The sequence below is a fragment of the Caballeronia sp. LZ019 genome (genome assembly GCF_031450825.1).
In the GTDB taxonomy this organism is placed as follows: Bacteria; Pseudomonadota; Gammaproteobacteria; order Burkholderiales; family Burkholderiaceae; genus Caballeronia.
The window spans coordinates 1601943-1716540 of record NZ_JARTVZ010000005.1 but is presented as its reverse complement, the minus strand read 5'-3'; the positions used below and the strand labels follow the sequence as shown (position 1 = coordinate 1716540).

The 114598-nt window shown below is 63.2% G+C and carries 106 protein-coding genes and 1 other RNA gene (2 of these 107 only partly in view); 43 read left to right on the top strand and 64 right to left on the bottom strand.

The annotated features are described in order from the left end of the window. Positions 1-178, top strand: partial view of a metalloprotease TldD gene (gene tldD, locus P9255_RS21500; RefSeq protein WP_309763316.1) — the 3' end only. Its footprint begins 1289 nt before the window's first position; the window shows 178 of its 1467 coding nt (coding positions 1290-1467); its start codon lies off the left edge, out of view; it ends in the stop codon at positions 176-178. 328 nt (positions 179-506) lie between these two features. After that, positions 507-1580 carry a 3-deoxy-7-phosphoheptulonate synthase AroG gene (gene aroG / locus P9255_RS21495; RefSeq protein ID WP_309763317.1) on the top strand — a complete coding sequence of 358 codons (1074 nt, stop codon included), beginning with the start codon at positions 507-509 and terminating at the stop codon, positions 1578-1580. Positions 1581-1621: 41 nt separating this feature from the next. Here the strand turns inward: aroG and P9255_RS21490 are convergent, their stop codons facing one another. Together P9255_RS21490 and P9255_RS21485 are read right to left on the bottom strand one after the other, a co-directional pair. Then, positions 1622-2710, bottom strand: a complete 1089-nt coding sequence (locus P9255_RS21490; protein WP_309790414.1) for a hypothetical protein — start codon at positions 2708-2710, stop codon at positions 1622-1624. A 71-nt stretch (positions 2711-2781) separates the two neighbouring features. After that, on the bottom strand, positions 2782-3339 hold the full coding sequence (locus P9255_RS21485) for a cob(I)yrinic acid a,c-diamide adenosyltransferase (RefSeq protein WP_309763319.1): 558 nt from the start codon (positions 3337-3339) through the stop codon (positions 2782-2784). 172 nt (positions 3340-3511) lie between these two features. On the opposite strand from P9255_RS21485, the gene P9255_RS21480 reads away from it, so the two are divergent. From P9255_RS21480 to proC, 6 genes are all read left to right on the top strand, one after another. Continuing rightward, positions 3512-4936, top strand: a complete 1425-nt coding sequence (locus P9255_RS21480) for an FAD-linked oxidase C-terminal domain-containing protein (RefSeq protein WP_309763320.1) — start codon at positions 3512-3514, stop codon at positions 4934-4936. Between the two features lie 132 nt (positions 4937-5068). Continuing rightward, positions 5069-6622, top strand: coding sequence for an FAD-linked oxidase C-terminal domain-containing protein (locus P9255_RS21475; RefSeq protein ID WP_309763321.1), 1554 nt, complete (start codon positions 5069-5071; stop codon positions 6620-6622). A 119-nt stretch (positions 6623-6741) separates the two neighbouring features. Further along, the gene (gene glcE / locus P9255_RS21470; RefSeq protein WP_309763322.1) at positions 6742-7830 is read left to right on the top strand and encodes a glycolate oxidase subunit GlcE; all 1089 of its coding nucleotides are present in this window, start codon (positions 6742-6744) and stop codon (positions 7828-7830) included. A gap of 22 nt (positions 7831-7852) precedes the next feature. After that, positions 7853-9079, top strand: coding sequence for a glycolate oxidase subunit GlcF (glcF, locus tag P9255_RS21465; RefSeq protein ID WP_309763323.1), 1227 nt, complete (start codon positions 7853-7855; stop codon positions 9077-9079). Between the two features lie 45 nt (positions 9080-9124). Next, on the top strand, positions 9125-9820 hold the full coding sequence (locus tag P9255_RS21460; RefSeq protein ID WP_309763324.1) for a YggS family pyridoxal phosphate-dependent enzyme: 696 nt from the start codon (positions 9125-9127) through the stop codon (positions 9818-9820). Positions 9821-9846: 26 nt separating this feature from the next. Continuing rightward, positions 9847-10659, top strand: coding sequence for a pyrroline-5-carboxylate reductase (proC, locus tag P9255_RS21455; RefSeq protein WP_309763325.1), 813 nt, complete (start codon positions 9847-9849; stop codon positions 10657-10659). 3 nt (positions 10660-10662) lie between these two features. On the opposite strand, the gene P9255_RS21450 is transcribed toward proC, so the two are convergent. From P9255_RS21450 to recG, 9 genes are all read right to left on the bottom strand, one after another. Further along, positions 10663-11601, bottom strand: a complete 939-nt coding sequence (locus P9255_RS21450) for an FkbM family methyltransferase (protein WP_309790413.1) — start codon at positions 11599-11601, stop codon at positions 10663-10665. A 476-nt stretch (positions 11602-12077) separates the two neighbouring features. Beyond that, positions 12078-13091, bottom strand: coding sequence for a class I SAM-dependent methyltransferase (locus P9255_RS21445; protein ID WP_309763326.1), 1014 nt, complete (start codon positions 13089-13091; stop codon positions 12078-12080). A 538-nt stretch (positions 13092-13629) separates the two neighbouring features. Continuing rightward, positions 13630-14490 carry a 4-hydroxybenzoate octaprenyltransferase gene (gene ubiA / locus P9255_RS21440; RefSeq protein WP_309763327.1) on the bottom strand — a complete coding sequence of 287 codons (861 nt, stop codon included), beginning with the start codon at positions 14488-14490 and terminating at the stop codon, positions 13630-13632. 136 nt (positions 14491-14626) lie between these two features. After that, positions 14627-15121: a Dps family protein gene (locus P9255_RS21435; RefSeq protein ID WP_309763328.1), complete on the bottom strand. Its 495-nt coding sequence runs from the start codon at positions 15119-15121 to the stop codon at positions 14627-14629. Between the two features lie 193 nt (positions 15122-15314). Further along, positions 15315-15485, bottom strand: coding sequence for a hypothetical protein (locus P9255_RS21430; RefSeq protein WP_309763329.1), 171 nt, complete (start codon positions 15483-15485; stop codon positions 15315-15317). A 42-nt stretch (positions 15486-15527) separates the two neighbouring features. Further along, positions 15528-17006, bottom strand: coding sequence for a catalase (locus P9255_RS21425; protein ID WP_309763330.1), 1479 nt, complete (start codon positions 17004-17006; stop codon positions 15528-15530). 308 nt (positions 17007-17314) lie between these two features. After that, positions 17315-17686: a DUF805 domain-containing protein gene (locus P9255_RS21420; RefSeq protein WP_309763331.1), complete on the bottom strand. Its 372-nt coding sequence runs from the start codon at positions 17684-17686 to the stop codon at positions 17315-17317. Positions 17687-17887: 201 nt separating this feature from the next. Further along, positions 17888-18847: a LysR substrate-binding domain-containing protein gene (locus P9255_RS21415; protein WP_309763332.1), complete on the bottom strand. Its 960-nt coding sequence runs from the start codon at positions 18845-18847 to the stop codon at positions 17888-17890. A gap of 138 nt (positions 18848-18985) precedes the next feature. Further along, positions 18986-21175, bottom strand: a complete 2190-nt coding sequence (gene recG / locus P9255_RS21410; RefSeq protein WP_309790412.1) for an ATP-dependent DNA helicase RecG — start codon at positions 21173-21175, stop codon at positions 18986-18988. An 81-nt stretch (positions 21176-21256) separates the two neighbouring features. Between recG and queA the strand changes: the two genes are divergently transcribed. From queA to secF, 5 genes are all read left to right on the top strand, one after another. Next, complete coding sequence (gene queA, locus P9255_RS21405) at positions 21257-22300, top strand: tRNA preQ1(34) S-adenosylmethionine ribosyltransferase-isomerase QueA (RefSeq protein WP_309790410.1); 1044 nt, start codon at positions 21257-21259, stop codon at positions 22298-22300. A gap of 53 nt (positions 22301-22353) precedes the next feature. After that, positions 22354-23514 (top strand): tRNA guanosine(34) transglycosylase Tgt, encoded by a 1161-nt coding sequence (gene tgt / locus P9255_RS21400; protein WP_309763335.1) that lies wholly within the window; start codon positions 22354-22356, stop codon positions 23512-23514. Positions 23515-23717: 203 nt separating this feature from the next. After that, positions 23718-24047 (top strand): preprotein translocase subunit YajC, encoded by a 330-nt coding sequence (gene yajC, locus P9255_RS21395; protein WP_159835259.1) that lies wholly within the window; start codon positions 23718-23720, stop codon positions 24045-24047. Between the two features lie 130 nt (positions 24048-24177). Beyond that, positions 24178-26244, top strand: coding sequence for a protein translocase subunit SecD (gene secD / locus P9255_RS21390; protein WP_309790409.1), 2067 nt, complete (start codon positions 24178-24180; stop codon positions 26242-26244). Positions 26245-26262: 18 nt separating this feature from the next. Further along, positions 26263-27213, top strand: coding sequence for a protein translocase subunit SecF (secF, locus tag P9255_RS21385; protein ID WP_309763337.1), 951 nt, complete (start codon positions 26263-26265; stop codon positions 27211-27213). Positions 27214-27382: 169 nt separating this feature from the next. On the opposite strand, the gene P9255_RS21380 is transcribed toward secF, so the two are convergent. Both P9255_RS21380 and P9255_RS21375 read right to left on the bottom strand, forming a co-directional pair. Beyond that, positions 27383-28978, bottom strand: coding sequence for a hypothetical protein (locus P9255_RS21380; RefSeq protein WP_309790408.1), 1596 nt, complete (start codon positions 28976-28978; stop codon positions 27383-27385). Next, on the bottom strand, positions 28975-29646 hold the full coding sequence (locus P9255_RS21375; RefSeq protein WP_309790786.1) for a DUF5672 family protein: 672 nt from the start codon (positions 29644-29646) through the stop codon (positions 28975-28977). The genes P9255_RS21380 and P9255_RS21375 overlap by 4 nt, the downstream gene beginning before the upstream one ends. On the opposite strand from P9255_RS21375, the gene P9255_RS21370 reads away from it, so the two are divergent. Continuing rightward, the gene (locus P9255_RS21370) at positions 29647-29787 is read left to right on the top strand and encodes a hypothetical protein (protein ID WP_309763339.1); all 141 of its coding nucleotides are present in this window, start codon (positions 29647-29649) and stop codon (positions 29785-29787) included. A 315-nt stretch (positions 29788-30102) separates the two neighbouring features. Here the strand turns inward: P9255_RS21370 and P9255_RS21365 are convergent, their stop codons facing one another. From P9255_RS21365 to P9255_RS21355, 3 genes are all read right to left on the bottom strand, one after another. After that, a complete protein-coding gene (locus P9255_RS21365; protein ID WP_404980447.1) occupies positions 30103-30666 on the bottom strand; it encodes a YceI family protein in 564 nt (187 codons plus the stop codon). Between the two features lie 65 nt (positions 30667-30731). Then, entirely contained in the window at positions 30732-31295 is a 564-nt protein-coding gene (locus tag P9255_RS21360) for a YceI family protein (RefSeq protein ID WP_309763341.1), read from the bottom strand. Positions 31296-31408: 113 nt separating this feature from the next. Continuing rightward, entirely contained in the window at positions 31409-31978 is a 570-nt protein-coding gene (locus tag P9255_RS21355) for a cytochrome b (RefSeq protein ID WP_309763342.1), read from the bottom strand. Between the two features lie 408 nt (positions 31979-32386). Between P9255_RS21355 and P9255_RS21350 the strand changes: the two genes are divergently transcribed. From P9255_RS21350 to P9255_RS21330, 5 genes are all read left to right on the top strand, one after another. Beyond that, positions 32387-33049, top strand: a complete 663-nt coding sequence (locus P9255_RS21350; RefSeq protein ID WP_309763343.1) for a paraquat-inducible protein A — start codon at positions 32387-32389, stop codon at positions 33047-33049. After that, positions 33046-33735, top strand: a complete 690-nt coding sequence (locus tag P9255_RS21345) for a paraquat-inducible protein A (RefSeq protein ID WP_404980383.1) — start codon at positions 33046-33048, stop codon at positions 33733-33735. Before P9255_RS21350 ends, P9255_RS21345 begins: the two co-directional genes overlap by 4 nt. Then, a complete protein-coding gene (locus tag P9255_RS21340; RefSeq protein WP_309790407.1) occupies positions 33728-35389 on the top strand; it encodes an MlaD family protein in 1662 nt (553 codons plus the stop codon). Before P9255_RS21345 ends, P9255_RS21340 begins: the two co-directional genes overlap by 8 nt. Beyond that, a complete protein-coding gene (locus P9255_RS21335) occupies positions 35386-36084 on the top strand; it encodes a PqiC family protein (RefSeq protein ID WP_309790406.1) in 699 nt (232 codons plus the stop codon). Before P9255_RS21340 ends, P9255_RS21335 begins: the two co-directional genes overlap by 4 nt. Positions 36085-36363: 279 nt before the next feature. Then, positions 36364-36972, top strand: a complete 609-nt coding sequence (locus P9255_RS21330) for a glutathione S-transferase N-terminal domain-containing protein (protein ID WP_309765349.1) — start codon at positions 36364-36366, stop codon at positions 36970-36972. Positions 36973-37381: 409 nt separating this feature from the next. On the opposite strand, the gene P9255_RS21325 is transcribed toward P9255_RS21330, so the two are convergent. From P9255_RS21325 to P9255_RS21315, 3 genes are all read right to left on the bottom strand, one after another. Beyond that, complete coding sequence (locus tag P9255_RS21325) at positions 37382-37939, bottom strand: TetR/AcrR family transcriptional regulator (RefSeq protein WP_309763346.1); 558 nt, start codon at positions 37937-37939, stop codon at positions 37382-37384. 126 nt (positions 37940-38065) lie between these two features. Continuing rightward, positions 38066-39202, bottom strand: coding sequence for a tRNA 2-thiouridine(34) synthase MnmA (gene mnmA / locus P9255_RS21320; RefSeq protein ID WP_309763347.1), 1137 nt, complete (start codon positions 39200-39202; stop codon positions 38066-38068). A gap of 30 nt (positions 39203-39232) precedes the next feature. Beyond that, complete coding sequence (locus tag P9255_RS21315; protein WP_309763348.1) at positions 39233-39715, bottom strand: NUDIX hydrolase; 483 nt, start codon at positions 39713-39715, stop codon at positions 39233-39235. 205 nt (positions 39716-39920) lie between these two features. Here P9255_RS21315 and P9255_RS21310 point away from each other — a divergent pair, with 205 nt between their 5' ends. The 13 genes from P9255_RS21310 (at position 39921) to P9255_RS21250 (ending at position 53917) form a co-directional block, all read left to right on the top strand. Then, the gene (locus P9255_RS21310; protein WP_309763349.1) at positions 39921-41066 is read left to right on the top strand and encodes a Re/Si-specific NAD(P)(+) transhydrogenase subunit alpha; all 1146 of its coding nucleotides are present in this window, start codon (positions 39921-39923) and stop codon (positions 41064-41066) included. Between the two features lie 14 nt (positions 41067-41080). Then, a complete protein-coding gene (locus P9255_RS21305) occupies positions 41081-41401 on the top strand; it encodes an NAD(P) transhydrogenase subunit alpha (RefSeq protein WP_309763350.1) in 321 nt (106 codons plus the stop codon). Further along, positions 41402-42844, top strand: coding sequence for an NAD(P)(+) transhydrogenase (Re/Si-specific) subunit beta (locus P9255_RS21300; protein ID WP_309763351.1), 1443 nt, complete (start codon positions 41402-41404; stop codon positions 42842-42844). A 527-nt stretch (positions 42845-43371) separates the two neighbouring features. Then, positions 43372-44673: a class I SAM-dependent RNA methyltransferase gene (locus P9255_RS21295; RefSeq protein WP_309763352.1), complete on the top strand. Its 1302-nt coding sequence runs from the start codon at positions 43372-43374 to the stop codon at positions 44671-44673. Between the two features lie 82 nt (positions 44674-44755). After that, entirely contained in the window at positions 44756-46153 is a 1398-nt protein-coding gene (locus tag P9255_RS21290) for an aminopeptidase P N-terminal domain-containing protein (protein ID WP_309790405.1), read from the top strand. 10 nt (positions 46154-46163) lie between these two features. Beyond that, positions 46164-47363: a UbiH/UbiF/VisC/COQ6 family ubiquinone biosynthesis hydroxylase gene (locus tag P9255_RS21285; RefSeq protein ID WP_309763354.1), complete on the top strand. Its 1200-nt coding sequence runs from the start codon at positions 46164-46166 to the stop codon at positions 47361-47363. A 321-nt stretch (positions 47364-47684) separates the two neighbouring features. Next, positions 47685-48776 (top strand): tRNA dihydrouridine synthase DusB, encoded by a 1092-nt coding sequence (gene dusB / locus P9255_RS21280; RefSeq protein ID WP_309763355.1) that lies wholly within the window; start codon positions 47685-47687, stop codon positions 48774-48776. Beyond that, the gene (locus tag P9255_RS21275) at positions 48773-49006 is read left to right on the top strand and encodes a Fis family transcriptional regulator (protein ID WP_087643302.1); all 234 of its coding nucleotides are present in this window, start codon (positions 48773-48775) and stop codon (positions 49004-49006) included. The genes dusB and P9255_RS21275 overlap by 4 nt, the downstream gene beginning before the upstream one ends. 64 nt (positions 49007-49070) lie before the next feature. Continuing rightward, positions 49071-50636, top strand: a complete 1566-nt coding sequence (purH, locus tag P9255_RS21270; RefSeq protein WP_309763356.1) for a bifunctional phosphoribosylaminoimidazolecarboxamide formyltransferase/IMP cyclohydrolase — start codon at positions 49071-49073, stop codon at positions 50634-50636. 89 nt (positions 50637-50725) lie between these two features. Then, on the top strand, positions 50726-51268 hold the full coding sequence (ruvC, locus tag P9255_RS21265) for a crossover junction endodeoxyribonuclease RuvC (RefSeq protein WP_309763357.1): 543 nt from the start codon (positions 50726-50728) through the stop codon (positions 51266-51268). Between the two features lie 24 nt (positions 51269-51292). Further along, positions 51293-51874: a Holliday junction branch migration protein RuvA gene (gene ruvA / locus P9255_RS21260; protein WP_309763358.1), complete on the top strand. Its 582-nt coding sequence runs from the start codon at positions 51293-51295 to the stop codon at positions 51872-51874. Between the two features lie 78 nt (positions 51875-51952). Further along, positions 51953-53014, top strand: a complete 1062-nt coding sequence (gene ruvB / locus P9255_RS21255) for a Holliday junction branch migration DNA helicase RuvB (RefSeq protein ID WP_309763359.1) — start codon at positions 51953-51955, stop codon at positions 53012-53014. Between the two features lie 3 nt (positions 53015-53017). Beyond that, positions 53018-53917 (top strand): oxygenase MpaB family protein, encoded by a 900-nt coding sequence (locus P9255_RS21250; RefSeq protein WP_309763360.1) that lies wholly within the window; start codon positions 53018-53020, stop codon positions 53915-53917. Here P9255_RS21250 and P9255_RS21245 read toward each other — a convergent pair. The 3 genes from P9255_RS21245 to tyrS are packed head-to-tail and all read right to left on the bottom strand — an operon-like array spanning position 53914 to position 56269. After that, positions 53914-54561, bottom strand: a complete 648-nt coding sequence (locus P9255_RS21245) for a histidine phosphatase family protein (protein ID WP_309763361.1) — start codon at positions 54559-54561, stop codon at positions 53914-53916. The genes P9255_RS21250 and P9255_RS21245 overlap by 4 nt on opposite strands. Beyond that, positions 54558-55016 (bottom strand): D-aminoacyl-tRNA deacylase, encoded by a 459-nt coding sequence (gene dtd, locus P9255_RS21240; protein ID WP_309763362.1) that lies wholly within the window; start codon positions 55014-55016, stop codon positions 54558-54560. The genes P9255_RS21245 and dtd overlap by 4 nt, the downstream gene beginning before the upstream one ends. Beyond that, positions 55013-56269: a tyrosine--tRNA ligase gene (gene tyrS, locus P9255_RS21235; protein ID WP_309763363.1), complete on the bottom strand. Its 1257-nt coding sequence runs from the start codon at positions 56267-56269 to the stop codon at positions 55013-55015. Before tyrS ends, dtd begins: the two co-directional genes overlap by 4 nt. Positions 56270-56527: 258 nt before the next feature. On the opposite strand from tyrS, the gene P9255_RS21230 reads away from it, so the two are divergent. Then, on the top strand, positions 56528-57658 hold the full coding sequence (locus tag P9255_RS21230) for an anhydro-N-acetylmuramic acid kinase (protein WP_309765350.1): 1131 nt from the start codon (positions 56528-56530) through the stop codon (positions 57656-57658). A gap of 71 nt (positions 57659-57729) precedes the next feature. Here the strand turns inward: P9255_RS21230 and erpA are convergent, their stop codons facing one another. The 3 genes from erpA to rplM form a co-directional block, all read right to left on the bottom strand. Then, positions 57730-58095, bottom strand: a complete 366-nt coding sequence (gene erpA / locus P9255_RS21225; protein ID WP_244793516.1) for an iron-sulfur cluster insertion protein ErpA — start codon at positions 58093-58095, stop codon at positions 57730-57732. A 210-nt stretch (positions 58096-58305) separates the two neighbouring features. Beyond that, positions 58306-58698: a 30S ribosomal protein S9 gene (gene rpsI, locus P9255_RS21220; RefSeq protein ID WP_008351569.1), complete on the bottom strand. Its 393-nt coding sequence runs from the start codon at positions 58696-58698 to the stop codon at positions 58306-58308. An 11-nt stretch (positions 58699-58709) separates the two neighbouring features. Beyond that, complete coding sequence (gene rplM / locus P9255_RS21215) at positions 58710-59138, bottom strand: 50S ribosomal protein L13 (RefSeq protein WP_040052975.1); 429 nt, start codon at positions 59136-59138, stop codon at positions 58710-58712. A gap of 604 nt (positions 59139-59742) precedes the next feature. Here rplM and P9255_RS21210 point away from each other — a divergent pair. Continuing rightward, positions 59743-60165 (top strand): OsmC family protein, encoded by a 423-nt coding sequence (locus P9255_RS21210; RefSeq protein WP_309763364.1) that lies wholly within the window; start codon positions 59743-59745, stop codon positions 60163-60165. 64 nt (positions 60166-60229) lie between these two features. On the opposite strand, the gene rnpB is transcribed toward P9255_RS21210, so the two are convergent. The 3 genes from rnpB to pyrC form a co-directional block, all read right to left on the bottom strand. Continuing rightward, an RNA gene (gene rnpB / locus P9255_RS21205) (RNase P RNA component class A) lies at positions 60230-60645 on the bottom strand. Between the two features lie 12 nt (positions 60646-60657). Then, the gene (locus P9255_RS21200; RefSeq protein ID WP_309790404.1) at positions 60658-61464 is read right to left on the bottom strand and encodes a DUF3025 domain-containing protein; all 807 of its coding nucleotides are present in this window, start codon (positions 61462-61464) and stop codon (positions 60658-60660) included. A 9-nt stretch (positions 61465-61473) separates the two neighbouring features. Further along, a complete protein-coding gene (gene pyrC, locus P9255_RS21195) occupies positions 61474-62571 on the bottom strand; it encodes a dihydroorotase (protein ID WP_309763366.1) in 1098 nt (365 codons plus the stop codon). A 226-nt stretch (positions 62572-62797) separates the two neighbouring features. Between pyrC and P9255_RS21190 the strand changes: the two genes are divergently transcribed. Then, the gene (locus tag P9255_RS21190; protein WP_309763367.1) at positions 62798-63700 is read left to right on the top strand and encodes a class II glutamine amidotransferase; all 903 of its coding nucleotides are present in this window, start codon (positions 62798-62800) and stop codon (positions 63698-63700) included. Positions 63701-63760: 60 nt separating this feature from the next. Here the strand turns inward: P9255_RS21190 and P9255_RS21185 are convergent, their stop codons facing one another. The 6 genes from P9255_RS21185 to P9255_RS21160 form a co-directional block, all read right to left on the bottom strand. After that, a complete protein-coding gene (locus tag P9255_RS21185; protein ID WP_309763368.1) occupies positions 63761-64486 on the bottom strand; it encodes an amino acid ABC transporter ATP-binding protein in 726 nt (241 codons plus the stop codon). Next, positions 64483-65160, bottom strand: coding sequence for a glutamate/aspartate ABC transporter permease GltK (gene gltK / locus P9255_RS21180; protein ID WP_309763369.1), 678 nt, complete (start codon positions 65158-65160; stop codon positions 64483-64485). Before gltK ends, P9255_RS21185 begins: the two co-directional genes overlap by 4 nt. Beyond that, positions 65160-65900 (bottom strand): amino acid ABC transporter permease, encoded by a 741-nt coding sequence (locus P9255_RS21175; protein WP_309790403.1) that lies wholly within the window; start codon positions 65898-65900, stop codon positions 65160-65162. The genes gltK and P9255_RS21175 overlap by 1 nt, the downstream gene beginning before the upstream one ends. A 70-nt stretch (positions 65901-65970) precedes the next feature. After that, the gene (locus P9255_RS21170) at positions 65971-66864 is read right to left on the bottom strand and encodes a glutamate/aspartate ABC transporter substrate-binding protein (protein ID WP_309763371.1); all 894 of its coding nucleotides are present in this window, start codon (positions 66862-66864) and stop codon (positions 65971-65973) included. A 297-nt stretch (positions 66865-67161) separates the two neighbouring features. Then, entirely contained in the window at positions 67162-68454 is a 1293-nt protein-coding gene (locus tag P9255_RS21165) for a Glu/Leu/Phe/Val dehydrogenase (RefSeq protein WP_309763372.1), read from the bottom strand. 108 nt (positions 68455-68562) lie between these two features. Beyond that, positions 68563-69534, bottom strand: coding sequence for a LysR substrate-binding domain-containing protein (locus P9255_RS21160; protein ID WP_309763373.1), 972 nt, complete (start codon positions 69532-69534; stop codon positions 68563-68565). A 272-nt stretch (positions 69535-69806) separates the two neighbouring features. Between P9255_RS21160 and P9255_RS21155 the strand changes: the two genes are divergently transcribed. After that, complete coding sequence (locus tag P9255_RS21155; RefSeq protein ID WP_309763374.1) at positions 69807-71195, top strand: MFS transporter; 1389 nt, start codon at positions 69807-69809, stop codon at positions 71193-71195. 9 nt (positions 71196-71204) lie between these two features. On the opposite strand, the gene P9255_RS21150 is transcribed toward P9255_RS21155, so the two are convergent. Beyond that, positions 71205-71408 carry a hypothetical protein gene (locus P9255_RS21150; RefSeq protein WP_309763375.1) on the bottom strand — a complete coding sequence of 68 codons (204 nt, stop codon included), beginning with the start codon at positions 71406-71408 and terminating at the stop codon, positions 71205-71207. Positions 71409-71510: 102 nt separating this feature from the next. Beyond that, complete coding sequence (locus tag P9255_RS21145; protein ID WP_309763376.1) at positions 71511-73388, bottom strand: ABC transporter ATP-binding protein/permease; 1878 nt, start codon at positions 73386-73388, stop codon at positions 71511-71513. Between the two features lie 236 nt (positions 73389-73624). Here P9255_RS21145 and P9255_RS21140 point away from each other — a divergent pair, with 236 nt between their 5' ends. Beyond that, positions 73625-74020, top strand: a complete 396-nt coding sequence (locus P9255_RS21140) for an acyl-CoA thioesterase (protein WP_309763377.1) — start codon at positions 73625-73627, stop codon at positions 74018-74020. A gap of 15 nt (positions 74021-74035) precedes the next feature. On the opposite strand, the gene P9255_RS21135 is transcribed toward P9255_RS21140, so the two are convergent. After that, a complete protein-coding gene (locus P9255_RS21135) occupies positions 74036-77149 on the bottom strand; it encodes an EAL domain-containing protein (protein WP_309763378.1) in 3114 nt (1037 codons plus the stop codon). A 167-nt stretch (positions 77150-77316) separates the two neighbouring features. Continuing rightward, complete coding sequence (locus tag P9255_RS21130) at positions 77317-77796, bottom strand: nitrate reductase associated protein (protein ID WP_309763379.1); 480 nt, start codon at positions 77794-77796, stop codon at positions 77317-77319. A 205-nt stretch (positions 77797-78001) separates the two neighbouring features. Between P9255_RS21130 and fdhD the strand changes: the two genes are divergently transcribed. Next, positions 78002-78829 carry a formate dehydrogenase accessory sulfurtransferase FdhD gene (fdhD, locus tag P9255_RS21125; RefSeq protein WP_309763380.1) on the top strand — a complete coding sequence of 276 codons (828 nt, stop codon included), beginning with the start codon at positions 78002-78004 and terminating at the stop codon, positions 78827-78829. Positions 78830-78835: 6 nt separating this feature from the next. Here fdhD and P9255_RS21120 read toward each other — a convergent pair whose 3' ends face one another. The 18 genes from P9255_RS21120 to P9255_RS21035 all read right to left on the bottom strand — a co-directional run bounded on the left by P9255_RS21120 (position 78836) and on the right by P9255_RS21035 (position 101260). Further along, positions 78836-79600, bottom strand: coding sequence for an enoyl-CoA hydratase (locus P9255_RS21120; RefSeq protein WP_309763381.1), 765 nt, complete (start codon positions 79598-79600; stop codon positions 78836-78838). Between the two features lie 59 nt (positions 79601-79659). Then, the gene (locus P9255_RS21115; RefSeq protein WP_309763382.1) at positions 79660-80859 is read right to left on the bottom strand and encodes an acetyl-CoA C-acyltransferase; all 1200 of its coding nucleotides are present in this window, start codon (positions 80857-80859) and stop codon (positions 79660-79662) included. 14 nt (positions 80860-80873) lie between these two features. After that, positions 80874-83303 carry a 3-hydroxyacyl-CoA dehydrogenase/enoyl-CoA hydratase family protein gene (locus P9255_RS21110; protein WP_309763383.1) on the bottom strand — a complete coding sequence of 810 codons (2430 nt, stop codon included), beginning with the start codon at positions 83301-83303 and terminating at the stop codon, positions 80874-80876. Positions 83304-83466: 163 nt separating this feature from the next. Continuing rightward, complete coding sequence (locus tag P9255_RS21105; protein WP_309763384.1) at positions 83467-85254, bottom strand: acyl-CoA dehydrogenase C-terminal domain-containing protein; 1788 nt, start codon at positions 85252-85254, stop codon at positions 83467-83469. 68 nt (positions 85255-85322) lie between these two features. Next, positions 85323-86018 carry a TetR/AcrR family transcriptional regulator gene (locus P9255_RS21100; RefSeq protein WP_309763385.1) on the bottom strand — a complete coding sequence of 232 codons (696 nt, stop codon included), beginning with the start codon at positions 86016-86018 and terminating at the stop codon, positions 85323-85325. A 260-nt stretch (positions 86019-86278) separates the two neighbouring features. Then, positions 86279-87559 carry a phospholipase D-like domain-containing protein gene (locus P9255_RS21095; RefSeq protein WP_309763386.1) on the bottom strand — a complete coding sequence of 427 codons (1281 nt, stop codon included), beginning with the start codon at positions 87557-87559 and terminating at the stop codon, positions 86279-86281. Beyond that, positions 87556-88032 carry a dihydroneopterin triphosphate diphosphatase gene (gene nudB, locus P9255_RS21090; RefSeq protein ID WP_309790402.1) on the bottom strand — a complete coding sequence of 159 codons (477 nt, stop codon included), beginning with the start codon at positions 88030-88032 and terminating at the stop codon, positions 87556-87558. The genes P9255_RS21095 and nudB overlap by 4 nt, the downstream gene beginning before the upstream one ends. Positions 88033-88144: 112 nt before the next feature. Beyond that, the gene (aspS, locus tag P9255_RS21085) at positions 88145-89947 is read right to left on the bottom strand and encodes an aspartate--tRNA ligase (protein WP_309763388.1); all 1803 of its coding nucleotides are present in this window, start codon (positions 89945-89947) and stop codon (positions 88145-88147) included. A gap of 86 nt (positions 89948-90033) precedes the next feature. After that, a complete protein-coding gene (locus tag P9255_RS21080) occupies positions 90034-90699 on the bottom strand; it encodes a DUF502 domain-containing protein (protein ID WP_309763389.1) in 666 nt (221 codons plus the stop codon). Positions 90700-90859: 160 nt separating this feature from the next. Next, entirely contained in the window at positions 90860-91210 is a 351-nt protein-coding gene (locus tag P9255_RS21075; RefSeq protein ID WP_309763390.1) for an FmdB family zinc ribbon protein, read from the bottom strand. 114 nt (positions 91211-91324) lie between these two features. Beyond that, positions 91325-91933 (bottom strand): methyltransferase, encoded by a 609-nt coding sequence (locus tag P9255_RS21070; RefSeq protein WP_309763391.1) that lies wholly within the window; start codon positions 91931-91933, stop codon positions 91325-91327. Beyond that, positions 91930-93504 (bottom strand): ubiquinone biosynthesis regulatory protein kinase UbiB, encoded by a 1575-nt coding sequence (ubiB, locus tag P9255_RS21065; RefSeq protein ID WP_309763392.1) that lies wholly within the window; start codon positions 93502-93504, stop codon positions 91930-91932. Before ubiB ends, P9255_RS21070 begins: the two co-directional genes overlap by 4 nt. A 22-nt stretch (positions 93505-93526) precedes the next feature. Then, entirely contained in the window at positions 93527-94186 is a 660-nt protein-coding gene (locus tag P9255_RS21060; protein WP_309765351.1) for an SCP2 sterol-binding domain-containing protein, read from the bottom strand. A 220-nt stretch (positions 94187-94406) separates the two neighbouring features. After that, the gene (locus P9255_RS21055) at positions 94407-95420 is read right to left on the bottom strand and encodes a Tim44-like domain-containing protein (RefSeq protein ID WP_309790401.1); all 1014 of its coding nucleotides are present in this window, start codon (positions 95418-95420) and stop codon (positions 94407-94409) included. Between the two features lie 25 nt (positions 95421-95445). Continuing rightward, a complete protein-coding gene (gene ubiE, locus P9255_RS21050) occupies positions 95446-96177 on the bottom strand; it encodes a bifunctional demethylmenaquinone methyltransferase/2-methoxy-6-polyprenyl-1,4-benzoquinol methylase UbiE (RefSeq protein ID WP_309763394.1) in 732 nt (243 codons plus the stop codon). An 84-nt stretch (positions 96178-96261) separates the two neighbouring features. Then, on the bottom strand, positions 96262-96672 hold the full coding sequence (locus P9255_RS21045; protein ID WP_309763395.1) for a DUF971 domain-containing protein: 411 nt from the start codon (positions 96670-96672) through the stop codon (positions 96262-96264). A gap of 21 nt (positions 96673-96693) precedes the next feature. Next, positions 96694-97128 carry an HIT family protein gene (locus P9255_RS21040; protein WP_309763396.1) on the bottom strand — a complete coding sequence of 145 codons (435 nt, stop codon included), beginning with the start codon at positions 97126-97128 and terminating at the stop codon, positions 96694-96696. A gap of 37 nt (positions 97129-97165) precedes the next feature. After that, positions 97166-101260, bottom strand: coding sequence for an FAD/FMN-binding oxidoreductase (locus P9255_RS21035; protein WP_309763397.1), 4095 nt, complete (start codon positions 101258-101260; stop codon positions 97166-97168). Between the two features lie 520 nt (positions 101261-101780). Here P9255_RS21035 and ilvA point away from each other — a divergent pair. Genes ilvA through queF form a run of 3 tightly spaced genes read left to right on the top strand, consistent with a single transcriptional unit; the run spans position 101781 to position 105049 of the window. Beyond that, complete coding sequence (ilvA, locus tag P9255_RS21030) at positions 101781-103304, top strand: threonine ammonia-lyase, biosynthetic (RefSeq protein ID WP_309763398.1); 1524 nt, start codon at positions 101781-101783, stop codon at positions 103302-103304. Between the two features lie 12 nt (positions 103305-103316). Further along, positions 103317-104228 (top strand): 5'-nucleotidase, encoded by a 912-nt coding sequence (locus P9255_RS21025; RefSeq protein WP_309763399.1) that lies wholly within the window; start codon positions 103317-103319, stop codon positions 104226-104228. Further along, positions 104225-105049 carry an NADPH-dependent 7-cyano-7-deazaguanine reductase QueF gene (queF, locus tag P9255_RS21020; RefSeq protein ID WP_309763400.1) on the top strand — a complete coding sequence of 275 codons (825 nt, stop codon included), beginning with the start codon at positions 104225-104227 and terminating at the stop codon, positions 105047-105049. Before P9255_RS21025 ends, queF begins: the two co-directional genes overlap by 4 nt. Positions 105050-105197: 148 nt before the next feature. Here the strand turns inward: queF and P9255_RS21015 are convergent, their stop codons facing one another. Genes P9255_RS21015 through P9255_RS21005 form a run of 3 tightly spaced genes read right to left on the bottom strand, consistent with a single transcriptional unit; the run spans position 105198 to position 108002 of the window. Beyond that, entirely contained in the window at positions 105198-105584 is a 387-nt protein-coding gene (locus P9255_RS21015) for a RidA family protein (protein ID WP_309765352.1), read from the bottom strand. Between the two features lie 31 nt (positions 105585-105615). Next, positions 105616-107094, bottom strand: coding sequence for an amidohydrolase family protein (locus P9255_RS21010; RefSeq protein WP_404980446.1), 1479 nt, complete (start codon positions 107092-107094; stop codon positions 105616-105618). 11 nt (positions 107095-107105) lie between these two features. Beyond that, entirely contained in the window at positions 107106-108002 is an 897-nt protein-coding gene (locus tag P9255_RS21005; RefSeq protein ID WP_309763401.1) for a MurR/RpiR family transcriptional regulator, read from the bottom strand. Between the two features lie 144 nt (positions 108003-108146). Here P9255_RS21005 and P9255_RS21000 point away from each other — a divergent pair, with 144 nt between their 5' ends. Further along, positions 108147-109421 carry an amino acid deaminase gene (locus P9255_RS21000; RefSeq protein WP_309763402.1) on the top strand — a complete coding sequence of 425 codons (1275 nt, stop codon included), beginning with the start codon at positions 108147-108149 and terminating at the stop codon, positions 109419-109421. On the opposite strand, the gene P9255_RS20995 is transcribed toward P9255_RS21000, so the two are convergent. Further along, the gene (locus P9255_RS20995) at positions 109418-109882 is read right to left on the bottom strand and encodes a MarR family transcriptional regulator (RefSeq protein ID WP_309763403.1); all 465 of its coding nucleotides are present in this window, start codon (positions 109880-109882) and stop codon (positions 109418-109420) included. The two genes, P9255_RS21000 and P9255_RS20995, sit on opposite strands and share 4 nt — an antisense overlap. Positions 109883-109902: 20 nt before the next feature. Continuing rightward, positions 109903-111498 carry an MFS transporter gene (locus P9255_RS20990; protein WP_309763404.1) on the bottom strand — a complete coding sequence of 532 codons (1596 nt, stop codon included), beginning with the start codon at positions 111496-111498 and terminating at the stop codon, positions 109903-109905. 105 nt (positions 111499-111603) lie between these two features. On the opposite strand from P9255_RS20990, the gene P9255_RS20985 reads away from it, so the two are divergent. Further along, positions 111604-112452: an EcsC family protein gene (locus P9255_RS20985; RefSeq protein WP_309763405.1), complete on the top strand. Its 849-nt coding sequence runs from the start codon at positions 111604-111606 to the stop codon at positions 112450-112452. Here P9255_RS20985 and P9255_RS20980 read toward each other — a convergent pair. From P9255_RS20980 to P9255_RS20970, 3 genes are all read right to left on the bottom strand, one after another. After that, a complete protein-coding gene (locus tag P9255_RS20980) occupies positions 112422-113357 on the bottom strand; it encodes an alpha/beta hydrolase (protein ID WP_309790400.1) in 936 nt (311 codons plus the stop codon). The two genes, P9255_RS20985 and P9255_RS20980, sit on opposite strands and share 31 nt — an antisense overlap. 1 nt (position 113358) lies before the next feature. Continuing rightward, positions 113359-113805: a CHRD domain-containing protein gene (locus P9255_RS20975; protein WP_309763407.1), complete on the bottom strand. Its 447-nt coding sequence runs from the start codon at positions 113803-113805 to the stop codon at positions 113359-113361. Between the two features lie 180 nt (positions 113806-113985). Beyond that, positions 113986-114598, bottom strand: the 3' portion of a protein-coding gene (locus P9255_RS20970; RefSeq protein WP_309763408.1) for a porin. 557 nt of this gene lie beyond the right edge of the window; only the last 613 of its 1170 coding nucleotides appear in the window; its start codon lies off the right edge, out of view — the gene reads right to left on this strand; it ends in the stop codon at positions 113986-113988.

Sequence of the window (114598 nt, the reverse complement as noted above, 5' to 3'; positions counted from 1 at the left end):
GGGCGCGACGCTGATCGGCAGCGGGCCGGAATCGCTCAAGTACGTGACGATGATCGGCAACGATATGTCGCTGGATAGCGGCGTCGGCGTGTGCGGCAAGGAAGGCCAGAGCGTGCCGGTGGGCGTCGGACAGCCGACGTTGCGCATCGAGAAGATGACGGTGGGCGGCACGGTTTGATGCCTGCGGGTTTTCCGCATCGATGGCGTTTCGTCTTTCGTTCCGGACGGACTTCGATGCGGATTTCCCGCGTTTTGATGTAGCGCGGCTTGTCAGCGCCGCACGTTTGAGGTTATAAAGTCAGTCACAACTTTTTTCGACGTCCGATCCGACTCATGATGTCCGCCAAGTTTTATTTTTATTTCTTTTGGCATCTCAAGCCGCTGGCGGATCGAGAGGGTAAGTCGTACACAGGTTGAAAAACCGAATTCCCGAGAAAACCGCCAGCGAGTCTGGCGGTTTTTTTTCGCCTTCCCTTTGTTTAGAACATTGCCGTTGGAGAACCGCCATGCCCCCGCATAATACCGATGACGTTCGTATCCGTGAGTTGAAAGAGCTGGTGCCGCCGGCGCATCTGATCCGCGAGTTTCCCTGCACGGAGCCGGTGTCGGACCTCATCTTCAACGCGCGGCAATCGATGCATCGCATTCTGCACGGGATGGATGACCGGCTGATCGTGATTATCGGGCCGTGCTCGATTCACGATCCGAAGGCGGCGATGGAATATGCCGGGCGGTTGATCGAGCAGCGGAAGCGGTTCGCGGGTGAACTGGAAATCGTTATGCGCGTTTATTTCGAAAAGCCGCGCACGACGGTGGGCTGGAAGGGGCTGATCAACGATCCGTATATGGATAACAGCTTCAAGATCAACGACGGTCTGCGCAAGGCGCGTGAACTGCTGATGAATATCAATGAGATGGGGTTGCCGGCGGGCACGGAGTATCTCGACATGATCAGTCCGCAATATATCGCCGATCTTATTTCGTGGGGAGCGATCGGGGCGCGGACGACCGAGTCGCAGGTGCATCGGGAACTGGCTTCGGGGCTTTCTTGCCCGGTCGGGTTCAAGAATGGGACGGATGGGAATGTGAAGATCGCTGTGGATGCGATCAAGGCTGCGTCGCAGCCGCATCATTTCTTGTCAGTCACTAAGGGCGGGCATTCGGCGATTGTTTCTACGGCGGGTAATGAGGATTGTCACATCATATTGCGCGGGGGGAAATCGCCTAATTATGATGCTGCTTCAGTTGATGCGGCTTGTAGTGATATTGGCAAGGCTGGGTTGGCCGCGCGGTTAATGATCGATGCTAGTCATGCTAATAGCTCCAAAAAGCATGAGAATCAAATTCCTGTTTGTGAGGATATTGGGCGGCAACTCGCGGCTGGGGATGAACGCATCGTTGGGGTGATGGTGGAGTCGCATTTGGTTGCTGGACGGCAGGATTTGAAGGAAGGGGGTGAGCTGACGTACGGGCAAAGTGTTACCGATGCTTGTATTGGATGGGAGGAAAGTCTGGGGGTGCTTGAAGGACTCGCGGCTGCGGTGAAGCAGCGGCGAATTTTGAGGGGTGGGGGGAATTAAAGCACCAGACGTTGGGTGCTTAACCCACTTCGAACCGGAGTTTACTGTGCCGCTATGTCGTTCGCAAAATAATCTAATATAAAATCGTTGATGGCTACCTCATCGTCGATGAAGTTGGTCAAACGATCATAGCGGTGCTCATAAAGACTCCTGCGCGCATTCGTCTTTAAGGTGCGCAGGTTACAGAGATCCCGAGCCCGCGAATTGGCCGTGACTAGTCGCACTTCCTCGTCGACGTAGTTCGAGAATGCTCGGCTCGTTCTTTGAAGGTGACCGATTCCTGAGAATCCCGACTCTCCCCGCCGAGCCATCGCGCGCATAGCTTCGTTCTCGCGGCCGATGATCGTTTCATAGAATTGCTGAACCTGCCGCGCGTCGCGGATTGAGATGCGGACTGCCGACCGCGGCTGCTCCGGATGCAATGTCTGCTCGACCAACTCGTAGATAGCACTTGTGAACTTGGTAGCACTTCCGAGCAACGCATCAATTTGTTGCAGCGTTGTGACGCTGAAATCTGCCTCGTGCGCCACAATATGGCGGATGACAAAAATTCTCTCAATGTCAGCAAGTATCGCCGACACATTGTCTAACGGAAAGGTGACCGGTCGCATAGCGAACGAGTCGAAATCCCTCCCACGCCGAATGCTGTCTTCGAAAAGATCTTCGCTGGACAAAGCTTCGTCTTCAGATTCAACGAACGGCTGTATCTCCGACAGCCAAGTCGCTAACGATTTCGAAACCCCATTTCCGTTCAACAAAGTCTCTAGATGCGACGCTATGTCGGACAAACTACTGATCGGCAAAAGATGTGAGACAAGATTTCCAAAAGTTATTTCGCGATCGCTTAGCGCCTTCGTCAAACGAAGATCGAAATGGAGTTTGTTTTTTAGCTTGTCCACCCTGTCGATATAAGGAGCCCCGTCATCCACTAATTTTTCTATCGCCTTACGCACAGAAACTTCAATGCAGGCGGCGATTCCAACAATAGAGAGGGAATTAAAAACTGAACTATCACCACGGCATTCTAATGCCAAGTCAATATCCTGCAACTCACTTCTCCCAGCCATGTACTTGCCGAAAGATCGCTTACGCTTTTCTTGTATCTCAGCTATTACGTCTCTGTCTTTCATTGCTTCTCATCCTTCATATTCCAACCCAAGCCTTCAAAGTTTCGAATTTCGTTCAAACTAGGATTGTTGGATCATGTCAAACCATGATGCTTCCACAACACATCACTCCCCCCATCCACCCGATTCAACACCCGCGCCACCACAAACAACAAATCCGACAGCCGATTGACATACCGCCTAGGCGCCTCATTCACCGCATCGGCCTCTTCCCGCCCAAGCGCCACAATAGCCCTTTCCGCCCGTCGACAAACCGTACGAGAAACATGCGCTAAAGCAGCGGCGCGAGAGCCTCCCGGCAGAATAAACTCCTTGAGAGGCGGCAAAGTCCCGTTATATTCAGCAAGCCACGAGTCCAGCCGTTCCAGATGCGAATCCGAAATCATCGAATGTCCGGGAATCGATAATTCCCCGCCCAGATCGAATAAATCATTTTGAATCCGGGTTAAAGCATCGCGAATATCAGTAGGCAACGGCTCGCACAACAAAACGCCAATCGAAGAATTCAACTCATCCACATCGCCAATGGCCGCAACGCGCGCATCGTCTTTCGAAACGCGGCGGCCATCGCCGAGACCGGTGGTGCCATCGTCGCCAGTGCGTGTGGCGATCTTGCTCAGACGGTGTCCCATTACTGCTCCTCGAATAGCCAAAAGATCGAAGCGTCAAAACCAGCCGCCCCATTATAGGCACGCCCCTCCTCGCCTTCGTCCAGCGCGTAAAATGAGATAACCATCACGGCAGCGCGCAAACCGCTCCGCGACCGCCATCAGAAACCGAAGAAAAAACTCCGGAGACGAAACCGTGAACCACCCCGCCGAACACGCCGCCATCCAGCAGGCGCGCCGCCCCTTCCCCGCCGCGCTCCTCGAATCGCTCAAAGAGAAGTTCGGCGACCGCGTCTCGACCGCCGATGCCGTGCGCCAACACCACGGCCGCGACGAATCGCCGTTCGACCCGCAACTGCCCGACGCCGTCGTCTTCGCGCGCAACACCGAAGACGTGCAAGCCATCGTCCGCCTGTGCGCGGAACACGACGTGCCGATCATTCCCTACGGCAACGGATCGTCGCTCGAAGGGCATCTGCTCGCGGTGCAAGGCGGCGTGTCGATCGACCTGTCCGAAATGAACAAGGTCATCTCGATCAACCCAGAAGACCTCACCGCAACCGTCGAACCGGGCATCTCGCGCAAGCAGCTGAACGAGGCGCTGAAAGACACCGGCCTCTTCTTCCCGATCGATCCCGGCGCGGACGCCAGCATCGGCGGCATGTCCGCGACGCGCGCCTCGGGCACCAACGCCGTGCGCTACGGGTCGATGCGCGAGAACGTGCTCGCGCTGACCGTCGTGCTCGCCGATGGCCGCGTCATCAAGACCGGCACCCGCGCGCGCAAATCGTCGGCGGGCTACGACCTCACGCGGCTCTTCGTCGGCTCGGAAGGCACGCTCGGCGTCATCACCGAAATCACCGTGCGGCTCTACCCGCAGCCGGAAGCGATATCGGCCGCCGTCTGCGCATTCCCGTCGATGGGCGACGCCGTGCGCGCCGTCATCGAAACGATTCAGATGGGCGTGCCGATCGCACGCGTCGAATTCGTCGATGCGCTCGCCGTTCGCGCCATCAATCGCCACTCGAACCTGACGCTGCGCGAATCGCCGATGCTGTTCTTCGAATTCCACGGCACCGAAGCGGGCGTCAAGGAGCAGGCGCAAACCGTGCAGGACATCACCGCGCAGAACAGCGGCACCGACTTCGACTGGGCGACGCGCCCCGAAGACCGCAGCCGCCTCTGGAACGCGCGGCACAGCGCCTATTTCGCGATGCTGCAACTGAAGCCAGGCTGCCGCGCCGTCACCACCGACGTCTGCGTGCCGATCTCGCGCCTCGCGGAATGCGTCGTGGAAACGGAGAAGGATCTGCTCGGCTCGTCGCTGCCGTGTCCGATCGTCGGCCATGTCGGTGACGGCAACTTCCACGTCGCGATGCTGCTCGATCCTGCCAAACCGGAGGAACTCGAAGAGGCGGAGCGGCTGAACCGCCGCATCGTCGAACGCGCGCTGAAAGTCGGCGGCACCTGCACCGGCGAGCACGGCGTCGGGCTCCACAAGATGGGCTTCATGGTCGACGAACACGGCGAGGACGCCATCGCGGTCATGCGATCCATCAAGCAGGCGCTCGATCCCAACAACCTGATGAATCCGGGCAAGATTTTCAGCTTCACGCAGTAACAAATCGGAAGCGCATCGGAAGCGCATCGGAAGCGCATCGGAAGCGCGCCGGATGGACGCAGAAGCCGCAAGCGCGCAGCATAATCATCGAACAAGCGCCAGCATCACTCACGACAGGCGCCGGGAGGAGACATGAACGCACCCGACGAACTCAAGCCGCCGCTCGCGCCGGCCGTATCGCCGAATCTGCCGCACGAGGTTTCGCCGGACCTGACGCCGGAGCAGCTCGCCGAGCGCCAGCGCGAAGTCGTGCAGGCGCTGATGGCCGTGCTGCCGACGCATTGCCTGCTCTTTCGCGACGAAGACACGTCCGTCTACGAATGCGATGGCCTCGCCGCCTACCGCCGCTTGCCGCTCGCGGTCGTGCTGCCGGAAACCGAGGCGCAGGTGCAGCGCGTCGTGCAAATCTGCGCGCGGCTCGCCGTGCCCATCGTTCCACGCGGCGCGGGCACCGGGCTGTCGGGCGGCGCCATGCCGATTCGTCACGGCATCGTGCTGTCGCTCGCGCGTTTTCGCAAAATCGTCGAGGTCGATCCCTACGCGCGCACCGCCACCGTCCAGCCAGGCGTGCGCAACCTCGCGATATCCGAGGCCGCCGCGCCCTATGGCCTCTACTACGCGCCGGACCCGTCGTCGCAGATCGCGTGCACCATCGGCGGCAACGTCTCCGAAAACTCGGGCGGCGTGCATTGCCTGAAATACGGCCTCACCGTGCATAACGTGCTGCGCGTGCGCGCGGTGACGATGGAAGGCGATGTCGTCGAATTCGGCTCGCTCGGACCGGATGCGCCGGGGCTCGACCTGCTGGCCGTGCTGATCGGCAGCGAAGGCATGTTCGCCATCGTGACCGAAATCACCGTCAAGCTGATCCCGAAGCCGCAGACCGCGCAAGTCATCATGGCGAGCTTCGACGATGTCGTGAAAGGCGGCAACGCGGTCGCGGCGATCATCGCGGCGGGCATCATCCCGGCCGGTCTCGAAATGATGGACAAGCCCGCGACGCGCGCCGTCGAGGAATTCGTCAACGCCGGTTACGATCTCGACGCCGCCGCCATCCTGCTCTGCGAATCCGACGGCACTTACGACGAAGTCACCGAGGAAATCGTCCGCATGACGGCGGTGCTGCGTGAGCACGGCGCGACGCGCATCCAGATTTCGCGCTCGGAAACCGAACGTCTCAAGTTCTGGTCGGGGCGCAAGAATGCGTTCCCCGCCGCCGGCCGCATCTCGCCCGACTACTACTGCATGGACGGCACGGTGCCGCGCCGCGCCATCGGGCCGCTGCTCGCGCGCATCGAAGAGATGGAGAAGAAGTACGCCTTGCGCTGCATCAACGTCTTCCACGCGGGCGACGGCAACATGCATCCGCTCATCCTGTTCAACGGCAACGATCTCGACGAGTGGCATCGCGCGGAAGCGTTCGGCTCGGACATTCTGGAAGCGTGCGTCGAGCTGGGCGGCACGGTGACGGGCGAGCATGGCGTGGGCATCGAGAAGATCAATTCGATGTGCGTGCAGTTCTCGCCGGAGGAGCGCGACGCGTTTCACGCGGTCAAGCGCGCGTTCGATCCGCCGGGACTGCTCAACCCGGACAAGGGCATCCCGACGCGCGCGCGCTGCGCCGAATACGGGAAGATGCACATCCGCGGCGGGCTGCTGCCGCATCCCGAACTGCCGCGCTTCTGAACCGGCGGCGCGCTGCGCTATCCACGTTTGTCCGGGTATGGCTGCGTTAAGCGGCCGGTACAATCGACCGGAAAGGCGGCACCGCCACTACAGCAGTCGAAACGAAGAGCGGGACATCCATGGAACAGGACGACATCGTCGCCGGCTGGTCGGAGCGGATCGCCCGGGCCACCGAGGCCGGCACGCCGCTGCGCATCCGGGGCGGCGGGACGAAGGACTGGTACGGTCAGACGCTCCAGGGTGAGATTCTCGATACGCGCGTGCACCGGGGTATCGTCGCGTACGACCCCGCCGAACTCGTCATCACCGCGAAAAGCGGCACCCCGCTAGCCGAAATCGAAGCCGCGCTGCGGGCGCATGGCCAAATGCTGCCGTTCGAGCCGCCGCACTTCGGCCGCAATGCGACGCTTGGCGGCTGCATCGCGGCGGGCATCGCAGGGCCGCGCCGCGCGTGGACCGGCGCGCCGCGCGATTTCGTGCTCGGCGCGGTCGTCATGAACGGGCGCGGACAGGTGCTGCACTTCGGCGGCCAGGTGGTCAAGAACGTCGCGGGTTACGACGTCTCGCGGCTTCTGGCGGGATCGCTCGGCACGCTCGGCCTGATTCTCGAACTGTCGATCAAGGTCCTGCCGCGCCCCGTCGCGGAAGCCACGCTCAAGTTCGACATGCACGCCACCGACGGCGTGCGCAAGCTCAACGAATGGGGCGGCCATCCCTTGCCGATCAGCGGCAGCGCGTGGCGCGACGGCACGCTGGCGCTGCGGCTTGCAGGCGCGGAAGCTGCTGTGAAGACTGCGCGCAATACGCTCGGCGGCGAAGTGGTCGATGCCGTCGAAGCCGACCGCTTCTGGATCGCCATGCGCGAGCAGACGGACCCGTTCTTCGCCGTGATCGAGCCGCGTTCCGCGCTCTGGCGTCTCGCGCTGCCGTCGATTGCCGAACCGCTGCATCTGCCGGGCGCGCAACTGATGGAATGGGGCGGCGCGCAACGCTGGTGGATCACGGACACGGATCCGCAGACCGTGCGCATCAGCGCGAAGCAGGCGGGCGGCCACGCGACGATCTTCCGCGCCGGCTCCGCCTACGACCGCAACGCGGGCGTGTTCACGCCGCTGCCCGCGCCGCTGATGAAGATTCATCGCGGGCTGAAAGCGGTGTTCGATCCGGCGCGCGTATTCAACCGCGGGCGGCTGTATCCCGACTTTTAGGCCAACCGAGCGGACCTGAGCGATGCAAACCAATCTCGCCGATTTCATCCGCAACACGGCCGACGGCGACGAAGCCGACGCCATCCTGCGCAAGTGCGTGCACTGCGGGTTCTGCACGGCGACCTGCCCGACGTATCAACTGCTCGGCGACGAGCTCGACGGGCCGCGCGGACGCATCTACCTGATGAAGCAGATGTTCGAAGGCGCACCCGTTACGCGCAGCACGCAAACGCATCTGGACCGCTGCCTCACGTGCCGCAATTGCGAAAGCACGTGCCCGTCGGGCGTGCAGTACGGCAAGCTCGTCGAAATCGGGCGCAAGGTGGTCGAAGAGAAGGTCGACCGGCCGATGCGCCAGCGCCTGCAACGCCGCTTTCTCGCGAGCTTCCTGCCGAACAGCACGCTCTTCACGCCGGCGATGAAGCTCGGGCAGCAGTTTCGCGGCATCCTCCCGCGCACGCTGCGCGCGAAGATTCCGGTCACCGAAAAGCCGCTCGCGCCGCCGACGCGCAAACATGCGCGCAAGATGCTGATGCTCGCGGGATGCGTGCAGCCCGCGATGATGCCGAACGTGAACATCGCGACGGCGCGTGTGTTCGATGCGCTCGACATCGAGATCGTGACTGCGCCGGATGCGGGCTGCTGCGGCGCGATCCGCCTGCATCTCGGCTATAACGACGACGCGCTCGGCGACGTGCGCAATAACATCGACGCATGGTGGCCTTACGTGGAGAACGGCGTCGAGGCCATTGTGATGAACGCGTCGGGCTGCGGCGCGACGGTGAAGGAATACGCGCACCTCATGCGCAACGATCCGATGTACGCGGAGAAGGCGCAGCGCATCGTCGATCTGACGCGCGATCTCGCCGAAATCCTGCCGCTGTACGAGGAAGAACTCGTGTCGATCGCGCGGCGGCGCGGCGTGCATACCGTTGCGTTTCATCCGCCGTGCACGCTGCAGCACGGGCAGCAGATTCGCGGGCGCGTCGAGCATCTGCTGACCGCGCTCGGCATCGAGGTGCGCCTGCCCGCGGACAACCACATCTGCTGCGGATCGGCGGGAACGTATTCGGTGCTGCAGCCGAAGCTCGCCTATGCGCTGCGCAACCAGAAGCTGGACCGGCTGGAGAAGACGGAGCCGCAGATGATCGTATCGGCGAACGTCGGGTGCATCGCGCATCTGCAAAGCGGGACGTCAACGCCGGTCACGCACTGGATCCAACTTTTGGAGCACCTGCTGTACGGGTAAGGGGATTCGTATAATCACTCGATCCGCTCTGAAAGTCGCTCACGCATGTCCATTGTTCAACATCTAGAAGAAGTCCGGCAACGTATCGCGCTGGCGGCACGAAGCGCATCGCGCGATCCGGCGTCGGTGAGGCTGCTCGCCGTTTCCAAAACCTTCCCCGCCGACGACGTGCGCGCCGCCTTCGACGCCGGCCAGCGCGCGTTCGGCGAAAACTACGTGCAGGAAGGCGTGGCGAAGATCGCGGCCCTCGCCGCGTTGCGCGGCGATATCGAATGGCATTTCATCGGACCGCTGCAGTCGAACAAGACGAAGCTCGTCGCGGAGCAGTTCGACTGGGTCCACTCCATCGACCGTCTGAAGATCGCCGAGCGGCTGTCGGCGCAGCGTCCGGAAGGCGCGGCGGCGCTGAATGTCTGCGTGCAGGTGAACGTGAGCGGCGAGGCATCCAAGAGCGGCGTCGAACCGGCCGATGCCGCCGCGCTCGCCCATGCGATAGCCGCCTTGCCCGGACTGCGGCTGCGCGGCCTGATGGCGATTCCCGAACCCGCCGATACGCTCGATGCCCAGCGCGCACCCCATGCCCGCCTGCGCGAACTGATGGACGCGTTGCGCGCCGACGGCCTCGATCTCGATACCCTCTCGATGGGCATGTCCGCCGACCTCGAAGCGGCCGTGCTGGAAGGCGCGACGATGGTCCGCATCGGCACCGCGATCTTCGGCGCGCGCGATTACACGAACTGATCAACCACTCGTTCTTTGGCTCAACTATGAAAATCGCATTCATCGGCGGCGGCAACATGGCCGCGGCGCTCATCGGCGGTCTCGTCAAACGCGGCGTCGCGCCGGCGGACATCTACGCCATCGACATCAACGACGACGCGCGCGCGCGCACCGCGAAAGAGTTCGGCGTCGCGACGGGCGCGGCCATCGACGCAACGCTCGCGGCGTACGACGCCATCGTTCTCGCGGTCAAGCCGCAAGTGCTCAAGAGCGTCGCCGAGGCGCTTGCGCCGCATCTGTCGCAGCAGACGGTCATCAGCATCGCGGCGGGCATCCGCGCGACGGACCTGTCGCGCTGGCTCAACGGTCACACGCAGATCGTGCGGACGATGCCGAACACGCCTGCGCTCATCGGCATGGGCGTGACCGGGCTTGCCGCGCTGCCGGGTGTCGGCGATGCAGCGAAGGCGCTTGCATCGCGAGTGCTCGAAGCAGTCGGCACGACCGTCTGGTTCGACGACGAAGCCAGGCTCGACGCCGTCACCGCCATTTCCGGCAGCGGCCCGGCGTACGTGTTCTATTTCATCGAAGCGATGCAGGAAGCGGCACGCGCTCTCGGGATGGACGACGACCAGGGCCGCGCACTCGCGGTCGCGACGTTCACCGGCGCGGCGCAACTCGCGGCGCAATCGGGCGAACCGGCGAGCGTCTTGCGTGAGCGCGTGACGTCGAAGGGCGGCACCACGGCGGCGGCGCTGGCGTCTTTCGACGCGCAAGGCGTGAAGGACGCGATCGTGCGCGGCGCGCTGGCCGCGCAAGCGCGCGCGAGGGAGATGGGGGATGAGTTGGGCGCGGCGTGAGAGTCAGCCGATATAAATCACGTTCTCTCGCTGCGAAATGTGCTGGCGCACCGGATCGCGATCGCTGACCGCGAGCATGTTCGGATCGACGTCGTAAAAATCGGCATAACCCGCACCCGCAAGAAACTTGCGGATGTCCTGCGCGTCGCTTTTCAGCGTTTCCACGAGGATGATCGGCGCGCATCTTTTCAAGGTTTCTTTCGCGCCTTCGAGCACGTCGAGCTCCATCCCCTCGACATCGATCTTGAGGAAATCGACACGTTCCAGTTGAAGGGAATCGATGCTGACCATCGGCACCTTGATGCCGCGGCCAGAATCGTAAGACACCTCCTGGCCGACGCTCAGCGTGTCTTTCATCTCGCGCAGTTCAAGACTGCCGAAACTTCCGGCCGCGTAATAATCGGGCTGCGGAATTTCGATCTCGCCGACGCGCTCCCCTAGCGCGGCTAGCTTGGCACGCGCATTCAGGCAATTGTTAATGGCGAGATTGCCGGCCAGCGCGTAATACACGATTTCCTGCGCCTCGAAGCTGAGAACACGCCCCCAGCCGTACATTCGGCGCGCCCATTCGATCGAATGAACCCCGACATTCGCGCCGCCATCGATGGCAAAAACACCGTCGCCAAAATGGCGGCGGCGCAGTTCGAGCAACTGAAGGACGAAAGCAATCTCGCCCGCATCGAAACATGATTTGCTGAGCAACTGATGACCGACGCCGTAAGCGAAACCTTCCTTGATGGCGATATCGTTTCGATTGACGATCATGGTGCCATGATTCGACGCGGCGAGTACGTAAGCAATGGGGCGTTCCGGAAATGACATGGCTGCAATCTGTTTGAAAGGTATCTGGCCAGTGCAATGTCTGAATGACCGGATGCAACGCCGATCGACCGCGACGACTGTGATATTAGTGCGCGGCCCGGAATGCCGCGGCCGCAGCACTGCTTCCGTGCAAAGGATCCGGTCCGAATGCGTCGCGAGCTTTCATCAGTAGACAAATGTGGCCGACGCTCAATGTCTTTCATCTCGCGCAGTTAAAGACTGCCGAGACTCGCACCCCGTAATAATCGGTTCCGAAGCGCAATGTCACCGCGCGCGCCTAGCGCGGCCGGTTTCACACGGGCATCCAGACAATTCTTGCTCGCAGATTTGTCACCATTGCGCAATGAACGATTCCTGTATTTCGAAACTTGGCATGCGCGCCCAGCCTGCATTCGGCGTTCATTCGATTGAACGAACGCCGACATTCGCGCCGCGACGCGACGAGAACGTAAGCAATCGGGGCGCTTTGCTTATGCTGTAGTTCAGAGAAACACTGAAAATCATCGCGCCGGTTTATGTCCGGATGCCCGAATGCAACGTCATTCGCCTGGCGGCGGTGTCATATCAGTGACCGGCCCCAATGACGCGCCGTTACGTTACAGCTTTTGCACTACCAATTCGATGCCGCACTCGGAGAAAGCGGTGCGCGTCTGATCGAATCGTTGCACGCCCCGGAGGAACGCATGATCCAGGCGCTCGACTTTCTGCACGTTCACTTCTCCATCGAATTCCCGCAGAAGATCGAGCACGTTGATCGATACCGGCGACCAGCTCGTGCGCTTGAACATCGTAAACGTGTGCTTGTGATCGAGATTGAATGTCGATGGCCACACGCCCTGCTCGTACAGGTCCTCGTCGGGCACGGTGATGACGAGATGACCGCCCGGCTTCACCACGCGCAGCCAGTTACGCAACGCGATACGCGGATCGACCATGTGTTCGAGACAGTGCCCGGAATACGCGAAATCGAAGGCTTCGTCGGGTACATTCGCGAGATACTGGGCATCACCTTGCGGCATGTCGTAGACGGTCACGGCCTGAATGCGCGGGAAGAGTTGCGCATACACGGCGATGCTGTCCGGTCCCCCGCCGATGTCGATACCCACGCCCGCGAGCCAGCGATTGCTGAAGCGAGCGTCCTGCAGCCGGCGGTTGAGCGATATACAGGTCGTGCCGGGCACGTCCATCTGCAGCACGAACGGCTGCGTGATATCGCCCGGGAGAACCCATGCGCTCAGGTCGTAGTCGCCCCATGCGCGTGGCCAGAGCACCGCGTAACCCGTGTCTTCGGAGAGCCAGCGCAGGGCGTGCGTGGCTTCGAACTCGGCAAGCAGCGCGAGCAATCTCGCTTCCTGATCGAAGCCGTGCGCGACTGCATCCGGCAGCGGGCCGTGCGCCACCTGAAAACCGCGGCGATAAATGCGTACATCGTCGATCACGATGAGCGCATTGGCGGCACGGCCCTTCAGTAATGCGAGTTCGTCTATGAGTGGCAGACGCGTGGGAGGCGAATGGCTCGCGTCGTTATAGCTTTTGCCGCCGTAATCGGCGCCGGGAAAGTGCGCGTCCAGAAAAACGAGACACCGCTGTTCCGCGAGTGCGCTTTTCACGCGGTCGGATTCTAGAAAAGCGACACTGTCCGAATTCGCCACATGAAGCTGGTCGTGCTGCTGTGCTTTTCGATAAAGGTCTTCGTGAATCTCGCACGAAAGCGCATAACGCACACCGCTCGCCAAAGCAACGTTACAGGAGTTCCCGAGACCGTAACCTGTTTCGATAAAGTGCGTAATGTTATGTCGGGCAACCAGTGTTGCAACGTTGAACCGTGTAAGACCACCCATGATTATTTGCCGTAATGAGGTTGAAAACTGTCACGCGCAGGAGTCATCATTGGTGATTAACGCGACAGTTGATTATTTAATGCCTCGAGACAGCTATCGCGAGACAATCGAGAAGACGTGAAGACATTCGAATGGCAGACACGCCCGATGACTTGCGACAATAACAAAATGCTTACGCGTATGACGATCTGCGCCAACAATTTTATCTTTTAGGCGATTCAATCAGGATTCGTCGCGAGCTTTCGCGCGACGACGAACGGCGACTTCCGCGAAAGGAAGCCACCGCGAACAGAAGGTCAGAAAACGATTAGCCGGCGAGCGCGTAGTGCAGCGCAATTCCCGCGAACAGCACGCCGCCGAGCCAGTTGTTGTGCTTGAATGCGGCGAAACAGGCCATGCGCTCGCGGTTGCGTATCAGCACATAGTGATACACCGCGCAGCCCGCCGCAGCGAGCCAGCCCAGCCAGTACGGCCAGCCGAAATGCAGCGCCACGCCGATACCCGCGTACACCGCGAGCGTCGCCGCGTAGCAGAGCATGACGGCGAGCACGTCGTAGCGGCCGAAGGTGAGCGCCGATGTGCGGATGCCGATCTTGATGTCGTCGTCGCGATCGACCATCGCGTATTCGGTGTCGTAGGCGACGGACCAGCACACGTTGGCGGCCAGCATGATCCACGCGAGCATCGGCACCTGATCCTGCACGGCGGCGAAGGCCATCGGGATGCCGAAGCCGAACGCGATGCCGAGATACGCCTGCGGTATCGCGAAGAAGCGCTTCGTGAACGGATACGTGCCCGCGACGAACAGCGCGAATACAGAGAGCTGTTTTGTGAGCGTGTTGAGCGGAAGGATCAGCAGAAACGCGACGAGCGACAGCGCCGCCGCGAGCGCCACCGCTTCCCACGCCTTGATCTTGCCGGAGGTGATCGGCCGCTCGGCGGTGCGCTTCACGTAGCGGTCGAAATCGCGATCGGCGTAATCGTTGATCGCGCAGCCCGCGGAACGCATGAGGAGCGTGCCGATCGCGAAGATGACGATCAGCATCAGCGATGGCCGCCCATCGGACGCGATCCACAACGCGTTGAGCGTCGGCCACAGGAGCAGCAGGCTGCCGATGGGCTTGTCGAGGCGCACGAGGCGCATATAAAGCGGGAGACGGGCGAGCATGGCAAGCGGCATGAAGTCGGTGGGCTATTTTAGACCAGCATGCCCGGCGCGGACTTTCGCGGGCTCGACGCCCAAAAGCAAAAAACCCGTGCTTTCACATCGCACGGGTTCTTGTCTGCATCGATGCGGCGCCGCTTCACGCGAGCATCGAGCGCAGCATCCACGCAGTCTTTTCATGCGTCTGCATGCGTTGCGTGAGCAGGTCGGCGGTCGGCTCGTCGTTCGCGGCTTCCGTTGCCGGGAAGATCTCGCGTGCGGTGCGCACCACCGCTTCCTGGCCTTCCACCAGCTGGCGGATCATGTCTTCCGCTTCCGGCACGCCTTCCGCTTCCGGAATTGACGACAGTTTCGCGAAGTCGCGATAGCTGCCCGGCGCATGCACGCCCAATGCGCGGATGCGTTCCGCGATGGAATCGACGGCCGTCGCGAGTTCCGTGTACTGCGTCTCGAACATCAGATGCAGCGTGTTGAACATCGGACCGGTCACGTTCCAGTGAAAGTTGTGCGTCTTCAGATACAGCGTGTACGTGTCTGCCAGCAGCCGCGAGAGACCGTCGGCGATGCGCTTGCGATCCTTGTCGCTGATGCCGATATTGACGGCCGGTGCTGGAATGCCATTTTTCTTCGCCATGATGACTCCGTGAGAGAGTGATTCGAACGTTATGCATGCCGTGCCGGCGTACGGATCTCGGACTCCGATCGTTTCGCCGGCCGACGTTTTCGAGCGCTCGACAGTTTATCTTAGAAACGCGTGTGCTTTCCTGTCGGCGAGTGCCGCAAAGCGATGCGAGCCGCGTCGGGGCGGCCGCATCCTCCCGCCGCCTTCAGGCGAAAGCGCCCGCGCCCGCGCCATGCAACGCACTCACGACGACGAGTCCATAACCGCCCGCGACGATGCCGAAGGCCAGCGCCACGCGCACGCCGCGCGATGCCTGGCGGCTCGTCGCTTCGACGCGGTTCACCGCCTGTCCGATGATGCTGATTGCCTGAGTCATATGCTTTCTCCTTGCTTCATCGCAGCCGCCGCGAGCCTCCCGTCAGACGGCTGCCGTATCGTTTTCGTCGATCTCGACGCGCTGCCCGAGTGCCGCGAGCGCATGGGCGACACCGCGCGCATAGGCCGGATCGGCGCGCTGGAAATGCTGCAATTGCCGTGCGACGATCTCGTCCGGCACGCCACGAATGTGCCGCGCGATGTTGCCGAACAGACGCTCGCGCTGCGCATTGTCGAAGAGGCGGAACAACGCGCCCGGCTGCGAGTAGTAGTCGCCGTCCTCGCGATGGTCATAGCGATACACTGCGCCCGCCGCGAGCGGCGGTTCGTTGACGCTGGCATCCTGCGCGAACTCGCCGAAGCGGTTCGGCTCGTAATTCACCGTGCCGCCGAGATTGCCGTCGACGCGCATCGCGCCATCGCGATGGAACGGATTCGCCATCGGCGCACGCGATGCGTTCACGGGAATCTGATGGTGATTGATGCCGAGCCGATAGCGCTGCGTGTCGCCATAAGAGAACAGCCGCCCTTGCAGGAGCCTATCCGGCGAGAAGCCAATGCCCGGCACCACGTTAGCCGGCGTGAACGCCGCCTGTTCGACCTCCGCGAAGTAGTTCTGCGCGTTGCGATTCAGTTCGATGACGCCGACATCGATCAAAGGAAAATCTGCGTGCGGCCACACCTTAGTGATGTCGAACGGATTGATGCGGTAATTCGCCGCTTCCGCTTCGGTCATCACCTGGATGCGGAAATTCCAGCGCGGGAAATCGCCGCGGTCGATATTCTCGACGAGATCGCGCTGCGCGCTTTCGCGGTCATTCGCGATTACGGCGGCGGCCTCGGCATCCGTAAAGTTCTCGAGCGGTTGCTGCGACTTGAAATGGAACTTCACATAGAAGCGCTCGTTGTCCGCGTTGACGAACGAGAACGTGTGCGAGCCGAAACCATGCATTTGCCGATAATTCTTCGGAATGCCGCGGTCGCTCATCAAAATGGTCACCTGATGCAGCGATTCCGGATGGCGCGACCAGAAATCCCACGCCGCCACGTTGTTGCGCAGGTTCGTGTACGGATCGCGCTTTTGCGTGTGGATGAAGTCGGGAAACTTCAACGGATCGCGGATGAAGAACACCGGCGTGTTGTTGCCGACGACGTCCCAGTTGCCTTCTTCCGTGTAGAACTTGATCGAGAAACCGCGCACGTCCCGCTCGGCGTCGGCGGCGCCGCGTTCGCCCGCCACGGTCGAAAAGCGCATGAAGATGGGCGTTTCCTTGCCGATCGCGGAAAAGAGCTTCGCCTTCGTGTAGCGCGAGATATCGTGCGTCACGCGGAACGTGCCGAACGCGCCGGAGCCTTTGGCGTGCACGCGGCGCTCGGGAATCACTTCGCGGTCGAAATGGGCGAGTTTTTCGAGGAGCCAGAAGTCCTGCAGCGTCACCGGGCCGCGCGGGCCGGCGGTCTGCGAGTTCTGATTGTCTCCGACAGGCGCGCCGGCGGCGGTCGTGAGTCGTTGGGTCGTCATCGTGATGCTCCTGGTTTGTGTTCGCTTGGGATGATGGATGCGTCGCTCACGCGGTGCGGGCGAAGTCGGCGAGAATGCGAAGCGCGACGCCGCGCAGCTCGGACCACGCGGTCTGGGGGCGGGCGTTGAAGTGGTGGGTGGTCATCGCTTCTCTCGTGGCTGGACTCATGAGACGAAGCATAACGAAACCTATCGAATACTTGTATTCGATTAATTTTATCTATTCGATAGGTCGCCGTGGAAAACAAGACGGCCTGCGCAAAGGCAGGCCGTCGTAGCTGTTTTAGGACTGCCCTGCGGCGCCCTGGTCAGACGCCGCTTAGCGGATCCGAGCCGAAACGATTCACACCGATCGTCCCGCGCGAGCAAGTCCAGATCAGGATCATGATGCCCCCGATGACCGGAACAAAGCTGATGAGCGCCGACCAGCCCGAGCGGTCAGTGTCATGCAGCCGGCGAACGGTTACGGCAATGCCCGGCAATATCATCGCGATCGCGACGATGACGATAATAGCCAGAGCAATCAACGAGTCTTTCGCCACACCACTCAAGACCATCAGTGCGGTTCCGAAAACCATTGAAAAGAGATAGGCATACCAGTATTCCGACCGGCAAGCGCGGCCTTCAAAAGTCGCGTATTTTTGAAGAAACGTTGTACGAACTGCCTCGAAAAACCCCATTTTTTTCCCTTGTTTTCTGGTGAACGCTGCCCGGCTCCGTGCCGTACAGCGGGGGCGTGATTTTAGGAGGTCGTTGTGTTTCGACAGGGAAACCGAGAGCCAAATTGACCAAAAACTACAAAGCCGGTTTGCTTTACTGCAATGCAAAGAACAAAGCCGCGTCGAACGCGGCTTTGGTTCATTCTGTCTACAGCGGCGTGATTAGTTGACCGCCACCGGCATATCCAGTTTCTTCACACCCGGCAAGTCACACGCGGCAATGGCGTCGCTGATTGCGTCGATAGCCGGCATCCGCGTGAAGCTTTTCCGCCAGGCGAGCACGACGCGCCGGTCCGGCACCGGATCGTCGAAAGGAACATAGCTGAGCAAGCCGGCATCGATGCCCGGCGCATGCGGCTTCACTTCCATGACCGACATGCGCGGCAGCACCGTAATGCCGACGCCGCTCGCGACCATATGGCGAATGGTCTCCAGCGACGAGCCCTCGAACGTCTTCTGAATGCCGTCCGCATTCTGCGAGAAACGCATCAGCTCCGGACAAACGCCGAGAACATGGTCGCGGAAGCAGTGACCGCTGCCAAGAAGCAGCATGGTTTCCTGCTTGAGATCGTCCGCGTCGATCTTGCCGCGATTTTCCCACGCATGCCCCGATGGCATCGCGACGACGAACGGCTCGTCGTACAGCGCGCGCACCATCAGCCCGGTTTCGGGAAACGGCAGCGCCATGATCGCGACATCGATTTCGCCCTGCTTCAGCAATTCGATCAGCTTGAGCGTGTAATTCTCCTGCAGCATCAGCGGCATCTGCGGGACTGACTTGATCATCTGCTTGACGAGCGTCGGCAGCAAATACGGCCCGATCGTATAGATGACGCCCAGCCGCAGCGGCCCCACGAGGGGGTCCTTGCCCTGCTTCGCGATTTCCTTGATGGCAAGCGTCTGTTCGAGGACGCGCTGCGCCTGCGTGACGATCTGCTCGCCGATCGGCGTGACGCTGACCTCGCTCGTGCCGCGCTCGAAGATCTGCACGTTGAGCTCGTCCTCGAGCTTCTTGATTGCCACCGACAGCGTCGGCTGGCTGACGAAGCACGCCTCGGCGGCGCGGCCGAAGTGCCGCTCGCGCGCAACCGCGACGATGTACTTTAATTCAGTGAGCGTCATTGGGGGCCAATGAGAGACTTGGATTCAATAGGTTGAAGTTATACACCTGCGAACGCCGGTTCGCCAACTTGTGTTGCATCGGCGCGCGCGTCTGTCGCGCGTCTATAGGGGACAGACGAGGCGGCGTCGAGTTCTTCGTCACGCCTTCAAATACTGCTCGCGCGCGCCGAGCCAGCGCGCGAGATGCCGCGTGACGGCATCCGGGAACGCATCGAGCATGTGCTGCGCCGCCTCGCGCGCCGGTTCGATCAGCCAGCCGTCGTTTTCAAGACTCGCGAAACGCAGCATCGCCTCGCCGGATTGCCGCGCGCCCAAGAATTCGCCGGGACCGCGAATTTCCAGATCGCGCCGGGCGATCTCGAAGCCGTCGGTGGTTTCGCGCATCGTCTGAAGGCGCGCGCGCGCCGTCTGCGAGAGCGGATTCGAGTACATCAACACGCATACCGACGCCGCGCTGCCCCGCCCTACGCGTCCGCGCAACTGATGCAACTGCGCGAGACCGAACCGCTCCGCATGTTCGATGACCATCAGCGATGCGTTCGGCACGTCGACGCCCACTTCGATCACCGTCGTTGCGACGAGCAACTGCACGTCGTTGCGCGAGAACGCGTCCATCACGGCGGCTTTCTCGGCTGGCGCCAGCCGGCCGTGAACCAGTCCGACGCGCAGTTCCGGCAGCGCTGCGACGAGCGTTTCGTAAGTTTCGACGGCCGTCTGCAGTTGCAGCGTCTCGCTCTCTTCGATCAGCGGACAGACCCAATAGACCTGCCGCCCGGTCAACGCCGCTTCGCGCACGCGGCCGATGATTTCGTCGCGCCGGGAATCGGATACGACCTTGGTCAGGATCGGCGTGCGGCCCGGCGGCAATTCATCGATGGTGGAGACGTCGAGATCGGCGTAATACGTCATCGCGAGCGTGCGGGGGATGGGCGTCGCGGACATCATCAACTGATGCGGCTGGAAGTCGTGCTTCCCGTCGGCCGCGTTGATCGCCTTTGCCCGCAGCGCAAGCCGCTGCGCGACGCCGAAGCGATGCTGCTCGTCCACGATCACGAGGCCGAGACGCGCGAACTCGACCGTGTCCTGAATGATCGCGTGCGTGCCGATCACGAGCTGCGCGGTGCCGAGCGCCGCCGCTTCGCTCGCCGCGCGCTTCTCCTTCGCCTTGAGGCTGCCCGCGAGCCACGCCACGGAAACGCCGAGCGGCTCCAGCCAGCCGCGCAGCTTGCGCGCGTGCTGTTCCGCGAGAATCTCGGTCGGCGCCATCAGCGCGGCCTGATAACCCGCGTCGATGGCCTGCGCCGCCGCGAGCGCCGCGACGATCGTCTTGCCGCTGCCGACATCGCCCTGCAAGAGACGTTGCATCGGATGCGCGAGCGTCAGTTCCGCTGCGATTTCGGCGCACACGCGTTCCTGCGCGCCCGTCAGCCGGAACGGCAGCGCGCGCAAGAGGCGCACGACGAGCGAATCGGCGTCGTCGGCGGCGCGGCGTGGCATGGCGGGCGCGGCGCGCGTGCGCCGCTCGGCGTGAGCGCGCTTGAGCGACAGTTGCTGCGCGAGCAATTCCTCGAACTTGATGCGCGTCCAGGCCGGATGCGTGCCGTCGATGAGCGCGGTCTCATCCGAATCCGCGCGCGGATGATGCAGCGTCTTGACGGCATCGAGCAGGCCGGGGACGTTCAGCGGCGCGACATGCGCCCGCGCGACCGGCTCCGGCAGCAGTTCGGGCAGCGACACGCGAGCGAGCGCGTTGTCGATCGCCTTGCGCAGATACGCCTGCGAAATGCCCGCCGTGGCCGGATAAACCGGCGTCAGCGCTTGCGGCAGCGGCGTGTCTTCATCGACGGGACGCACGGTTGGATGCACCATCTCCAGGCCGAAGAAGCCGCCGCGCACGTCGCCGCGCACGCGCAGCCGCATGCCGATGGCCATTTGCCTGACCTGCGAGCCGTAGAAGTTGAGAAAGCGCAGCGTGAGTTCGTCGCCGGCGTCGTCGTGCAGCCTGACCAGCAACTGGCGACGCGGACGGTAGGCAATCTCATTGTCGAACACGATGCCTTCGGTCTGCGCATTGTCGCCGGGGATGAGTTCGGCAATCGGCGTCAGCGACGTTTCGTCCTCGTAGCGCATCGGCAGATGCAGGACGAGATCGATGTCCGATTTGAGCCCGAGCCTCGCGAGCTTGTCCGCCGTCTTGACGGCGGGTTTCGCCTTCTTGTCCGCGCCGTCCGCAGCCTTCGCCCGCTTCCGCGCGGGCGGCGCGACGCTTTCTTCCGGATTCGGAAGCACATCGGTCGGTGAAGCGAGGCGGCGGTCGGATAAGGGCATCGAATCTCTTCGCAAGTACAATGTGAGGTTTGTTCGGCGCGGATCTGCGTGTTTGCGCCATCGTTCGTGCGATTTCAAGCCATGTTCACGCTTTCCGATTTCGATTTTAATCTGCCGCCCGAGCTGATCGCGCAGAGTGCGCTCGCCGAGCGCAGCGCGAGCCGTCTGCTCGAAGTCAACAACCGCAGCACGCCGGCCACGCTCACCGACCGGCGTTTCTCCGAACTGCCCGATCTGATCGCGCCGGGCGATCTGCTCGTCTTCAACGATACCAAAGTCCTCAAAGCGCGCTTCTTCGGCCAGAAGGCCAGTGGCGGGCGCGTGGAAGTGCTCGTCGAGCGGCTGACCGGCGCGACGACCGCGCTCGCGCAGATTCGCGCGAGCAAGAGCCCGGCGGCGGGCAGCACGATCCGCCTCGCCGATGCCTTCGACGTCACGGTCGGCGAGCGCGTCGAGCCGTTCTACACGTTGCACTTTCCGGCCGACTGCCTGACGCTCATCGAGCGATACGGGCGCTTGCCGCTGCCGCCGTATATCGAGCACGACGCCGACGCCTACGACGAAACGCGCTATCAGACGGTGTACGCGGCGAATCCCGGCGCGGTGGCCGCGCCGACCGCGGGACTCCATTTCGACGACGCCCTCTTCGCCCGGCTCGATGCACGCGGCGTCGAGCGCGCGACGCTCACGCTGCATGTCGGCGCGGGCACGTTCCAGCCGGTGCGCGTCGAAAACATCGCGGAGCACAAGATGCACAGCGAGTGGTATGCGCTGCCGCAGACGCTCGTCGACCGCATCGCGGCGGTCAAGGCGCGCGGCAATCGCGTGATCGCGGTCGGCACCACGTCGATGCGCGCGCTCGAAGCCGCCGCCCGCGACGCCGCCGCCGCCGGCCGCCCGCTTTGTGCGACGAGCGCCGAGACCGACATCTTCATCACGCCGGGCTACGCATTCCGCGTGGTCGACCGGCTCGTGACGAACTTCCATCTGCCGAAGTCGACGCTGATGATGCTCGTCTCCGCGTTCGCCGGCATCGACACGATCCGCGAGGCGTATCGTCACGCGATCGAAGAACGCTACCGTTTCTTCAGCTACGGCGACGCGATGCTGCTCACGCGCGCCTGACCGCTTTTTATCAACGCTTTGCGCCGGACTGTTCTCCGGTGGCAGGAACCTCAATGACCGCGAATCACACCCCGCCCGACAACGGGCTCAAGTTCGAACTGCTGACGACCGACGGCCAGGCGCGCCGCGGCCGTCTCACGCTCAATCACGGCGTCATCGAAACGCCGATTTTCATGCCGGTCGGCACCTACGGCACCGTCAAGGCGATTCAGCCGCGCGAGCTCGAAGAAATTCGCGCGCAGATCATCCTCGGCAACACGTTCCACTTGTGGCTGCGGCCCGGCCTCGAGACCATCGGCGCGCACGGCGGGCTGCATCGGTTCATGGGATGGGACCGGCCGATCCTCACGGATTCCGGCGGCTTTCAGGTTTTTTCGCTCGGCGATCTGCGCAAGATCACCGAGGAAGGCGTCACGTTCGCATCGCCGATCAATGGCGACCGGCTGTTCCTGTCGCCCGAAGTGTCGATGCAGATTCAGAAGGTGCTGAACTCCGACATCGTCATGCAGTTCGACGAATGCACCCCCTACGCGACCAACGGCGTGCCGACCTCGCACAAGGACGCCGCCGATTCCATGCGCATGTCGATGCGCTGGGCGAAGCGATCCATCGACGAGTTCACGCGGCTTCGCAACCCGAACGCGCTTTTCGGCATCGTGCAGGGCGGCATGTTCGAGGACCTGCGCGACGAATCGCTCGCGGGGCTGTCGGAGATCGACTTCCACGGATTCGCGATCGGCGGGCTGTCCGTCGGCGAGCCGAAGGAAGACATGATGCGCGTGCTCAATCACATCGGCCCGAAGCTGCCAGCCGACAAGCCGCATTACCTGATGGGCGTCGGCACGCCGGAAGACCTGGTCAACGGCGTCGCGGCGGGCGTCGACATGTTCGACTGCGTGATGCCGACCCGCAACGCGCGCAACGGCTGGCTCTTCACCCGCTTCGGCGACCTGAAGATCAAGAACGCGACGCACAAGAATTCGATGAAGCCGCTCGACGAAAGCTGCGGCTGTTACACGTGCCAGAACTTCACGCGGGCGTATTTGCACCATTTGCATCGCGTCGGTGAAATTCTCGGCGCGCAACTGAACACCATCCACAATCTGCATTACTACCTGCAACTGATCGGGGAAGTGCGCGAAGCGATCGAAAACCACACGTTCGAAGCGTTTCGCAAAACGTTCGCGGAGAACCGCGCGCGGGGCGTCGATTAAGCGGCGGCCGACAATTCGTCGCCGGAAGCGGTGACGCATTACAATCAGCTTTCCATTGCCGCGAAAACGCCGTGCGCGCGCCGTAACGGCTTGATGCCAAAGCGCATTCCGGGGGCTTGGCGGCATGGGCGAGTGGTAGAATACCGGGCTAATTTCTGACCCAGTTTTTGAACGTATTTTCGACGTATAACGGAGAGACCAACGTGTCGTTCATTTCCAATGCCTTTGCACAAGGCGCTACCGCGGGCAGCGCGGAATCGAGCCTGATGAGCTTCCTGCCGCTGATCCTGATGTTCGCGGTGCTGTACTTCATCATGATCCGTCCGCAGATGAAGCGTCAGAAGGAACATCGCAACATGCTCGCGGCCATGGCCAAGGGCGATGAAGTGGTGACGAACGGCGGCATCGTCGGCAAGGTGACGAAGGTGTCGGAAGCATACGTGGGCGTCGAAATCGCCGAGGGCACGGAAATCACCGTGCAGAAGGCGTCGGTCACGACCATCCTTCCGAAGGGCACGATCAAATCGCTGTAAGGCCAGTCTTTTCGCGTCCGGCGCGGCCTCGCTCCGAGCCATCCGAGTCCACGAGTCAACTCAGCCGGCTCGTCGCGCATAACGCCGGACGCCCTCTCCTCCGAAGCCAACTTTCCGTTCGGCCATCCCCATGAATCGTTATCCCCTCTGGAAGTATGTCGTGATGCTGGTGGCGCTCGTCATCGGCCTCGTGTACACGCTCCCCAACTTCTTCGGCGAAGCGCCCGCGGTGCAGGTGTCGAGCGGCAAGGCAACGGTCAAGCTCGATTCGTCGACGCTCGCCAATGTCGAAAGCGCGCTCGCGGCCAGCAAGATCACCGCGGACGAAGTCACGTTCGACAATTCGCAGGCCAACGCGAACATTCGCGTGCGCCTGAAGGACACCGACACGCAATTGCGCGTCAAGGACCTGCTCACGAAAACGCTGAACAGCGACCCGACCGATCCCCAATACATCGTCGCGCTGAATCTGCAGAGCGCCTCGCCGCGCTGGCTGACGGCGCTGCACGCGCTGCCCATGTACCTCGGCCTCGATCTGCGCGGCGGCGTGCACTTCCTGCTGCAAGTGGACATGGCGGGCGCGCTGAACAAGAAGCTCGATTCCGACGCAGCCGACGCCCGCACGTATCTGCGCGACCGCAACGTCCGTGACGGCGGCGTGAGCCGCGTGGGTCAATCGGTCGTCGTGAATTTCGCGGATCAGACGGTGGCGGAAAACGCGCGCACCCTGCTCACGACGGGCGTCTCGGAACTGCAATGGACGACGCGTCAGGGCGGCGACGGCTTCCAGGTGGTCGGCACGTTCTCGGCCGCCACGCAGCGCGCCGTGGAAGACGGCGCGCTCAAGCAGAACATCACGACGCTGCATAACCGCGTGAACGAGCTGGGCGTCGCTGAGCCGGTCATCCAGCAACAGGGCGCGGACCGCATCGTGGTCGAACTGCCGGGCGTGCAGGACACGGCGAAGGCGAAAGACATCATCGGCCGCACGGCGACGCTCGAAGCGCGTCTCGCGGACCCGGTCAACACGTACATCGGCCCGAACGACCCGGTGCCGCCGGGCGACGAAGCCTTCAGGCAGGGCGACAATCGCGTGCTGCTGCGCAAGCAGGTGATCTTCACCGGCGACCGCATCATCGACGCGTCCACGGGCTTCGACGATCACCAGCGTCCGTCGGTCAACATCCGTCTCGACTCGGCGGGCGGCCGCGCCATTGCGAGCGTGTCGCGAGAGAACATCGGCAAGCCGATGGCGATGGTGCTCTTCGAAAAGGGCAAGGGCGAGGTGCTGACGGTGGCGAACATCCAGTCGGAACTCGGCGACCGCTTCCAGATCACCGGCCAGCCGACCGCGCAAGCCGCGACCGACCTCGCGCTGCTGCTGCGCGCCGGTTCGCTCGCCGCGCCGATGGACATCATCGAAGAACGCACGGTCGGGCCGAGCCTCGGCGCCGACAACATCAAGAAGGGCTTCGATTCGGTCACCTACGGTTTCGCCGCGATCGCCGTCTTCATGATCGTGTACTACATGCTGTTCGGCCTGATCTCGATGCTCTCGCTGTCGGTCAACCTGCTGCTGCTCGTTGCCATCCTGTCGATGCTGCAGGCCACGCTGACGCTGCCGGGCATCGCGGCTATCGCGCTTGCACTCGGTATGGCGATCGACGCGAACGTGCTGATCAACGAACGTGTCCGCGAAGAACTGCGCAACGGCGCGCCGCCGCAGACCGCGATTCAGGAAGGCTTCAAGCACGCCTGGGCGACCATTCTCGACTCCAACGTGACCACGCTGATTGCCGGCCTCGCGCTGCTCGCGTTCGGCTCCGGCCCGGTGCGCGGCTTCGCGGTGGTGCACTGTATCGGCATTCTGACGTCCATGTTCTCGGCCGTGTTCTTCTCACGCGGTCTCGTGAACCTGTGGTACGGCGGCAAGAAGAAGCTGAAGTCGCTGGCCATCGGTCAGGTGTGGCGTCCGGAAGGCACGGACGGCGAGGCTGCCGCAGCCGCGTATCTGGCGGCCCAGCGCGGTGACGATTCCCCCGTCAACGAGGTCATCACGACGCCCACGGGCAAGACGAAGACCGCTGCGGTCGCGCAGCGCGCGGCAGTCCCGGCGCCCGCGCGCTCCGGCAAGCCGACCGTGCGCCGCCGTTCGGGCCCGGGCATCGACCAACAGAAACCGGGCTCGTCCCACTGAGCCCCGGAGTAACGAAACATGGAATTCTTCCGCATTCGCCGTGACCTGCCGCTGATGCAGCGCGCGTTGATTTTCAACGCGATCTCGCTCATCACGTTCCTCGCGGCCGTGTTCTTTCTCGTGCATCGCGGGCTGCATCTGTCGGTGGAGTTCACCGGCGGGACCGTGGTCGAGGTGCAATATCCGCAAGCCGTGCCGCTCGAACCGGTGCGCGGCACGATGGCAAGGCTCGGTTATGCCGACGCGCAAGTGCAGAACTTCGGCACGTCGCGCGACGTGCTGATCCGCCTGCCGCTCAAGCAAGGGCTGACGTCCGCGCAACAAAGCGAGCAGGTCATGGGCGCGCTAAAGGCCAACGACCCGCAAGTGAGCTTGCAACGCGTGGAGTTCGTCGGTCCGCAGGTCGGCAAGGAACTGGTCACGAACGGACTCGCCGCGCTCGCGTGCGTGGTGATCGGCATCGTGATTTACCTGTCGTTCCGATTCGAATGGAAGTACGCGGTGGCGGGCATCATCGCGAACCTGCACGACGTGGTGATCATTCTCGGCTTCTTCGCCTACTTCCAGTGGGAGTTCTCGCTCTCCGTGCTCGCAGCGATTCTCGCGGTGCTCGGCTATTCGGTGAACGAGTCGGTGGTTATCTTCGACCGGATTCGCGAGACCTTCCGCAAGCAGCGCAAGATGACGGTGACCGAGGTCATCAACCACGCGATCACGAGCACGATGTCGCGAACCATCATCACGCACGGCTGTACCGAAATGATGGTGCTGTCGATGTTCTTCTTCGGCGGCCCTACCCTGCATTACTTCGCGCTGGCGCTCACGGTCGGTATTCTCTTCGGTATTTATTCGTCGGTGTTCGTGGCCGCTGCTCTCGCCATGTGGTTCGGCGTGAAGCGTGAAGATCTGGTCAAGGACAAGAAGGACAAGTTCGATCCGAACGATCCGAATGCGGGAGCGCAGGTTTAAGGCGCTCGCGCTGTAGATGTCAGCAAATGCAAAGGGCCGATCCATTTGGATCGGCCCTTTTTCTTTCAGCTCTTGGCGCCATTACACCGGATACGGATCGAACAATGCGGTGACTGCTGCTGAAAACGACTTTCGCGAGGGCAACTCTCGGTAAGGCTCGCAGCGCGCCTTACCAGTTCGCCCGCTTGTCATCGACGAGGCGCTGCAGCGTATGCCGGAACGTGCTTCCAGGAGGCGTGCGCAGGAGTTCGACGTCGGGATACCACGGTGATGTATTCCCTGTCTGCCACCGCCATTCGCCCCAGATCGGGACGAGAAGCGTCGTCGGCACGCCCGCCGATGCACATACATGAGCGACGGCCGAATCCACAGTGACGATCCGATCGAGACCCTGCGCAATGGCCACCGTATCCTCGAAATCGTGGACACGGGGCATTGGATCGCACCAACGGGAATTGCGTGAAGCCAGCAACGCTTCCGGCGGCCGCTCCGACGCTTCCAGCTGAAGGTTGACCCAGTCTACGTCCGTCAAGGCTTCGAATAAGGGCGTGAAGTCGTCCAGCGAGCCGCTTCGCAGGCGATCATGGTAAGTGTGTGGATTGCCCCGCCAGCAAAGCCCGATGCGCTTGCGCTTGCCATCCGGCCCGCCGGTTTCGCCATATTGCGCCGGCAGCCAGTCTGCCCACTCTTGTTGCGCTGCCTCGCTCGCGCGCAGCCACGGCAGCGTTTCGGGCGCCGTCAACCAGAGTTGCAGTCTGACCGGCAAGCTCATCAGCCAGACGTAGGCATCGCATCCTTCGGTGATCGTCGGCTCGTCGCTCCGGATTTCGAGCGTGGGAAACGAGGCTCTCAACACGCGTTCGAGTCGATCCGGCACTTGCACCCGCACGCTCGCCACGCGCGACTGCACCAACGTCAGATAGCGGAGATACATCAGAAAGTCGCCAAAAGACCAGCCGACGTCCAGCAAGACCAGCAAGCGGCCATCGAGAGGCGCGCCGTTCCATTCGGGAATACCGGTTGGCGAGCACGCAAGGAAGTCGGTGTCGCGGAGCCGGCGCTCATACAGTTCCATCGACTCCCGCACGCGCCCGGCGCCGAAGAGCGAATTCGCATAGACACGGCAGCCCGAACCGTTGATGTAGATCGTCTTCGACAACTCCTCGAGCAATTGGATTGACTCGCTGAACCTGCTCATGAAACTGAGAATGAACGCCCGCCCAATCAACGATTCCGCATTGTGTTCCAGCGACAGCGAACGGTCGAACGCGTCCAGCCCCTCCTGATACTTCAATTGGCGCCATTTGATCCAGCCCAGAAGCCGCGAGGCATTCGCCTCGCGTTCGTCCGGCCATCGATGCCGCCATTGGGAGACGAGCGCTTCGGCATGATCGAAGCGTTGCCGGTTATACACATTCACGCTGAGATGATTGAACTCGTACGCCGACCATTTCTGCAGTGCGAAGACGGGCCGCGCCTGGTCGGCAGTGCAGAGCTGGCAAAATCGCTCAAGAAGCCGGTCGATGGTTTCCAGACGCTTCACATGATGAAGACAAGCGGCGAAGGTATCGGCGGTGAGCGCGGCCTCGTTCAGTTCGAGACTGGCTTCGCAAAGCATCGTGCTGGACTCTTCCGACTGCTCGTTGCTCAGATCCGCGCGTTTCAGAACGGCACGTCCGAGCGCAATGGATTCCAGCCATCGCTGTTGCGCGTGATTATCGCGCTGAGCTGCCAGCCAGTCTTCGGCTCGATTACTGAACCTCATTGCGCCTCCTCCAATTGCTGCCGCCCAAGCTTGCCATCTTCGGCCGAAGCGCGCACCAGCTTTTCGCAAAGCGAGAGGCAATACGTTGCAAGAGCGTCGTTCATGCCGACCTTGATCAGCCTGTCTCGAAGCTCATTCACGCCGATTGCCTGTTTCATAGCGGGAAACAACGCTTCCATCGACGGAAATTCGTGCGCCAGAAAACAGTTACCGAGCAGGCAAACCATGCTGTCCGCCGCAACAGTACTGGGATGCGCCATTGCCACCAGTTCTTGCAAGGCGGATGCATCGAGGTGACGGGCCAGATTATGCGGCGAATGGAAGCCGAATGTCGGACCAGGCGGATGGGAATTCTCGTAAGAGAAGCGATCGGCGACGTCGTTCGGCGCAAAGCGAATGCCGTACTTGCTCTCCAGCAAGGGACGATAAATACGTCCAATCAGCTTGTCTTCGTAGATGCCGTCTCGAAGCGGAAATTCATCGCTGGCCAATAACCGCATGAGTTTGGTGGACCGCAACGAAAACCCGCCGTTACCGACCGACATACCATCGTTATGCCACGGCCAGCGTGCGCCGATATAGTCGTAATTGAAGAATTCGTCGGACCATGCGTCCGGATCGGCGACATAGCCATCCCACTGAATAACGAGTACCCAAGGCGTTCGTATATGTTCAACGATGCCTTTCAGTACGAAATCGTTTTATTCCTCGCGGGACCGAATATACGGCGTTTCGACGATTCGCGCCTTTGCCGGAACGCTTCCGTGCGTGAAAAGAATGGCGTCGCCGAAATGGAAATGCTGGCATGAAATTGCCAATGCGCGCGCAGCAAGGCGGGGACTCAAAGAATCTACTGCACAGACAGTGACATTAAGAAAATCAGATGCTTTTCGATTCATGCAGCGAATGTTGAACGCGGAATTCAGTTACGACTGAAATCAACAGTTCTGCAAAAAGATCGATGCATGATAGCAGCCACCTCTGCAAGACCGAATGTCACGAATCCGAATCTTTCCTAATTCTGTCAATCACTACCCGGCGCAGCCACGCGACGACGTCACGGCAAGTGCAACGGAACCGCCTCGCGCACGAGGCGAGGCGGACCGAGACCGGTGAAACCGCGCTTACTGCTTCACACCCTCTGCCTGGATATGCAGCACGGTCTTCAGGCTGAAACCGTATGACTTGCCATAGTCGACGCCGAAGTCGCCGCGATCGAACGTCGCCGTGGCTTCCGTGCCGCAGACTTCCTTCTTGATCATCGGATTCACGAAGCACTTGAAGCTCTCGATCTGGAGATTCAGCGGCTTCGTGACGCCGTGCATCGTCAGCGAGCCGACCACTTCGACCGGCTTGTCGCCCTCGAAACGGATCGACGTGCCCTTGTAGACCGCGGTCGGGTACTTGGCGGTATCGAAGAACTCGGCCTTTTGCAGATGCTCGTCGAGCTTCGCGTTGCCGGTGTTGACCGATGCCAGATCGATGGTCACTTCCGCCGTGCCGGTCTTCGCCGCGCGGTCGAGCACCACCGTGCCGCTGCTCCTGTTGAACTTGCCGCGCCACGTCGACACGCCGCCGAAGTGGTCCGCCTCGAAGCTCGGATACGTGTGGTTCGGGTCCAGCTGATACGTATCGGCGGCCATCGCGCTAAACGAAAGGCCTGCGGCGAGCGCGCCGGCGACGATCATCGAAATCTTCTTCAAGTTGTGCTCCTGACTGAATGTGGGTTGAATCCGCGTGAAATATCCGCCGCTCACTTTTTGGCGGCGACGATGTGAAACTTGATGACGACCTCGTCCGCGACGACGGACGTGTCCTTCCATTCGCCAGTGCCGATATCGAACTGGCTGCGCTTGATCGGCAACGCGCCATCGAACGTTTCGGTTGCGCCCTGCTGCGTGATCGTGACCGGCACCGTGACCGTCTGCGACTTGCCCTTGATCGTGATCTTGCCCGTCACCTTGTACTGATTGCCGCCAGCCGGTGCGATCGCGCTGGAAACGAAGGTCGCGGTCGGATACGCGGCCGCGTCGAACCACTCCTTGCCGCGCACCTGCTTGTTGTACTCGTCGTCGCCCAGGTCGTAGCTGCCCGTATCGATGGTGATGTTGGCGCTGCCGGCAGCCGGCTTCGCCGGATCGAACGCGATCTGCGCGCTGAACTTGTTGAACTTGCCGTCGGTGGGCACGTTCATCTGCTTCGACGTGGCGACGACCGAGCTTTTCGCCATATCCACTTGCGCCGCTGCGGCCGCTGCGACAGCGAGCGACGTCGCGGCCACGGCGGCCGCCATCCAACGATTGAGTTTCACTTTCATGTGTGCCTTGTGAACGGTTCGAACGAACAGCGGGTATTGGAAATCAAAAGCATGCCGTTTCCAACAGCCGGCCGGAAACGCCCTGCCAACTGCGAGGAAACAATCGGAGACGCCTATTTGACGAAAGGCAGCATCCGCCCGAGCAAGCCGTCGCGATCGACGAAGTGATGCTTGAGCGCGGCGAGCACGTGCATCGCGACGAGCACGAGCAGTCCGTAATTCAGCGCGACATGCACGATGCGCAGCGTCGCCTTCAGCGCCTTGTCGGGTCCGATGACCGTCGGCAACGGCAGCACACCGAGATACACGACCTGCAGGCCAGCGGCCGAGCTGTACAGATAACCCGACGCGGGAATCACCAGCATCAGCACATAGAGCAGCATGTGCGTGAGATGCGCCGCGCCTTGTTGCCAGCGCGGCGTGCCCGGCGGAAGGGCCGGCGCGCGATGGGTGACGCGCCACGCGAGCCGCAGCGCCGCGAGCGCGAACACGGTCACGCCGATCCACTTGTGCCACGAGTAGTACTTGAGCTTAGTCGGCGTGAAGCCGGGAATATCGGTCATGATCCAGCCGAGATAGAAGCCGCCGATGATCAGCAACGCGATGAGCCAATGCAGGCCGATCGCCGTGGCGCTGTATCGTTCGGCGGGCGTCGCCGGAGTAATGCCAACAGTGCTTTCCATGATGCGGATGTCCTGGGAATGATCGAGACGCGCATGCCGCCGGGCTGTGTCCGATGCATGCGCCGCCATGCTACCGCAACGTCCGTGAATTGCCAGCATGCGCGCGAATGCCTGCCGCAAGCGTGGAAAGTCAGGCCCGGCGCGGCTTTCCGGGCGATTCACCGCGATGCGCGCCGTTTATGCAACGAACTATTCTGCCGATGCAACGGTCCATCGTGGTCGCGCGAGAGAACACAACACAACGATGCAGCGAGCCGCCTTATTCCGTTGATGTCGCGGCGAAAGCCGGTTTGTTACCATCCTGCTACCATCCCGCGCTGGCTCGTTACTTGCTGTTTCCGGCCGGGCCCTCTCGCGGCGCATACCGAACACGCATGGAACACGCATGAGAAGGCTCGCCCTCGAACTATGAACGTGAACGAATCGGAACAACTGATCGCGTGTCATGAATGCGACGCGCTCTTCGCGAAGCGCGCGCTTCCCGAGCACAGTTCGGCGAACTGTCCGCGTTGCGGCGCGGTGCTCTATCGCAGCGTCGCGCGCAATCTCGACCGCATCTGCGCGACCACGCTCGCCGCGCTCATCACCTTCGTGATCGCGCAGGCGTTTCCCATCGTCGAACTGGATGCGAACGGCATCACGTCGCAGACGACGCTCATCGGCGCGATCGTCGCGCTATGGAACGAGCAGATGCAGCTCGTCGCCGTGCTGGTCTTCTGCGCGACGATCCTCTTTCCACTGTGCGAGCTGGTCGCGCTGCTCTACGTGCTGATGCCCGTGCGCGCGGGCTACGTGCCGCCGGGATTCCATCTCACGCTGCGCGCGATCCAGTTCGTGCGCCCGTGGGGAATGATCGAAGTGTTCATGCTCGGCGTGCTCGTCACGCTCGTGAAGATGCTGAGCGTCGCGCGCGTGATTCCGGAGGCCGCGCTCTTCGCTTTCGGCGCGCTGACGCTGATGGTCGCGGTCGTCGTGAGCTTCGACCCGCGCTCGCTTTGGGAGACGGCGAGCGAACTGCCGAAGCGGCGCGCGCGCAAGCCGCTTGCATCATCCGCGAGGCAGAAGACGTGAACGACACACCGCTCGACGCCGCCATCGACGAACCGGACAGCCCGCCGCCCACGCTCTACACGACGGCATCGCGCGCGAAGCTCGTCTCGTGTCATGCGTGCGGGCTCGTGCAGCCGCTCGCGCGCACGGTCGAAAGGCAACGCTGCACGCGCTGCGACGCGGTCGTGCACCGGCGCAATCCGGACAGCATCGCGCGGACGTGGGCGCTGCTCATCAGCGCGGCGATCCTTTATATTCCGGCGAACGTCTTTCCGATGCTGCATACGTCCTCGATTCTCGGCGCGGAGGACGACACCATCATGAGCGGCGTCGCGCTCTTCTGGAACGACGGCGACTATCCGCTCGCCATCGTCATCTTCGTGGCCAGCATTCTGGTGCCGATGCTCAAGCTGCTCTCGCTCGCATTCTTGCTCGTCAGCGTGCAGCGGCGCTCGGTGTGGCGTCCGCGCCAGCGCACGACGCTGTATCGCGTGGTGGAAGGCATCGGCCGATGGTCCATGCTGGATATCTTCGTGGTCACGCTCACCGTCGCGCTCGTGCGCTTCAAGTCGGTGGCGGTGATCACGGCGGGACCGGCGGCGCTCGCGTTCGCGTCGGTCGTCGTATTGACGATGCTCGCCTCCATGCAGTTCGATCCCCGTCTGATATGGGACAACATAGAACCGTCAGGAAAGAAATATGACTAGTGGCCAAGGTCCGGACGGGCCGAAGACGAACGACACGCCCGGGCGGGACAGCGGCGGCGGCTTGCCGCCCAATCTGCCCGAACCCGTGATCGAGCCGCGCAGCCGCTGGCTGCCGTCGCTCGTATGGGTGATTCCGATCGTCGCCGCGCTGATCGGCGTGTTTCTCGTGGTGAAGACGGTATCGAGCCGCGGCCCGACGGTGACCATCAGCTTCGTCAACGCAGAGGGCCTCGAACCCGGCAAGACCAAGGTCAAGTACAAGGACGTGGACATCGGCACGGTTAAGACCATCACGTTGTCGAAAGACCATTCGCGCGTGCTCGTCGATGTGCAGCTCACCAAGGAAGCGACCGATTTCGCGGTGAAGGACACGCGCTTCTGGGTCGTGCGCCCGCGCGTGGCGGCAAGCGGCGTGACGGGGCTGTCGACGCTGCTGTCCGGTTCGTATATCGGCGTGGATGCCGGCAAGTTGACCGAGGACCATACTTACTTCGTCGGGCTCGAGACGCCGCCTGCCGTCACCGGCGACCAGAAGGGCCACACGTTCACGCTGCACGGCGAATCGCTCGGTTCGCTCGACATCGGCTCGCCGGTCTACTATCGGCGCGTGCAGGTCGGCCAGGTGACGGCGTTTTCGCTCGACAAGGACGGCACCGGCGTCACGATGCAGGTCTTCGTCAATGCCCCTTACGACCAGTACGTCGGCAGCAATTCGCGCTGGTGGCATGCGAGCGGCGTCGATCTGCGGCTGGATTCGAGCGGCTTCACGCTCAACACGCAGTCGCTCGCCACGGTCGTGCTCGGCGGCATTGCGTTCCAGACGCCGCCGAATCAGCAGGCCGGCCCGCAGGCGACGGAGAACGCCACCTTCCGCCTCGCCTCCGACCAGGCCGACGCGATGCGGGACCCCGACGGCGATCCCGTGCATGTCGTAATGAACTTCAACCAGTCGCTGCGCGGCTTGTCGGTCGGCGCGCCGGTCGATTTCCGCGGCATCGTGCTGGGCCAGGTGACGGGCATCGGCGTGCGATACGACCAGCAGTCGCACTCGTTCATGATGCCGGTGACCATCGACCTCTACCCCGATCGCCTCGGCAGGCGCGCGAAGGCCGCGTTGCCCGAACAAGGTTCGGCGGCGAGCCACGACATGCTCCAACTGCTCGTGAAGCGCGGCCTGCGCGGACAGTTGCGTACCGGCAATCTGCTGACGAGCCAGCTTTACGTCGCGCTCGACTTCTTCCCGAAGGCGCCGCCCGCAAAGGTGAGCGCGAGCAACGATCCGCTCGAACTGCCGACCGTGCCCAACACGCTCGACGAGCTTCAGCTCCAGATCGCGGATATCGCGCGCAAGCTGGACAAGATTCCGTTCGACGAGATCGGCAAGAACCTGAACGGCTCGCTGAAGAACGCGAATGCGCTCTTCGATCAGCTCGGCAAGGAAGTCGTGCCGGAAGTGCGCGACACGCTCACGCAGGCGAAGAAGACCTTCGGCGAGGCGCAATCGACGCTTCAGCAGGATTCACCGCTTCAGTCCGACGTGCATCAGGCGATGCAGGAACTCACACGGACGCTTCAATCGCTCAACTCGCTCGCCGATTATCTGGAGCGTCATCCGGAATCGTTGCTGCGCGGCAAACCGGGAGACAAACCATGAGAATCGGCGCGTTGTTGTTGACGCTGGGCGCGGCGGGCGTGCTCGCCGGGTGCGCGTCGTCGCCGTCGAGCCGGTTCTATACGCTGGGCGGCGCGGCGGGCGCGCCGGTCGCGGTATCGTCGGCGCCGGCTTCGTTCTATTTCGAGCTTGCGCCTGTTGACATGCCGCAGCAGGTGGCGCGCAATCAGCTCGTCGTGCAGTCCGGCTCCGCGCAGGTGAGCGTGCTCGAACAGGAGCGCTGGGCCTCGCTTCCCGCCGATGAAGTGCGTCGCGCGCTATCCGGCGATCTTGCCCAGCAACTCAATGCGATCGATGTCTACGGCACGCCGCATCCGGAATCGGCGCGGGTGTATCGCGTGAAGGTGAAGGTGCAGCGCTTCGAATCGTGGCCGGGATCGCAGGCGGTCATCGATGCGGTGTGGAGCGTGCGCGGCGGCGAGTCGCAAGCGGTCATGACGTGCAGGACGGTCGCGGAAGCACGCGTGGCCGAGGGCTACGATGCGCTCGTCAACGGGCATCGCAAGGCGGTGAACGACATTGCTTCGGCCATATCGGCGGGCGTGCGGAGCCTCGGTTCCGTCGCGGCGTCGGCGCCTGCGTCGGGATCGCCGGGTTCCTCGTCCTCGCGGCAACCCGCGCCGCCGATGCTGCCCTGCCCGCCCTCGGGCGGCGCTACCACTGCCAGTGCGCAGTAATTGCCCCGGAGCACACTAAGTTCGAGCGGCGTTGACCCGGCTCAACGGTCGCGCCGCGGTTCTTCGTCATCCTCGACGTATCGCGACGTCGACGTGCTCCGGAGTGCTTGCGTTCATCGGCGAAACATCGGTTTCCTACATTTTTCCGCATGAACCGGGCCGATCTTGTCGCCAGACGACACCACTTGCCGCCTCCATCTCGAAATTGCCATTCGCGCGCGCGTGCGCGGTTAAGATCGTCGGTCGGCTGTATCCGAAACAAAACGCAAAGAATAGATGATGAAACTGATCGGTTCGCACACTAGCCCATTCGTCCGCAAGGTGCGGATCGTGATGGCGGAGAAGAAGATCGACTGCGAACTGGTGCTCGAAGACGTTTGGGCATCCGATTCGAAAATCCACGAATTCAATCCGCTCGGCAAAGTGCCCTGCCTCATTCTGGACGACGGCGAAGCGGTGTTCGATTCGCGCGTCATCTGCGAGTACGTGGACACGCTGACGCCCGTCGGCAAGCTCCTCCCGCAGGAACGGCGCGAACGCACCGAAGTGCGCTGCTGGGAAGCGCTCGCGGACGGCATGCTCGACGCCGCCGTGTTGATTCGCCTCGAAGGCGTGCTGCGCGAGGAAGCGCATCGCAGCGACGCGTGGATCGCGCGGCAGCGTCACAAGGTCGAGGACGGTCTGCGCGCAATGGCTCAGGGCCTCGGCTCGAAGCAGTGGTGCTCGGCGAATCGCTTCACGCTGGCGGATATCGCGTGCGGCTGCGCACTCGCCTATCTCGACTTCCGCATGCCTGATCTCGACTGGCGCGAGGCGCATCCGGCGCTCGACAAGTTCTACGCGCGCCTCGCGCAGCGCCAATCCTTTCTCGATACCGCTCCCGCCTGAGAACGTCGCTCCCGCGCGGGGCGGACGCGGTTCTGCATCGTCACTTCTTGAGCGCGGCCTTCAACGCCGCGTTGGCTTGCGCGATGGCTGCGCGCGTCGCGGACGTTTGCGCGAGCGCGTTCAGCATCACGAAGTCGTGGGTGGTGCCGTTGTATCAAGCTTCTTCATGATGACTCTCGTTTTTGAGCTTACGAAAGTAATAGGCAATCTACTGCTAGATAGACAATCGCTCGGACTAATCCGTCGTAGGTCATGAGAGCCATAGACGACGATCGCTCAACCTCCCGCCGTACCGCGAAACTGAGAGGCCGGCTGCAAACATCTCGGTGCAACGCCAAAAATCTACCTATCAAAAGATAGAAACTCCGACGTTGATCACGGTTTTTCAACACAGTTATCCACAGGTTATCTACCGGCGCACGGTGCCGGCGACTTCTTCCAGCCGTGCGCGCGTCTGAAACAGGCGACACGTCAGCAGACTTCCCTGAAACGCCGCGTAAAGCGCCCGGGCCGTTGTTTCCGGCTTGCCGTGCGCGTCCAGCGTGCCCTGCGCTTCGCCTTCTGCCAAAACCTTCGCCAGCCAGTTCTCGTTGGCCCTGAAGAACGCCTGCACTGCGTGGCGCACGCTCTCGGGCAGCGACTCGATATCCGACGCGAGCATGCCGCAGAGACAGATCTGCTTGCCGTCGCCGATGATCCGCCCGAACAGCCGCGTGTATCGGTCGAGCTTCTTTTCGGCCGGGGCTGAACTGTCGATCGCATAAATCGACGACATGACGTCGGCGCTATAAGCGTTCACGGCTTCGAGTGCGAGATCTTCCTTGGTCGGAAAGTAATAGTGGATGCTCGACGTCTTCACTCCGACCAGTTCGGACAAGTCACGATAACTGAAGCCGTTGTAGCCGCGCGTCATCATGATGGTCTGCGCGTGGTCTAGCAGTGATTCGCGTACCGTGTTCTTGTCCATGACCTGTTCCCCCGCTTTCGATGTGTGAAATTTATCTACTCATAGGTAGACGGTCAAGCACTTGTATCAAATCAGTTTTTATCGCATCGACACGAGAAGCCCCGGTCGCAATGCCGGGGCATACAGTCAGATCACGCTCGATGCAGTTACCGCCGGCGCTGCGGAAACAACGCCCGCCGCGGCGCGCTCGATGATTCCGCCGCCGAGACAGACATCGCCCTGATACAGCACGGCCGACTGGCCCGGCGTCACGGCCCATTGCGCATCGTCGAAACGCAAATCGAAGTGAGCGTCGTCGGAAGACGCGGAGAACCGGCACGCCGCGTCTTGCTGGCGATACCGTGTCTTGGCCCCGCACGTCGCGCCTTCCTCGGGGGCGAACCCCGCCACCCAACTCGTGTTGCCGGCGACGAGCGTATGCGACAGCAGCCACGGATGGTCGTGGCCCTGCACCACATAAAGCGTGTTGCTCGCCATGTCCTTGCCTGCGACGAACCACGGCTCGCCGCTGCCGTCCTTCGCGCCGCCGATGCCAATGCCCTTGCGCTGCCCGAACGTATAGAACGCGAGCCCGATATGCTCGCCGACGACCTTTCCTTCCGCCGTCTTCATCGGACCGGGCTTTGTCGGCAGATAGCGATTCAGGAACTCGCGGAACGGCCGCTCCCCGATGAAGCAGATGCCGGTCGAGTCCTTCTTCGTCGCGTTCGGCAGACCGATTTGCGCAGCAATCTCGCGCACCTTCGTCTTCGGGATTTCGCCGAGCGGAAAGAGCGTCTTCGACAGTTGCTGCTGGTTCAGGCGATGCAGGAAGTACGACTGGTCCTTCGTCGCATCGGTGGCCTTCATTAGTTCAAAGAGGCCGTCGCGTTCGCGCACGCGCGCGTAGTGACCGGTCGCGATGGTTTCCGCGCCGAGCGACATTGCGTGGTCGAGAAACGCCTTGAACTTGATTTCGGCGTTGCACAGGACGTCCGGATTCGGCGTGCGGCCCGCCGAGTATTCGCGCAGGAATTCGGCGAACACGCGGTCCTTGTACTCGGCGGCGAAGTTCACCGCTTCCACGTCGATGCCGATCAGGTCCGCGACCGAGACCACGTCGATCCAGTCCTGACGCGTCGAGCAGTACTCGCTGTCGTCGTCGTCTTCCCAGTTCTTCATGAACAGGCCGACCACGTCGTAGCCCTGCTCTTTCAGGAGCCATGCCGTGACCGACGAATCGACGCCGCCCGACATGCCCACCACCACTTTCTGCTTGCTCATAGGATTACCGCGTTGTTCCGCGCGAGCGGGTCAGGCGCGCACGACCGGCGCGACCGAATGCGTATGGATGAAATCGAGCGGCACGCGCCGCCCGGACAAGTAATCGTCGACGCACTGCATGACGAGAGGCGTCCGGTGCTGCGCGACTGTTGCGCGCAGTTCGCCGGGCGTCAGCCACATCGCGCGGACGATGCCTTTGTCCAGCGCTCTGCCGGCCACTTCGCCCGCGGACTTTCCGCAAAACGTGAAGCGCAGATACGTGACATCCCGCCCGGGCCGCGCAAAGTGCGTCATATACGCGCCGACGAGCGCCTCGGGTTCGAAGCGATGCGCCGTTTCTTCCAGCGTCTCGCGAATCACGGCTTCAACGAGCGTTTCGCCGGCTTCGAGATGACCGGCCGGCTGGTTGATTCGCAGCCCTGCAGAAGTGTGTTCTTCGATGACGAGAAACCGCCCGTCCCGCTCGACGATGGCCGCAACCGTCACATGTGGAGCCCAAGTATCTGATTTCATGGCCGACATTTTACCGTCCCGGCCCCGAACACGCGCGCGCGGCCTAAGGGTTAGCGCGATGCCGGACGGCGATTTTGGCGCGGATTTCTCGGTTACAGTGGCACTAGCCGTCGATCCAGCATTTGAAGCAAAAACTCAGCCTCGATCCTTCCCGCCGCCGGGCCCCAGGGCGCGGGAAGATAAAACAAGACCGGAGGATTCAAAAATGCACATCGGAGTGCCTGCTGAAACGCGGGCGAACGAGGCGCGTGTCGCCGCCACGCCGGAGACGGTGAAAAAGCTCGTCGCGCAAGGGCATCGGGTTTCGGTGCAGAGCGGCGCGGGCGAGCGGGCCAGCTATATCGACGATGCCTTCGCTCAGGCGGGCGCGGATATCGTCGATGCCGCCACCGCGTTCGCCGCCGAGATCGTTCTGAAGGTTCAATCGCCGGGCGAAGCCGAACTGGGCTTGCTCACGCCGGGCGCCGTGCTCATCGGCATGCTCGATCCGTTCAACACCGAAAACACCGCACGGCTCGCCACGGCGGGCGTCACCGCGTTCGCGCTCGAAGCCGCGCCCCGCACGACGCGCGCGCAAAGCCTCGACGTGCTGTCGTCGCAGGCGAACATCGCCGGGTACAAGGCGGTGCTGATCGCGTGCCACCACTACCAGCGATTCATGCCGATGCTGATGACCGCCGCCGGCACCGTCAAGGCCGCGCGCGTGCTCGTGCTCGGCGCGGGCGTCGCGGGCCTGCAGGCGATCGCCACGGCGAAGCGTCTGGGCGCGGTCGTCGAAGCGTCGGATGTGCGGCCCGCCGTGAAAGAGCAGATCGAGTCGCTCGGCGCGAAGTTCGTCGACGTGCCGTTCGAAACGGATGACGAACGCGAAGCGGCGGAAGGCGTCGGCGGCTATGCGCGGCCGATGCCGCCAAGCTGGCTCGCGCGGCAATCGGCTCAGGTGCATGAACGCGCGAAGGCGGCGGACATCGTCATCTCGACCGCGCTGATTCCCGGCCGCCCCGCGCCGACGCTGCTGTCGGTGGAGACGGTCAAGCACATGAAGCCGGGCTCGGTCATCGTCGATCTCGCCGCAGGGCGCGGTCCCGAGTTCGAAGGTCGCAAGGGCGGCAACTGCCCGCTGACCGAAGTCGATCAGGTGGTGACGAAGCATGGCGTGCATATCGTCGGCTACACGAATCTCGCCTCGATGGTCGCCGCCGATGCCTCCGCGCTCTACGCGCGCAATCTGCTCGACTTTCTCAAGCTGATCCTGACGAAGGAAGGGACGCTCAACATCGACCTCGCGGACGACATCGTCGCGGCCACGCTTCAGTGCCGCGACGGCCAGCCCGCGCGCGCTATCGCCTGAACACGGAGACGAACATGGATGTCATCAATCACACGGTGATCAACCTGATCATCTTCGTGCTGGCGATCTACGTCGGCTATCACGTGGTCTGGAACGTCACGCCGGCGCTGCACACGCCGCTGATGGCCGTGACGAATGCAATCTCGGCGATCGTCATCGTCGGCGCGATGCTTGCCGTCGGGCTGACAGTCGGCGGCGCGGGCAAGTTCTTCGGCACGCTCGCGGTGCTGCTTGCGGCGGTGAACGTGTTCGGCGGCTTTCTCGTGACGCGGCGAATGCTGGAGATGTTCAAGAAGAAAGAGCCGAAGAAGCTCGCCAGCAAGGAGGGTGCGTAAATGAGCCTGAACGTCGTCACTCTTCTGTATCTGGTCGCGTCGGTGTGCTTCATTCAGGCGCTCAAGGGCCTGTCGAATCCGAAGACCGCGCGCATCGGCAATACGTTCGGCATGGCCGGGATGGCGATCGCCATCTTCACGACGCTCGCGCTGATCGTCAAACAGGCCGCTTTCCTCGAGGCGAATCTCGCGCTCGGGCTTTCGTTGCTGTTCGCGGCGCTGATCATCGGCGGCGGCGCGGGCGCGTATATCGCGGCGAAAGTCGAGATGACGAAGATGCCCGAACTCGTCGCGGCGATGCACTCGCTGATCGGTCTCGCGGCGGTGTGCATTGCGTACGCGGTCGTGGCGGAGCCGTCGGCGTTCGGGCTTGCAGCGCCCGGCGAGCCGATCCCGTACGGCAATCGCGTCGAGTTGTTCATCGGCACGTTCGTCGGTGCGATTACGTTCTCCGGCTCGGTGATCGCGTTCGGCAAGCTGTCGGGCAAGTACAAGTTCCGGCTGTTTCAGGGCGCGCCGGTGGTGTACTCGGGGCAGCATCTGCTGAATCTGCTGCTCGCGGTCGCGATGATCGGCTTCGGCATCATCTTCATGGTGACGCAATCGTGGCTGCCGTTCATCATCATGACGCTGATCGCCTTCGCGCTGGGCGTGCTCATCATCATTCCGATCGGCGGCGCGGACATGCCGGTGGTCGTGTCGATGCTCAACTCGTACTCGGGCTGGGCGGCGGCGGGCATCGGTTTCTCGCTGAACAATCCCATGCTGATCATCGCGGGATCGCTGGTCGGTTCCTCGGGCGCGATCCTGTCGTACATCATGTGCCGCGCGATGAATCGTTCGTTCTTCAATGTGATTCTTGGCGGGTTCGGTGGCGAAGCGGGCGGCGCGGCCGTGGGCGGAGCGACGGAACAACGGCCGGTGAAGTCCGGTTCCGCCGATGACGCCGCTTTCATGCTCGGCAACGCCGAAAGCGTGGTGATCGTTCCGGGGTACGGGCTGGCGGTCGCGCGCGCGCAGCATGCGCTCAAGGAGTTGACGGACAAGCTGGTGGAAAAAGGCATCGATGTCCGGTATGCCATTCATCCGGTCGCCGGGCGGATGCCGGGGCATATGAACGTGCTGCTCGCCGAGGCCGAAGTGCCGTACGAAATGGTGCAGGAGATGGAGGACATCAACAGCGAGTTCGGGCAGACGGATGTGGTGCTCGTGCTCGGGGCCAATGACGTTGTGAATCCTGCGGCTAAAACCGATCCGAAATCGCCGATTGCGGGGATGCCCATTCTCGAAGCGTACAAGGCGAGGACGATCATCGTGAACAAGCGATCGATGGCGGCAGGATACGCCGGGCTCGATAACGAACTGTTCTATATGGACAAGACGATGATGGTGTTCGGGGATGCGAAGAAGGTCGTCGAGGAGATGATGAAGGCGGTGGAGTGAGGGAAGATGGTCGCCAGGCCAATCAACGCCTTGTTGCGAGCCCGGCGACCATGCCCTCACGACTCTACGAGGTTAGTCAGCAGAGCTCCAATGATGGTCTTTCGAACACGGGCTACTAATGGCTTACAGCCTTTGACCTTGGCGACCTTGATTGCTTCGGCTTGCGTCTCGTAGTCCTCGGGCGTGAGTCGGTGCGTCGCGGATAGTTCAAGCGCATAGCCCGCGATAGCGCCTTCTCGGTGCTTTGGGAGCGGTTCAACAGAAACGTTCGGCATGGTTTCTTCAAGACTTGGGCGAGCTTGCCCGAAGCGAACCGTGGAGGGAGACGGACGAAACCGGTACACGATATATCCGAATGGCAACTGCGTCGGATGTCGCATTCAAAATGCCTTTCACGAGCCTATGGGCTGATCTCGTAGTGACGTCCCGAGGCTTGTAGTCCTCTTCGTGCTGTCAAGCCAACACGCACGGTGATCCGCACACCGCCCCCGCGTACAATACCGCCTTTGAACCCCGCAAAACCCCACATGTCTTCCCCACTCTTCGACTGGTTTGTCCCCTGCCCGCGCGGTCTCGAAGCGCCGCTCGCCGCCGAGCTTGCCGAGATCGGGGAACGTCACGTCAGCAGCGCGCCGCTTTCGGGCGGCGGACCGCTCAACGTCGGCGCGCAAGTGCCCGGCGGCGTGCATTTCCGGGGCGGCTGGGTCGCGGGCATGGCGGCGAACCTGCATTCGCGTATCGCGAGCCGCGTGTTGCTGAAGATCGCGCACGGCCCGTATCGCAATGAGAACGACATCTACGACCTCACTCATCGTCAGCGCTGGGAACAATGGTTCACACCGAGCCAGACGATGCGCGTCGACCTCACCGCGATCAAATCGCCGCTAAAAAGCCTCGAATTCACGACGCTGCGCGTGAAGGACGCCGTCTGCGACCGCCTGCGCGACATCAGCGGCGCGCGGCCCAGCATCGACACCGCGCAACCGGACGTGCGCGTGTTCGCGTTCCTCACGATGAACGAATGCACGCTCTACCTCGACACCTCCGGCGAACCCCTCTTCAAGCGCGGCTGGCGGCTCGACAAGGGCGCCGCGCCGCTGCGCGAAAATCTCGCCGCAGGCATCCTGCGCCTCACCGGCTGGACGCCTGGCACACCGCTATTCGATCCGATGTGCGGCAGCGGCACCTTCCTCGCCGAAGCCGCGCAGACCGCGCTCAACATCGCGCCGGGCAGCGACCGGCGCTTCGGCTTCGAAAAGCTCAAGCCGTTTCACCCGGGCATGTGGCAAAAGCTCAAGACCGCCGCGACGGAAGCGCGCCGCGCCACCCGCGCTTCGCAAACACAGCTCGGCATCTTCGGCAGCGACATTTCCGGCGACATGCTCGATAAGGCTCGCGCGAACCTGAGCCGCGCGGGCGTCGCCGACCTGTCGCTCAAGCAGATCGACGCCCGCAACATGACGCCGCCGACCGATGCGCCCGGCATCCTCATTGCGAATCCGCCGTATGGCGAACGTATCGAAGTGCGCGGACGCGGGCCGCGCGGCGAAATCCGCGATACGCCGCGCTCGCGCCGCGAGGACGACGACGCATTCGCCCGCGCCCAGCCCGATCCCGCCGATACCGAATTCTTCGTCTCGTTCGGCAATGCGCTCAAGCAACGCTTTCCCGGCTGGCGCGCATATGTGCTCACGTCCGACCGCAAGTTGCCCGGCCTGCTGCGCCTGCGCGAATCGACGAAAACGCCGCTCTTCAACGGCGCGCTCGAATGCCGGCTCTTCCGCTTCGACCTGATCGCGGGAAGCGTGCGCAATCGCCCGGAAGAGTGAGCATGCAACACGATTCGAAGCCCGGCTACTAGGCCGAACGGCCGAGTCGCGCCGCCTCTGGCCCGGCGCTACAATCGGGCGGATGAACTCAATGACCGAACACGCCAGCCCGATCGCCGTCGATATCTACCGTGACCGCCGCGAACGCCTGCTCGCGGCGTTGCGCGCGGAGGGCGGCGGCGTCGCCATCGTCGCCACTGCGCCCGAAGTCATGCGCAATCGAGACACCGACTTCCCCTTCCGTCACGACAGCTACTTCTACTATCTGACCGGCTTCACCGAACCCGAGGCGACGCTCGTGCTCGATGCGAGCGCACAGAACGGCGAGCCATCGTCGATACTTTTCTGCCGCGAGAAGAACGCCGAGCGGGAAACGTGGGAAGGCTTTCGCTACGGTCCGGAAGCCGCGCGCGATGCATTCGGTCTCGATGCCGCGTTCCCCGTCGCCGCGCTCGACGACCAGATCACGCGCCTGATCGCCGACAAGCCCGCGCTCTTCTACGCGCTCGGCACGTCGGCGGAACTGGATGCGCAAGTGCGCAACTGGCTCGCGGCCGTCCGCGCGCAAGGCCGCAGCGGTGTGCGCGCACCGGCGAGGGCGCAGCACGTGCTGCCGCTCCTCGATGAAATGCGGCTCGTGAAGGACGCGCATGAACTCGCGATCATGCGGCGCGCCGGGGCCATCTCGGCGGAGGCGCATCGCCGTGCAATGCGTGCATGCCGCCCAGGCATGCGCGAGTATGAAATAGAAGCCGAGTTGCTCTACACCTTCCGCCGCCACGGGGCGCAAGCGCCCGCATACGGCTCGATCGTCGCGGCGGGCGCGAACGCGTGCGTGCTGCACTATCCGGCGGGCAACGCCATTGCGCGCGACGGCGACCTCATCCTCATCGACGCCGCTTGCGAGCTGGACGGCTACGCGTCCGACATCACGCGCACCTTTCCGGCGAACGGCCGCTTTTCGTCCGCCCAGCGCGAGCTTTACGACATCGTGCTCGCCGCGCAAGCCGCCGCAATCGACGCCACGCGCGCCAGCGTGAGCTTCGACGCGCCGCATCAGGCCGCCGTGAAAGTGTTGTCGCAAGGCTTGCTCGATACGAGCATCGTCGACAAGAAGAAGTTCGGCAGCGTGGACGACGTGATCGCCGAGCGCGCCTACATGCGTTTCTACATGCATCGGACGGGGCACTGGATCGGCATGGACGTGCACGACGCGGGCGAATACCGCGACGCCGACGGGCCCCGCGACGAGCAGGGCGCGCGGCCCTGGCGCACGCTCGCGGCGGGCAACGTGCTGACCGTCGAGCCGGGCCTCTACGTGCGCGCCGCCGAAGACGTGCCCGAGCGATACTGGAACACGGGCATCCGCATCGAGGACGACGCGCTCGTGACACCCGGCGGCTGCGAACTGCTGACGCGCGAAGTGCCGGTCGCCGCGGACGAAATCGAAGCGCTGATGCGCGAATCCATCGGCAATTGAAGACGAGAACATGAGCGACCCGATCACAGAACCGCATTTCGACTACGACATCGCCATCGTCGGCGCGGGGCCGGTCGGGCTTGCGCTCGCCGGCTGGCTCGCGCGGCGCAGCGCGACATCGCGGCTGTCCATCGCGCTGATCGACGCCCGGACGCCCGAGGCCGCCGCCAGCGACCCGCGCTCGCTCGCGCTGTCGCACGGCAGCCGCGTGATGCTGCAGCCGCTCGGATTTCCCGCCGACGCCACGCCGATTCGCCGCATCCACGTATCGCAGCGCGGGCACTTCGGGCGCACGCTGATCGAGCACGACGAGCACGAGTTGCCCGAGCTCGGGTATGTCGTGCGTTACGGCTCGCTCGTCGCGGCGCTCGCGAGCGCGGTCAAGAAGACCACGGTCGACTGGATCACCGATACCTCCGCGCTCGCGCCCCTGCAGGACAACGACGGCGTCACGCTGCCGCTGCAAACCGCGAGCGGGGAGCGCACGATTCGCGTCCGGGTGCTGGTCAATGCCGAAGGCGGGCTGTATCAGCAGGCGCCGCGCGAGGCCGCGCTGCTGAACGACAGACGCGCGCGCGACTACGGGCAGACGGCCATCGTCGGCACGGTGAGCGTGTCGGACCCGCAAGCGAATGTCGCGTGGGAGCGCTTCACGAACGAAGGCCCGATTGCGCTTCTGCCCTGCGGCGGGCAGCGTCACGCGGATTATTCGCTCGTCTGGTGCTGCTCGCCCGACGAAGCCGCCCGCCGCATGCAACTGGACGACGACGCGTTCCTCGCGGAACTGGGCGTCGCGTTCGGCGCTCGCATGGGGCGCTTCACGCGCATCGTGGGGCGCGCGGCGTTTCCGCTCGGGCTGACGGCGCTGCACGCGCTCGTCGACCGGCGCACGGTGGCCATCGGCAACGCGGCGCAGACGCTGCATCCGGTGGCCGGCCAAGGGCTGAATCTCGGCCTGCGCGACGCACTCGCGCTGTGCGACGCGCTGTCCGCCGATGGTGCGCGTCCGCTCGCACTGGCGCATTTCGCCCAGCGCCGCGCGCTCGACCGGCGCTTCACCATCGGCGCTACCGACACGCTCGCGCGAATCTTCACGGTCGATTTCGCGCCGTTGGCCGCCGTGCGCGGTCTTGCACTGACTGCGCTCGAATTTCTGCCGCCGTTGAAGACGGCGCTCGCGCGACAGATGATGTTCGGGCAACGGCGGTAACGGCCGCCCGCGTTTATGATCGACGCATGCTTCCCGCGATCCACGATCCGCGAGCGGGGAGCGCGCCGATCAGCGAGTTCGCGCGAGGCTCCACGCGTCCAGGGCGCAATCGTCGATTGAGCCGGCGGTCGCGCATCCCCGACTTATCCTCCCCACCCTTGCGCGCTTTCATCGAAGATTTAAAGACTTGCACGCGATTGCACTTAATTTCAGCAGCCGCTTAGCGTTAAAATACGCGTTTCCCTTCCGCATCCTTGCATCCGCCTGACGCGAAGCCGGCATTGTTGCCGCACAGCCGCCAGCGCGGAGGCCCAAGCCTCCATGCCCACCATCGGTTCACACGTTCTGCGCAATAACCTGTTCGTCGCGCCGATGGCAGGCGTCACCGACCGCCCGTTCCGCCAGCTCTGCAAACGCATGGGGGCGGGGTACGCGGTGTCGGAGATGGTCGCGTCGAACGCGCAGTTGTGGAAGAGCGAAAAGACCATGCGCCGTGCGAATCACGCCGGCGAAGTCGAGCCCATCTCGGTGCAGATCGCGGGCGCGGACCCGCAGATGCTCGCCGAAGCCGCGCGCCACAACGTCGCGAACGGCGCGCAGATCATCGATATCAACATGGGATGCCCCGCGAAGAAGGTCTGCAACGTCGCCGCGGGTTCGGCGCTTCTGCAGAATGAACCGCTCGTGGCGCGCATCGTCGAGGCCGTGGTGCAGGCGGTCGGCGTCGGGCCGGACGCGGTGCCGGTCACGCTCAAGATTCGCACCGGATGGAATCGCGAGAACAAGAACGCGCTGACCATCGCGCGGATCGCGCAGGATGCGGGCATTTCCATGCTCACCGTGCACGGCCGCACGCGCGCCGATCTCTACAAGGGCGACGCGGAGTACGAAACCATCGCGGCCGTGAAGGCATCGGTGAAAATTCCCGTCGTCGCGAACGGCGACATCGCCACGCCCGAAAAAGCGCGCGACGTGCTCGCCGCGACGGGTGCGGACGCCATCATGATCGGTCGCGCGGCGCAGGGGCGTCCGTGGCTGTTCCGCGAAATCGAGCACTTCCTGAAGACGGGCGAGCGCATGCCGCCGCCGCGCATCGACGAGATCCAGCAGGTGATGAACGAGCATCTCGAAGATCACTATGCGTTCTACGGGGAATTCACCGGCGTGCGGACTGCGCGCAAGCACATCGGCTGGTACACTCGCGGCCTTTCCGGCGCGGGCACCTTCCGCCACCGGATGAATACGCTCGACACGACCAAAGAACAACTGCTCGCTGTGAACGAATTCTTCGACGCGCAAAAGGCGTTGTCGGACCGTCTCATCTATGTCGACGAGGCGCAGGACGCCGAGGACGCGGCCGGGGAAGAATCGTGCGGCGCGCAAGACCACACCGACCGACTAATAGCCGCATGAGCAGACATAACATCGAACAATGCGTCCGCCAGAGCCTGGACAGTTACTTTCAGGACCTGGACGGCTCGAACCCGCACGACGTCTACGACATGGTGATCTCGTGCGTGGAGAAACCAATGCTCGAGGTGGTGCTCGAGCAGGCCGGCGGCAACCAGTCGCTCGCGGCCGAATATCTCGGCATCAACCGCAACACGCTACGCAAGAAGCTCCAGCAGCACGGATTGATTTGATTCTTCGGACTGGGGCGCTTGCCCTGGTCCGGCCTGGTTATCCTTTTCGGTTTCAGTGTTCATCATGATCAAGCAAGCGCTCATCTCCGTTTCCGACAAATCCGGCATCGTCGATTTCGCGAAATCGCTGTCGGAACTCGGCGTCAAGATCCTCTCGACCGGCGGCACGGCCAAACTGCTCGCCGACGCGGGCCTGCCCGTGACCGAAGTCGCCGATTACACCGGCTTCCCGGAAATGCTCGACGGGCGCGTGAAGACGCTGCATCCGAAAGTGCATGGCGGCATTCTCGCGCGCCGCGATCTGCCCGAGCACATGGCCGCGCTGCAGAAGCACGACATTCCGACCATCGATCTGCTGGTCGTCAACCTGTATCCGTTCGTGCAGACGGTCTCGAAGGAAGAATGCTCGCTGGAAGATGCGATCGAGAACATCGATATCGGCGGGCCGACCATGCTGCGCTCGGCGGCGAAGAATCATCGCGACGTCACGGTTGTCGTCGATCCGGCCGATTACTCCGCCGTGCTCGATGAAATGCGCGCGAACGGCAACAGCGTCGGTTACAAGACGAACTTCCGCCTCGCGACCAAGGTGTTCGCGCACACCGCGCAATACGACGGCGCGATCACGAACTATCTGACGAGCCTGACCGAAGCACTGCAGCACAGCGAACGCAACGCGTATCCGGCCACGTTCAATCTCGCGTTCGAAAAGGTGCAGGACCTGCGTTACGGCGAGAACCCGCATCAAAGCGCGGCGTTCTATCGCGATCTTTCCGTGCCCGCCGGCGCGCTCGCGAACTACGAGCAACTGCAGGGCAAGGAGCTGTCGTACAACAACATCGCGGATTCGGACGCGGCCTGGGAATGCGTGAAGACTTTCGACGCGCCCGCGTGCGTCATCATCAAGCACGCGAATCCGTGCGGCGTCGCGATCGGCGCCGACGCGCACGAGGCGTACTCGAAGGCGTTCCAGACGGATCCGACTTCGGCGTTCGGCGGCATCATCGCGTTCAATCGTGAAGTGGACGAAGCGGCGGCGCAAGCCGTGGCAAAGCAGTTCGTCGAAGTGCTGATCGCACCTTCGTTCAGCGAAGCGGCGCGCGCCGTGTTCGCGGCCAAGCAGAACGTGCGTCTTCTGCAAATCGCGCTGGGCGCGGGCCACAACACGTTCGACCTGAAGCGCGTCGGCGGCGGGCTGCTGGTGCAATCGCTCGATGCGAAAAACGTCCAGCCGCACGAACTGCGCGTCGTGACGAAACGCCATCCGACGCCGAAGGAAATGGACGACCTGCTGTTCGCGTGGCGCGTCGCGAAGTACGTGAAGTCGAACGCCATCGTGTTCTGCGGCGGCGGCATGACGCTCGGCGTCGGCGCGGGCCAGATGAGCCGCGTGGACTCGGCGCGCATCGCGGGCATCAAGGCGCAGAACGCGGGGCTGTCGCTGAACGGCTCGGCGGTCGCATCGGATGCGTTCTTTCCGTTCCGTGACGGGCTCGATGTCGTCGTCAACGCGGGCGCGACCTGCGTGATTCAGCCGGGCGGCTCCATGCGCGACGACGAAGTCATCGCCGCCGCCGACGAGCATAACGTCGCGATGATCGTCACCGGCACGCGTCACTTCCGTCATTAAACCGGCTCGCTTCATTTACTATTGGCCTGTTTGCGCTTCGACTGGCGCAAGCAGGCCATTTTGATTTCAACGAGCCGCACTGCGAACGAATGAGAATCCTAGGCATCGACCCCGGCTTGCGCGTGACGGGCTTCGGCATCATCGACATGACGGGGCATTCGCTCAACTACGTGACGAGCGGCGTCATCAAGACCGCGGACGCCGACTTGCCGTCGCGCCTGAATACGATCTTCAACGGCATTTCCACGCTCATTCGCCAGCACAACCCGGATCAGGCCGCGATCGAGAAAGTCTTCGTGAACGTCAATCCGCAATCGACGCTGTTGCTCGGACAGGCGCGCGGCGCGGCAATTTGCGGACTCGTCGCGAGCGGCGTGCCGGTGGCCGAATATACGGCGCTGCAGTTGAAACAGGCTGTCGTCGGCTATGGCCGCGCGACGAAGGAGCAGATGCAGCAGATGGTGGTTCGGCTGCTCAGCCTCTCCGGCGTGCCGAGCACCGACGCCGCCGATGCGCTCGGCATGGCGATCTGTCATGCACATGGCGGCACGGGCCTCGCGACCTTGGGCGGCATTGCGCCGTCGCTCGCGAAGAAGGGCTTGCGCGTGCGGCGCGGCAGACTCATCGGCTAAATCTTCTACCCTCAACAAGCAAACATGATCGGTCGCATTGCCGGCGTTCTGCTGGAAAAAAATCCGCCGCACCTGCTCGTCGACTGCAACGGCGTCGGCTATGAAGTCGATGTGCCGATGAGCACGTTCTACAACCTTCCGAACGCGGGCGACAAAGTGGTGCTGCTCACGCAGATGATCGTGCGTGAAGACGCGCATCTGCTGTACGGCTTCCTGACGTCGCAGGAGCGCGCGACGTTTCGCGAGTTGCTGAAGATCAGCGGCATCGGCGCGCGTATGGCGCTGGCCGTGCTATCCGGCATGAGCGTGCAGGAACTCGCGCAGACGGTGACGACGCAGGATGCCGCGCGCCTGACGCGGGTCCCCGGCATCGGCAAGAAGACCGCCGAGCGCCTGTTGCTCGAACTCAAAGGCAAGCTCGGCGCGGATCTCGGCGCAATGGCGAGCGCGGCATCGCAATCCGATCATGCGTCGGACATTCTGAACGCGCTGCTCGCGCTCGGGTATTCGGAGAAGGAAGCGCTGGCCGCCGTCAAGAACGTGCCGGCGGGAACGGGCGTGTCGGAAGGGATCAAGCTGGCGTTGAAAGCGCTGTCGAAGGGGTGATCCGGCGGGCGTTCGCCGCCTCGCCACTCGCCCATTCGGCCAGCTTCGCCGCGAGAACCCACGCTGTACAATCCCTTCATGATCGAAACCGACAAACTCGCCGCCGAGCGCATCATCGCGGCCACGCCCGTCTCGCCGAACGAAGAAGCCTTCGAACGCGCACTGCGTCCGCGCCAGCTCGACGAATACGTCGGCCAGGAAAAGGTGCGGGGCCAGCTCGAAATCTTCATCGAAGCGGCCAAGCGCCGCTCCGAAGCGCTCGATCACGTGTTGCTGTTCGGCCCGCCCGGGCTCGGCAAAACGACGCTCGCGCATATCATCGCGCGGGAAATGGGTGTGAATCTGCGGCAAACGTCAGGTCCGGTGCTCGAACGCGCGGGCGACCTCGCCGCGCTGCTGACCAATCTCGAAGCCAACGACGTGCTCTTCATCGACGAGATTCATCGGCTCTCGCCGGTCGTCGAGGAGATCCTTTACCCGGCGCTCGAGGATTACCAAATCGACATCATGATCGGCGAAGGACCGGCCGCGCGCAGCGTGAAGCTGGACCTTCAGCCGTTCACGCTCGTCGGCGCCACGACGCGCGCAGGCATGCTGACGAACCCGCTGCGCGATCGCTTTGGCATCGTGTCGCGGCTCGAGTTCTATAACGCGAGCGAACTGGCGCGCATCGTGTCGCGTTCGGCGTCGTTGCTGAAGGCGGACATCGTGCCCGAGGGCGCGCTGGAAATCGCGCGGCGCTCGCGCGGCACGCCGCGTATCGCCAACCGGCTGCTGCGGCGCGTGCGCGACTACGCGGAAGTGAAGGCGAACGGCAGCATCACGGGCGAAGTCGCGGACGCCGCGCTCAAGATGCTCGACGTCGATCCCGTCGGCTTCGACCTGATGGACCGCAAGCTGCTCGAAGCCATCCTGCACAAGTTCGACGGCGGCCCCGTCGGCGTCGACAATCTCGCGGCGGCGATCGGTGAAGAGCGCGACACCATCGAGGACGTGCTCGAACCGTATCTGATCCAGCAAGGCTATCTGCAGCGCACGCCCCGCGGACGTGTCGCGACCCTGCTCGCCTACCGGCACTTCGGCATCGCCGCGCCGGATGCCGGGCCGATCCGCGACCTCTGGGACGCGAGCAACGATTAGCGCATGCCGAATCAGGCGACGCTGATGACGCGCGTGCGGTCGTCGATTGCACGCGGCGTCACGAACCTGACGACGGGCGGCGGCCCCAGGATCGATTACTCGTCGCCGCCCGGCGATCCCGGGCTTTTCGGGCCGGACGCCGTCTGCTGGAAAGTCCACGCCGATTTCACGTCCATGATGACGAGCGGTATCAGCGCGCTCCTGTTACAGACGCTGCATCCACTGGCGCTCGCGGGCGTGTGGGATCACTCGACGTTTCGCACCGATATCCTCGGCCGCTTGCGCCGCACCGCGACCTTCGTCGCCGGCACGACGTTCGGCAATCGCGCGGACGCGCTTGCGCTCATCGAGCGCGTGAGGAACATTCATCTCGGCGTCACAGGCATCGCGCCCGATGGCCGGCCGTATCGGGCGAGCGACCCTGACCTGCTGACCTGGGTGCATGTCGCCGAAGTGTCGAGCTTTCTCGCTGGCTATCTGCGCTATGTGAATCCCGCGCTATCCGAGGCCGATCAAGACCGTTATTTCGATGAAACCGCGACGATCGCGCGGATGCTCGGCGCGCACGATGTGCCGATCACGCGCGCGCAGATCGAAACGTATCTGGCCGATATGCGCCGTGAACTGCAGGCGAGCGATCGCACGCAAGAAGTCATTCGCGTGCTGAAGGACGCGCCGACGCCGAGTTTCGCGATGAAGCCGGCGAGCAAGCTCGTGTTCAGCGCAGGCGTGGATCTGCTGCCCGACTGGGCGCAGGAGATGCTTGGTCTGTCGGCGCTTGGCGCCTTGCGGCGCGTGATCGCGCGTCCCGGCGTGCGGGCGATGGCCCCCGTCATGCGCTGGGCGCTCGTCAACGGGATCGCGAAGCGGGCGCGGATCAGGGCAGCAGCGACGCCGACTTAAGCGCGCTTTCTCAAGTCGTCGTCGTCAGTATCGGTGGCGAGATGACTGACATCGCCCCACGACACGACCTTCGCCCCGTCTGCATCGTAATCGACGACATTCACGCTGCAATTGAGCAGCGGCCAGTTGCGCGGCTCCGACAGCGGCAGCTTCATTGCGAACCGGTAGATGCAATCGAGCACGCCGCCATGCGCGACGCACGCGATCCGTCCGCCCGGATGCGCAGCGACGATCGGCTCCATCGCGTGAATCACGCGATGATAGAAAACACGTTGCGATTCGCCGCCCGGCGGCGCAAAGCCCGGATCGCGCGTCTGCCATTCGACATATTCGGCGGGAAACTTCGTGTTGATCTCATCGCTGTCGTGGCCCTGGAACGCGCCGTACTGACGCTCGCGCAAGCCTTCGGACAAGCGCACATCGAGCTGCAACGCATCGGCGAAAGGACGCGCCGTCTGCTGCGCGCGCAGCAGATCGCTCGAATAGACCGCATCGAGACGGCCCTCGCGCGCGAGACGCTCGCCGAGCTGCTCGGCCTGCAGCAAGCCATGCGCCGACAACGGAATGTCGATGTGCCCCTGGATGCGCTTGATGCGGTTCCAGTCGGTTTCGCCGTGGCGGATGAACAAGATCTGAGTCGTCATGGACGCACCTGAAGCCAGAACGTGACGGGCCCGTCGTTGACGAGCGATATCTGCATGTCGGCGCCGAATTCGCCCGTCTCGACGATCGGATGCTTCGCCCGCGCCTCGCGCACGAAGTAATCGAAGAGCCGCTTGCCTTCGTCGGGCGGCGCGGCCGGCGTGAAGCTCGGGCGCAGCCCGCTCGATGTATCGGCGGCAAGCGTGAACTGCGAAACCAGCAGCACGCCGCCCGCACGGCCCGCGCCGTCGATGTTCGCGACCGGAAGGTTCATCTTGCCCGCTGCGTCGCTGAACACGCGATAAGCCAGCATCTTGGCGAGCAGCTTGTCGGCGGCGGCCTCGTTGTCACCGCGCTCGGCGCAGACCAGCGCGAGCAGGCCCGCGTCGATTGCGCCGGTCACGCGGTCGCCGACGCGCACGTCCGCGCGCCGCACACGCTGAATGAGGGCGATCATGCGGAGAGCGATACGCGCGCGAAGCGGCGTTTGCCGACCTGCACGATGAACTCGCCCGCCTCGACCTTCAGGCCCTTGTCGGAGACCGTCGCGCCGTCGATCTTCACGCCGCCCTGCTCGATGTTGCGCAGCGCTTCGCTCGTCGACGGCACGAGCCCCGCCTGCTTCAGCAACTGGCCGATGGCGAGCGGCGCACCCGCGAGCGTGACCGACGGGATATCGTCCGGCACGCCGCCCTTCGCGCGATGATTGAAGTCCTCCAGCGCGCGCTCCGCGTCCGCTTGCGAGTGGAAGCGCGCGACGATCTCCTGCGCGAGCATCACCTTGAAGTCGCGCGGATTGCGGCCGCCTTCGGCTTCTTGCCTGAAGCGCGCAATTTCCTCGATGCTGCGGAACGACAGCAGTTCGAAGTAACGCCACATCAGCACATCCGAGATGCTCATCAGCTTGCCGAACATGTCGGTCGGCTTCTCGCTGATGCCGACGTAGTTGTTCTTCGACTTCGACATCTTCTCGACGCCGTCCAGCCCTTCGAGCAGCGGCATCGTCAGAATGCATTGCTGTTCCTGACCATATTGCTTCTGCAATTCGCGGCCGACGAGCAAGTTGAACTTCTGGTCCGTGCCGCCGAGTTCCAGGTCCGCGTTGAGCGCGACGGAGTCGTAGCCCTGCATCAGCGGATAGAGGAACTCGTGAATCGAGATGGGCACGCCGCTCTGGAAGCGCTTGGTGAAGTCCTCGCGCTCGAGAATGCGAGCGACCGTGTAGCGCGACGCCAGCTTGATCATGCCGTCGGCGCCGAGCGGCATCGACCATTCGCTGTTGTAGCGAATCTCGGTTTTTTCGCGATCGAGCACGAGCGCAGCCTGCTCGAAATAGGTCTTCGCGTTGGTTTCGATCTGCTCGCGCGTGAGTGGCGGGCGCGTCGCGTTGCGGCCGGACGGATCGCCGATCAGGGACGTGAAATCGCCGATCAGGAAGATGACCTGATGCCCCAGGTCCTGCAACTGGCGCATCTTGTTCAGCACGACCGTATGGCCGATGTGGATGTCCGGCGCGGTCGGATCGAGGCCGAGCTTGATGCGCAGCGGCTTGCCCGTCGCGGCGCTCCTCGCGAGCTTCTGCGCGAACTCGTCTTCGATCAGCAGCTCGTCGCAGCCGCGCTTGGCGATGGCGAGCGCCGCGCGCACTTCGTCGGTGATCGGAAGCGCCGGCACGGCGGGCGAGGAAGAAGCGTTGGAGTCAGTGGTCATGCTTGCGGCTTGTGATGGGTAATGGATGCGATGCCCGGCGCGCGTGGAACGCGACTTGAGGCGATGACATCGCGCGCAAAGGCTTGTTCAGGCTCAGGATTTTACGCGATGACGTTGCGCTTCGTGCCGTTTCCGGGCTTTCGCATCGCCCGTGCGCGGTGCCCGGGAGTCTTAACGCGGGCTGTCATTGCGCGGATAATCGCGGCTTGACGGACGTGCATCGACGAGGAGAGCAACGTGGGGAAGAAAGCCGAAGTGATCGAAACCGGCAAGGCGGACGGCGTGTACTTCGGTCTCATGTCCGGCACCAGCATGGACGGCGTTGACGGCGTCGCGGTGCAGTTCACGACGGGCAAGCCACCGGTCGTGCTGGGGGAGGCGCACGTTTCGTTCTCTCAAGGCCTGCGCGATGCCCTCTTCGCGCTGCAAGCCCCCGGCGACAACGAGATCGAACGCGAGGCGCTCGCCGGCAACGCGCTCGCCACGCGTTACGCCGTCTGCTGCCACGAATTGCAGAGCATGAGCGGCTATTCGGCGTCGAAGGTGCGCGCGATCGGCGTGCACGGACAGACGGTGCGGCATCGGCCGGAGAAAGGTTACACGCGGCAGATCAACAATCCGGCGCTGCTCGCCGAGATGACGAACATCGACGTCATCGCCGACTTCCGCAGCCGCGACGTGGCCGCCGGCGGACAAGGCGCGCCGCTCGTGCCGGCGTTTCACGCGACCGTTTTCGGCGCGAAAGACGAAACGCGCGTGGTCTGCAATCTGGGCGGCATCAGCAACATCACGATTCTCGCGGCGAGCGGTTCGGTGCGCGGCTTCGATTGCGGCCCGGCCAACGCGCTGCTCGACGAGTGGGCGCATCGGCATCTGCAGAAACCGTACGACGATGGCGGCAAGTTCGCGGCGAGCGGCGAGGTGAATCGCCCGCTACTGAACGCGCTGCTGGAGGAGCCGTTCTTCGAAGAAGCGCCGCCGAAGAGCACCGGGCGAGACCTGTTCAACCCGGCGTGGCTCGACGCGAAGCTCGCAGCGTTTCCGAACGTCACTCCCGCCGATGTGCAGGCGACGCTCGCCGCGCTCACGGCCACGACGGTCGCTCGCGAGATCGAACGACATGCAGCGGATGCACGCGCGGTCTATGTATGCGGCGGGGGCGCACGCAATCCAGTGCTGCTGAAGATGCTGCAGCAGGCGCTGGAACACACCGGCGCGTCGGGCGTCCCCGTGATGACCACCGAAGCGCTCGGCGTACCGCCGCAACAGGTCGAAGCGTTCGCGTTCGCGTGGCTGGCGATGCGTTGCGTCGCGCGCGAGCCGGGAAATCTCTCGGCAGTGACGGGCGCGGCCGGTGAGCGTGTGCTCGGGGCGATCTATCCGCACTAAGCGCTTGCCCGCCCTGAAACGCGAAACGGAGCCCTAAGGCTCCGTTTTTACTGTGACCGCCTGATTGCCGCTTAAACCGAGAACGACGACCCGCAACCGCATGTCGTCGTGGCGTTCGGATTCTTGATCACGAACTGCGCGCCGTTGAGATCGTCCTTATAGTCGATCTCCGCGCCGACGAGATACTGGTAGCTCATCGAATCGACGAGCAATTGCACGCCGCTCTTGTCCATCACGGTATCGTCTTCGTTGACTTCTTCGTCGAACGTGAAGCCGTACTGGAAACCCGAGCATCCGCCGCCTTGCACGAACACGCGCAGCTTCAGATCCGGATTGCCTTCTTCGTCGATCAATTGCTTGACCTTCTCCGCAGCCGCGTCAGTGAAGACGAAGGGCATCGGCATTTCGGTCGTGGGGGTGTCGCTGACAGCGCTCATGCGAATTCTCCAAGTAGCTTCTAGCCACCATTGTAGGGCTGATCTCAAAATCGTGCCGAATGCCCATGAAATCAAGAGGCTATATGCAATTTCGACACGTCCCGCCACGCCGGGGAAATAAAAAAGCCGCCGGCACGTGTGGTGCGGGCGGCTTTTGCGGCAGCTTCGCTTCGAAGCCGGAAGTCCCGGCTCCAGGCGATGCCGAAGCGCTTAACGCTTCGAGAATTGCTTCCTGCGGCGTGCCTTGTGGAAACCGACCTTCTTACGTTCCACTTCACGCGCGTCACGGGTGACGAAGCCTGCGTTCGACAGTTGCGACTTCAGCGTTGCGTCGTAGTCCATCAGCGCGCGGGTGATGCCGTGGCGAACCGCGCCTGCCTGACCCGTCTCGCCGCCGCCGTTCACGTTGACCTTGATGTCGAACGTGGTGGCATGGTTCGTGAGCTCGAGCGGCTGACGCACGATCATCAGCGACGTTTCACGCGAGAAGTAGTCGGCGATGGGCTTGCCATTGACGATGATCTCGCCCTTGCCCGACTTGATGAAGACACGAGCGACGGCGCTCTTGCGGCGGCCCGTACCGTAGTTCCAGTTACCGATCATGTGGGCTCCCCTTAGATCTCGAGCGCTTTAGGCTGTTGAGCCGTATGCGGATGCGTTGCTTCGGCGTAGACCTTCAGCTTCTTGATCATCGCGTAGCCGAGCGGACCCTTCGGCAGCATGCCCTTCACTGCCTTCTCGAGCGCGCGGCCCGGGAAGCGCTCTTGCATCTTGCCGAACGTCGTTTCATAGATGCCGCCCGGGTAGCCCGAGTGACGATAGTACTTCTTGTCCGTGGTCTTGTTGCCCGTGACCTTCAGCTTGCCGGCGTTGATGATGATGATGTAATCACCAGTGTCGACGTGCGGAGTGAATTCAGGCTTGTGCTTGCCGCGAAGACGGCGTGCCACTTCGCTGGCGACACGGCCGAGAACCTTATCCGTCGCGTCAATCACGTACCATTCGCGCGTCACCTCTTCGGCTTTTGCGGAAAACGTCTTCATGATCGATCCAAAAATTGATTTGCCCTTTTGCTCTTACCTTGTTCGGTCCTGCTTATAGGTGCGCTCGACGGCGCGTGCAGGCTCTCCCTGGCCTCTCTCCGCGGGCGTGTGGCGAAGAGAACTTTGAATTATAAAGGGAAAAGAGTTGACGAGTCAAAGAGTTGGCCGATCAGCAGTTCGAGCGGCGACGCTTGGGCGCGCATGGAGGAAAAAAAACCCGAGCGTCTGAAGGCTCGGGTTCAATCCACCAAGGAGGAGGTGGAGGAGACACGGTAGATTCGTCGTACTGCGACAACCAATGAACCGAGTATAGGCACGCTCGTGCGCGCAGGCAAGAAGATTTGCATCATGAAACGAAAGCCCATAATGCGGAACGCACTTGTCGGCCGCGACGCCTTAAATATCAATGCTTTGGCCGACTGGACGCACTTGGCGAGGTTGGATATCCCGCGTCAGGCGCATGGACAAACCGAAACTCAGAGCTTCTTCTTTCGCTCGCGGCATGCGTCAACTCGTGAATGCACGAAGTGCCGTCAGCCGCCGAGGGCATGAGCCGCTACAATCGAACCTCTGAAAAACGTCTGAAGCTGGCTGGAGCCCGAGCATGGAATGCAAAGTAAGCTGGATGGGACAGGACGGCATGGCCTTCGCCGCCGAAACCGGTAGCGGTCACCTGGTCGCGATGGACGGAGCGCCCGAAGGCGGCGGCCGAAACTTAGCTCCGCGCCCGATGGAGATGGTGCTGCTCGGCACGGGCGGCTGCACCGCCTACGACGTCGTGATGATCCTGAAGAAAAGCCGCCAGGATATCGAAGGCTGCTCCGTGACGCTCAAGGCCGACCGCGCGAGCGAAGACCCGAAGGTGTTCACCAAGATCCACTTCCATTTCACGGTGACGGGCAAAAACCTGAACCCGGCGACGGTCGAGCGCGCCATCAACCTGTCGCACGACAAGTACTGCTCCGCGTCGATCATGCTCGCGAAGACGGCGGAGCTCACCCATTCGTTCGATATCGTCGAACGCTGAGCGCATCGCATCGAAGAAAAAGAGCCGGCGTCATGCATGTGACGCCGGCTCTTCTTTTGAATGACGACAAAGCGGGCCGATAAGCCGGATTCTGTGCACGCGCCGCCCGAAAGACGATCGCGCGTGGCAGCCATTCCTCTAGGCGCGCCATTGCTGACGCGCTCAAGCTTCCTACCCGCAGACGAAACGGGGGCCCCGTCCTGCATCGCGAAGATGCGCGCCTGCCTATTTGGAATTGCTCCGGGTGGAGGTTACCGTGCCGGAGCGTCTCGCGACGTCCGCGGTGCGCTCTTACCGCACCGTTTCACCCTTACCTGATCTTCGGACTCGCGCCCGAAGCCATCGGCGGTTTGCTTTCTGTTGCCCTGTTCCGCGTGTTGCCACGGATGGCCGTTAGCCATCACCCTGCCCTGTGGAGTCCGGACTTTCCTCGCCCCCGACGCCCGAAAGCGCCGAAGCCGCGGCTGCCTGGCCTGCTTTGCGGCGTCGATTTTAACATTGGATGCGCGCGCGGCGGCCGGGACGGAAGACGGTCGCGTCGTCGTAGAACGCGGGCGATTCGTTCGCGGGCCACCAGCCCGGCACGCCCAGAACCGGCAGCGGAGCGAACGCGCGGCTGTCGGTCGGTTGCGCGAGCAGCCTTGCCCACACGCTTTCATCGAGCATCGCGCGGCGCGTGGGTTCGTCGGCGGCGAAGTATTCCGCCGGAACATCGACGATCCACGCGTGCCCGGTGCACCCCTTGTACGGTGCGACGAGCTTTTCGAGCAGCGCATGACCGAAGATGCGCGCCTCGCATCGCGCGCCCCATGACGTTCGACCGTCGATGAATAGCGTGCGCCAGTCGAAGCGGCAGAGTGCATCAGCGAGTCGCGCGTCGGCGCAAGCGAAGAGCACGGCGTTCTCGTCGAAAAGCGTGAGCGCGTCTCGCACGCCGCCACGCGTCGGACCGATGCCGAGCGCATCGATCTGATCGGCCTGACGCGCGTTCAGCGCCGCCTTCGTGCGCGGATACGCGAACCACATCAGCGCGTTGAAGAAATCGTGCAGATTGTGTCGTGTCGGCACGCGGCCGGTTTCCGCGATATGGCCTTCGTAGGAGGCGCCCGGCGGCAGCTCGTCCTGTGCGATGAATGCGAGCCGCTTGCCGCGCCCGGTGACGAGCGCGGCTTGCGCCGCGTCATCGTTCAGTTGACCGAGATAAGCTGCATGGCCGTCGAGCGCGGCGGACTCCCAGCGCCTTCCACGCGATTCGAACGACGCCAGCCACGGGCGCGTCCAGTCGATCGAGGACAACACCACCGCAACTCACTTCCCGTCGACAAACCGCCAGCCGATCGGCTCGCCGCCGCGCAACGGCACGATCTGCGTGTCGCCCGCGTCGAACTCAGCCGGCAACGTCCACGACGCGCGCTCCAGCGTCACCGTTTCCTTGCTGCGCGGCAAGCCGTAAAAATCCGCGCCGTGGAAGCTCGCGAAGCCTTCGAGCCGGTCGATCGCGCCGGCCTTGTCGAACGCTTCCGCATAAAGCTCCAGCGCGTGCAGCGCTGTATAGCAACCCGCGCAGCCGCACGCGTGCTCCTTCAGGCCCTTCGGATGCGGCGCGCTGTCGGTGCCGAGGAAGAAGCGCGAATTGCCTGACGTCGCCGCCTCGACGAGCGCCACGCGATGCGTCTCGCGCTTGATCACCGGCAAGCAGAAATAGTGCGGACGAATGCCGCCGACGAGCATCGCGTTGCGGTTGAACAGCAGGTGATGCGCGGTGATCGTCGCGCCGATCGCGCCATCCGCGTCGCGCACGTATTCGGCGGCATCCTTCGTCGTGATGTGCTCGAAGACCACCTTCAGCTCCGGAAAATCGCGGCGCAACGGCGTCATCACGCGGTCGATGAACACCTTCTCGCGATCGAACACGTCGATGTCGCCGTCCGTTACTTCGCCGTGGATAAGCAGCGGCATGCCACTTGCCTGCATCGCTTCGAGTGTTTTCGCGCACTTCGCGAGGTCCGTCACGCCTGCATCGGAATTGGTCGTCGCGCCCGCCGGATACAGCTTCACGCCATGCACGAAGCCGCACTCGCGCGCACGATGAATCTCTTCGGGCGGCGTGTTGTCGGTCAGATACAGCGTCATCAGCGGCTCGAAGCGCGCCGCCGCGCCTTCCTTCGGCAGCGCCGCAAGGATGCGTTCGCGGTACGCCGCGGCCATCTCCGTGGTCGTGACGGGCGGCTTCAGGTTCGGCATGATGATCGCGCGGCCGAACTGGCGCGCCGTGTGCGGCAGGACGGCGGCGAGCGTCGCGCCGTCGCGCACGTGGAGGTGCCAGTCGTCGGGGCGCGCGAGTGTGAGCGATGCGGGCGTCGTGGTCGAAGCGGTCGTGTCGGGCGAGGCGGAAATGGCGGACATGGCGTGATGACGGCGAAGACGTTGAAGGGATGAGCGGGCCGCAAGCAGGATGCGCCGGAACGATGCACCGAAGCAGCGCGGACCGGATAAAACCGCCGTGGAAAACGCACAACGCGCAGCCGGCGCATGCTTCGTTCGATTTTTTCGACCGGGGGCCCGGGTGATATGCTTGTCGGACGTATTGTAACAACCGGCCTTGCGGCCCTAGCCCGTCTGCCTGAAGCAAATGTGCCAACTTCTCGGAATGAATTGCGCCGAACCGACCGACGTGACGTTTTCGTTCACCGGCTTCGCGGCGCGCGGCGGAATGACGGATCACCATGCGGACGGCTGGGGCATCGCGTTCTTCGAGGACAAGGCTTGCAGGCTGTTCATCGATCATCAGTCGTCCGCGAGTTCGCCGCTCGCCGAGATGGTGAAGCGCTACCCGATCAAGTCGAAGAACACGATCGCACATATCCGCAAGGCGACGCAGGGGCACATCCTGCTGGAAAATTGCCATCCGTTCCTGCGTGAACTGTGGGGGCGGCACTGGATCTTCGCGCATAACGGCGATCTGAACGGCCACGCGCCGGAACTGACGGGCGTATATCAGCCGGTCGGCACGACGGATAGCGAACTTGCTTTCTGCGCGCTGCTGCAGGGCTTGCGCCGCGCGTTTCCGAACTCGCAGCCGCCGCTCGACGAACTCTTCGACGCGCTCGCCACGCTCACGCGTGACATCACGCAATACGGCGTCTTCAACTTCCTGATGTCCAACGGGCAGGCGCTGTTCTCGCACTGCTCGACGCATTTGTACTATCTGGTGCGTAGCTGGCCGTTCTCGACGGCGCATCTGATCGACGCGGACATGTCCATCGACTTCGCGAAGTACACGACGCCTGAGGACCGCGTCGCGGTCATCGCCACTTCGCCTCTGACGGACAACGAAGTCTGGACACGCTTCGCACCCGGCGACCTCGCGATGTTTCAGAAAGGCGCGCTCGCGCGGACGGTCAATATCCCGGTGCCGGAAGCCGTGGCGAAGAAGGCGGCCGAGCCGCTCGCCAAGGCTTGCGTCGGCTCCGCGCTGAAGATCGAAGAGATACGGACGACGGCGGCGGTGGAATCGGAACTGGGCATCGAATAAAAAACGCGGCGCGTTCGTGCGAACGCGCCGCGCTTCTTTCGGCCGCAGGCTGCACGAAACTCAGTGCAGAATCTTCGCCAGGAAGTCCTTCGCCCGGTCCGACTTCGGGTTCGCGAAGAACGCTTCCTTCTGGTCATCTTCCACGATGAGCCCCTTGTCCATGAAGATCACGCGATGCGCGACCTTCTTGGCAAAGCCCATCTCGTGCGTCACGCACATCATGGTCATGCCTTCCTGCGCGAGTTCGACCATCACGTCGAGCACCTCGTTGATCATCTCCGGGTCGAGCGCGGATGTCGGTTCGTCGAACAGCATCGCGATCGGGTCCATCGACAGCGCGCGTGCAATCGCCACGCGCTGCTGCTGGCCGCCCGACAATTGCCCCGGATACTTGTCCGCATGCGCGCGCAGGCCGACCCGGTCGAGCAGCTTCAAACCCTTCGCCGTGGCTTCGTCGCTGGAGCGGCCGAGCACCTTGATCTGCGCGAGCGTCAGGTTCTGCACGATCGACAGGTGCGGGAACAGCTCGAAGTGCTGGAACACCATGCCGACCTTCGAACGCAGCTTCGACAAATTCGTCTTCTTGTCCGTCAGCGACTGCCCGTTGATCGAGATATCGCCCTTCTGAAACGGCTCCAGGCCGTTCACGGTTTTAATCAGCGTCGATTTACCCGAACCCGACGGGCCGCACACCACGACGACCTCGCCCTTCTTCACTTCGGTGGTGCAGTCGGTCAGCACCTGGAACTGGCCGTACCACTTGGAAACATTCTTGATAGAGATCATCTTGCGACCTTTTTCTGAAGACTTTTGACGAGGGCCGACGCCACCACGCAAATCACGAAATAACACGCCCCGGCGAACAGCACCATTTCGACGGTCGTGCCGTCGCGGTCACCAATGTTCGTCGCCGTGCGGAAGAAGTCCGCGAGACTGATGACGTAGACGAGCGACGTATCCTGAAACAGCACGATGGCCTGCGTGAGCAACAGCGGCACCATCGCGCGGAAGGCCTGCGGCAGCACGACGAGCTTCATCGCCTGGCCGTAGTTCATGCCGAGCGCGAACGCCGCGTTGACCTGCCCGCGCGGCACCGCCTGAATGCCGGCGCGAATGATTTCCGAATAGTACGCGGCTTCGAAGAGCGAGAACGCGACCATCGCCGATGCGAGGCGAATGTCGATATCGGCCGACAGCCCGAGCACGTTCTGCAGCAGTTGCGGCACGATCAGGAAGAACCACAACAGCACCATCACGAGCGGAATCGAGCGGAACAGCGTGACATACGCGCCCGCGAACCATTGCAGCGGCTTGACGCCCGAGAGACGGAACAGCGCGATGACGGTCCCGAGCAGAATGCCGACGACGATCGCCAGCACCGTGATCTGGAACGTGATGACGGCGCCGGTCCACAGCGTCGGCAGCGCGCCCGGAATACCACTCCAGTTGAACTGATGCATTACTTGCCTCCGATGTAGCCAGGCAGCCGCGTCTTCGCTTCGACCCAGCGCATCAACAGCATCACGATGAGGTTGATGAGCATGTAAGCGAGCGTCACCGCGATGAACGATTCATACGTCTGCGCCGTGTAGTTGACGAGTTGCCGCGCTTGCGCCGACAAGTCCAGCAGACCGATGGTTGACGCCACCGCCGAGTTCTTGAACACGTTCAGGAATTCCGACGTGAGCGGCGGCACGATGATGCGGTAAGCGACCGGCATCAGCACGTACCGGTACGTCTGCCACTGCGTGAAGCCCATCGCGAGGCCCGCGTTGCGCTGTCCGCGCGGCAGCGCGTTGATGCCCGAGCGAACCTGCTCGCACACGCGCGCGCCGGTGAAGAGCCCGAGACAGATGATCGACGACGAGAAGAACTGCGCGGAAGGCGGCAGTTGCTTGAACCAGTTGCCGATGGAAGGCGGCAGCAACTCCGGTATCACGAGATACCAGACGAAGAACTGCACGATCAGCGGGATGTTGCGGAAAATCGCGACGTAGACGGTGCCGATGCCCGCCAGCGTGCGATTCGGGACCGTGCGCAAGATGCCGAACAACGAACCGACCACCAGCGCGATCACCCAGGCCGCGAGTGACACGGTAATCGTCACCCAGAAGCCGGATATCAGCCAGCCGAGGTAGGTGGTGGGCTCGCCGGTGGAAACCGGACTCAGCAGGATGCCCCAGTTCCAGTGATAAGACATGGACTTACTCCAAAAAGAAACGGAAGAAGCGAGGCTCCTTCCGTTTCGTTCGTTCCGCTAGCCGAACCGGTTAGTCGATCGCCTTGTCATTCGGGCTCTTGAACAGAGCCTTCATGTCGTCGCTTTCCGGGAAGTTCAGGTTCAGGCCCTTCGGCGGAATCGGGCTTTCGAACCACTTCTTGTAGATCTTGTCGGCTTCGCCCGACGTTTCGACCTTCGCGATGGCGTCGTCCACCACCTTCTTGAACTCGGGATCGTTCTTGCGAATCATGCAGCCGTAGGCTTCATGCGATTGCGGCGCGCCGACGATCACGAAATCGTTCGGATTGTTCGACTTCGCGCGTTCGCCGGCGAGCAGTGCGTCGTCCATCATGAACGCGACCGCGCGGCCGGTCGACAGCGTCAGGAACGACTCGCCGTGGTCCTTCGCGCTGATGATGTTCATGCCCATGTTCTTGTCCTGGTTCATCTTGCGAAGCAGGCGCTCGGACGTCGTGCCGGCGGTCGTCACGACCGTCTTGCCCTTCAGGTCCGCCCAGTCCTTCACGCCGGAGTCCTTCTTGGTCATGAGGCGCGTGCCGATCACGAAGATGGTGTTCGAGAAGGACACTTGCTGCTGGCGCTCGGCGTTGTTCGTGGTCGAGCCGCACTCGATATCCACGGTGCCGTTCTGCACGAGCGGAATGCGGTTCTGCGAGGTGATCGGCGTGAGCTTCACCTTCAGGTTCGGCTGGTTCAGCTTCTGCTTGACCGCATCCACGACCTTCAGCGCGAACTCATGCGAGTAGCCCACGACGTTTTGCTTGTCGTCATAGTACGAGAACGGAATGGACGATTCGCGATGCCCCAGCGAAATCACGCCCGTATCCTTGATCTTCTTCAGCGTGCCTGCGTCCTGCGCATAAGCGCCCGTGGCGAAAATACCAAGCGCAGCGACGAGCAGCGCAGTCTTTTTAACCTTCATTTGTTCGATCTCCTATGGCGAAAAACGGGCCAAGTTTAGCAGGGTAATTATTCTGAAAGAATGATTGTTAACCGCAAGTCGTCTGATTTACGAGACGGTCCGGTGCAACTCGGTGCAACTGCACGTAGGCGCGCATATTACGCGAAAACAATGAAAAAGCGGGCGGCATTCAGAAGAATGCCGCCCGCTTCTTTCAAAGCTCGATTCGAACCGCGTTTGCAGGGCGATGACGCCGCCCCGCAGGCCTCGTCGCGCCCCGGTTGCAACGGATGCCCCGCCGCACGCGATCCACGCCGATCAGGGGTAGAGACCGCGCATTTCACGCGCCATCAGAATGCGCGTACACGCGACGATGAACGCCGCCGTGCGCACCGATACCTGTTGCTCGCTTGCAACCTGCCACACCGCTGCAAATGCTTCGCGCATCACGCGCTCGAGGCGCAGATTGATTTCGTCTTCCGTCCAGAAGAAGCTCGAGAAGTCCTGCACCCATTCGAAGTAGGAGACGGTCACGCCGCCCGCGTTCGCCACCACGTCCGGAATGACGAGCACGCCCTTGTCGTGCAGGATGTCGTCGGCGGCGGTGGTCGTCGGGCCGTTCGCGCCTTCGACGATGATCTTCGTCTTGATCTTCGGCGCGTTCTCCTCGGTGATCTGCCCTTCGAGTGCCGCCGGGATCAGGATATCGCTTTCGATGGTCCAGAACTCCTCGCGCGAGACCGGATCGCCACCCGCGAAGCCGCCGACGCCGCCGGTTTCTGCGACGTGCGCAGCGAGCGCGACCGTATCGATGCCCCTGGAGTTGAACAGCGTGCCGGTGTGATCCTGCACGGCGATGACGCGTGCGCCTGCTTCCTGGAAGAGACGCGCCGCGATGCCGCCGACGTTGCCGAAGCCTTGCACCGCGATGCGCGCGCCTTCGATCTCCAGACCGACGCGACGCGCCGCTTCGGTGCCGACGACGAACACGCCGCGTCCCGTCGCTTCCTTGCGGCCGAGCGAGCCGCCGAGGGAGATCGGCTTGCCGGTGACGACGCCCGTAGCCGTCTGCCCCTGGTTCATGGAGTAGGTGTCCATCATCCACGCCATGATCTGCTCGTTCGTGTTCACGTCCGGCGCGGGGATGTCCGTGTTCGGCCCGATGATGATGCCGATCTCGCTCGTATAACGACGCGTCACGCGCTCGAGTTCGCCGCGCGACAGCGTACGCGGATCGACGCGGATACCGCCTTTCGCGCCGCCGTAGGGAACGTTCACCGCCGCGTTCTTCACCGACATCCACGCGGACAGCGCCATCACTTCGGAAAGCGTCACGTCCTGGTGATAACGCACGCCGCCCTTGCCCGGACCGCGTGACGTGTTGTGCTGCACACGATAACCCTCGAAGTGCGCGACCGTGCCGTTATCGAGTTCGATCGGGCAATCGACGATCAGAATGCGCTTCGGGCGCTTGAGCGTTTCAAGCCAGCGTGAGAGGGAACCGAGGTAAGGCGCTACGCGATCGACCTGCCGCAGATAATTACCCCAGGGGCCGAGATCGTCGGCATGCAGATACGAGGGGATGGACTGGTCTTGCTTCGGGGAGGACATTGATGCTCCAGCGGTTGTGGAATGCATGCATTGTCGAAAAACGGCGTTTCCAAATCCAATGCCGTTTCCTTATCCCATCATGCGTTTCGTGCATAACGTCGGCGAGACTTATGCGGCGGGCGTTTCCGCCGATGCCTTCAACAGTTCTTCACCGACCGCGTCCCAGAGCGCGCGCATCAGCGCCTGGCGAGGTTCGTCGCCTTGTGAGGCGAGCTTGTCGCGATAGAGGCGGATTTCCATCGTCAACGTGAACTGGCCGGCGGGCGTCCCGCGCGTTCCGCGGTCGAGCCGGATAAGCCGTCCTTCATCGACGGCGTCTTCCACTGCGCTATGCGGCAAGAACGCGACGCCGTGGCCCGCGAGCGCCATCGCCTTGAGCCCTTCGGCCATGTCCGTCTCGTAGACCTTGTCGAGATGCAGGCGCGTCGGCGCGGTCGCGATGATCACTTCGGTCATGCGTCCGAGATATGCATTCGGCGTGTACGACAGATACGGCGCGGGCGTATCAGCGGTGGCGGGCAGCGTGTAGCGCGCGCGCCCCGCCTTGTTCGCGGCCGAGAAGGGGCTGATCGGTTCGACACCGAGCGTCAGCATGTCGTAGCGAGCGGGATCGAGCGCGACCGGATGGCTCGGATGGTGATAACCCATCACGAGATCGCAGCCGCCTTCGACGAGCGACAGCACCGCATCGTGCACGTTGAGCGCGCGCAGCCGCGTGCGGATGCGTCCGAGCCGCGCCTCGATGTGCTGCAGCCAGCGCGGAAAGTACGTGAGCGACAACGTGTGCGGCACCGCGAACTCGATGGTCGCCGCAGGCGCGCCGCCCTGCCCGCGCAGGAGCGTGCGTGCTTCGTGGAACTGCGAGAGCATCGCGAGCGCCTGCTCGTAGAAGACCTGTCCGGCCTGCGTGAGCCGGGTCGGATAAACGGAGCGATCGATCAACTCGGTGCCGAGCCACGCTTCGAGCGCCTGGATGCGTCGTGAGAAAGCCGGCTGCGTGATATGCCGAAGCCCGGCCGAGCGGCTAAAGCTGCGCGTCTCCGCGAGGGAGACGAAGTCTTCGAGCCATTTCAGTTCCATGCTGAGTTCGCGCCTTGATGTGCGGATGCGGCATTTTAGCGGGCGCGCGCGCTTCATTCGATGGCGCGAACGAGCCGCAGCGCACCATCGGCAAGCACACGGCACGCGCACGGTGCGGCGTCGCGGCATCGATGTCCGGCCCGAAACGCAAGCCAGTCATGATGTCGCACCCTACGTGAAAACATGGATTCCATTGGCATGATGCTTGCAAAATTCCGGGCGGCCGCAAGGGCATCTCTTAAGCGCGCACTTCGCCTCTACCGGAACACGCAATGTCCAACCTCATCGCATCGCTCAGGAGCGGCAACTGGCGCTCGCTGCTCGCCTGCTTTCTCTACTTCGATACGGGCTTCACCGTTTGGGTGCTGTATGGGCCGCTTGCGCCGTTCATCGGCCGTGACGTGACGATGTCCGCCGCACAGCAAGGCTTCCTCGTCGCGGTGCCGGTGCTGGCCGCCGCGATTCTCCGCGTGACGCTCGGCAATCTTTATCAATCGACCGATGGCCGCCGCGTCGCGCTGATGGGCGTGCTCCTCTCCTCGATACCGTCGATCGTGCTGCCGCTCGTGCCGGGCGTGCCGTCGTATGCGCTCTTGCTCGTGCTCGGCGTGTTCCTCGGCATGGGCGGCGCGAGCTTCGCCGTCGCGCTGCCGATGGCCGGCAGCAACTATCCGCCCAAGGTGCAGGGACTCGTGCTTGGCCTCGCTGCGGCCGGTAACATCGGCGCGGTGCTCGACGGCTTTCTGTTCCCTCATCTCGCCGATGCCTTCGGCTGGAAGCTCTCGACTGCCGCCGCACTGCCGCTGCTCGCGATCACGGCAGCCGCGCTCTACGCGTGGGCGTCGGACGCGGGCGAGAAAACCGGCAGCACGATGCGCGCGCTCGCCAGCTTCGCGGTGACGCTCGTGAGCCTCGTCGTGCTCGTGCTCGCCGTGCATGGCGGCGTGTTCGGAGCGGGACGCGCGGGCGTTCTGCTGCTGCCGGTGGTCGGCGCGCTCATCGCGATCGCCGTGTTGCCGCGACGTTATCGTTCGGTGCTCGGCGAGCGCGATACCTGGGTCATCATGCTGATCTATAGCATCACCTTCGGCGGCTTCGTCGGAATGTCGTCGTATGTGACGCTGCTGCTCACGTCGCTTTATCAGATGCCGAAGCTCGAAGCGGGCCTTTTCATGTCGCTGCTCGCGTTCCTCGGTGCAATCGTGCGACCGTTCGGCGGCTATGTGGCCGATCGCGTGACCGGCGTGCGCGCGTTACTCGTGCTGCTCGCGGCAATCGCTGCCGCGGACTTCGCCTTCGCTATCTGGATGCCGCCCGTGACCGGCGGACTCGCACTGCTCGTGTGCCTTTACATCGCGTTCGGGCTCGGCAATGGCTCGACGTTCCAGCTCGTGCCGCATCGCTGGAAGGGGAAGACGGGCTTGCTGTCGGGGATCGTCGGTGCGGCGGGGGGAATCGGCGGATTCTATCTGCCGGTGATCATGGGCATCGCCAAGGAAAGCACCGGCAGCTATCAGATGGGCTTCGCCACGTTCGGCGTGCTGGCGACGTGCGCGTTCGGTGCGCTATTCGCGTTGCGCGGACAGTGGCTGCAGTGGTCGGCGTTGCCGGCGCAAGGGCACGATCCAGTGGCGATCAACGGCGCCCATGCGATGGAGTGATGCGGCGGCTCATGATCGGCGGTCGTCGTCGATTGCGGGCCAGCGCGCGAACGCGAACACATAAAGGGCGATCAGAGTCAGCGCGGGGGTCATGAACGCGAGCACCCACCAGCCGGAGCGTCCGGTGCGACGAATGATTCGCACAACCGGATAAATTGTCACGGCGAATACTGCCGCGAGTAGAAGCCAGTCCCAGACACTGATGTCGTCCATGCGCTTTTCCGAGTGCTGATGAAAGGCGCGAATGTAGCAGGCCAGGAAAAAAGAAACTGTTGCATTGAGTGCAATCGCGCTGTTCCAAGAGCAAGACAAGGCTCAAGCGCCCGCCGTATCCCGCTGATGCTGCGCTGTTTCGTCCACCGTGCGCTGCTGCAACGCCCACATCTGCGCGAACAACCCGCCCGCCCGCAGCAACTCCGCGTGCGTGCCGCGCTCCACCACGCGTCCGTGATCCATCACGATGATCTGCTGCGCGTGCACGACCGTCGATAGCCGATGCGCGATGATGAGCGTCGTCCGCTCGCGCGCGATCGAATCGAGTTCGCGCTGAATCGCGCGTTCGGACTTTGAATCGAGCGCGGAGGTGGCTTCGTCGAAAATCAGGATCGGTGGATTCTTGAGCAGCGTCCGCGCGATGGCCACGCGCTGCTTCTCGCCGCCCGACAGTTTCAGCCCGCGTTCGCCGACCGTCGTTTCATAACCGGCCGGCAGTCCTTCGATGAAGTCGTGGATATGCGCCGCCCGCGCCGCGGCGATCACCTCGTCGCGGCTCGCCGATGGCCGTCCATACGCGATGTTGTAGTAGATCGAGTCGTTGAAGAGCACGGTGTCCTGCGGCACGATGCCGATGGATGCCCGCAGCGAATCCTGCGTGACATCGCGAATGTCCTGCCCGTCGATCACGATGCGCCCGCCCTTCTCGCGATCCAGATCGTAAAAGCGGAACAAGAGCCGCCCGAGCGTCGATTTCCCCGATCCGCTGTGCCCGACGACCGCCGTCGTGGTGCCCGCCGCAATGGTGAAATCGACATCGTGGAGAATGGGCCGCGCCGCTTCATAGGCGAAGCTCACGCGCTCGAAGCGCACTTCGCCACCGGTGACATCGAGCGGCGGCGCATTCGGCGCGTCGGGCACTTCGCGACCGGCGCCAAGCAGCGTGAACATGCGGTCCATGTCGGTCAGCGCCTGCTTCAGTTCGCGATACACCACGCCGAGAAAGTTCAGTGGGATATAGAGCTGCAGCATGAACGTGTTGATGAGCACGAGATCGCCGAGCGTGAGCCGCCCGGACATCACGCCTTGTGTCGCGCGCCACAGAATGAACACGAGCCCGGTGCCGATGATCGCCTGCTGCCCGAAGTTGAGCATCGACAGTGAACGCTGCGACTTGATCGCGGCCGCGCGGTATCGCTGCAGATTCTCGTCGTAACGGCGCGTTTCCCATTCCTCGTTGCCGAAGTACTTCACGGTCTCGTAGTTGAGCAGCGAATCGATCGCGCGCGAATTGGCCTTCGAATCCAGTTCGTTCATCGTGCGCCGGTAATGCGTGCGCCACTCCGTCACCTTCACCGTGAAGCCGATATACAGGACCAGCGCGACCAGGGTAACGATCGCGTAATACGCTTCGTACTTCGTCACGAAGAACGCAAGCACGAGCCCGACTTCGACGAGCGTCGGCAAGATGCTGTACAGCGAATACGACACGAGTTGCTGAATGCCGCGCGTGCCGCGTTCGATATCGCGTGACATGCCGCCGGTTTGCCGCTCGAGATGAAAGCGCAGCGACAGCGAGTGCAGATGCCGAAACACTCGCAGCGCGAGTTGCCGAACCGCGCTTTCCGTCACCTTCGCGAAGAGCAGTTCCCGCAGCTCCGTGAAGAGCGACGTCGAAAGCCGCACGCCGGCATAAGCGACGACCAGGAGCCCGATGCCACCGATCAGCACGATGCCGGGCGCATCGCTGGCGCGGCCGAGGGCGGTGAGATGCTGCACGGACGCGAGGCTATCGACGATGTGCTTCATCACGATCGGCACGCCGAGATTGGCGACCTTCGCGCCGATGAGGCACGTCAGCGCGAAGACGACGCGCCATTTGTAAGTGGTCAGATACGGCAGCAGCGAGCGGATGGTCTGCCAGTCGTTGCGCGGACCTTGCGCGACTGGCCCCGGCTCGGTGTTCGAATAGCGGCGCATGAGTTCGGGTTATGGAGGCGCGTCGCGCGAACGTTGCTCGATGGCGCGGCGTGGGGACGCCTTATGTGGACCGGGCGCACGCCGTGCGTGCTTCCCGTACAATTTGTCGAGGGCCGCGGCGCTCATGCAGTGCTGATGCGCGCGGCCTTTTCCTATACATAAGCATTGTCGCAGAAGGTGCAAGGCCACGCTCGCGCCTGCCTTCTCATCGAGCGACAGCAATCGGACTGCCTTTCATGCCTGAAGAATCCAGACTTCCCCAGAAGCCCGTGACGCTGCGCGTCGTGCCTCAACCCGCCGATTCGAACATGCACGGCGACGTGTTCGGCGGATGGATCATGGCGCAAGTGGACATTGCCGGATCGATTCCGGCGAGCCGTCGCGCGAACGGGCGCGTCGCGACCATCGCGGTGAATTCGTTCCTGTTCAAGAACCCGGTGTTCGTCGGCGATCTGCTGAGCTTCTATACCGACATCGTGAAGACGGGCAACACGTCGATCACCATCTACGTCGAGGTTTATGCGCAGCGCATGAGTCTCGCGGAAGAAGTCGTCAAGGTGACGGAAGCGACGCTGACTTACGTCGCGACCGACAACGATCGCCGGCCGCGCGCGTTGCCGCCGCTGGATTGACGCTCGCGCCCCCCCTCAGTTCAACAGCACCCCCTGCTGCAGCAACCCCGGAATGGCGTCATGCGGCATGGGGCGCGAGAACAGGAAGCCCTGCATCTCGTCACAATCGCGCTCGCGCAGGAACTCATGCTGCGCGGCCGTTTCGACGCCTTCCGCGATCACCTGCAATTCGAGCGAATGCGCGAGCGCGATGATCGCCGACGTGATGGTTTCGTCGTCGCCCGACGAGCCGATATCCGCCACGAAAGAGCGGTCGATCTTCAGCCGATGCACCGGAAAGCGCTTGAGATACGACAGGCTCGAATAGCCGGTGCCGAAGTCATCGATCGCAATGCCGATGCCGAGCGCCGATAGCTCCGACAGCATCGCCACCGCATCTTCCGCATTGCGCATGATTGCGCTCTCGGTCAGTTCCAGTTCCAGATAGCGCGGCTCGAGCCCGGTCTCCTCGAGCACCGATGTCACGAGCGTCGCGATATCGCGCTGCTGAAAATGCCGCGCCGACAGATTCACCGACATGCGCGCGGGCGGCAGACCCGCATCCTGCCACGCCTTGTTCTGCCGGCACGCCTCGCGCAGCACCCATTCCGACAACGGCCCGATGAGCCCGCTTTCTTCCGCGACCGGAATGAACGCCGCCGGCGACACGAGCCCCTGCTCGGGATCGTGCCATCGCACGAGCGCCTCGATGCCGACGATCGCGCGCGTCGCCATGTCCACTTGCGGCTGGTAGTGCAGCAGGAATTCGCCGTCGCGCAGCGCGCGCCGCAGCCGCCGCTCCAGATTCATGCGTGCCCCGACGCTCGCGTTCATCTCCGGCTGATAGAACTGATACGTGTTGCGCCCGAGATCCTTCGCGCGATACATCGCGAGATCGGCTTTCTTGAGCACGGTCTCGGCGTCGTCGCCATCCTGCGGAAAGAGGCTCGCGCCCATGCTGCAGCCGACGTAAAGCTCGGTATCGTCGAGCCACACGGGCTCCGAGATCGCCGCGCGCGTGCGCTCCATCCATGCGATGAGACTCGCTTCGTCGGCAACGTCGGGCAGCACGAACACGAACTCATCGCCGCCGTGACGCGCGACCGTATCGCTCGCACGCGCGGATCGCGCGAGCCGCTCGCCGATCACCGCGAGCAGACGATCGCCGACGCTGTGCCCCAGGCTATCGTTGACGTTCTTGAAGCCGTCGAGATCCATGAACACGACCGCGATCCTGGTGCCGCGCCGCCGCGCCTGCTCGATCGCCTGTTGCAGCCGGTCGCGCAGCAGATTGCGGTTCGGCAACTGCGTGAGCGTGTCGTAGTTCGCCTGATATTCGAGCTGCTCCTGATAGCGCATCAGGTCGGTGACATCGTTGATGATGCCGATATGATGCGTCGTCAGCCCCTGTGCATTAGGCACCGGCGCGACGAAAAGCTGATTCCAGAACAGCGCGCCGTCCTTGCGATAGTTCCGCACGACGACGCTCGTCTCCATGTCCGCGGCCAGCGCGCGGCGGATCGACTTCAAGCCTTCCTGTTCGCGGTCGCTGCCGTGCAGGAAGCCGCAGTTGCGGCCGATGACCTCCACCGGATCGTAGCCCGTGATGCGCTTGAACGCCGGATTCGCATACTCGATGACGTTCGCGCCGTTCACCACGCCGGTGATGAGAATCGCGTTCACGCTCGCGTCGAGCGCACGGCTTTGCAGACGCAGCGCAAGTTCGGCGCGCTTGCGCTCGGTCACGTCCTGATACGAGCCGAGCACGCCGATGGTATGGCCTTCGCCGTCGAGCAGCGGCAGCAGGCTCGTGACGACCGTATGCAGCGTCTCGCCGACGAGCACGTCGCGCTCGAAGTGCATCTTCGGCACGGTCGTCCCGATGACATCATGGTCGTCGGCCCGCACCATGTCGGCGGCGGCGGACCACGGCAAATCGTAGTCCGTCTTGCCGACGATCTGCTCGTTGTACGCGAGCCCCGCATCGCGGGCGAACGCGTTGTTGCAGCCGAGATAGCGCGATTCGCGGTCTTTCCAGAACACGCGCTGCGGAATGTTGTCGATGACCGCTTCGAGCATCTCGTTCGACCGGCGCGCCTCGGCTTCGGCGTTGATGCGGTCGGTCACGTCGTGCGCGAGCATGAAAAGCCCCGGCCGATTCGAATACGTGAGCGCGTGGTGCGAGACGTCGGCGCTGCTTGTCGAGCCATCGCGATGCCGGTATCGCCACACGCCGCTCGAGCGCTGGCCGCGCGTCGGGCGATCGCCGGCTTCCGCGCCGCTCCGAGCGAGCCGCGCCGCGAAACGGTCGAAGTCGTCGGCGACATGCAGGTCGCGCAACGTCATCTCCATGAAATCGGATTCCGCGTATCCGTAATGCTCGACAGCGGCCGGATTGACGGCGATGAAGCGCATCGTTTCCCGATCGACGATCCACATCGGCACCGGATGCGCCTCGAACATGCTGCGGAATCGCTCGTTGCTGCGATGTTTCGCCCGCGCGATGCCGAGCTTTTCGCGCGACGAACGCTCGTGACTCATGAACAGGTAGATGAGAACGCCGCTGCCGGCGAGCATCGTGAACGCGAGCAGCAGCATGGCGCCGCCCGAGCCGGTGGCGGAGCGGTCGAGCGCGGCGATGGTCGCGGTATCGATACGCGAACGGACGACGCCCATTTCCTCGTCCACCGCTTGCTGGTCCTCGCCGAGCGAGACGAACGCCGAGTCGACCCACGTTCGCGGCGCGTCGGGAGGCGCGCGGCGGGCGCGTTCATCGGCGAGATTGGCGTCCGTGCGCATGGTGGCGACGCGCGCAACGAGCGCATTGAATGCGCCGGCGATGCCGGGTTCCAGCGCGGTCTGGGCGCGCAGGCCGCTTTCGAGCGCGTCGAGGTGGGCTTCGCGCGCTTCGTGTTGCGCCATCGGCTCGACGATGCCGGTCGCCTCGAATCGGCTGACTTGGGTGAGCGTTTCGCCGAGCGCGCCGCGATAGGCTGCGAGATCGCGCAGGAGACTCATCGAGCGCAGTGTGCGGGCATTGCCGTCGCGCAAATCGGCGATTCGCTCGCAGGCGACGAACGCATTCGCGCCGAGCGCGGCGAGCACCACGGCGATATTGACGAGCAAGCGCCTGGAGAGAAAACGAGTCATGAGCGGCGGGCCGATCCGGTTGTTCCGCGAGGCACGCGCCGATGCCGTGCGCGCGCCCACGCAAAAGCGCGGCGCGAGCGCCAGGGCTCACACCGCGATTGATGGATTACGTGGATAACGGCAGGTTCTGAGGGAGCTTTAGTGTGCCGCTAAAAAAATCGCCCGCCCTACTCCGCCAGCCCGAACTCCCGCATCGCGGGCACGAAGTCGTGATTCGCCTTATCCGTATTGCGCGAGAGTTTGGCAAGCGCATAACGCTGGAACGGATCGAGCGTGGCCCACTGCGAGAGGCTGGGCGCGCTCACGCCCGACAGGCTGCTCTGACGGACGACGGCCTCGGGCACGGCATCGGCGTGCGCCCAGACCGGCTCGGGGTCGCGCGGGATTTTGTCCGGCGCGGCGTTCGCGTGCGTCTTCAGCATCTCTTCGAGCGCGAGATCGAAGTTCTTCTCGACGTCGGCTTCATTCTCGATCGGAAAGCGCGCGAGGAGCACGCGATCGTCGTAGGGAAGCATCTGCCATTGATCGAGCGTGATGCGCATGCCGAAGCGGTCGAGGTTGAAGCGCACCGCGAGCGGAATGAAGCGCAGGTTGTCCGAAGATTCGATCTCGAACTTGAAGAGACGAGCGGCGTCGTAAAGTCCCATGGCGATAGCCTCGTTGGTTTTGAGGGGCGCGCGCCGGCGCGCATCGCCCGCTTAAGTTATTGTAGGGCCTGGTGTTGGGCTGGAACCGTGCATTCTGTGCCGCTGCGTGCGCCTGTGAACGAGCGGGAACAGCATGTGGGGTGAGCAAGCCGCATACCCGGACTCTAACCAGGTCCTCGTTCGTGCAGCAACGGAGTGCAGTCAAGTGAACCAACTGGAAACCGAAGATCAGCCGGGTTATGTCGAACGGCAAGTGCGCAGGCATCGGCGGGGCGAGCTCGCCGTTGCGAGCGATAACGTCGGTCAGGAATGGCCCGTCGCGCTGGTGTTCAACGGCATCTCGCATGCGGTGATGATGTGCACGCCGCGCGATCTCGAAGCCTTCGCGGTGGGCTTTTCGCTGACCGAGGGCATCGTCGAGCGGGGAAGCGACATCCACGATATCGAAGTCTTTTATCGCGACGATGGCCACGCGCTGCCGCATGCCGAGGTGCATCTGCAAGTCGTCCAGCAGGCGTTTCTTGCGCTGAAGGACAAGCGTCGCGCGCTCGCAGGCCGCACCGGTTGCGGCGTGTGCGGCATCGAAAGTATCGACTTGCTCGATCTTCAGCCAGAGCGGGTGCCGGACACCGGCTTCCTGACGCGGCTTGCCCCCGATGCGATCGAACGCGCGGCGCGCGAGTTGCCTGTGCATCAACGTCTGACGAAGCTGACGGGCGGGCTGCACGCCGCCGCATGGTGCGATGAAACCGGCGCCGTACAGTTCACGTTCGAGGACGTAGGGCGGCACAACGCGCTCGACAAGCTCATCGGCCAGCTCGTGCTGCAGCGCGTGGATACGACGCAGGGCTTCGTGTTCCTCTCGAGCCGCGCGAGTTACGAGCTCGTGCGCAAGTCGGCGCGCGTCGGCGTGCCGATGGTCGTCACCATTTCCGCGCCGACATCGCTCGCCATTTCCATCGCCAGGCAGGCGGGGCTGCGGCTCGTGAGTTTTGCGCGTGAGAGTAGTTATGTGGAATACGACGTGGAATAAGCGCGCTCACTGGAACTTCGTGAAATCCGCCTTCCTCTTCTCAAAGAACGCCGCGAACGCCTCTCGCGCTTCCGGCGCGACGAGCATCCGCGAAAAGTGCGCTGCTTCCTCCTCCATGCGCGCGGACACTTCCGCCGACTGCGCGCCTTTCATCAGCGCCTTCGTCGCGCGCAGCGAGCCCGCGGGCAGCGCCGCGAGCCGTCGCGCACGCTCGAACGCGTAGGCATCGAGTTCGGCGGCATCCATCACGCCGTTGACGAAGCCCATGCTCACCGCTTCGTCGACGCTGAACGCTTCGCCCAGCAGCAGCTTCTCCGCCGCGCGCTGATATCCCGCGATACGCGGCAGCAGCAGACTCGACGCCGCCTCCGGACACAGCCCTAGCTGCACGAACGGCAGCGAGAACTTCGCGTTTTTCGCGGCATAGACGATGTCGCAATGCAGAAGCATCGTCGTGCCGATGCCTACCGCGACACCCGATACCGCCGCGACAACGGGCTTCGGCATGCCGGAAAGACGCCGCAAAAACTGGAATACGGGCGCGTCCTGGTCCTTCGGCGGATCGTTGAGAAAGTCTTCGAGATCGTTGCCCGCGCTGAACGCACCGCCGTTGCCGCGCAGCAGCACCGCGCGCACGGCCGGGTCTTTCTCGGCTTCATAAAGGCCGTCCGCCATCTCCTGATACATCGCCGCGGTGATCGCGTTCTTCTTGTCGGGGCGATCGAGCACGATGCTCAGCACGCCTTGCGCGCGTTCGATGACGATATCCATTGCGCTGTCTCCTCCCGATGCCGACGTCCGCGAGCGTCGCGCCCGCGGACGGTCGATGATCAAACGCGTTCGATGATCCCCGCCGCGCCCATGCCGGTGCCGACGCACATCGTCACCATGCCGTACTTCAGATTGCGGCGGCGCAGGCCGTGAACGACCGTCGCGGAGCGAATCGCGCCCGTCGCGCCGAGCGGATGCCCCAGCGCGATCGCCCCGCCGAGCGGATTCAGCTTCGACGTATCGAGCCCCAGATCGTTGATGACCGCGAGCGATTGCGCCGCGAACGCCTCGTTCAGCTCGATCCAGTCCAGATCGTCCTGCGTCAGGCCCGCCGCCTTGAGCGCAGCGGGAATGGCTTCCTTCGGCCCGATGCCCATGATTTCCGGTGGCACGCCACGCACCGCGAAGCTCACGAAGCGCGCGAGCGGCGTCAGGTTGAACTGCTTGAGGATCTTCTCGGACACGACGATCAGCGCGCCCGCGCCATCCGAAGTCTGCGAGCTGTTGCCCGCCGTCACCGAGCCCTTGTTCGCGAACACGGGCCGCAGTCTGGCGAGACCCTCGAGCGTCGTGTCGGCGCGCGGGCCTTCGTCGAACACAATCTCGCGCGCATTTACGCGCACTTCGCCGCTTTCGAGATCGGGGAAGCGCTCGTTCAGCATGTAGGCGGCGATCTCATCGGCGAATTCGCCCGATTGCTGCGCAGCCAATGCCTTGCGATGCGACTCCACCGCGAACGCGTCCTGCGCCTCGCGGCTCACCTTCCAGCGTTCGGCCACCTGCTCGGCCGTCAGCCCCATGCCGTACGCAATGCCGATGTCCTCGTTGCGATCGAAGATATGCGGCGACAGCGACGGCTTGTTGCCCATCATCGGCACCATGCTCATCGATTCGCAGCCGCCCGCGATCATCGCGTCCGCTTCGCCCACGCGAATGCGGTCCGCCGCCATCGCGAGCGCGGTCAACCCGGACGCGCAGAAGCGGTTGACCGTCACGCCGCCGACCGTCTTCGGCAGCCCGGCGAGCAGTGCGCCCATGCGCGCGACGTTCAGCCCCTGTTCGGCTTCCGGAATCGCGCAGCCGACGATCGCGTCTTCGATCACGTTCGTATCGAGCCCCGGCACTTGCGCGACGGCCGACTTGATCGCGTGGACGAGCAGTTCGTCCGGGCGCGTGTTCCTGAACACGCCGCGCGGCGCCTTGCCGATCGGCGTGCGGCTCGCGGCGACGATGTATGCGTCTTGCAATTGTTTGCTCATCTTCAAAGCTCCGCTCAGTTACGCACCGGCTTGCCGGTCTGCAACATGCCCATGATCCGTTCCTGCGTCTTCTGCGTGCCGAGCAGTTCGATGAACGCGCGGCGCTCGAGCGCGAGCAGCCATTCTTCATCGACCATGCTGCCGCCTTCGACGTCCCCGCCGCACACCGCTTCCGCGATGCGGCTCGCGATCAGAAAGTCATGCGCGCTGATGAAGCGTCCGTCACGCATGTTGACGAGCGACGCCTTGATCGTCGATATCGCCGAGCGGCCCGCGACCGGCACCTGCTTCACGCGCAACGGCGCGCGATAGCCCGCATCGGACAGCGCGCGTGCTTCTTTCTTTGCGATGTCGAGCAGCTCGTGCACGTTGAACACGATCGTGTCCGATGGCTTCAGATAGCCCATCGCGCGTGCTTCGAGCGCGGAGCCGGAGACTTTCGCCATCGCCGCGTTCTCGAACGGCTTCTGCAGGAACTTGAGCAGATCGCTCGTCGCGTTGACGGCGCTCGCGGCTTCGGCGGCGCGCAACGCGGCTTCCTTCAGGCCGCCGCCCGCCGGCACGAGACCGACGCCCACTTCCACGAGCCCGATGTAGCTCTCGATATGCGCTACGCGCTTCGCCGAATGCAGCAGCAATTCGCAGCCGCCGCCGAGCGCAATACCCGATACCGCCGACACGACCGGCACGTTCGCGTACTTGACGCGCAGCATGCCTTGCTGGAACTTCTTCACGAACGGTTCGATGCCTTTTGCCCCGCCCATCATGAACGCGGGCATGGCTTCCTCGAGATTCGCGCCCGCCGAGAACGGACCGCCCGGTGCGCCGAGCGTGAGCGACGTCGGCTGCCAGATCACCACGCCGCGATACGCCTTCTCCGCGAGCTCGATGGCTTGCGTGAGTCCGTCGATGACGCCGGGACCGATGGTGTTCATCTTCGTCTTGAACGAGACGATGACGACGTCGCCCTGATCGTCGTCGAGCCAGGCGCGCACGCTATCGGTTTCGATGAGCGTCTTGCCGTAGCTCTTCGGATCGGCGCCCGTTTCGCCGATGATCGGCGCGCGGAACACCTGCTTGCCGTAGACGGGCAGCGTCGAGCGCGGCTCGAATTTGCGCGCGGCGGGCGACCAGGACCCTTCATCGGTGTGGACGCCGCCTTTCTCTGCGACGAGGCCGTCGAGCACCCATGCGGGCAGCGGCGCGCTGGACAGCGCCTTGCCGGCGTCGATGTCTTCCTGCACCCACTTCGCGATCTGTTGCCAGCCCGCCGCCTGCCAGCTTTCGAATGGCCCCTGATTCCAGCCGAAGCCCCAACGGATGGCGAGGTCGATGTCGCGCGCGTTATCGGCGATCGATTCGAGATGCACCGCGATGTAATGGAACACGTCGCGGAAGATGGCCCACAGGAAGTGCGCCTGCTTGTTGTCCGTTTCGCGCAGCAACTTGAAGCGTTCAGCGGGCGGGCGCTTCAGGATGCGGCCGATGATCTCGTCGGCTTTCGCGCCGCCATCGACGTATTGCGCGGTCTTCGGATCGAGGACCTTGATGGCCTTGCCTTCCTTTCGATAGAAGCCTGCGCCGGATTTCTGGCCGAGCGCGCCGTTCTTCACCAGCTCGGCGAGTACGGGCGGCGTCGTGTAGACGGGGAAGAACGGATCATCGGCGAGGTTGTCCTGCATCGTCTTGATGACGTGCGCCATCGTGTCGAGGCCGACGACATCGGCGGTGCGGAAAGTGGCCGATTTCGCGCGGCCGAGGCGTGCGCCGGTAAGGTCGTCGACTTCGTCGAAGCGCAGCCCGAACTTCTCTGCTTCGGCGATGACGGCGAGGATCGAAAAGACGCCGACGCGGTTCGCGATGAAGTTCGGCGTGTCTTTGGCGCGCACGACGCCTTTGCCGATGGCGCTCGTGAGGAACGTTTCGAGTTGATCGAGGATTTCCGGCTTCGTCGATGCGGTCGGGATGAGTTCGACCAGATGCATGTAGCGCGGCGGATTGAAGAAGTGCACGCCGCAGAAGCGCGCCTTGAGTTCTTCATCGAAGCCGTTCGACAGTTCGGTGATGGAGAGTCCGGACGTGTTGCTCGCGAAGATTGCGTGCGGCGCGATGTGCGGGGCGACCTTTTTGTAGAGGTCGTGCTTCCAGTCCATGCGCTCGGCGATGGCTTCGATAACGAGATCGCATTCCCTTAGTTTCTCGATGTCGTCGTCGTAGTTGGCCGGTTCGATGTATTGGGCATCGTCTTTCATGCCTAGCGGCGCTGGCGAGAGCTTTTTGAGATTCTCGATCGCCTTCAGCGCGATGCCGTTTTTGGGGCCTTCCTTCGCTGGAAGGTCGAACAGCAGCACGGGCACGCGGGCGTTGATCAGATGCGCAGCGATCTGCGCGCCCATCACGCCGGCGCCGAGCACGGCGACTTTGCGGATGTTCAAGGTGCTCACTTGGTTTTACCTCTCCAGGTTGGGAGTTTTTTTGCTTCTGCGGCGCGGTCGGGTGGGCTTGGTGCGTTCGGTTGATTTGCTACGTTGTCTTGCGTTTGCTTGCAGTAGCCGCCTCCCCGGGCGCACTAATAGACCGCCGCGAATACAAGCTCACCGAAATAAATCAAAACCAGGCCTCATCGAATTCCATAAGAGACTTGGCTCCCGATCGCGCAGCGCGAATAGTAGAAGCAGTCTCAGGCAGCAGCTTGGCGAAATAGAACCGAGCGGTGGCCAGCTTGGCCGTATAGAACGCATCGCCGGAAGCGGCCCTGTCGAGCGCAACCCTAGCCATGCGCGCCCAGAAATAGGAGAACACCAGATGCCCAACCGTCCGCAAGTACGGCACGGCAGCTGCGCCCACTTCATCAGGATTCTGCATGGCCTTCATGCCGATCTCCATGGTGAGCTTCTGAACCTTCTCGCCGATATCGGCAAGCGGATTGATGAACTCCTGCATCTCGGGCTTCACGCCCTCTTCCTCGATGAACTCCGCCACGACCTTGCCGAAGGCCTTCATCTTCACGCCCATGTCGCCAAGAATCTTGCGGCCGAGCAGATCGAGCGCCTGAATGGAATTGGTGCCTTCGTAGATCATGTTGATGCGCGCATCACGGACGTACTGCTCCATGCCCCATTCGGAAATGAAGCCGTGACCGCCGTAAATCTGCATCGCGAGATTGGTGCCTTCGAACGCGTTATCGGTGAGAAACGCCTTGATTACGGGCGTGAGCAGCGCGACAAAATCAGCCGCTTCCCGGCGCGCCGCTTCATCCTCGTGCGACAGTTCCTTGTCGATATTGAGCGCCGCCCAATACGCGAACGCACGGCCCGCCTCGGCATACGCCTTCTGCGTAAGCAGCATGCGACGCACATCCGGATGCACGATGATCGGATCAGCCGGCTTGTCCGGCGCTTTCGGACCGGTGAGCGAGCGCATCTGCAAACGCTCCTTCGCATACGCGAGCGAGTTCTGATACGCCACTTCCGTCAGCCCGAGTCCCTGCATGCCGACACCCAGACGCGCCGCGTTCATCATCACGAACATGGCGTTCAAGCCCTTGTTCGATTCACCGACGAGCCAGCCCTTCGCGCCATCCAGGTTCATCACGCAGGTCGCGTTGCCGTGGATGCCCATCTTGTGCTCGATCGACCCGCACTTGATGCCGTTGCGCTCGCCGATCGCGCCGCTCGCATCCGGTACGAACTTCGGCACGATGAAAAGCGAAATGCCCTTCGTGCCCATCGGCGCGCCCGGCAGACGCGCGAGCACCAGATGCACGATGTTCTCCGCCATGTCGTGCTCGCCGCTCGAGATGAAGATCTTCGTGCCGGTGAGCGCATAGGAACCGTCGCCGTTCGGCTCCGCCTTCGTGCGCAGGATGCCGAGATCGGTGCCGCAATGCGGCTCGGTCAGGCACATGGTGCCCGTCCACACGCCTTCGACCAGCTTCGGCAGATACACCGACTTCTGCTCCGGCGTGCCGTGCGCGTGCAGACACTCGTATGCGCCATGCGACAGGCCTGGGTACATCGTCCAGGCCTGATTCGCGGAGTTCAGCATTTCGTACAGCGCATTATTGACGAACGCAGGTAACCCCTGCCCGCCGAACTCGGGATCGCAGCCGAGCGCGGGCCAGCCCGCCTCGACATACTGGCGATACGCCTCCCTGAAGCCCGACGGCGTCTTCACGACGCCATCGCCCTCATACGTGCAGCCTTCGCGGTCGCCCGTCTGGTTGAGCGGAAAAACAACCTCGGAGCAGAACTTGCCGGCTTCCTCGAGCACCTGGTTGATGGTGTCCGCATCGAGATCGGCATGCTTCGGCATGCGCTTCAGTTCTGCTTCGACGTTCAGCAATTCATGCAGCACGAACTGCATGTCGCGAAGGGGGGCGGCGTACTGTCCCATGACTCTCTCCAGTTTCTCGAGCTTGGTCGTTGCGCGCCGCCGAACCCTTCACGATTCAGCCGACGCCGCTAACGGCTCCCATGTTGATGCGAAGTCAGATTCGCCGACGCACCCGCGCCGCCCAGCGCGCCCGGCTCGATTGCCTGCCGTGCGCCGCCATCGGCGGATGTGTTCGACGTCTGATACGAAACGAACGTCTTCTCCAGCGCGTCCCGCGTCAGTTGCACGGCTTCCGGCAAGTGCAGGAAACGCGCGTCGTGATGCAGGCCGAGCGTAAAGCTGTACAACTCGAAAAGCATCAGTTTCGGATCCGTCTCCTGCTTCAGATGCCCTTCGTCCTTCGCCTGGCGAATCGCCCGCAACAGCGCCTCGCGCCAGGTGGTCACGCTGCTCACGAGCTGCTCGCGCACCGCACTCGCCGCTCGGTCGTCATACTCGACCGCCCCGCTGATGTAGATGCAGCCCGTCGTCACTTCGTCGATGCGCTTCTCCATCCAGCGGCTCATCATGGCCCGCAATCGCGGCAAGCCGCGCGGCTCGCGCAAGCTCGGGAAGAAGACTTCGTCCTCGAAACGGCGGTGGTACTCGCGCACCACTTCCACCTGCAAGTCCTCGCGTGAGCCGAAATGCGCAAACACGCCGCTTTTGCTCATCTGCATCCGCTCGGCCAGAAGGCCGATCGTCAATCCCTCCAGCCCGTCCCGGCTTGCCAGATCCAACGCTGCGTCGAGAATCGCGGCCCGCGTCTGTTCGCCTTTTCGCATGATCCCTACCGTCCTCTCGTGACCCGATTGAAAACGAACGGCCGTTCTATTATTGTGGCCGAACGCCGGTGATACAAGCAATTTATTAGAAAGCCGTTTCTAACTCTTCGTCGGAGTCAATGAGATAAATCTCAAACTCGACTCGATGATTGTCGCTTTTTATGCATGGACTGCATGTAAGTGACTGCCCGACTTCCCATTTCGTGGGAGCATGTTTGACACCTGTCAACCATTCTGCCCCGTGTCAGGCTTTTTTGGCTTCAATCGTATTGGCCGATGGTGATGACTTTCATCATCGCGCGATAGCTGTTGTAGGCGAGCCAGCTCAAAACGCGCTCGGTGACAGGACGCGACGCATAGTGCTTCTCGTCGATGGGACTGCCATCGTCAAAAGCCTGAAGAATGGCGTCGTGCAAGCCGGCGATTTCCGGGTGATTCACGAGCACCATGTTCGCTTCGTTGTTCAGGACGAGCGAGAGCGCGTCGAGGTTCGAGGAGCCGATCGTTGCCCAGTCGGCGTCCACGACAGCGACCTTGCCATGAAGCATGGTCTTTTCGTATTCGGCGATCCGCACGCCGTGCTTCAGCAAGTTGCCGTAGAGAAAAGGCGTCGCGTAGTCGAGCGCGACGAATTCCTTGCGCCCGATGACGAGCGAAACGCGCACGCCGCGTCGCGCCGCCTGGACGAGCGCGCGCCGCAGTTTGCGACCGGGCATGAAATAGGGGTTGGCGAGCAGCACTTCGCGCTCGGCATGGGCGATGGCTCGTAAGTACGCCTTCTCGATGGCGCGCCGGTTCAGCAAATTGTCCCGCGCGACGAACGCCACGCACGGACGGTCCACCGCATGAATCTCGCCGAGGCGCGCGCGCTGACGTGCGCGCATGGCGCGCCGGGAACTCCATCGGCTTTGCGGCGGCTCCGGATCGCAGCCCGCCGCGCGCGGCTCGCGCGGCTTGACGCCGAGCCGGATACGGTCCCATTGCACATCGAAGGCATCGCGCACGTCCTTGACGACGGGCCCCTGCGCTTCCATCGCGAAATCCCAGCGGGGCTCGTCCAGCCGCGTTCCGTTCTGGTCGTAGTCATCGACGATATTGATGCCGCCGCAAAACGCATACGTGCCGTCGACGAGCGCGAGCTTCCGATGCGTCCGCGAAAAGCCGAGCGGCCCGAACAGCAGATGCGGGTTGTAGATCCGATGCTCGACGCCGCTTTCCTTCCACTGCGCAAACATCGGGAGATTGCCTTCGGTGCCGACGCCATCGGTAATCACGCGCACCGTCACGCCGCGCGCCGCCGCGCGCACGAGCGCATCGGAGACGGCGCGGCCGATGTCGTCGTTGGCGAAAATGTACGTTTCGAGCGACACGTACTCCTTCGCATTGTCGATCCGCTCGATCAGCGCCGGAAAGAACGACACGCCGCCCTGAAAAATCCGCACCTCGTTGCCGACGGTGAAGCAAAGCCGTGGCGGACGCCGTCCGGAAAACAGCGCCTCGCGCAACCGCTTGAAGTTGCGCCGCGGCCGCACACCGATCATCGGCTATGCGCCGCGAGGCGCTCGGGCAGTTGAAGAATCGCTTCGCGGTTCGACCACGAGAAGCAGCGGTCAGCCGCTTCGCGCAGCGGCAGCCACAAGTGCGACGTGTGTTCGCGCGGCGCGAGTGTCACTTCCAGACAGTGCGGTACACACAAGCTGAACTGGTGTTCGGTGTTGTGCAGGACACCTTCCGCATAGCGATGCCGCCACTGCGGATAGATCTCGTACTGGATGCTGTGATGCCAGTCGAGCAGCGCGGCCTGCGGCACGAGCGGACTGCCGACGATGATTCCCGTCTCTTCCTGTACTTCGCGCACGGCAGTCTCGATGAGCGGTTCGTCGAAGGTGTCCTTCGAGCCTGTCACGGATTGCCAGAATCCTTTGTGATCTGCTCGCTCGATGATGAGGACATCGAGGTCGGGCGTATGGATGACGACCAGGACGGACTCGGGGATTTTGGGCGGCTTCTGCATGACGTGAGGAACGCGCTTTCGTTATGTCTTTGGCCCGGAGACTGTAACGCAAAATATGAAAAAGGCGCGGGCCAAAACGGTCCCGCGCCTTCTTCATGACGACAATGCGACCTTACTGCGCCTTCTGCTCCGGCTGACGCAGACGGATATGCAGTTCGCGCAACTGGCGTTCGTCGACTTCGCTCGGCGCTTGCGTCAGCAGGTCCTGCGCGCGTTGCGTCTTCGGGAAGGCGATGGTGTCGCGGATCGAATCGGCGCCCGACATCAGCGTGACGATGCGGTCCAGACCGAACGCGATACCGCCGTGCGGCGGGGCGCCGTACTGCAGCGCGTCGAGCAGGAAGCCGAACTTGAGGCGCGCTTCTTCCGCGCCGATCTTCAGCGCGCGGAACACCTTGCTCTGCACGTCTTCCTGGAAGATACGCACCGAACCGCCGCCGATTTCCCAGCCGTTCAGCACCATGTCGTAGGCCTTCGCGAGGCAACGGGCCGGATCGGTTTCGAGATATTCGAGGTGCTCGTCCTTCGGGCTGGTGAACGGGTGGTGCGCGGCCACGTAACGGTTCTCTTCCTCGTCGTACTCAAACATCGGGAAGTCGATCACCCACAGCGGCTTCCAGCCGGTTTCCAGCAGGCCGTTCGCCTTGCCGAATTCCGAATGACCGATCTTCAGGCGCAACGCACCCAGACTGTCGTTCACGACCTTCGCGCGATCGGCGGCGAAGAAAATGATGTCGCCGTCCTCGGCGCCGGTGCGCTCCATGATCGCCGCCAGCGCCGCGTCATGCAGGTTCTTGACGATCGGGCTTTGCAGGCCGTCACGGCCCTTGGTCTTGTCGTTGACCTTGATCCACGCGAGACCCTTCGCGCCGTAGATACGCACGAATTCCGTGTACCCGTCGATGTCCCCGCGTGACAGCTCGCCGCCCTTCGGCACGCGCAGCGCAGCAACGCGGCCGTCCTTCGAGTTCGCCGGCATGCTGAACACTTTGAAGTCGACGTCGCGCACGGCGTCGGTCAGGTCGGCGAATTCGAGCTTCACGCGCAGGTCGGGCTTGTCGGAACCGAAGCGGCGCATCGCTTCCGAATAGAGCATCACCGGGAATTGCTCCGGCAGCGCGACATCCATCGTCTCCTTGAAGACATGGCGGATCATGTTTTCGAACAGATCGCGAATCTCCTGCTCGTTCAGGAACGAGGTTTCGCAGTCGATCTGCGTGAATTCCGGCTGACGGTCGGCGCGCAGGTCTTCGTCGCGGAAGCACTTCGTGATCTGGTAATAGCGGTCGAAGTTCGCCACCATCAGCAATTGCTTGAACAATTGCGGCGATTGCGGCAGCGCGAAGAACTGGCCGGCATTCACGCGCGACGGCACGAGATAGTCACGCGCGCCTTCGGGCGTGCTCTTGGTGAGCATCGGCGTTTCGATGTCGATGAAGCCTTGCGCGTCCAGATACTTGCGCACTTCCATTGCCACGCGATAGCGCAGACGGAGATTCTTCTGCATCTGCGGACGACGCAGGTCGAGCACGCGATGCGTGAGGCGCGTGGTTTCGGAGAGATTGTCGTCATCGAGCTGGAACGGCGGCGTCACCGATGCGTTCAGCACCGTCAGCTCATGGCACAGCACTTCGATCTTGCCGCTCGTCAGGTTGGCGTTGGCCGTGCCTTCCGGCCGGTTGCGCACCACGCCCTTCACCTGCACGCAGAATTCGTTGCGCACGCCTTCGGCGACGCTGAACATCTCGGCGCGATCCGGATCGCAGACGACCTGAACGAGCCCTTCGCGATCGCGCAAGTCGATGAAGATAACGCCCCCGTGATCGCGGCGGCGATGCACCCAGCCGCACAGCGAGACGGTTTGGCCCAGCAGGGCTTCGGTCACCAGACCGCAGTATTCAGATCTCATCGACATGATGTGTGTGTGTTTCGTTGTTCGTTAATCAACGGCTCGCGTGCGGAACGGCGCTTCGTCGGCTCGATTCCCTGCGCGCGCCGGCATTACATCGGCGGCTCGGTGGGGCGGCGCGCAGGCGCAACCTGCGCGAGCGGCGTGCTCGGAGCGGGGGCCACCACGCCCATCGAGACGATGTACTTGAGTGCCGCGTCGACGGTCATGTCCAGTTCGACGACTTCGCTCTTCGGCATCATCAGGAAGAAGCCGGAGGTCGGGTTGGGCGTCGTCGGCACATAGACGCTCACGTGATCTTCCTTCAGATGGTTGAGCACGTCACCGCCGGGTATGCCGGTCAGGAAGCCGATGGTGTACGAACCCTTGCGCGGATACTCGATCAGCAGCGCCTTGCGAAATGCATTGCCGCTCGACGAAAGCAGCGTGTCCGACACTTGTTTGACGCTGGTATAAAGCGGGCCGACGACAGGAATATGACGAACGATCGCGTCCCACCACAGCACGAGCTTCTGCCCGATGAAATTCTGCGTGAGCAGGCCGACGATGAAGATGAACGCCAGCGTGAGCAACGCGCCGAGGCCCGGCAGGTGGAAACCGAAGACGCGCTCGGGCTGCCACGCGGACGGCAACAGCAGCAGCGTCTGGTCCATTGTTCCGATCACGAGGCCGAGCACCCACAGGGTGATGGCAAGCGGCACCAGCACGAGCAGGCCGGTGAGGAACACGGTTTTGAGCGTAGTCTTTTTCGTCGTCACGTTTTAGTCGATATGGTCGCTGCGAGCGGTTGGGCGGGCCGGGCGTGAGCGGAGCGCGGCTCTCGCGTTCGATGCGGCTCGTAGGGGTCTCGGACCGCGCGGCAGTGCGGATCAGCGGCCGCCGCGAAATCAGCCGCGCCGCACGGCAGACGCCCGGGCGTCAGGCGGCGTCCGACGATGCGGGCGAAGCCGGCGCGCTCGCGGCGGGCGTGGAGCTTGCAGACGCCGACGCATCGGACGAGGACGACGACGCGGCGCTGGCGCTATCGCCGGCCGCAGCCGTTTCGCCGGATTTCGCCGTCGCCGCATTCGACGAGCCGCCGTTGTTGCCGCCCCGGAAATCCGTGACGTACCAGCCGGAGCCCTTCAACTGGAAACCCGCCGCGGTAACTTGCTTGGAGAATGCGTCCTTTCCGCAGGCAGGACATTGCGTGAGCGGTGCATCGCTCAGTTTCTGAAGCACGTCTTTTTCGTGGCCGCAGGATGCGCAGCGGTATGCGTAAATCGGCATGGCACTCTTCCTACAATGATCTGTCAACGCTTGCAAAGCCTTGAATTATAGCCGCAAACGGGCTTATGCCCGGATTTTTGGCTACGCGCTATATGAGGATCGCATCGCAGGATTTCAAGCGCGCCGCCAGGTCAGCCAGCGCTCGCGGCCGGCGAAGACGGGAATCGAGCCGCTCACTTCGCGATCGTCGATCAGTTCGAAATCCGGGACGAGAAGCGCATCGAGTTCGCCGCGTTCGATCCCGAACGGCGGCCCTTTCGGTGTCGCGCCGATGAAAAAGAAGCCGGCGAGCAGTGCGCCGGGTTGCAGCAGCGCGGCCATGCGCGCGGCATAGTCCGTCCAGCGATGCTTCGGCAGCGCGCAAAGAAACGCGCGTTCGTATATCCAGTCCGGCGCGAACGGCGGCTGGTAGGAAAAGAAATCGACCTGCTCGACGATCTCCGCCCGCGCGCCCAACTGCTCGCGCGCCGCCGCGACGGCGCTCGCCGAGAAGTCGATCGCCCGCACGGTGCAGCCGTGTTCGGCCAGGAACGATGCTTCGTACGCACTGCCGCAGCCGGGAATCAGCACTCGAGTCGCCGCCGCGTCAGGCAGCCCGGCCGCGAACGACGCGAACGCCTCCGGCACGCCCGCCTGATCCCACGGCGTGAAGCGCTGATCGAACCGCTCGTCCCAGAAGCCCGGCGTGTCCGGATTGCGGTTGTTGAAAGCCGGATCGCTCATGGATGACCCATCCACATCTGTGCGATGACCAGGCCCGCGCCCGCCATCGCCACGAGGCCGACAACCAGCAGCGTGATCAGCAGCCGATTCGTGCGCTTCTGCTCCGCGAGAAGCAGGCGCATGGTGTCGTCGTTGCCGCTTCTCGGCACGTCATGGCGCTCGGCGAGCAGATGATGGATCAGCCGCGGCAATTGCGGGATCGTCTTGCTCCACTGCGGCGCTTCCATCTGCAGGCGCTCGTACCAGCCGCGCCAGCCGATCTGCGCATTCATCCAGCGTTCCAGATACGGTTTCGCGGTTTTCCAGAGATCGAGTTCCGGATCGAGCGAACGGCCGAGCCCTTCGACGTTGAGCATCGTCTTCTGCAGCAGCACGAGTTGCGGCTGAATCTCGACGTTGAAGCGTCGCGACGTCGAAAAGAGCCGCATCAGCACCTGCCCGAGCGATATGTCCTTCAACGCCCGGTCGAAGTACGGCTCGCAGACCGCGCGAATCGCGCTTTCGAGTTCCTCGACGCGCGTGCTCGGCGGCACCCAGCCGGACTCGAGGTGCAGCGTGGCGACGCGGTGATAGTCGCGCTTGAAGAACGCGAGAAAGTTCTGCGCGAGGTAGTTCTTGTCGAAGTCCGACAGCGCCCCGACGATGCCGAAATCCAGCGCGATATAGCGCCCGAAGGTGGCCGGATCGAGACTGACCTGAATATTGCCCGGATGCATGTCCGCGTGGAAGAAGCCGTCGCGGAACACCTGCGTGAAGAAAATCTCGACGCCCTCGCGAGCCAGCTTCGGAATGTCCACGCCCGCAGCGCGCAGCGTTTCCACCTGGCTGATCGGCACGCCGACCATCCGTTCCATCACGAGCACCGTCGGCGCGGACAGGTCCCAGTACATCTCCGGCACGAGCAGCAGGTCGAGGCCCGCGAAGTTGCGCCGCAACTGGCTGCCGTTCGCGGCTTCGCGCATCAGATCCAGTTCGTCATGCAGATATTTGTCGAACTCCGCGACGACTTCGCGCGGCTTCAGTCGCCGGCCGTCCGGCCACAGACGTTCGGCCCAGATCGCGATATCGCGCAGCAAGGCCAGATCGGAATCGATGACGGGCAGCATGCCCGGCCGCAGCACCTTCACCGCGACGGGCTTGCCGGCGTGCTCGCCGTGCCTGATCTTCGCGAAGTGCACCTGCGCGATCGACGCGCTCGCCACCGGCACGCGCTCGAAATCGTCGAAAAGATGGTCGATCGGCGCACCGAGCGCCTTTTCGATGATCGACACCGCCAGGTTCGAATCGAACGGCGGCACGCGATCCTGCAGCTTGGCGAGTTCGTTGGCGATATCGACCGGCAAGAGATCGCGCCGCGTCGAAAGCACCTGACCGAATTTCACGAAGATCGGGCCGAGGCTTTCCAGCGCGAGTCTCAGCCGGATGCCGCGCTCGATGTCGAAGCGGCGGCCGAACGTGGTGATGCGCATCAGATAGCGGACGCGCCGATCGTTGATGCCGCTCATCACCAGCTCGTCGAGGCCGAATCGGACGATGGTGAAAAAAATCTTGAGGAAACGCAGAAAACGCATGGTCGGGGTTCGCTTCAGCTCGTTATTCGTGCGAGTCGCGCACGGACTCGCCGCCGGTCCGCGCTGAGGCGCCGCGGGCCGTGGATCGTTGCTGGACGGTCTGTTCCATCCTCTCGATACGCTTCTCGACGCGCGCCAGGGCATCCCGCGCACGCGACAGTTCCGCGTTGAACGCATCGAGCGCGTTCTTGCGCACGAGTTGCGGGCGTTCGTCGAGCAGATATTCGGCGACCGAATCCAGCACATTGCGGCCCGTGCGCCGCGCCTGTTCCTGCACCGTCCGCGCGATGCGGCCGACACGATGCGCGGGCGCATCGCCGATCACGCGCGACAGGTCTTCCTCCGGGTCCCACCGCAAATGTTCGGCCAGCTTCGCGAGCGTCGTCGCGAATTCGGCATCGCCTTCGATGCGCACATGCTTCATCACCGCCGCCTGCCCGCCTTGCAGGAAGGCGGGCAGCGCGTCGAGCGGCACGGCGATGGTCACGTCGAAGTGCGGCGCCTGGGCTTCGCTAATGGCGGCGAAAAGGCCGTCGGCCTGCGCGACGAGGGCAATCGATACCGGCCCGCACACGAGTCTCACGCACTTGCCGGCATACGGCTTGACGCGTTCGCGCGCCCACGGCTCGCGAACCAGCAGATGATTGACGACGGCCGCGAACGCAGTGGACGCGGACCTCAAGGCGGGAGTGGTGGCGGGACGGGATGATTCGTATGCGTTCGTCATCGGCTCTGAGATGAAAAAACCCGCGCAAGCGGCAGCTCGCGCGGGTTCTATTCTACGGTTTATAGCCGCGCAGGCGCGCGGCCATGCCCTAGGGTGAGTCTTTTTGAAACAATGACGGCAGTTTCTCGCTGACGCACCGGCCGCCGCCCGTGTGGGCGCGGCAGCCGGCGATCGATCAGCTGACCTGCTGGATGCCGGCCAGCAGCCAGCCTTCGTTGCCCGCTTTCTGCTTCGACAGGTTCCAGACTTCGACGAACGGTTCAGCCGCCGCCCCTTCCGACTCGCGGATCAGGCCGTGGAAGCGCACGCTCGCGAGGTACTCGCTTGCGCGATCTTCGACGCCGAGCACGTCCGCGTTGAGCTGCACGACATCCGTGCGATTCGGCGTGGCACCGCGTGCATCGACGTCCAGTTTCACTTCGGCGAACATTTCGGGCGTCGTGAATTCGCGGATGTCGTTGACGTTGCCGCGATCCCACGCGTCCTGCAGACGCACGAAGTACACCTTCGCGTTACGGACGAACGCTTCGGTATCGAAGCCCGCCGGGACGTCCGGTTGCGCGACGGCCGTGGCGGGGGCATCGATCACATTGCCGCCGAAAGCGCTCGACTGCGGCTGAAACGTGCGCGCCGGCTCCTGATTCAGCCCGGTGCGGGCGGCCGAGTTGCCAGTCAAGTTGCCATAAGGCGAAGCGGAACCCGCGCCCGCGTACGCCGGCGTCGAGTTGTTGCCCTGGCGCTTTCTCATGATGAAGCGGAACAGCATGACGGCCGCAAGCACGATCAACGCGATCATGATCATGTTCGCCATCGCGCCGGCGAAGGCTTCGCCGAGGCCGAAGTGCGACAGCAGCGCCGCGATGCCGAGACCTGCGGCGAGACCGGCGATGGGCCCGAGCCAGCGATTGCGCGCGGGCTGCGCCGCCGCAGCAGCGGGCGCGGGTTGCGCGCGCTGAGCCTGCGCGGCCTGGCCCTGCTGCATGGATTGCGACGGCGGCGTCGCCTGATGCTGCTGCGTTGCCGTGGCCGACTGCCGGCCCATGCTGCGGCCGCCGCCCATGCGCTTGGCTTCCGCCGTTTCCGCGAAAATTGCGCCAGCCGCGATAACGCCAGCCAGCGCCAGGATTCCGGCCTTCCTGAAGAAGACGCTCAGGAAGCCCCGGGTTTGGGGTGTGCGCGAATCGGACATTTCGAATCCTTTAGAGAGTGGAACACTAAAATTTGGTCCCGACGTGTAACGCTACCACGCCACCTGACAAATTGTAATATTCGACCCGATCCAGGCCCGCTTGTTCCATCATTGTTTTCAAAGTTTCCTGGTCCGGGTGCATGCGAATCGACTCCGCCAGATACCGGTAGCTGTCGGCATCCTTCGCAACTTTCTCGCCCAGCCACGGCAAAACCTTGAAACTAAACAGGTCGTACGGTTTCTTGAGCGGTTCCCAAACCTTGGAGAATTCCAGCACCAGCAAGCGCCCGCCCGGCTTGAGCACGCGGTGCATCTCGGCAAGCGCCCGGTCCTTGTGCGTCATGTTGCGCAAACCGAAGGCGACTGTAATTACATTGAAATAATTGTCAGGGAAAGGAATTTTCTCCGCATCGCAGAGAAGCGTCGGCGTGATCACGCCTTTGTCCACGAGCCGGTCGCGCCCGACGCGCAGCATCGACTCGTTGATGTCCGTGTGCCAGACCTCCCCGGTCTCGCCGGCCTGTTTGGCGAAGGCCATCGCCAGATCGCCGGTGCCGCCCGCGATGTCCAGCACCCTGTAGCCCGCCCGCACCCTGGCCTGCCCGATCGTGAAGTGCTTCCAGATGCGGTGCAGCCCGCCGGACATCAGGTCGTTCATCAGGTCGTAGTTGCTCGCGACGGAGTGAAACACGCCCGCCACCTTTCTCGCCTTGTCCTGCTCGTCAACCGTTTCGTATCCGAAGTGGGTCTTGCTCATAGCGCTCGTTCCTCGCCTGTTGTTCGTTGTCGACCCGCGCAATCGTCGCGCCGGCCATGCGGCGTTATGCCGCGAATCGTTTATTTAGTGGCAGTGTCCGCCCGACGCCTTCGCCGCCATCGGCGCGTCGCGGTCGAGACCGGCGGCTTCGAGCTTCGCCAGATAGTCGCGCCAAAGCGCATCCTGCCGCGTCGCGAGATCGTAAAGAATGTCCCACGAATAGATCCCGGTGTTGTGGCCGTCCGAAAAGTTGAGCTGCAGCGCGTAATGGCCGACCGGTTCCACGCCGATGATGCTCACCTCGCGCTTGCCCGTCTGCAGGGTCTCCTGCCCCGGCCCGTGGCCCTGCACTTCAGCGGACGGCGAATAGACGCGCAGGAGTTCGAACGGCACGCGATACGACTCGCCGTCGCCGTATTGCAGTTCGAGCACGCGGGATTTCGAATGCAGAACGACGCCGGTGGGAATCGGCGTCGTCGATGTCAGTCCGCTCATGATGAGCCTTATCTCTTGAAATTAATGGTGGCCGAACGCCTGATTCAGCTCGTTGCGGATGGCTTCGCGCAAGAGCGTCGCCTGCGCGCGGCGCTTGGATAGCTGCGCCTCGGAAACCGTGCGCTGACGCGGCGCCCAGATGGGCAGCGGAAAACGGGAATCGTTGGAAAAGCGGGGAATGACATGCCAGTGCACATGCGGCACCTGATTGCCGAGGCTCGCCAGATTGATCTTCTCCGGCGCCAGCACGCGGCGCATCGCGCGTTCGACGCCATTGACGGCGGTCATCACGCGCGCACGGTCCGCGTCCGGCAGATCGGACATTTCGCCGACGTGCGCGCCCCAGACGACGCGGCACAGGCCCGGCCAGTCGGGTTCATCGGCGAGGACGACGCGCAATGCGTCGTCCGCCCACAGCACTTCGCCGCCGTCTTCACGGCAAAACACACAGTCCATCGCGACCCTCTAACGAAATCAAACATCGATTCCGCTATTACACCAGCACGCGCTCGATACCGCCATTGTTCGCGCGTTCGACGTACTGTTCCATCCAGTTCTCGCCGAGCGTCTTGCGCGCGATCTCCACGACGATGTAATCCGCCTCGATGTTGGCGTCTTCGTTGTAGCGCGACAGCCCTTGCAGGCACGACGGGCAGCTCGTCAGGATCTTCACGTCCGTGCCGCTGGTCTGCGCGCCGTCGCCCGCCGACAGCACCGAGCCGGGCGCCGCGCCGGCCGTGCCCGCGGATGCGTTCATCGGATTGATCGCGTTCGAACCGGCTTCAGCCACGAGCGGAATGCCGCGCAGTTTCGCCGCACCCTTGCGAATTTCCTCTTCCTTGCGGAAGCGCACTTGCGTCGAAATGTCCGGACGCGTGACCGCGAAGGTGCCCGACTCGCCGCAGCAGCGATCGTTCTTCTGAATCTTGTAGCCGTCGTTTTCCGAGCCCATCAGGTCGTTCACGAGCTTCACCGGGTCCATCGTCTTGATCGGCGAGTGACACGGGTCGTGATACATGTAACGCGTCCCCTTCACGCCTTCGAGCTTGATGTTCTTTTCGAGCAGGAACTCGTGAATGTCGATGATCCGGCAGCCGGGGAAGATCTTCTCGAATTCATAGCCCGCGAGCTGGTCGTAGCAGGTTCCGCACGACACGACCACGGTCTTGATGTCGAGATAGTTCAGCGTATTGGCCACGCGATGAAACAGCACGCGGTTATCCGTGACGATCTTCTCGGCCTTGTCGTACTGGCCCGCGCCGCGCTGCGGATAGCCGCAACACAGATAGCCCGGCGGCAGCACGGTTTGCACGCCCGCTTCCCACAGCATGGCTTGCGTGGCGAGACCGACCTGCGAGAACAGGCGCTCGGAGCCGCAGCCGGGGAAATAGAACACGGCTTCGGAATCCACGGTCGTCGTCTTCGGATTGCGGATGATCGGAACGATCTTGTTGTCCTCGATATCCAGCAGCGCGCGCGCCGTCTTCTTCGGCAGATTGCCCGGCATCTTCTTGTTGACGAAGTGAATCACCTGCGTGATCACCGGCGGCTTGCCGACCGTCGCGGGCGGTTTGGCCGTCTGCTTCTTCGCGAACTTCTTGACGATGTCGTTGCCGAGACGCTGCGCCTTGTAGCCGACGTCCATCATCGCGGTGCGCGCGAGGTTGATGGTCTGCGGATTCGTCGCGTTCAGGAAGAACATGCCGGCCGCGTTGCCCGCGTTGAACTTCTTCTTGCCCATCTTGCGCAGCAGGTTGCGCATGTTCATCGACACGTCGCCGAAGTCGATCTTCACCGGGCACGGCGTCGAGCACTTGTGGCAGACCGTGCAGTGGTCGGCGACGTCGTTGAATTCGTCCCAGTGCTTGATCGATACGCCGCGGCGCGTCTGCTCTTCGTAGAGAAACGCTTCGACCAGCAGCGAGGTCGCGAGAATTTTGTTGCGCGGGCTGTAGAGAAGGTTCGCGCGCGGCACGTGGGTCGCGCAGACCGGCTTGCACTTGCCGCAGCGCAGGCAGTCCTTGATGGAATCGGAGATCGCGCCGATATCCGACTGCTGCATGATGATCGATTCGTAGCCCATCAGCCCGAACGACGGCGTGTACGCGTTGCGCAGGTCCGCGCCCTCGAGGAGCTTGCCGGCGTTGAAGCGGCCCTGCGGATCGACGCGCTTCTTGTACGCGCGGAACTCGCCGATTTCGTCGTCGGTCAGGAACTCCAGCTTGGTGATGCCGATGCCGTGCTCGCCCGAAATCACGCCATCGAGCGAACGCGCGAGCTTCATGATGCGCGCGACCGCGTGATGCGCGTCCTGCAGCATCTCGTAGTTGTCCGAGTTGACGGGAATGTTCGTGTGCACGTTGCCATCGCCCGCGTGCATGTGCAGCGCGACGAACACGCGGCCGCGCAGCACCTGCTTGTGGATGGCCTGCGCCTCGTCGAGGATCGGCTTGAACTCGCCGCCGTTGAAGATCTGGCGCAGTTCCGCGCGAATCTCCTGCTTCCACGAAATGCGCAGCGTGCGGTCCTGCGCGAGATGGAACACGTTCGCGTCCGGCTGCACGTCCACGCGGTCGGCGAACTTCTCCGCGAGCGCTTCGTAGCCGAGACCGACGAGATAATGCTGCGCCTCGCGCAACGGCATGTCGAGCTTTTCGCCGACGAAGGTCCAGCGGTCGCGCACGCGCTTCATCAGGTCCAGCGCCTGCTGCACGCGGTCCTCGAGCAGTTCGGCGCTCGGGATCTCGTTGGCGTCGTCGCTCTTGCCGAGCGGCAGCTTGCCGTTGCGGAAGAAGGTTTCGAGCGCGTCGAGCAATTGCAGCTTGTTCTTGATCGACAGTTCGATGTTGATGCGCTCGATGCCGTCCGTGTACTCGCCCATGCGATTGAGCGGGATCACGACGTCTTCGTTGATCTTGAACGCGTTCGTGTGCTTCGCGATGGCGGCCGTGCGCGAGCGGTCGAGCCAGAACCGCTTGCGCGCTTCCGCGCTCACCGCGACGAAGCCTTCGCCGCTCTTGCCGTTCGCCATGCGGACGACTTCCGACGTGGCGTGCGCGACGGCATCGGCATCGTCGCCGACGATATCGCCGATCAGCACCATCTTGGGAAACGCGTTGCGCTTGCTCTTCGTCGCGTAGCCGACCGCGCGCAGATAGCGCTCGTCGAGGTGCTCGAGACCGGCGAGAATCGCCCCGCCCCGCTTCGACGTCTCGAACAGATAGTCCTTGATTTCGACGATGCTCGGAATGGCGTCGCGCGCCTGACCGAAAAATTCGAGGCAGACGGTGCGCGTATGCGCGGGCATCTTGTGCAGAATCCAGCGCGCGGACGTGATGAGCCCGTCGCAGCCTTCCTTCTGCACGCCCGGCAGGCCGGACAGGAACTTGTCGGTCACGTCCTTGCCGAGCCCTTCCTTGCGGAACGTGCGCCCGGCGATGTCGAGGTTCTCCGTGCGGATGAGCTTCTCGCCCGGCGCGCGATTGCCGTCGAACCAGTCAAGACGAAAGCGCGCTACGTCGACATCGTGAATCTTCCCGAGGTTATGGCCGAGCCGCGTGACTTCGAGCCAGTTGCCTTCGGGATCGACCATGCGCCACCACGCGAGGTTGTCGAGCGCCGTGCCCCACAGCACCGCCTTCTTGCCTCCGGCGTTCATCGCGACATTGCCGCCGACGCACGATGCATCGAGCGAGGTCGGATCGACGGCGAACACGAAGCCCGCCTGCTCCGCCGCTTCCGTGACGCGCCGCGTGACGACGCCCGCGCCCGAGAAAATCGTCGCGACTTTGTGATCGACGCCCGGCAAGTCCGTCATTTCGACCGGCCCGAGCTGTTCGAGCTTTTCCGTATTGATGACGGCCGAGAACGGCGTGAGCGGGATCGCGCCGCCCGTATAACCCGTGCCGCCTCCGCGCGGAATCACGGTCAGGCCCAGTTCGAAGCACGCCTTGATGAGCCCGGCGATTTCAGCCTCGGCATCGGGCGTGAGCACGACGAACGGATATTCCACCCGCCAGTCGGTCGCGTCGGTCACGTGCGAGACGCGCGACAGGCCATCGAAGCGGATGTTGTCCTTCTGCGTTTCCTTCCCGAGCACCCGCGACGCGCGGCGGCGCAGGTCCGCCATGCGGTCGAATTCGGCGGCGAAGTCATCGACGGCGCGGCGCGCGGCCGCGACCAGCAGTTGCACGCGCTCGGCGCGCTCGCGGCTGCCCGCTTCGGCGCTGTGCTCGGACAGGTCCGCGCTGCGCCGTTTTTCGATTTCCGCGAGCCGGTGATTCAGCGCCTCGACGAGCATCGCGCGGCGCTTCGGGTTGTCGAGCAGGTCGTCCTGCAGATACGGATTGCGGCGCACGGCCCAGATATCGCCGAGCACTTCGTACAGCATGCGCGCCGAGCGGCCCGTGCGGCGTTCGGCGCGCAGTTCGTCGAGCGCGGCCCAGGCTTCGTCGCCGAGCAGGCGCATGACGATTTCGCGATCGGAGAACGACGTGTAGTTATACGGAATCTCACGCAGGCGGGGCTCGATATCGAGCGCCAAGGCGGCATGGGCGCCGTTCGGATCGAAGGCTTGAGGTGCGTTCATGTTCGACGGTTCGGTGTATCGGCGTCTGTTTCGCTGAGCGAAGACGCCGACGATGCGCGTGGGGCGCAGATTTTCGAATGAGACTTTTCTTGCGAAGGCGGGGGTGTAGCCGAATGCGCCGGCCTGCCGGCGGCGGCTACGCTCACGACGACGCCTTCGATATGCCCAAGATCAGCGCCACGATCGCGTATGGCGTGCGTGTCGCTCGGACGCGGCATGACGCTCGCGGGCGACGCGCGCCGAAGTATCGATCCGAAGCTGCCAGTGCATCTGCCGATCCTGATTGCTGATTTGTAAAAGGAAATTCTAACCCATCGCGAAAAAGGCCGTTTGCCGGCGCCACCATCGGAAAGACGCCTTCGCGCGTCTCTTTTCGACGCAAATCCGCCTATTTGCGCGCTTTTCGCCGACCGCCCGGCCGGTCGGTCTCGTCCGAAGCCGGAGAAGCGGTCCTTTGCGGCTATCATTGATGCTTTCGCCCTGAGAAACCGCAGCTTCGGCCTGCCTGACGATTTCCCGCATGAAACATCCCGACTACCTGAAGAAAGTGCTGACCGCGCGCGTCTACGATGTCGCGCGTGAAAGCGAGCTCGAGCCCGCCCGCAGTCTGTCCGCGCGGCTGCGCAACTCCGTCTATCTGAAGCGCGAGGACAACCAGCCGGTGTTCTCGTTCAAGATTCGCGGCGCCTATAACAAGATGGCGAATCTCCCCGCCGACGTGCTCGCGCGCGGCGTGATTACGGCGTCGGCGGGCAATCACGCGCAGGGCGTGGCGCTGTCGGCGGCGCGTCTGGGCTGCCGCGCGGTCATCGCGGTGCCCACGACCACGCCGCAGGTCAAGATCGACGCGATTCGCGCGCACGGCGGGCCGACGGTCGAAGTGGTGCTGGCGGGCGAATCGTATAGCGATGCCTACGCGCGCGCCGTCGAGTTGCAGGAAGAACGCGGCCTGACCTTCGTGCATCCGTTCGACGATCCGGACGTGATCGCCGGCCAAGGCACCGTCGCGATGGAAATCCTGCGCCAGCATCAGGGCCCGATTCACGCGATCTTCGTGCCGATCGGCGGCGGCGGACTGGCGGCGGGCGTCGCGGCGTATGTGAAGTCGGTGCGCCCGGAAATCGGGGTTATCGGCGTGCAGACCGAGGATTCCTGCGCGATGGCGCGCTCCATCAAGGCGGGCGAACGCGTGACGCTGACCGAAGTCGGCCTGTTCTCGGACGGCACCGCGGTGAAGCTCGTCGGTGAGGAAACGTTCCGCCTGTGCAGCGAACTGCTGGACGAAGTACTGACCGTCGACACGGACGCGCTTTGCGCCGCGATCAAGGACGTCTTCCAGGACACGCGCAGCGTGCTGGAGCCCGCCGGATCGCTGGCGGTGGCGGGCGCGAAGCTGTATGCGGAGCGCGAGGGCATCGAAGGAAAAACGCTGATCGCCGTGACCTCGGGCGCGAACATGAATTTCGACCGCATGCGTTTCGTTGCCGAGCGCGCGGAGGTCGGCGAGGCGCGCGAAGCCGTGTTCGCCGTGACGATTCCCGAGGAGCGCGGCAGCTTCAGGCGATTCTGCGAGCTCGTCGGCGACCGCAGCGTGACCGAGTTCAACTACCGCATCGCGGATGCGCAAGCCGCGCATATCTTCGTCGGCGTGCAGATCAAGTCGCGCGTGGAAACGGCGCAGATGATGTCGGCGTTCATCGAGCATGGCTTCGCGACCGTCGATCTGTCGCACGACGAGCTTTCGAAGCAGCACATTCGATACATGGTGGGCGGTCATTCGCCGCTCGCGCACGACGAACGGCTGCTGCGCTTCGAATTTCCGGAACGGCCGGGCGCGCTGATGAAGTTCCTTTCGTCGATGGCGCCGGACTGGAACATCAGCCTGTTCCACTATCGGAATCAGGGCGCGGATTACAGTTCGATTCTCGTGGGCATTCAAGTGCCGCAGTCGGACAACGCGGAGTTCGAGCGCTTCCTCGCGACGCTGGGCTACCCGTGGTGGGACGAGGGCGCGAATCCGGTGTACAAGCTGTTTCTCGCGTAAAGGCGCAAGCCGATGGCTTTCACGCTCGAAGACAAGCTCGTCGTCGCGATTTCGTCGCGTGCGCTCTTCGACTTCGAAGAAGAGAATCGCGTCTACGAAACCGGTGATCTCCCGCGCTACGAGGCCCTGCAACGCACGCGGCTGGATACCCCTGCGAAGCCGGGTGTTGCGTTCGGCCTCATTCGCAAGCTGCTCGCGCTGAACGCGCACGAGCAGCGCGTCGAAGTGGTGATCCTGTCGCGCAGCGATCCGATCAGCGGGCTGCGGGCGTTTCATTCGTGCCGAGAGCATGGCCTCATGATCGAGCGCGGCGTGTTCACGCGCGGCCGCTCGCCGTTTGCGTACTTGAAACCGCTGCGGGCGTCGCTATTTCTGTCTGCCAATCCCGACGATGTGCGCGACGCGCTCGCCGCGGGTTTTCCGGCGGCGCGTGTGCTGCCTGAAACGCCGCGCGCCGCGAGCCGTTATGCTGACGAGATTCGCATTGCGTTCGATGGTGACGCCGTGCTCTTCTCCGACGAAGCCGAGCGCGTGTTTCAGGCCGATGGCTTATCGGCGTTCGTCGGCCATGAGATCGACAAGAAGGATTTGCCGCTGCCGGGCGGGCCGCTGAAGCCGCTGCTGGCTGCGCTGAACAAGCTGCAACGCATCGCCGACGACAACGAGAAGGCGTCGTCGATGCACATCCGCACCGCGCTCGTCACGGCGCGCTCCGCTCCCGCGCATGAACGCGCGATCCGGACGCTGATGGCGTGGGACATCGAAATCGACGAAGCGATGTTCCTGGGCGGACTCGACAAGGGCGAATTCCTGCGCGAATTCGAACCCGACTTTTTCTTCGACGACCAAATCCGCCACTGCGAATCGGCCCGCGTCGTGACAGCGACCGGACACGTTCTCAGCGGCATAGCGAACGCATCATGACACCCGACCAATCTCCGCTCGGCAAGGCCGTCAACTATACGGAACAGTACGATTCTTCCCTGCTCTTTCCGATCGATCGCAAGCGTGCGCGCGATGCCATCGGCGTGCCGGCGCGGCTGCCGTTCTTCGGCACCGATATCTGGAACGCTTATGAATTGTCGTGGCTGAACCGGAATGGCAAGCCGCAGATTGCAGTGGCAACGTTTTTCGTGCCGGCGGAATCGCCGAATATCGTGGAATCCAAGTCGTTCAAGCTGTATCTGGGCTCGTTTGCGCAGACGCGATTCGATTCCATCGATGACGTGCGATCCGCCATCAAGCACGATGTCTCCGCAGTGTGCGGCGCGACGGTTTCGGTGCAACTCACGGCGCCTGCGGACTTCGGCAAGCTCTCGATGGAAGAGTTCGATGGCTTGTCGCTGGACCGGCTCGATCTCGACTGCGATGTTTATGCGCCGGATGCGTCGTTGCTCAAGGCATCGCACGACGAAGCGCCGATCGACGAGACGCTGTTTTCAAACCTGCTGAAGTCGAATTGTCCGGTGACGGGACAACCGGATTGGGGCAGCGTGCAGATTCGCTATTACGGCGGACAGATCGATCACGCGGGATTGCTGCGGTATATCGTGTCTTATCGCGAGCACACGGGCTTTCATGAGCAATGCGTCGAGCGCATTTTCATGGACATTATGCGGGAATGTAAGCCGGAAAGGCTTGCGGTTTATGCGCGCTATACGAGGCGAGGAGGACTGGACATCAATCCTTTCCGGACGAATTTCAATTTGCCGATGCCGGATAATGCGCGGTTGGGGAGGCAGTAATTGGTCTGTGAGAGCGGGGACGCCCGGGCGCGTTTCTGCTTTCATCCAATCGCATCGCGCTGAGTGAACACTTGTTAGCCGCCTTCCTCCAATGACTGCGAAACGCGGCCTTGCCCACCGAGGACAAAGCCGCCCTGATAATTTGCCCTCAGCCTTCCGCCTTCTTATAAGCCACGCAATCCACCTCGACCTTGCAATCGATCACCATCGACGACACGACACAAGCCCGCGCCGGCGGATTCGCGCCAAAATACTCCTTGAACACTTTGTTGAACGAAGCAAAATCGCGCGGATCATCCAGCCACACGCCGCAGCGCACGACATGCTCCGTGCCGTACCCCGCCTCCTCCAGAATCGCGATGACGTTCTGAATCGCCTTGTGCGATTGCTCGACGATACCGCCATTGATCACCTCGCCATCCTGCATCGGCGTCTGTCCCGACACGAAGAGCCAGCCATCGGCTTCGACCGCGCGTGCGAACGGCATATGCGCGCCGCCTTGTCCCTTGCCGCCTTCCACGCCATAACGCTTCATCATTCCACTCCTTTTCTCACGCAATAAATTCTCAGAACGCGCCGGCCGCATCCACTTTCGATGCGGCACCCCGCGCCACGAAACGTCCCGCGCGCGCGCCCGTCACGGCCTGCTCGCGATACGTCAATACGCCATTCACCCACACCGCGTCGATGCCGTCGGCCGCCTGCTGCGGCTTCGCGAACGTCGCGGCATCGCGCACGCGCTCGGGATCGAACACGACCAGATCCGCGTGATATCCCACCTTCACTTCGCCACGCTCGCTCAAGCCGTAGCGCCGCGCCGACAAGCTCGTCATCTTGCGCACCGCCTCCTCGAGCGATATCAACGCCGTATCGCGCGCATAGTGGCCGAGCACGCGCGGAAACGCGCCCCACAAGCGCGGATGCGGCAGCGGATCGTTCGGCAAGCCATCGGAGCCGATCATCGTCGCGGGATGCGACAGGATGCGCCTCACGTCGTCCTCCGACATGTTGTGATACACCGCGCCGGCCGGTTGCAGGCGCTTCGCCGCTTCCTGCTGGCTCACGTTCCACTCGGCCGCCACTTCGCCGATCAGCTTTCCCGCCATCTCCGGATGCGGCTCGGACCACGTAATCGTGATGTCGATATCGCCCGTCACCTGCTTGAGATCGAGCGTCGATGAACTGCGGTCATACGGGTAACAATCGCAGCCGACCGGCTGTCCGCCGCGCACCGTCTCCAGCGACTTCAGCACTTCCACGCTGCGTCCCCAGTTCGACGGCCCCGCGCACTTCAGATGCGAAATCACCACCGGCACGCTCGCATGACGGCCGACGCCGTACGCTTCGTTCATCGCATCGAGGATCGCGTCGAACTCGGTTCGCATGTGCGTCGTATAGAGCGCGCCCGCACGGCCGAGCGGCTCAGCCAGCGCCTGCACTTCCTCGGGCGGCGCGTTGAAGGCCGATCCATACGCCAGCCCGCTCGACAGCCCCAGCGCGCCGTTATCGAGCGCTTCTTCGAGCTGCACGCGCATGCCGGCGATTTCATCGGCGGTTGCAGCGCGGTCCAGCCGGTCCATGTGATTGTTTCTCAGCGCCGTATGGCCGATCAGCGCGCCGACGTTCACCGAAGGACGCGCGCCGTTCACCGCATCGACGTAAGCGGCGAAGGTCGGATACTGAAACGCCGATGCATCGCCGAGCAGGTTCATCGGGTCGGGCGGGTCGCCCTTCAGCGTCACCGGCGACGCACTGATCCCGCAATTGCCCACGATCACCGTCGTCACGCCCTGCGTGATCTTCGGCATCATCTGCGGCGAGCGGATGACGTGCGTGTCGTCGTGCGTGTGAACGTCGATGAACCCGGGCGCGAGCACCTTGCCTTGCGCGTCGAACACGTCGGCGGCGGTCCAATCGGACAGACCGCCCGGCTCGGCCATCGCAACGATGCGTCCGTCGCGCACCGCGACATCGCGTTCGACGGCGGGCGCGCCCGTGCCGTCGATCACACGCGCGCCGACGATCAGCGTATCGGCCTTCTCCATGGTCGCCATGATCAATCTCCCAAAGGTTGACGCTCGCCGCCGCCGCGATGCGCGTCGAGCGCGTGCTTCATGCGGCGCAGCAGCTCGCGGCTGCGGTCGGCCTGCTTGACGGCCAGTTCGGTGACGAGCAGATCCAGCGCCATCATCATCGCGTAGCGGGACGACGACGGCTTGTAGATGAAATCCGTTTCTATCGCGATGACCGGAATCAGCCAGTCCGCGAGCGCGCCCAGCGGCGACGCCGGCGCGGTCAGCGCAATCACGCGCGCGCCGTACTCGCGCGCAAGCCGGCAGCTTTCCAGCATTTCGGGCGTCTGCCCGGTCACGGACAGCGCGACGACCACCTGATCCTTCGACAGCGTCGCGGCCACCATGCGCTGCAACAGTCCGTCCTGATACGACGCCACCGGGCGCCCGAGCCGCACGAGCCGGAAGCGCATCTCGTCGGCAAGCGCCGTCGAGCCGCCGCCCATGCCGAACACGTAGACCATCGACGCGGCCGCGAGCGCGTCGGCGGCCTCGGCGATCGGCGCGGCACGCAGCGCGCCCTGGTTCTGCGCAAGCGTCGCCTGCACTTCGTCGAAGATGCGCGCGGCAAGCGAAGCGGGCGCGGCGTCGCCATCGTCGGCGTCGCCTTTCAGGAAGCGCTGGCCGACCGCCGCCGCCTGCGCGAGCCGCAGTTTCAGTTCGCGCACGTCCTCGCAGCCGACGGCCTTCGCGAAGCGCGTCACCGTGGCGATGCTGACCTCGGCCTTGTCCGCGAGCGCACCGATGCTCGCCCGCGACGCGCCCGTGAGATCGTCGAGAATCAGCGCGGCGACCTTGCGTTCGGCGCTGCGCAATTCAGGCGCGCGCTCCGCGATGCGGGCGACGATATCGAAACTGAGCGGATCGGCGTGGCCGTTCATCGTGCGGGTCGGGTTTACGCTGTGTGCGTGTTACTAAATAACATTTCCATCGCCGATGCTACTTTGGGTACCATAGTGCCGTCAACCGCAGCGTCATTAAGCATCGACAGAAATGCATTCAAACGCACGATGGAGCAGCATCACATGAAAGTTACAAACTATCAGAACGCGACGATCGACCCGTTCGGCAAGGGTCTCGGCATGGTGCCGGGCACGGGCATCCAGTTGAAGGACGCGGGGCGTCTGCAATGGAACCTGCTCGAAGAAGAAGTGAGTCTGCCCGCCGCCGTGCTTTATGCGGAGCGCATCGAGCACAACCTCGAGTGGATGCAGGCGTTCGTCGGTGAATACGGCGTGAAACTGGCGCCGCACGGCAAGACGACGATGGCCCCGCAGCTCTTTCGCCGCCAGCTCGACACCGGCGCGTGGGGCATCACGCTCGCCACGGCGCATCAGGTGCGCGCGGCGTATCGCGGGGGCGTGCATCGCGTGCTGATGGCGAACCAGCTCGTCGGCAAGCGCAACATGGGCATGATCGCGGAGTTGCTGACCGACCCGGACTTCGAGTTCTTCTGTCTGGTCGATTCAGCCGATGGCGTCGATCAACTCGGCGCGTTTTTCAGCGACGTTCGCAAGAAGCTGAACGTGCTGGTCGAACTCGGCGTGCCGGGCGGGCGCACCGGCGTGCGCGACGATGCGCAGCGCGAAGCCGTGCTCGCTGCGATCGCGCGCTGGCCGGACACCATCGAACTCGCGGGTGTCGAACTGTACGAGGGCGTGCTGCAGGACGAATCGAAGGTGCGCGAGTTCCTGAAAAGCGCCGTCGATGTCACGCGCACGCTGAGCGCGGAAGGCAAGATCGCGCGCAAGCCGGCGATTCTGTCCGGCGCGGGATCGGCATGGTACGACGTCGTCGCCGATGAATTCGCCAAGGCGAACAGCGACGCGATCGAAGTCGTGCTGCGGCCGGGCTGTTATCTGACGCACGACGTCGGCATCTACAAGAAGGCGCAGAACGAAATCTTCGCGCGCAATCCCATCGCCAGGAAGATGGGCCAGGGGCTTAAGCCAGCCCTTCAGTTGTGGGCCTATGTGCAGTCCATTCCGGAGCCGGATCGCGCGATCATCGGTCTCGGCAAGCGCGATTCGGCGTTCGATGCGGGCATGCCGGAGCCGGCGAAGCACTATCGTCCGGGCAACGACGCGCCGCGCGATGTATCGGCGGACGAAGGCTGGGAAGTGTTCGGCCTCATGGATCAGCACGCGTATCTGCGCATCAAGCCGCGCGACGACGTGAAAGTGGGCGACATGATCGCGTTCGACATCTCGCACCCGTGCCTCACCTTCGACAAGTGGCGTCAGGTGCTCGTCGTCGACGCGAAGTATCGCGTGACCGAGGTCATCGAAACGTTCTTCTAGGCCTTGTCGTCGATGGCCGCCGACGCGTTCGATGCGGCCACGTCCTGAATGCGCGCTTCGAGCATGTGAAGCGCGCTGGACAGCGCTTCGATGGCGTCGTCGGGCATCGCGGCCATCGTGTCGTGCAGAAACGCGTTGCGGCGCGGCAGACCTTGCTCCGTCGCCGCGCGGCCCTGCGCCGTCAGCGCAACGTTCGACACGCGGTTGTCCCGGGCATCCACGCTGCGTACGATCCACCCGAGCGCTTCCAGCGTTTTCAATTGCCGCGTCAACGCGCCGGGATCGACGCGCAGACGCTCCACCAGCATTTTTTGCGACACCACGCCCGCGTGTTCGTGCAACGCGAGGAGGATGCGCCAGCGCGGCATCGGCTGTCCCACTGCCGACTCGAACGCCGACATGAACGCGCGATACGTGCGTCCGAACTGTTGCACCACGGCGATACGATCCTGTTCGTTCATGCTCGTGCCTTCCTCGATCTTCATTCGGCGAGAATGACCGGTTCCTGCGGGCCTTTCAAGCGCACGGGCGGCACGCGGCGCGATTGCCACACCGAGAGCACCGCGACCACCGCCGCCACCGCGAGTCCGATGTGGATGGCCGCGACGAGCGCCTCGCGCGCGGCTTCGAGGAGCATCGCGCCGTCGTGGCCGGCTGCCGTCAACTGCGCGAGCACGGTCCGCTGGCCTTCCTGGTTGATGAGAATCTGCGGATCGGAGAGATCGGCGAGCCAGTGCGTCGCGCGATCCTTCGTCAGCGCGAGCTCGACGCCGCTCGCATACAGGTGGCTCACGAGCGTGCCCGTCAGCGCGGTGCCGATCATCCCGCCGATCATGCGCAGCGATTGCAGCAGCGCCGTCGCGATGCCGAGATGCTGGCGTCCCGCCGTCTGCTGCGCGAACACCGTGAGGTTCGGCATGACGAAGCCGAGCCCTAGGCCGCCGAGCAGCATGAAGACGAGGAGCAGCGCGCGCGGCATCGCATGTGTGGCGACGACCACGCCGAGGCACGATACGACGAGCAGGCTGAAGCCGACATAGAGCATCGGATTCGCGTTCGACAGGCGCGTGACGATCCGTCCATTGAGAATGCTGCCGATGGTGATGAACACGACGAGCGGCGTGATCATCATGCCCGCGTCCTTCGGCGACATGCCGAATCCGCCCTGGAACAACAGCGGCGCGTAAAAGAGCAGCGAGAACATGGTGAAGCCGCCCATGATCGCGAGCGTGAAGAGCGCGGCGAGGCTCGGATTGCGAAACATGTCGATCGGCAGGATCGCGTAGCTGCAACGCAATTCCCATTTCCAGAGCGCGTACGCCGCGATCACGCTTGCGGCGAGCAAGGTCAGCGTTTCGACGCCGAGCCCATGCTTCGGCAGCAATTCGACGAATAGTTGCAGCGCGCCGAGCGCAACGGCGATCAGCGCCGCGCCCGGCCAGTCGAGGCGCATCTTTCCTTCGTGCGCCACGTGCCGGAGATGCGGCAGAAAACGCCACACGAAGAATAGCGATAACACGCCGACCGGCAGGTTGACGTAGAAGACGGACCGCCAGCCCGTGTATTGCGTGAGAAAGCCGCCGAGCGACGGGCCGACCGCGTTCGCGATGCCGAAAGCCGAACTCATCAGCACTTGCCAGCGCAGGCGCACGACGTTATCCGGGAACAGGTCGGCGATGCACGCGAACGCAGTGCCGACAAGCATGCCCCCGCCGATGCCCTGCAAGCCGCGCGCGAGCACGAGGAACATCATGCTGTTGGCGAGCCCGCACAGCACCGACGCGACCGTGAACACCACGATCGACGCGATCACGAAAGGCTTGCGGCCGTAGTAGTCACCGAGCCGCCCGAAAATCGGCACGGTGATGACGGATGTCAGAAGATAAGAAGTGGCGACCCACGCATAAAGGTCGAAGCCCCTCAGTTCGGCGACGATAGTGGGCAGCGCCGTGCCGACCACGGTCTGGTCGAGCGCAACGAGCATCGTGACGAACGAGACGCCGAGCATCGCCATGAGCGATTCGCGGAACGGCAAGACCTGCCCGCTCGAATGATGCGCGGCTGTATGAACGGCCATTTTTTGTAGGCGCAATTGTTGACTAGTCAACGGAAAATGAATCATAGCACGGGGCTGCGCTCTAAGCTTCGTGGTCAACTTCTCATTTCGAAACCAGAAACACGCATGGAACCGACGCCGATCATCACATCGCCACTTACTCCCGAGGACTTCGCCGCCCTCTCCCGCGCGAAGGAAGCGCTCGAAAGTCCGTCGCTGACGATGAAGCTCGCGAGCGTCATCGGCGCGCCGATCGAAAAACTGATGGGCCGCCTGCCCAACGCGGCGCAGGAGAAAATCGACGAAGCCACGCAGGTCGCGCTCAAGAAATGCCTCCAGATCGCGCTGCGCACGCTCGGCAAGGGCTCGTCGGCCGGATCGCTTCTCGCGCCGCCGCCCGACAAGCCAAGCAATCTGCTGCACAAGCTCGCCGTCGCGACAACCGGCGCGGCAGGCGGCGCGTTCGGGCTGTTCGCGCTGCCGGTCGAGCTGCCGGTCACGACGACGCTGATGTTTCGCTCCATCTGCGACATCGCCCGCAGCGAAGGCGAAGACGTGCATCGTGTCGACACGCAACTGCAATGCTTGATGGTGCTCGGCATGGGCGGCACGCGTAAGGACGACGACAACGCCGACCTGGGCTACTTCATCGTGCGAGGGGCGCTGGCGCAGTCGGTGTCGCGTGCGACGAGCGAAATTTCGGCGAAGGGGCTGGCCGGACACGGTTCTACGGCGCTGCTCAAATTCCTGCAGACGATCGCTTCGCGTTTCTCGGTGCAGGTGAGCGAGCAGGTGGCCGCGAAGTCCGTGCCGGCAATCGGCGCGGTGCTCGGCGCGATGGTGAACACCGTTTTCATCGACCACTTTCAGCAGATGGCGCACGGACACTTCACCGTTCGGCGGCTGGAACGGCAGTACGGGACGGCGGCGGTCGAGCGCGCGTATCAGACCATCGAGGTGATGGGCGGACGGTGAATTCCCGCCGATGCAGTTGCCGGCACCGATGTCACGGCGTCGATGAACCGCGCGGCCTGCGACAGCGCCTCGCGCGCCTCGGGCATGAACGGCGCCCAGATTTGGAAGATGTGCGGCACATTGCGCCAGATTCGCAGGTTGACGTGCACGCCTGCTTTGCGCGCTTTATCCGCGGCGCGAGTTGAGTCGTCGAGCAGGAGTTCTGTGTCGGCGACGTGGATCAGGAGGGGCGGCAAGCCTTCGAAAGCGCCGAACAACGGCGAGGCGTACGGGTGTCTCGCGTCGGCTTCGCCCAGATATTGCGCTGCGACCTTCGGGAACACTGCCGCATGGAACATGGGATCGCGGCCTTCGTTCGCCTGCATCGATGCGCCGCTGCATGTCAGGTCCGTCCACGGCGAGAAGAGCACGATGCCGGCCGGCAGGGCATCGCCGGCGTCGCGGAGCGCAAGTGCGGTCGCGAGCGCAAGGCCGCCGCCGGCCGAATCGCCTGCGATGACGATCGATCGCGGCGCGATCTCATCTCCGACGAGCGCGCGGTACGCGGCGATGGCGTCATCGACTGCGGCCGGAAAGCGATGTTCGGGCGCGAGGCGGTAATCGACCGAAAGGACGTCCGCATGCGCGCGCACGGCAAGCCCGAAGCTGATCGCGCGGTGGCTGCGCGGCGAGCAGAAATAATAGCCGCCGCCGTGAAGATAGAGGATCGTGCTGCGCGGCTCGGCTGTGCGGAGCCATTCGCCGTCGCTTCGGATCTCGAGATGGTGACTCTTGGGCACGCCCGGCGACCAGATGCGGCGCGAGGTGTAGGCCCGCGCGCGATCGACGTCGAGCATCGGCTTTGCCGTCTCCGGACGCATGCGACGCCGCACCGCCCAGCACGCCAGCGCACTTTGCCAACTCATCTCAGTTGGACGGCATCACCTGACCGCGAAGCTCGCCGGTCGGGTTCTCCTGTGTGTGAATGTTGAAGTACCACTGGCCGGCCATGAGGTCGGTCACCTGTTGCTCGGTGAGCGTGGCCTGCCCTTTCATTGGGCTGGACAGCGCGCGTTTGTCGACCGGCACCTGCACCTTGGCGTTCTGGCCGACCGGCGCTGGGCCGTGGAAATGGGCCATGCTGACCGGGCCGGATAACTCGGCGTAGGTGGCGGTCCAGGTGAGTTGGCGAGTTTGCGTGTCGAATGTGGCGTCCAGCAGGCCGTGGCCTTTGCTCACGCGTGGCGGGACTTCGCTTGAAGGTTGCAGATTCGCCTTGAGCGCGACGACGTCGGCACGAGCAACGGTCGATGCCGCGAGCGCCAGGACGATGGCAGCGATGCGATGGACACGTGGTCTGCATGTCGAGAGCATTTTTCGTCCTCCGTTTTGTTGCTGGCAGACGCTCAGGCGGCGTCGGCTGCATCGTCATGGTAGTGCATTCGGATATCTGACGCTTCCTTGGCTTCCTCCATTGACGACGGACGAAAAAAGGGCGCCTTGCGGCGCCCTTTCCTTGCTACATAGCTACAACTGCGTACTGCTCAGCCCGCTTTAGAAGCGGTGACGGATACCCGTCGTCACGAGAACCTGACGGTTGCTCGAGGAGGTCGGAACGCCGCTGATGCCGGCGTTCGGCATCACGCCTTCCGGCAGACCGCTGGCGATCTGCATCACGCCTTCAGCGTAGATGTCGGTACGCTTCGACAGAGCGTAATCCGTCTGCAAGCCGAACTGGTGGAAGCGGACGCGGGTCGAATCGCCCGTACCCAGATCGGTCATCTTGGCGTTCGTGAACGTGTAAGCAGCGCCCAACGAGAGTGCCGGCGTCAAAGCATAACGACCGTTAACTTCGTAGTTGTTGATGATGTTCGAACCAACGTTGGAGTAGTAGCTATCCTGACGGGTTTGCGTCCACAGCGCGCCGAAAGTAACAGCGCCGATCGAGTAGCTACCGCCTGCACCGAAGGTGCGCTGGCGATCGATGCCAGCATACGCGATTTCGCTACGGTCGAAGTTAGGCACGTCAACCGTAACGCCCGTGATCGCGCTGCCGTAGTTGCCGCCGTTGTTGTGCAGGTTCGCTTGCATGTATGCAGCGCCCAGCTTCAGGCCAGCATTCGCATAACCAGCACCGAGGCTGTACGCACGGTTAGCTGCGAAGCTG

Excerpts from the sequence above, each read along its gene's own strand:
- aroG (WP_309763317.1), top strand. The coding sequence starts at position 507 with ATGCCCCCGCATAATACCGATGACGTTCGTATCCGTGAGTTGAAAGAG.
- P9255_RS21490 (WP_309790414.1), bottom strand. The coding sequence starts at position 2,710 with ATGAAAGACAGAGACGTAATAGCTGAGATACAAGAAAAGCGTAAGCGA.
- P9255_RS21485 (WP_309763319.1), bottom strand. The coding sequence starts at position 3,339 with ATGGGACACCGTCTGAGCAAGATCGCCACACGCACTGGCGACGATGGC.
- P9255_RS21475 (WP_309763321.1), top strand. The coding sequence starts at position 5,069 with ATGAACGCACCCGACGAACTCAAGCCGCCGCTCGCGCCGGCCGTATCG.
- glcE (WP_309763322.1), top strand. The coding sequence starts at position 6,742 with ATGGAACAGGACGACATCGTCGCCGGCTGGTCGGAGCGGATCGCCCGG.
- glcF (WP_309763323.1), top strand. The coding sequence starts at position 7,853 with ATGCAAACCAATCTCGCCGATTTCATCCGCAACACGGCCGACGGCGAC.
- P9255_RS21460 (WP_309763324.1), top strand. The coding sequence starts at position 9,125 with ATGTCCATTGTTCAACATCTAGAAGAAGTCCGGCAACGTATCGCGCTG.
- proC (WP_309763325.1), top strand. The coding sequence starts at position 9,847 with ATGAAAATCGCATTCATCGGCGGCGGCAACATGGCCGCGGCGCTCATC.
- ubiA (WP_309763327.1), bottom strand. The coding sequence starts at position 14,490 with ATGCTCGCCCGTCTCCCGCTTTATATGCGCCTCGTGCGCCTCGACAAG.
- P9255_RS21435 (WP_309763328.1), bottom strand. The coding sequence starts at position 15,121 with ATGGCGAAGAAAAATGGCATTCCAGCACCGGCCGTCAATATCGGCATC.
- P9255_RS21430 (WP_309763329.1), bottom strand. The coding sequence starts at position 15,485 with ATGACTCAGGCAATCAGCATCATCGGACAGGCGGTGAACCGCGTCGAA.
- P9255_RS21425 (WP_309763330.1), bottom strand. The coding sequence starts at position 17,006 with ATGACGACCCAACGACTCACGACCGCCGCCGGCGCGCCTGTCGGAGAC.
- P9255_RS21420 (WP_309763331.1), bottom strand. The coding sequence starts at position 17,686 with ATGGGGTTTTTCGAGGCAGTTCGTACAACGTTTCTTCAAAAATACGCG.
- P9255_RS21415 (WP_309763332.1), bottom strand. The coding sequence starts at position 18,847 with ATGACGCTCACTGAATTAAAGTACATCGTCGCGGTTGCGCGCGAGCGG.
- recG (WP_309790412.1), bottom strand. The coding sequence starts at position 21,175 with ATGCCCTTATCCGACCGCCGCCTCGCTTCACCGACCGATGTGCTTCCG.
- queA (WP_309790410.1), top strand. The coding sequence starts at position 21,257 with ATGTTCACGCTTTCCGATTTCGATTTTAATCTGCCGCCCGAGCTGATC.
- tgt (WP_309763335.1), top strand. The coding sequence starts at position 22,354 with ATGACCGCGAATCACACCCCGCCCGACAACGGGCTCAAGTTCGAACTG.
- secD (WP_309790409.1), top strand. The coding sequence starts at position 24,178 with ATGAATCGTTATCCCCTCTGGAAGTATGTCGTGATGCTGGTGGCGCTC.
- secF (WP_309763337.1), top strand. The coding sequence starts at position 26,263 with ATGGAATTCTTCCGCATTCGCCGTGACCTGCCGCTGATGCAGCGCGCG.
- P9255_RS21380 (WP_309790408.1), bottom strand. The coding sequence starts at position 28,978 with ATGAGGTTCAGTAATCGAGCCGAAGACTGGCTGGCAGCTCAGCGCGAT.
- P9255_RS21370 (WP_309763339.1), top strand. The coding sequence starts at position 29,647 with ATGTTCAACGATGCCTTTCAGTACGAAATCGTTTTATTCCTCGCGGGA.
- P9255_RS21365 (WP_404980447.1), bottom strand. The coding sequence starts at position 30,666 with ATGATCGTCGCCGGCGCGCTCGCCGCAGGCCTTTCGTTTAGCGCGATG.
- P9255_RS21360 (WP_309763341.1), bottom strand. The coding sequence starts at position 31,295 with ATGAAAGTGAAACTCAATCGTTGGATGGCGGCCGCCGTGGCCGCGACG.
- P9255_RS21355 (WP_309763342.1), bottom strand. The coding sequence starts at position 31,978 with ATGGAAAGCACTGTTGGCATTACTCCGGCGACGCCCGCCGAACGATAC.
- P9255_RS21350 (WP_309763343.1), top strand. The coding sequence starts at position 32,387 with ATGAACGTGAACGAATCGGAACAACTGATCGCGTGTCATGAATGCGAC.
- P9255_RS21340 (WP_309790407.1), top strand. The coding sequence starts at position 33,728 with ATGACTAGTGGCCAAGGTCCGGACGGGCCGAAGACGAACGACACGCCC.
- P9255_RS21335 (WP_309790406.1), top strand. The coding sequence starts at position 35,386 with ATGAGAATCGGCGCGTTGTTGTTGACGCTGGGCGCGGCGGGCGTGCTC.
- P9255_RS21330 (WP_309765349.1), top strand. The coding sequence starts at position 36,364 with ATGAAACTGATCGGTTCGCACACTAGCCCATTCGTCCGCAAGGTGCGG.
- P9255_RS21325 (WP_309763346.1), bottom strand. The coding sequence starts at position 37,939 with ATGGACAAGAACACGGTACGCGAATCACTGCTAGACCACGCGCAGACC.
- mnmA (WP_309763347.1), bottom strand. The coding sequence starts at position 39,202 with ATGAGCAAGCAGAAAGTGGTGGTGGGCATGTCGGGCGGCGTCGATTCG.
- P9255_RS21315 (WP_309763348.1), bottom strand. The coding sequence starts at position 39,715 with ATGAAATCAGATACTTGGGCTCCACATGTGACGGTTGCGGCCATCGTC.
- P9255_RS21310 (WP_309763349.1), top strand. The coding sequence starts at position 39,921 with ATGCACATCGGAGTGCCTGCTGAAACGCGGGCGAACGAGGCGCGTGTC.
- P9255_RS21305 (WP_309763350.1), top strand. The coding sequence starts at position 41,081 with ATGGATGTCATCAATCACACGGTGATCAACCTGATCATCTTCGTGCTG.
- P9255_RS21300 (WP_309763351.1), top strand. The coding sequence starts at position 41,402 with ATGAGCCTGAACGTCGTCACTCTTCTGTATCTGGTCGCGTCGGTGTGC.
- P9255_RS21295 (WP_309763352.1), top strand. The coding sequence starts at position 43,372 with ATGTCTTCCCCACTCTTCGACTGGTTTGTCCCCTGCCCGCGCGGTCTC.
- P9255_RS21290 (WP_309790405.1), top strand. The coding sequence starts at position 44,756 with ATGAACTCAATGACCGAACACGCCAGCCCGATCGCCGTCGATATCTAC.
- P9255_RS21285 (WP_309763354.1), top strand. The coding sequence starts at position 46,164 with ATGAGCGACCCGATCACAGAACCGCATTTCGACTACGACATCGCCATC.
- dusB (WP_309763355.1), top strand. The coding sequence starts at position 47,685 with ATGCCCACCATCGGTTCACACGTTCTGCGCAATAACCTGTTCGTCGCG.
- P9255_RS21275 (WP_087643302.1), top strand. The coding sequence starts at position 48,773 with ATGAGCAGACATAACATCGAACAATGCGTCCGCCAGAGCCTGGACAGT.
- purH (WP_309763356.1), top strand. The coding sequence starts at position 49,071 with ATGATCAAGCAAGCGCTCATCTCCGTTTCCGACAAATCCGGCATCGTC.
- ruvC (WP_309763357.1), top strand. The coding sequence starts at position 50,726 with ATGAGAATCCTAGGCATCGACCCCGGCTTGCGCGTGACGGGCTTCGGC.
- ruvA (WP_309763358.1), top strand. The coding sequence starts at position 51,293 with ATGATCGGTCGCATTGCCGGCGTTCTGCTGGAAAAAAATCCGCCGCAC.
- ruvB (WP_309763359.1), top strand. The coding sequence starts at position 51,953 with ATGATCGAAACCGACAAACTCGCCGCCGAGCGCATCATCGCGGCCACG.
- P9255_RS21250 (WP_309763360.1), top strand. The coding sequence starts at position 53,018 with ATGCCGAATCAGGCGACGCTGATGACGCGCGTGCGGTCGTCGATTGCA.
- P9255_RS21245 (WP_309763361.1), bottom strand. The coding sequence starts at position 54,561 with ATGACGACTCAGATCTTGTTCATCCGCCACGGCGAAACCGACTGGAAC.
- dtd (WP_309763362.1), bottom strand. The coding sequence starts at position 55,016 with ATGATCGCCCTCATTCAGCGTGTGCGGCGCGCGGACGTGCGCGTCGGC.
- tyrS (WP_309763363.1), bottom strand. The coding sequence starts at position 56,269 with ATGACCACTGACTCCAACGCTTCTTCCTCGCCCGCCGTGCCGGCGCTT.
- erpA (WP_244793516.1), bottom strand. The coding sequence starts at position 58,095 with ATGAGCGCTGTCAGCGACACCCCCACGACCGAAATGCCGATGCCCTTC.
- rpsI (WP_008351569.1), bottom strand. The coding sequence starts at position 58,698 with ATGATCGGTAACTGGAACTACGGTACGGGCCGCCGCAAGAGCGCCGTC.
- rplM (WP_040052975.1), bottom strand. The coding sequence starts at position 59,138 with ATGAAGACGTTTTCCGCAAAAGCCGAAGAGGTGACGCGCGAATGGTAC.
- P9255_RS21210 (WP_309763364.1), top strand. The coding sequence starts at position 59,743 with ATGGAATGCAAAGTAAGCTGGATGGGACAGGACGGCATGGCCTTCGCC.
- pyrC (WP_309763366.1), bottom strand. The coding sequence starts at position 62,571 with ATGTCCGCCATTTCCGCCTCGCCCGACACGACCGCTTCGACCACGACG.
- P9255_RS21190 (WP_309763367.1), top strand. The coding sequence starts at position 62,798 with ATGTGCCAACTTCTCGGAATGAATTGCGCCGAACCGACCGACGTGACG.
- P9255_RS21185 (WP_309763368.1), bottom strand. The coding sequence starts at position 64,486 with ATGATCTCTATCAAGAATGTTTCCAAGTGGTACGGCCAGTTCCAGGTG.
- gltK (WP_309763369.1), bottom strand. The coding sequence starts at position 65,160 with ATGCATCAGTTCAACTGGAGTGGTATTCCGGGCGCGCTGCCGACGCTG.
- P9255_RS21175 (WP_309790403.1), bottom strand. The coding sequence starts at position 65,900 with ATGTCTTATCACTGGAACTGGGGCATCCTGCTGAGTCCGGTTTCCACC.
- P9255_RS21170 (WP_309763371.1), bottom strand. The coding sequence starts at position 66,864 with ATGAAGGTTAAAAAGACTGCGCTGCTCGTCGCTGCGCTTGGTATTTTC.
- P9255_RS21165 (WP_309763372.1), bottom strand. The coding sequence starts at position 68,454 with ATGTCCTCCCCGAAGCAAGACCAGTCCATCCCCTCGTATCTGCATGCC.
- P9255_RS21160 (WP_309763373.1), bottom strand. The coding sequence starts at position 69,534 with ATGGAACTGAAATGGCTCGAAGACTTCGTCTCCCTCGCGGAGACGCGC.
- P9255_RS21155 (WP_309763374.1), top strand. The coding sequence starts at position 69,807 with ATGTCCAACCTCATCGCATCGCTCAGGAGCGGCAACTGGCGCTCGCTG.
- P9255_RS21150 (WP_309763375.1), bottom strand. The coding sequence starts at position 71,408 with ATGGACGACATCAGTGTCTGGGACTGGCTTCTACTCGCGGCAGTATTC.
- P9255_RS21145 (WP_309763376.1), bottom strand. The coding sequence starts at position 73,388 with ATGCGCCGCTATTCGAACACCGAGCCGGGGCCAGTCGCGCAAGGTCCG.
- P9255_RS21140 (WP_309763377.1), top strand. The coding sequence starts at position 73,625 with ATGCCTGAAGAATCCAGACTTCCCCAGAAGCCCGTGACGCTGCGCGTC.
- P9255_RS21135 (WP_309763378.1), bottom strand. The coding sequence starts at position 77,149 with ATGACTCGTTTTCTCTCCAGGCGCTTGCTCGTCAATATCGCCGTGGTG.
- P9255_RS21130 (WP_309763379.1), bottom strand. The coding sequence starts at position 77,796 with ATGGGACTTTACGACGCCGCTCGTCTCTTCAAGTTCGAGATCGAATCT.
- P9255_RS21120 (WP_309763381.1), bottom strand. The coding sequence starts at position 79,600 with ATGGATATCGTCATCGAACGCGCGCAAGGCGTGCTGAGCATCGTGCTC.
- P9255_RS21115 (WP_309763382.1), bottom strand. The coding sequence starts at position 80,859 with ATGAGCAAACAATTGCAAGACGCATACATCGTCGCCGCGAGCCGCACG.
- P9255_RS21105 (WP_309763384.1), bottom strand. The coding sequence starts at position 85,254 with ATGGGACAGTACGCCGCCCCCCTTCGCGACATGCAGTTCGTGCTGCAT.
- P9255_RS21100 (WP_309763385.1), bottom strand. The coding sequence starts at position 86,018 with ATGCGAAAAGGCGAACAGACGCGGGCCGCGATTCTCGACGCAGCGTTG.
- P9255_RS21095 (WP_309763386.1), bottom strand. The coding sequence starts at position 87,559 with ATGATCGGTGTGCGGCCGCGGCGCAACTTCAAGCGGTTGCGCGAGGCG.
- nudB (WP_309790402.1), bottom strand. The coding sequence starts at position 88,032 with ATGCAGAAGCCGCCCAAAATCCCCGAGTCCGTCCTGGTCGTCATCCAT.
- aspS (WP_309763388.1), bottom strand. The coding sequence starts at position 89,947 with ATGTCGATGAGATCTGAATACTGCGGTCTGGTGACCGAAGCCCTGCTG.
- P9255_RS21075 (WP_309763390.1), bottom strand. The coding sequence starts at position 91,210 with ATGCCGATTTACGCATACCGCTGCGCATCCTGCGGCCACGAAAAAGAC.
- P9255_RS21070 (WP_309763391.1), bottom strand. The coding sequence starts at position 91,933 with ATGAGCGATCCGGCTTTCAACAACCGCAATCCGGACACGCCGGGCTTC.
- ubiB (WP_309763392.1), bottom strand. The coding sequence starts at position 93,504 with ATGCGTTTTCTGCGTTTCCTCAAGATTTTTTTCACCATCGTCCGATTC.
- P9255_RS21055 (WP_309790401.1), bottom strand. The coding sequence starts at position 95,420 with ATGTCCGATTCGCGCACACCCCAAACCCGGGGCTTCCTGAGCGTCTTC.
- ubiE (WP_309763394.1), bottom strand. The coding sequence starts at position 96,177 with ATGAGCAAGACCCACTTCGGATACGAAACGGTTGACGAGCAGGACAAG.
- P9255_RS21045 (WP_309763395.1), bottom strand. The coding sequence starts at position 96,672 with ATGAGCGGACTGACATCGACGACGCCGATTCCCACCGGCGTCGTTCTG.
- P9255_RS21040 (WP_309763396.1), bottom strand. The coding sequence starts at position 97,128 with ATGGACTGTGTGTTTTGCCGTGAAGACGGCGGCGAAGTGCTGTGGGCG.
- P9255_RS21035 (WP_309763397.1), bottom strand. The coding sequence starts at position 101,260 with ATGAACGCACCTCAAGCCTTCGATCCGAACGGCGCCCATGCCGCCTTG.
- ilvA (WP_309763398.1), top strand. The coding sequence starts at position 101,781 with ATGAAACATCCCGACTACCTGAAGAAAGTGCTGACCGCGCGCGTCTAC.
- P9255_RS21025 (WP_309763399.1), top strand. The coding sequence starts at position 103,317 with ATGGCTTTCACGCTCGAAGACAAGCTCGTCGTCGCGATTTCGTCGCGT.
- queF (WP_309763400.1), top strand. The coding sequence starts at position 104,225 with ATGACACCCGACCAATCTCCGCTCGGCAAGGCCGTCAACTATACGGAA.
- P9255_RS21015 (WP_309765352.1), bottom strand. The coding sequence starts at position 105,584 with ATGAAGCGTTATGGCGTGGAAGGCGGCAAGGGACAAGGCGGCGCGCAT.
- P9255_RS21010 (WP_404980446.1), bottom strand. The coding sequence starts at position 107,094 with ATGGAGAAGGCCGATACGCTGATCGTCGGCGCGCGTGTGATCGACGGC.
- P9255_RS21005 (WP_309763401.1), bottom strand. The coding sequence starts at position 108,002 with ATGAACGGCCACGCCGATCCGCTCAGTTTCGATATCGTCGCCCGCATC.
- P9255_RS21000 (WP_309763402.1), top strand. The coding sequence starts at position 108,147 with ATGAAAGTTACAAACTATCAGAACGCGACGATCGACCCGTTCGGCAAG.
- P9255_RS20995 (WP_309763403.1), bottom strand. The coding sequence starts at position 109,882 with ATGAACGAACAGGATCGTATCGCCGTGGTGCAACAGTTCGGACGCACG.
- P9255_RS20990 (WP_309763404.1), bottom strand. The coding sequence starts at position 111,498 with ATGGCCGTTCATACAGCCGCGCATCATTCGAGCGGGCAGGTCTTGCCG.
- P9255_RS20985 (WP_309763405.1), top strand. The coding sequence starts at position 111,604 with ATGGAACCGACGCCGATCATCACATCGCCACTTACTCCCGAGGACTTC.
- P9255_RS20980 (WP_309790400.1), bottom strand. The coding sequence starts at position 113,357 with ATGAGTTGGCAAAGTGCGCTGGCGTGCTGGGCGGTGCGGCGTCGCATG.
- P9255_RS20975 (WP_309763407.1), bottom strand. The coding sequence starts at position 113,805 with ATGCTCTCGACATGCAGACCACGTGTCCATCGCATCGCTGCCATCGTC.